General features: G+C 36.3%; 100 protein-coding genes, 1 other RNA gene and 1 other annotated feature (1 of these 102 running past the window's edge). Of the genes, 72 read left to right on the top strand and 29 right to left on the bottom strand.

Annotated features, from left to right (window positions below):
• Positions 1-2,651, top strand: partial view of a WxL domain-containing protein gene (locus ESZ54_RS00510; RefSeq protein ID WP_136135714.1) — the 3' portion only. Its footprint begins 43 nt before the window's first position; 2,651 of the gene's 2,694 nt are visible here — the last part of the coding sequence; its start codon lies beyond the left edge, outside the window; its stop codon occupies positions 2,649-2,651.
• A gap of 39 nt (positions 2,652-2,690) precedes the next feature.
• Here the strand turns inward: ESZ54_RS00510 and ESZ54_RS00505 are convergent, their stop codons facing one another.
• The gene (locus tag ESZ54_RS00505) at positions 2,691-3,350 is read right to left on the bottom strand and encodes a metal-dependent transcriptional regulator (protein ID WP_136135713.1); all 660 of its coding nucleotides are present in this window, start codon (positions 3,348-3,350) and stop codon (positions 2,691-2,693) included.
• 154 nt (positions 3,351-3,504) lie between these two features.
• Between ESZ54_RS00505 and ESZ54_RS00500 the strand changes: the two genes are divergently transcribed.
• The 5 genes from ESZ54_RS00500 (at position 3,505) to ESZ54_RS00480 (ending at position 9,351) form a co-directional block, all read left to right on the top strand.
• The gene (locus ESZ54_RS00500) at positions 3,505-3,861 is read left to right on the top strand and encodes an arsenate reductase family protein (RefSeq protein ID WP_136135712.1); all 357 of its coding nucleotides are present in this window, start codon (positions 3,505-3,507) and stop codon (positions 3,859-3,861) included.
• A 21-nt stretch (positions 3,862-3,882) separates the two neighbouring features.
• Positions 3,883-4,170, top strand: coding sequence for a glycine cleavage system H family protein (locus tag ESZ54_RS00495; RefSeq protein WP_136135711.1), 288 nt, complete (start codon positions 3,883-3,885; stop codon positions 4,168-4,170).
• A 296-nt stretch (positions 4,171-4,466) separates the two neighbouring features.
• A complete protein-coding gene (locus ESZ54_RS00490) occupies positions 4,467-4,916 on the top strand; it encodes a flavodoxin (protein ID WP_136135710.1) in 450 nt (149 codons plus the stop codon).
• 31 nt (positions 4,917-4,947) lie between these two features.
• Entirely contained in the window at positions 4,948-8,481 is a 3,534-nt protein-coding gene (gene nifJ / locus ESZ54_RS00485; protein ID WP_136135709.1) for a pyruvate:ferredoxin (flavodoxin) oxidoreductase, read from the top strand.
• Positions 8,482-8,646: 165 nt separating this feature from the next.
• Complete coding sequence (locus ESZ54_RS00480; protein WP_420824346.1) at positions 8,647-9,351, top strand: Ltp family lipoprotein; 705 nt, start codon at positions 8,647-8,649, stop codon at positions 9,349-9,351.
• A gap of 62 nt (positions 9,352-9,413) precedes the next feature.
• On the opposite strand, the gene ESZ54_RS00475 is transcribed toward ESZ54_RS00480, so the two are convergent.
• Positions 9,414-10,958 carry an AcpB/EbpR/MafR family transcriptional regulator gene (locus ESZ54_RS00475; protein ID WP_136135708.1) on the bottom strand — a complete coding sequence of 515 codons (1,545 nt, stop codon included), beginning with the start codon at positions 10,956-10,958 and terminating at the stop codon, positions 9,414-9,416.
• A 201-nt stretch (positions 10,959-11,159) separates the two neighbouring features.
• On the opposite strand from ESZ54_RS00475, the gene ESZ54_RS00470 reads away from it, so the two are divergent.
• The gene (locus tag ESZ54_RS00470) at positions 11,160-11,858 is read left to right on the top strand and encodes a zinc metallopeptidase (RefSeq protein ID WP_136135707.1); all 699 of its coding nucleotides are present in this window, start codon (positions 11,160-11,162) and stop codon (positions 11,856-11,858) included.
• On the opposite strand, the gene ESZ54_RS00465 is transcribed toward ESZ54_RS00470, so the two are convergent.
• A complete protein-coding gene (locus ESZ54_RS00465) occupies positions 11,855-12,712 on the bottom strand; it encodes a PucR family transcriptional regulator (protein ID WP_204249489.1) in 858 nt (285 codons plus the stop codon). The two genes, ESZ54_RS00470 and ESZ54_RS00465, sit on opposite strands and share 4 nt — an antisense overlap.
• A 93-nt stretch (positions 12,713-12,805) precedes the next feature.
• On the opposite strand from ESZ54_RS00465, the gene tadA reads away from it, so the two are divergent.
• The 4 genes from tadA to ESZ54_RS00445 all read left to right on the top strand — a co-directional run bounded on the left by tadA (position 12,806) and on the right by ESZ54_RS00445 (position 15,133).
• Complete coding sequence (tadA, locus tag ESZ54_RS00460) at positions 12,806-13,321, top strand: tRNA adenosine(34) deaminase TadA (protein ID WP_136135705.1); 516 nt, start codon at positions 12,806-12,808, stop codon at positions 13,319-13,321.
• A gap of 26 nt (positions 13,322-13,347) precedes the next feature.
• Positions 13,348-13,442, top strand: an RNA gene (gene ffs / locus ESZ54_RS00455) — signal recognition particle sRNA small type.
• 98 nt (positions 13,443-13,540) lie between these two features.
• Positions 13,541-14,518 carry a biotin--[acetyl-CoA-carboxylase] ligase gene (locus ESZ54_RS00450; protein WP_136135704.1) on the top strand — a complete coding sequence of 326 codons (978 nt, stop codon included), beginning with the start codon at positions 13,541-13,543 and terminating at the stop codon, positions 14,516-14,518.
• A gap of 87 nt (positions 14,519-14,605) precedes the next feature.
• Positions 14,606-15,133: a biotin transporter BioY gene (locus ESZ54_RS00445; RefSeq protein WP_136135703.1), complete on the top strand. Its 528-nt coding sequence runs from the start codon at positions 14,606-14,608 to the stop codon at positions 15,131-15,133.
• A 41-nt stretch (positions 15,134-15,174) separates the two neighbouring features.
• On the opposite strand, the gene ESZ54_RS00440 is transcribed toward ESZ54_RS00445, so the two are convergent.
• On the bottom strand, positions 15,175-15,828 hold the full coding sequence (locus ESZ54_RS00440) for a carbonic anhydrase family protein (RefSeq protein ID WP_136135702.1): 654 nt from the start codon (positions 15,826-15,828) through the stop codon (positions 15,175-15,177).
• A gap of 319 nt (positions 15,829-16,147) precedes the next feature.
• Between ESZ54_RS00440 and adhP the strand changes: the two genes are divergently transcribed.
• The 6 genes from adhP to ESZ54_RS00410 all read left to right on the top strand — a co-directional run bounded on the left by adhP (position 16,148) and on the right by ESZ54_RS00410 (position 24,127).
• Positions 16,148-17,164 (top strand): alcohol dehydrogenase AdhP, encoded by a 1,017-nt coding sequence (adhP, locus tag ESZ54_RS00435; RefSeq protein WP_136135701.1) that lies wholly within the window; start codon positions 16,148-16,150, stop codon positions 17,162-17,164.
• Between the two features lie 185 nt (positions 17,165-17,349).
• Complete coding sequence (locus tag ESZ54_RS00430) at positions 17,350-18,108, top strand: helix-turn-helix domain-containing protein (protein ID WP_136135700.1); 759 nt, start codon at positions 17,350-17,352, stop codon at positions 18,106-18,108.
• A 208-nt stretch (positions 18,109-18,316) separates the two neighbouring features.
• The gene (locus ESZ54_RS00425) at positions 18,317-19,201 is read left to right on the top strand and encodes a 3-hydroxyacyl-CoA dehydrogenase (protein WP_136135823.1); all 885 of its coding nucleotides are present in this window, start codon (positions 18,317-18,319) and stop codon (positions 19,199-19,201) included.
• 276 nt (positions 19,202-19,477) lie between these two features.
• On the top strand, positions 19,478-21,274 hold the full coding sequence (locus ESZ54_RS00420; RefSeq protein ID WP_136135699.1) for a glycerophosphoryl diester phosphodiesterase membrane domain-containing protein: 1,797 nt from the start codon (positions 19,478-19,480) through the stop codon (positions 21,272-21,274).
• A 13-nt stretch (positions 21,275-21,287) separates the two neighbouring features.
• A complete protein-coding gene (locus tag ESZ54_RS00415) occupies positions 21,288-22,004 on the top strand; it encodes an HAD family hydrolase (protein WP_136135698.1) in 717 nt (238 codons plus the stop codon).
• Between the two features lie 257 nt (positions 22,005-22,261).
• Complete coding sequence (locus ESZ54_RS00410; RefSeq protein WP_136135697.1) at positions 22,262-24,127, top strand: elongation factor G; 1,866 nt, start codon at positions 22,262-22,264, stop codon at positions 24,125-24,127.
• A gap of 21 nt (positions 24,128-24,148) precedes the next feature.
• Here ESZ54_RS00410 and ESZ54_RS00405 read toward each other — a convergent pair whose 3' ends face one another.
• Positions 24,149-25,888 (bottom strand): ABC transporter permease/substrate binding protein, encoded by a 1,740-nt coding sequence (locus ESZ54_RS00405; RefSeq protein WP_420824345.1) that lies wholly within the window; start codon positions 25,886-25,888, stop codon positions 24,149-24,151.
• Entirely contained in the window at positions 25,881-27,089 is a 1,209-nt protein-coding gene (locus ESZ54_RS00400; protein ID WP_136135696.1) for a quaternary amine ABC transporter ATP-binding protein, read from the bottom strand. The genes ESZ54_RS00405 and ESZ54_RS00400 overlap by 8 nt, the downstream gene beginning before the upstream one ends.
• A gap of 221 nt (positions 27,090-27,310) precedes the next feature.
• On the opposite strand from ESZ54_RS00400, the gene ESZ54_RS00395 reads away from it, so the two are divergent.
• Entirely contained in the window at positions 27,311-27,979 is a 669-nt protein-coding gene (locus tag ESZ54_RS00395) for an MmcQ/YjbR family DNA-binding protein (protein ID WP_136135695.1), read from the top strand.
• Positions 27,980-28,042: 63 nt separating this feature from the next.
• Here the strand turns inward: ESZ54_RS00395 and ESZ54_RS00390 are convergent, their stop codons facing one another.
• The 3 genes from ESZ54_RS00390 to ESZ54_RS00380 all read right to left on the bottom strand — a co-directional run bounded on the left by ESZ54_RS00390 (position 28,043) and on the right by ESZ54_RS00380 (position 31,021).
• A complete protein-coding gene (locus ESZ54_RS00390) occupies positions 28,043-28,687 on the bottom strand; it encodes a GntR family transcriptional regulator (protein WP_136135694.1) in 645 nt (214 codons plus the stop codon).
• A gap of 296 nt (positions 28,688-28,983) precedes the next feature.
• Positions 28,984-30,054 carry a PTS sugar transporter subunit IIC gene (locus tag ESZ54_RS00385; RefSeq protein WP_136135693.1) on the bottom strand — a complete coding sequence of 357 codons (1,071 nt, stop codon included), beginning with the start codon at positions 30,052-30,054 and terminating at the stop codon, positions 28,984-28,986.
• A gap of 25 nt (positions 30,055-30,079) precedes the next feature.
• Positions 30,080-31,021 (bottom strand): 2-dehydropantoate 2-reductase, encoded by a 942-nt coding sequence (locus ESZ54_RS00380; RefSeq protein WP_136135692.1) that lies wholly within the window; start codon positions 31,019-31,021, stop codon positions 30,080-30,082.
• Positions 31,022-31,773: 752 nt separating this feature from the next.
• On the opposite strand from ESZ54_RS00380, the gene nhaC reads away from it, so the two are divergent.
• Complete coding sequence (gene nhaC / locus ESZ54_RS00375; protein WP_136135691.1) at positions 31,774-33,156, top strand: Na+/H+ antiporter NhaC; 1,383 nt, start codon at positions 31,774-31,776, stop codon at positions 33,154-33,156.
• Positions 33,157-33,213: 57 nt separating this feature from the next.
• On the opposite strand, the gene sdaAA is transcribed toward nhaC, so the two are convergent.
• Together sdaAA and sdaAB are read right to left on the bottom strand one after the other, a co-directional pair.
• Complete coding sequence (gene sdaAA / locus ESZ54_RS00370; protein ID WP_136135690.1) at positions 33,214-34,083, bottom strand: L-serine ammonia-lyase, iron-sulfur-dependent, subunit alpha; 870 nt, start codon at positions 34,081-34,083, stop codon at positions 33,214-33,216.
• 10 nt (positions 34,084-34,093) lie between these two features.
• Positions 34,094-34,753, bottom strand: coding sequence for an L-serine ammonia-lyase, iron-sulfur-dependent subunit beta (gene sdaAB / locus ESZ54_RS00365; RefSeq protein WP_136135689.1), 660 nt, complete (start codon positions 34,751-34,753; stop codon positions 34,094-34,096).
• A gap of 193 nt (positions 34,754-34,946) precedes the next feature.
• On the opposite strand from sdaAB, the gene ESZ54_RS00360 reads away from it, so the two are divergent.
• The 17 genes from ESZ54_RS00360 to ESZ54_RS00280 all read left to right on the top strand — a co-directional run bounded on the left by ESZ54_RS00360 (position 34,947) and on the right by ESZ54_RS00280 (position 57,055).
• Entirely contained in the window at positions 34,947-36,179 is a 1,233-nt protein-coding gene (locus ESZ54_RS00360; protein ID WP_136135688.1) for a competence/damage-inducible protein A, read from the top strand.
• Positions 36,180-36,506: 327 nt separating this feature from the next.
• Complete coding sequence (gene recA, locus ESZ54_RS00355) at positions 36,507-37,607, top strand: recombinase RecA (protein ID WP_136135687.1); 1,101 nt, start codon at positions 36,507-36,509, stop codon at positions 37,605-37,607.
• A 282-nt stretch (positions 37,608-37,889) separates the two neighbouring features.
• Positions 37,890-39,428, top strand: a complete 1,539-nt coding sequence (rny, locus tag ESZ54_RS00350) for a ribonuclease Y (protein ID WP_420824347.1) — start codon at positions 37,890-37,892, stop codon at positions 39,426-39,428.
• Positions 39,429-39,540: 112 nt separating this feature from the next.
• Complete coding sequence (locus tag ESZ54_RS00345; protein WP_136135685.1) at positions 39,541-41,295, top strand: ABC transporter ATP-binding protein; 1,755 nt, start codon at positions 39,541-39,543, stop codon at positions 41,293-41,295.
• Between the two features lie 13 nt (positions 41,296-41,308).
• Positions 41,309-41,983 carry a response regulator transcription factor gene (locus tag ESZ54_RS00340; protein WP_136135684.1) on the top strand — a complete coding sequence of 225 codons (675 nt, stop codon included), beginning with the start codon at positions 41,309-41,311 and terminating at the stop codon, positions 41,981-41,983.
• Positions 41,980-43,017, top strand: a complete 1,038-nt coding sequence (locus ESZ54_RS00335) for a sensor histidine kinase (RefSeq protein WP_136135683.1) — start codon at positions 41,980-41,982, stop codon at positions 43,015-43,017. The genes ESZ54_RS00340 and ESZ54_RS00335 overlap by 4 nt, the downstream gene beginning before the upstream one ends.
• A 65-nt stretch (positions 43,018-43,082) precedes the next feature.
• Positions 43,083-43,958 (top strand): helix-turn-helix transcriptional regulator, encoded by an 876-nt coding sequence (locus tag ESZ54_RS00330; protein ID WP_136135682.1) that lies wholly within the window; start codon positions 43,083-43,085, stop codon positions 43,956-43,958.
• A 75-nt stretch (positions 43,959-44,033) separates the two neighbouring features.
• Positions 44,034-45,113: a Gfo/Idh/MocA family protein gene (locus ESZ54_RS00325; RefSeq protein ID WP_136135681.1), complete on the top strand. Its 1,080-nt coding sequence runs from the start codon at positions 44,034-44,036 to the stop codon at positions 45,111-45,113.
• A 14-nt stretch (positions 45,114-45,127) separates the two neighbouring features.
• Entirely contained in the window at positions 45,128-45,841 is a 714-nt protein-coding gene (locus ESZ54_RS00320) for a ThuA domain-containing protein (RefSeq protein ID WP_136135680.1), read from the top strand.
• 19 nt (positions 45,842-45,860) lie between these two features.
• Positions 45,861-46,829 (top strand): sugar phosphate isomerase/epimerase family protein, encoded by a 969-nt coding sequence (locus ESZ54_RS00315; RefSeq protein ID WP_136135679.1) that lies wholly within the window; start codon positions 45,861-45,863, stop codon positions 46,827-46,829.
• Between the two features lie 22 nt (positions 46,830-46,851).
• Positions 46,852-47,901, top strand: coding sequence for a Gfo/Idh/MocA family protein (locus tag ESZ54_RS00310; RefSeq protein WP_136135678.1), 1,050 nt, complete (start codon positions 46,852-46,854; stop codon positions 47,899-47,901).
• A 141-nt stretch (positions 47,902-48,042) separates the two neighbouring features.
• Entirely contained in the window at positions 48,043-48,312 is a 270-nt protein-coding gene (locus ESZ54_RS00305) for an ACT domain-containing protein (RefSeq protein WP_136135677.1), read from the top strand.
• A 14-nt stretch (positions 48,313-48,326) separates the two neighbouring features.
• Positions 48,327-49,670, top strand: a complete 1,344-nt coding sequence (locus tag ESZ54_RS00300) for a PFL family protein (protein WP_136135676.1) — start codon at positions 48,327-48,329, stop codon at positions 49,668-49,670.
• 518 nt (positions 49,671-50,188) lie between these two features.
• On the top strand, positions 50,189-51,010 hold the full coding sequence (locus tag ESZ54_RS00295; protein ID WP_136135675.1) for a WxL domain-containing protein: 822 nt from the start codon (positions 50,189-50,191) through the stop codon (positions 51,008-51,010).
• A 17-nt stretch (positions 51,011-51,027) separates the two neighbouring features.
• Complete coding sequence (locus ESZ54_RS00290; protein WP_136135674.1) at positions 51,028-51,807, top strand: WxL domain-containing protein; 780 nt, start codon at positions 51,028-51,030, stop codon at positions 51,805-51,807.
• A gap of 22 nt (positions 51,808-51,829) precedes the next feature.
• Positions 51,830-52,918 (top strand): WxLIP family cell surface protein, encoded by a 1,089-nt coding sequence (locus ESZ54_RS00285; RefSeq protein ID WP_136135673.1) that lies wholly within the window; start codon positions 51,830-51,832, stop codon positions 52,916-52,918.
• 45 nt (positions 52,919-52,963) lie between these two features.
• Positions 52,964-57,055, top strand: coding sequence for a prealbumin-like fold domain-containing protein (locus ESZ54_RS00280; protein ID WP_136135672.1), 4,092 nt, complete (start codon positions 52,964-52,966; stop codon positions 57,053-57,055).
• Positions 57,056-57,147: 92 nt separating this feature from the next.
• On the opposite strand, the gene ESZ54_RS00275 is transcribed toward ESZ54_RS00280, so the two are convergent.
• From ESZ54_RS00275 to ESZ54_RS00255, 4 genes are all read right to left on the bottom strand, one after another.
• Positions 57,148-58,482, bottom strand: a complete 1,335-nt coding sequence (locus ESZ54_RS00275; RefSeq protein ID WP_136135671.1) for an FAD-dependent oxidoreductase — start codon at positions 58,480-58,482, stop codon at positions 57,148-57,150.
• Between the two features lie 251 nt (positions 58,483-58,733).
• Complete coding sequence (locus ESZ54_RS00270) at positions 58,734-59,729, bottom strand: aldose epimerase family protein (protein WP_136135670.1); 996 nt, start codon at positions 59,727-59,729, stop codon at positions 58,734-58,736.
• Positions 59,722-60,390: a beta-phosphoglucomutase gene (gene pgmB, locus ESZ54_RS00265; protein ID WP_136135669.1), complete on the bottom strand. Its 669-nt coding sequence runs from the start codon at positions 60,388-60,390 to the stop codon at positions 59,722-59,724. The genes ESZ54_RS00270 and pgmB overlap by 8 nt, the downstream gene beginning before the upstream one ends.
• Positions 60,391-60,736: 346 nt before the next feature.
• On the bottom strand, positions 60,737-63,013 hold the full coding sequence (locus ESZ54_RS00255; protein WP_136135668.1) for a glycoside hydrolase family 65 protein: 2,277 nt from the start codon (positions 63,011-63,013) through the stop codon (positions 60,737-60,739).
• 212 nt (positions 63,014-63,225) lie between these two features.
• On the opposite strand from ESZ54_RS00255, the gene ESZ54_RS00250 reads away from it, so the two are divergent.
• From ESZ54_RS00250 to ESZ54_RS00240, 3 genes are read left to right on the top strand one after another with little or no spacing between them, the layout of a single operon-like run.
• Positions 63,226-65,394, top strand: coding sequence for a PTS transporter subunit IIBC (locus ESZ54_RS00250; protein WP_136135667.1), 2,169 nt, complete (start codon positions 63,226-63,228; stop codon positions 65,392-65,394).
• 27 nt (positions 65,395-65,421) lie between these two features.
• The gene (locus ESZ54_RS00245) at positions 65,422-66,255 is read left to right on the top strand and encodes an endonuclease/exonuclease/phosphatase family protein (RefSeq protein ID WP_136135666.1); all 834 of its coding nucleotides are present in this window, start codon (positions 65,422-65,424) and stop codon (positions 66,253-66,255) included.
• 30 nt (positions 66,256-66,285) lie between these two features.
• Positions 66,286-67,302 (top strand): LacI family DNA-binding transcriptional regulator, encoded by a 1,017-nt coding sequence (locus ESZ54_RS00240; protein ID WP_136135665.1) that lies wholly within the window; start codon positions 66,286-66,288, stop codon positions 67,300-67,302.
• An 89-nt stretch (positions 67,303-67,391) separates the two neighbouring features.
• Here ESZ54_RS00240 and ESZ54_RS00235 read toward each other — a convergent pair whose 3' ends face one another.
• On the bottom strand, positions 67,392-68,117 hold the full coding sequence (locus tag ESZ54_RS00235; protein WP_136135664.1) for an amino acid ABC transporter ATP-binding protein: 726 nt from the start codon (positions 68,115-68,117) through the stop codon (positions 67,392-67,394).
• On the bottom strand, positions 68,104-69,564 hold the full coding sequence (locus ESZ54_RS00230) for an ABC transporter substrate-binding protein/permease (RefSeq protein ID WP_136135663.1): 1,461 nt from the start codon (positions 69,562-69,564) through the stop codon (positions 68,104-68,106). The genes ESZ54_RS00235 and ESZ54_RS00230 overlap by 14 nt, the downstream gene beginning before the upstream one ends.
• Positions 69,565-69,820: 256 nt before the next feature.
• On the opposite strand from ESZ54_RS00230, the gene ESZ54_RS00225 reads away from it, so the two are divergent.
• From ESZ54_RS00225 to pepT, 4 genes are all read left to right on the top strand, one after another.
• Positions 69,821-70,501 (top strand): ABC transporter ATP-binding protein, encoded by a 681-nt coding sequence (locus ESZ54_RS00225; RefSeq protein WP_136135662.1) that lies wholly within the window; start codon positions 69,821-69,823, stop codon positions 70,499-70,501.
• Positions 70,501-71,775: an ABC transporter permease gene (locus ESZ54_RS00220; RefSeq protein ID WP_136135661.1), complete on the top strand. Its 1,275-nt coding sequence runs from the start codon at positions 70,501-70,503 to the stop codon at positions 71,773-71,775. Before ESZ54_RS00225 ends, ESZ54_RS00220 begins: the two co-directional genes overlap by 1 nt.
• A gap of 59 nt (positions 71,776-71,834) precedes the next feature.
• Positions 71,835-72,063: a binding site (T-box leader), on the top strand.
• A 62-nt stretch (positions 72,064-72,125) separates the two neighbouring features.
• Positions 72,126-73,772 (top strand): peptide ABC transporter substrate-binding protein, encoded by a 1,647-nt coding sequence (locus ESZ54_RS00215; protein WP_136135660.1) that lies wholly within the window; start codon positions 72,126-72,128, stop codon positions 73,770-73,772.
• 14 nt (positions 73,773-73,786) lie between these two features.
• A complete protein-coding gene (gene pepT / locus ESZ54_RS00210) occupies positions 73,787-75,004 on the top strand; it encodes a peptidase T (RefSeq protein WP_136135659.1) in 1,218 nt (405 codons plus the stop codon).
• 109 nt (positions 75,005-75,113) lie between these two features.
• Here the strand turns inward: pepT and ESZ54_RS00205 are convergent, their stop codons facing one another.
• From ESZ54_RS00205 to ESZ54_RS00190, 4 genes are read right to left on the bottom strand one after another with little or no spacing between them, the layout of a single operon-like run.
• On the bottom strand, positions 75,114-75,653 hold the full coding sequence (locus ESZ54_RS00205) for an NAD(P)H-dependent oxidoreductase (RefSeq protein WP_239433712.1): 540 nt from the start codon (positions 75,651-75,653) through the stop codon (positions 75,114-75,116).
• A 45-nt stretch (positions 75,654-75,698) separates the two neighbouring features.
• A complete protein-coding gene (locus ESZ54_RS00200) occupies positions 75,699-76,391 on the bottom strand; it encodes a nicotinamide mononucleotide transporter (protein ID WP_136135658.1) in 693 nt (230 codons plus the stop codon).
• Positions 76,391-77,119, bottom strand: coding sequence for a nucleoside phosphorylase (locus ESZ54_RS00195; protein WP_136135657.1), 729 nt, complete (start codon positions 77,117-77,119; stop codon positions 76,391-76,393). The genes ESZ54_RS00200 and ESZ54_RS00195 overlap by 1 nt, the downstream gene beginning before the upstream one ends.
• Positions 77,120-77,782 carry a Crp/Fnr family transcriptional regulator gene (locus tag ESZ54_RS00190; protein WP_162615042.1) on the bottom strand — a complete coding sequence of 221 codons (663 nt, stop codon included), beginning with the start codon at positions 77,780-77,782 and terminating at the stop codon, positions 77,120-77,122.
• A gap of 347 nt (positions 77,783-78,129) precedes the next feature.
• Between ESZ54_RS00190 and ESZ54_RS00185 the strand changes: the two genes are divergently transcribed.
• The 12 genes from ESZ54_RS00185 to ESZ54_RS00130 all read left to right on the top strand — a co-directional run bounded on the left by ESZ54_RS00185 (position 78,130) and on the right by ESZ54_RS00130 (position 92,522).
• Positions 78,130-78,972, top strand: a complete 843-nt coding sequence (locus ESZ54_RS00185) for a VOC family protein (protein ID WP_136135655.1) — start codon at positions 78,130-78,132, stop codon at positions 78,970-78,972.
• A 188-nt stretch (positions 78,973-79,160) separates the two neighbouring features.
• Positions 79,161-81,980, top strand: coding sequence for a sigma-54-dependent transcriptional regulator (locus ESZ54_RS00180; RefSeq protein WP_136135654.1), 2,820 nt, complete (start codon positions 79,161-79,163; stop codon positions 81,978-81,980).
• A 151-nt stretch (positions 81,981-82,131) separates the two neighbouring features.
• Entirely contained in the window at positions 82,132-82,629 is a 498-nt protein-coding gene (locus ESZ54_RS00175) for a mannose/fructose/sorbose PTS transporter subunit IIB (RefSeq protein ID WP_136135653.1), read from the top strand.
• A 20-nt stretch (positions 82,630-82,649) separates the two neighbouring features.
• Complete coding sequence (locus ESZ54_RS00170; RefSeq protein WP_136135652.1) at positions 82,650-83,606, top strand: mannose/fructose/sorbose PTS transporter subunit IIA; 957 nt, start codon at positions 82,650-82,652, stop codon at positions 83,604-83,606.
• Positions 83,607-83,624: 18 nt separating this feature from the next.
• Complete coding sequence (locus ESZ54_RS00165; protein ID WP_136135651.1) at positions 83,625-84,416, top strand: PTS mannose/fructose/sorbose transporter subunit IIC; 792 nt, start codon at positions 83,625-83,627, stop codon at positions 84,414-84,416.
• A 23-nt stretch (positions 84,417-84,439) separates the two neighbouring features.
• Positions 84,440-85,384 carry a PTS system mannose/fructose/sorbose family transporter subunit IID gene (locus tag ESZ54_RS00160; RefSeq protein ID WP_136135650.1) on the top strand — a complete coding sequence of 315 codons (945 nt, stop codon included), beginning with the start codon at positions 84,440-84,442 and terminating at the stop codon, positions 85,382-85,384.
• A gap of 128 nt (positions 85,385-85,512) precedes the next feature.
• A complete protein-coding gene (locus ESZ54_RS00155) occupies positions 85,513-85,878 on the top strand; it encodes a DUF956 family protein (RefSeq protein WP_136135649.1) in 366 nt (121 codons plus the stop codon).
• Positions 85,879-86,068: 190 nt separating this feature from the next.
• On the top strand, positions 86,069-88,645 hold the full coding sequence (locus ESZ54_RS00150) for a YfhO family protein (protein ID WP_136135648.1): 2,577 nt from the start codon (positions 86,069-86,071) through the stop codon (positions 88,643-88,645).
• 47 nt (positions 88,646-88,692) lie between these two features.
• On the top strand, positions 88,693-89,778 hold the full coding sequence (locus ESZ54_RS00145; RefSeq protein WP_136135647.1) for a M42 family metallopeptidase: 1,086 nt from the start codon (positions 88,693-88,695) through the stop codon (positions 89,776-89,778).
• 216 nt (positions 89,779-89,994) lie between these two features.
• Complete coding sequence (locus ESZ54_RS00140) at positions 89,995-91,002, top strand: lipoate--protein ligase (protein WP_136135646.1); 1,008 nt, start codon at positions 89,995-89,997, stop codon at positions 91,000-91,002.
• Between the two features lie 142 nt (positions 91,003-91,144).
• Positions 91,145-91,966: a hypothetical protein gene (locus ESZ54_RS00135; RefSeq protein ID WP_136135645.1), complete on the top strand. Its 822-nt coding sequence runs from the start codon at positions 91,145-91,147 to the stop codon at positions 91,964-91,966.
• Positions 91,944-92,522 (top strand): hypothetical protein, encoded by a 579-nt coding sequence (locus tag ESZ54_RS00130; protein WP_136135644.1) that lies wholly within the window; start codon positions 91,944-91,946, stop codon positions 92,520-92,522. Before ESZ54_RS00135 ends, ESZ54_RS00130 begins: the two co-directional genes overlap by 23 nt.
• Before the next feature lie 94 nt (positions 92,523-92,616).
• On the opposite strand, the gene ESZ54_RS00125 is transcribed toward ESZ54_RS00130, so the two are convergent.
• From ESZ54_RS00125 to ESZ54_RS00115, 3 genes are read right to left on the bottom strand one after another with little or no spacing between them, the layout of a single operon-like run.
• Positions 92,617-92,967 carry an iron chaperone gene (locus ESZ54_RS00125; protein ID WP_136135643.1) on the bottom strand — a complete coding sequence of 117 codons (351 nt, stop codon included), beginning with the start codon at positions 92,965-92,967 and terminating at the stop codon, positions 92,617-92,619.
• Between the two features lie 36 nt (positions 92,968-93,003).
• Positions 93,004-93,558, bottom strand: a complete 555-nt coding sequence (locus ESZ54_RS00120) for a chromate transporter (RefSeq protein ID WP_136135642.1) — start codon at positions 93,556-93,558, stop codon at positions 93,004-93,006.
• The gene (locus tag ESZ54_RS00115; protein ID WP_162615041.1) at positions 93,558-94,103 is read right to left on the bottom strand and encodes a chromate transporter; all 546 of its coding nucleotides are present in this window, start codon (positions 94,101-94,103) and stop codon (positions 93,558-93,560) included. Before ESZ54_RS00115 ends, ESZ54_RS00120 begins: the two co-directional genes overlap by 1 nt.
• Before the next feature lie 99 nt (positions 94,104-94,202).
• Here ESZ54_RS00115 and ESZ54_RS00110 point away from each other — a divergent pair, with 99 nt between their 5' ends.
• On the top strand, positions 94,203-95,093 hold the full coding sequence (locus ESZ54_RS00110) for a LysR family transcriptional regulator (RefSeq protein ID WP_162615040.1): 891 nt from the start codon (positions 94,203-94,205) through the stop codon (positions 95,091-95,093).
• A gap of 63 nt (positions 95,094-95,156) precedes the next feature.
• Here the strand turns inward: ESZ54_RS00110 and ESZ54_RS00105 are convergent, their stop codons facing one another.
• The 4 genes from ESZ54_RS00105 to ESZ54_RS00090 all read right to left on the bottom strand — a co-directional run bounded on the left by ESZ54_RS00105 (position 95,157) and on the right by ESZ54_RS00090 (position 99,031).
• Positions 95,157-95,333 carry a DUF4177 domain-containing protein gene (locus ESZ54_RS00105; RefSeq protein WP_136135639.1) on the bottom strand — a complete coding sequence of 59 codons (177 nt, stop codon included), beginning with the start codon at positions 95,331-95,333 and terminating at the stop codon, positions 95,157-95,159.
• A 200-nt stretch (positions 95,334-95,533) separates the two neighbouring features.
• Entirely contained in the window at positions 95,534-96,571 is a 1,038-nt protein-coding gene (locus tag ESZ54_RS00100; RefSeq protein ID WP_136135638.1) for an aspartate-semialdehyde dehydrogenase, read from the bottom strand.
• Complete coding sequence (locus tag ESZ54_RS00095; protein WP_136135637.1) at positions 96,558-97,889, bottom strand: aspartate kinase; 1,332 nt, start codon at positions 97,887-97,889, stop codon at positions 96,558-96,560. The genes ESZ54_RS00100 and ESZ54_RS00095 overlap by 14 nt, the downstream gene beginning before the upstream one ends.
• 11 nt (positions 97,890-97,900) lie before the next feature.
• Positions 97,901-99,031, bottom strand: a complete 1,131-nt coding sequence (locus ESZ54_RS00090; protein WP_136135636.1) for a homoserine dehydrogenase — start codon at positions 99,029-99,031, stop codon at positions 97,901-97,903.
• A gap of 87 nt (positions 99,032-99,118) precedes the next feature.
• Between ESZ54_RS00090 and thrC the strand changes: the two genes are divergently transcribed.
• From thrC to ESZ54_RS00055, 7 genes are all read left to right on the top strand, one after another.
• Positions 99,119-100,606: a threonine synthase gene (gene thrC, locus ESZ54_RS00085; RefSeq protein WP_136135635.1), complete on the top strand. Its 1,488-nt coding sequence runs from the start codon at positions 99,119-99,121 to the stop codon at positions 100,604-100,606.
• A gap of 1 nt (position 100,607) precedes the next feature.
• Positions 100,608-101,480 (top strand): homoserine kinase, encoded by an 873-nt coding sequence (gene thrB / locus ESZ54_RS00080; protein ID WP_162615039.1) that lies wholly within the window; start codon positions 100,608-100,610, stop codon positions 101,478-101,480.
• On the top strand, positions 101,474-101,911 hold the full coding sequence (locus tag ESZ54_RS00075) for an ACT domain-containing protein (protein ID WP_136135633.1): 438 nt from the start codon (positions 101,474-101,476) through the stop codon (positions 101,909-101,911). Before thrB ends, ESZ54_RS00075 begins: the two co-directional genes overlap by 7 nt.
• 101 nt (positions 101,912-102,012) lie before the next feature.
• Entirely contained in the window at positions 102,013-102,378 is a 366-nt protein-coding gene (locus ESZ54_RS00070; RefSeq protein WP_136135632.1) for a TIGR02328 family protein, read from the top strand.
• A gap of 233 nt (positions 102,379-102,611) precedes the next feature.
• The gene (gene nrdD / locus ESZ54_RS00065) at positions 102,612-104,804 is read left to right on the top strand and encodes an anaerobic ribonucleoside-triphosphate reductase (RefSeq protein WP_136135631.1); all 2,193 of its coding nucleotides are present in this window, start codon (positions 102,612-102,614) and stop codon (positions 104,802-104,804) included.
• Positions 104,805-104,874: 70 nt separating this feature from the next.
• Complete coding sequence (nrdG, locus tag ESZ54_RS00060; protein WP_136135630.1) at positions 104,875-105,453, top strand: anaerobic ribonucleoside-triphosphate reductase activating protein; 579 nt, start codon at positions 104,875-104,877, stop codon at positions 105,451-105,453.
• A gap of 260 nt (positions 105,454-105,713) precedes the next feature.
• The gene (locus ESZ54_RS00055; protein WP_162615052.1) at positions 105,714-107,393 is read left to right on the top strand and encodes a peptide ABC transporter substrate-binding protein; all 1,680 of its coding nucleotides are present in this window, start codon (positions 105,714-105,716) and stop codon (positions 107,391-107,393) included.
• Between the two features lie 75 nt (positions 107,394-107,468).
• Here ESZ54_RS00055 and ESZ54_RS00050 read toward each other — a convergent pair whose 3' ends face one another.
• Positions 107,469-107,810, bottom strand: coding sequence for a DUF3899 domain-containing protein (locus tag ESZ54_RS00050; protein ID WP_136135628.1), 342 nt, complete (start codon positions 107,808-107,810; stop codon positions 107,469-107,471).
• A 92-nt stretch (positions 107,811-107,902) separates the two neighbouring features.
• Between ESZ54_RS00050 and opp3b the strand changes: the two genes are divergently transcribed.
• The 9 genes from opp3b (at position 107,903) to ESZ54_RS00005 (ending at position 115,176) form a co-directional block, all read left to right on the top strand.
• Positions 107,903-108,847 carry an oligopeptide ABC transporter permease gene (opp3b, locus tag ESZ54_RS00045; protein ID WP_136135627.1) on the top strand — a complete coding sequence of 315 codons (945 nt, stop codon included), beginning with the start codon at positions 107,903-107,905 and terminating at the stop codon, positions 108,845-108,847.
• A complete protein-coding gene (locus tag ESZ54_RS00040; protein WP_136135626.1) occupies positions 108,847-109,875 on the top strand; it encodes an ABC transporter permease in 1,029 nt (342 codons plus the stop codon). Before opp3b ends, ESZ54_RS00040 begins: the two co-directional genes overlap by 1 nt.
• A gap of 11 nt (positions 109,876-109,886) precedes the next feature.
• Positions 109,887-110,924 carry an ABC transporter ATP-binding protein gene (locus tag ESZ54_RS00035; RefSeq protein WP_136135625.1) on the top strand — a complete coding sequence of 346 codons (1,038 nt, stop codon included), beginning with the start codon at positions 109,887-109,889 and terminating at the stop codon, positions 110,922-110,924.
• A 15-nt stretch (positions 110,925-110,939) separates the two neighbouring features.
• Complete coding sequence (locus tag ESZ54_RS00030) at positions 110,940-111,890, top strand: ABC transporter ATP-binding protein (protein ID WP_136135624.1); 951 nt, start codon at positions 110,940-110,942, stop codon at positions 111,888-111,890.
• A gap of 318 nt (positions 111,891-112,208) precedes the next feature.
• The gene (locus ESZ54_RS00025; RefSeq protein ID WP_162615038.1) at positions 112,209-112,754 is read left to right on the top strand and encodes a recombinase family protein; all 546 of its coding nucleotides are present in this window, start codon (positions 112,209-112,211) and stop codon (positions 112,752-112,754) included.
• A 146-nt stretch (positions 112,755-112,900) separates the two neighbouring features.
• Positions 112,901-113,530: a uridine kinase gene (udk, locus tag ESZ54_RS00020; RefSeq protein ID WP_136135622.1), complete on the top strand. Its 630-nt coding sequence runs from the start codon at positions 112,901-112,903 to the stop codon at positions 113,528-113,530.
• A 19-nt stretch (positions 113,531-113,549) separates the two neighbouring features.
• Positions 113,550-114,134, top strand: a complete 585-nt coding sequence (locus tag ESZ54_RS00015; protein WP_136135621.1) for a peptidylprolyl isomerase — start codon at positions 113,550-113,552, stop codon at positions 114,132-114,134.
• A 219-nt stretch (positions 114,135-114,353) separates the two neighbouring features.
• Positions 114,354-114,725 (top strand): CvfD/Ygs/GSP13 family RNA-binding post-transcriptional regulator, encoded by a 372-nt coding sequence (locus ESZ54_RS00010; RefSeq protein ID WP_136135620.1) that lies wholly within the window; start codon positions 114,354-114,356, stop codon positions 114,723-114,725.
• 85 nt (positions 114,726-114,810) lie between these two features.
• Complete coding sequence (locus tag ESZ54_RS00005) at positions 114,811-115,176, top strand: hypothetical protein (RefSeq protein WP_204249486.1); 366 nt, start codon at positions 114,811-114,813, stop codon at positions 115,174-115,176.
• Positions 115,177-115,343: the final 167 nt, after the last annotated feature.

Here is a 115,343-nt window from a genome sequence, read left to right as displayed (position 1 = left end):
GTGTAATGTTAATGGTGTCATTGGTAGCCTATGGAGAAGTAGGACATGCGGATTTACTACAGGATCGAATTAATGAATATACGAATAGAACGGGTACCGAAAAATTTTCTAAGGTAAACTTGGGATATAAAGCAATGCAACCAGTATTGTTAGGACCAGAAGGCACACAAGAAAAGTTTTCGTTCAATATTGGTAACAAAGACAAGCCAAATGCTTCTGGTAATGCAACAGTTGCAAATGTATCTTATTATAAGGGATCTGATTTGATTACTTCAATTTGGAACAATGGAAGCGCCTATTATGGAGGAGCGCACTTCTTAAATACAAATGGTAGTCTTGAAGAAATTAAGATAAATAGTGATGCTACTTTTTTAGTTAATGAAAGTACTTCATCAATTGTGTTATTACAAGCAATTAAAAATAATAACTATGTTTTTGAAATGTTGATGACCCCAGATGAATATTCTGTTGGTATTAAAACTGGGATGACAATTTGGAATGCTACAGAAACTAATCAAAATATAGGGGTTTTTTACAAGCATGACACTGCTTTAGCAGGAGATGATGGCGTTCCGGTTAGATCAAGTGGTGCCAATCGAGGTATGTATATTGAGCATAGTGGTGTTAAATTAAACTATAGTTTCCAGAAATTTAGAACAAATCCAACGAATTTTATTGGAAGACATTGGAGTTCAGGGGCATTTTTTAAATTTAAACCGGATGCTATTGATGGTGTTGGACGAGAAAGTAGGGTGGCCTATCCCAATGATCAGGTTGGTGATGTGATTTATAGTGCTGCAGATAATACGGGCGGTGGTAAAGTCGATTCTGAAATGGTAACTAAAAGAAAACCAGTTTCTATAAAACCAAAAGAAGGAAATAATATTACTTTTACTACTGGTTTAGGAATGTCCTCAACAAACCCTGAAATAATTCCTGATCTAGAGGAATACGAGGTAGAAGAAGGAAAAGTTGCAAAAGTTGATGGTATTTGGTTTGATATTGAAACGCCAAATGGACAAAGTGGGAAGTATACTGCGACATGGGCTAATGGAGAAATTCCAACCCAAACTTATACAAAAAATGACCAACAAGGACCATTTGTTTTTAATATACCTACAGCTGGAGTGGCTCCGGGTAAGCATTTAATCAATTTTGAAATTGTCGATTCAAAAGGCAATAAAGGATATGCTAAAGCAAGTCTGAATATTTTACCGAATATGAAAATTGAACAAATGAATAAAATCGATTCAAGTTTAATCAATACAGTTTTAACAAATGTATTTGGTAGAAAAGATGAAGCGTATACAGTTAATTTACCGGCAGTTACACCAGATAATCAATATTTAGTGGATCTATCCACACCAAACTATAATAAGGCGACTGGGAAACTGACGGGAAATTGGACTGAAGCAGAAGTTATTGCTGGAAAAAAAGCAGTAAACTATTTTCCTGCACCAACATTTACTGTTCAAACCCCAGTTGCTGATATCATTGAAGACCAAGCAAACGTAGAATTAAAGGGAACATGGAAAGATTTAACAAATTCTAAAGGTAAAATTGAAATAAAAAAAGGCGAGGAAATTATAGGAACATATAATTATCCAGCGAACACTGGGACGGGTAATTGGTCTATTGTTATACCAAAGGAAAAATTTACTGTTGGAGAAAATAAAATTACTGTTAATATGAATCATGAGTATTCAACTGTAAACATACCGTCTGTTGAACTCTCTATAAATCGTCAAAAACGTGTGAGAATCAACTACTATTTAGGTAAACCAGAAGGACAGGAGTCTCTTTTACCAGAGAATATTTTGGGTGGTTTAGTAAGGCAAGTTGATAAACGTATTGGGGATGTAGTAAATGTTGAGGCAAGACCATTCTTAGAAGGACAAAAATACAAATTTGACCCGATTAGATCTGGTATTACTTCAGGATTTACAGTCACAAAAACAGTTACAGCAGATCTTAATGAAGTTAAAGTCTACTATGCCTTAAATCAAGTACCAGTTGAAATTCAATATATTAATATTGAAACAGGTAAAGCTATTTTTAACGGTTTGAATTCGGTTGATCGTAAACCTGCGAAACCATTAGGTCTTCAAATTGTTGGAACTGATGTGAATACGTTAATCCAAGCTGGTGATAAAGCAGCAAATGGCTATACGTTCCATTCAATTAAGGTTAAAAAAGGGAATACTGATGTTCAAAATGGTCAAGTTGGTGATGAACCTACAGTAATCTCAATACTCTTTACACCTAAGTTTAATATAGAGCCGCCACAATTAGATTTTGGTGAACACAAATTATCTATTTTTGATTCAACAAAATCTTTAAAAGGTAACCCAGAAGTGAAAATTACTAATACACGTGAAACCGCAGCGGGAAAAATCACACCTTGGAAAGTAACTGGTGAGTTCTCAGGCTTTAAGATTGGTACTCAAAATAAATTAGCAAGTGAATTAAAATTTGGTGACGCTAGCTTTAATGATGGCAATGAAGTAACGATTGAAAGTGTTGCTACACCAACTGAGGGAGAGAAAAAAATACCGCTAAATAGTAAAATGAAGTTAAATGTTAATGGTGGCGGAACTATTATAGGTGAATACAAAGGTACAATGACTTGGACATTAAATGATGTCTTATAAACAAAAAATGTGAGCGATGAAATTCATCACTCACATTTTTTATTTAACAGCTGAAAAAATAAATTGGGCTTGTTTATGACTCAAACGATGAGGTGTTTCTTCATTGTTAATGGTAAAGATTGTCACTTCGTTAAAAGTATCAATTTCTTTAATATGAATTGTGTCACCAACACTTAGTTGAATTGAAGCCATATAATTTAAAACAGAAGAGTCGTCCATCACGCGATCAATTGTTGGTGAAGCACCAACTTGATATTCGGATAAAGGTGTGACTGCTGTTTCATGATAGTTTTCTTTAGTTGGAATAATGCCACCATGTGGGCAAGTATCTGGGGAGCCTAGATATTGGTATAAGCGATCGAAAAAGACTGCATCTTTGACGTGTTCCAGCTCTTCAGATAAATGATGTAAATCATGTAATGAATAGCCTAGTTTGTCATATAGGAATGTTTCGATAATTCGATGATTACGAATGATTTTAATGGTGATATGTAATCCCGCTTCTGTTAGTTTAACGCCTGTATAGGGCTTATATTCAAGCAGGGCATCGTTCTTCAGTTTTTCGACCATCTCTGTTACAGAGGCAGGGGAAACACCGAGATGATGCGATAAAGTTTTGTTTGAGACAAATTGATCAATCCCATTATTTTCATAGATTGCTTTTAGGTAATCTTCTTTGTTGCTGGATGAATTCTTCATGTGTATCCTCCCATGATAATTTGTATATAGAACCAACTGCTCAATTATATCATATCTTACAGACTGAAATGTAAATATTAAAAGACTGTCATACTTTTTTAGAAATTGATATGATATACTTGATAAAAAGCATGGCAAAGAAAGGAAGAATAAAATGGCAGTGTTTTATTGGTACCCAAAATGTTCAACATGTAAAAAAGCAAAAGCTTGGTTAGATGAAAATAAAGTAACGTATGATTTGATCGATATGATTGAAACACCACCAGCTAAAGAACTTTTAGCAACTTGGATGGAAGCAAATGATTATCCAATTCGTCGTTTTTTTAATACAAGTGGTATTCGTTACCGCGAACAAAAACTAAAAGAAATTGTGAATGATTTCTCGATTGAAGAAGCTAGTGGTCGTTTAACTGTTGACGGTATGTTAATTAAACGTCCGATTATGGTATTGGAAGATGATAAAGTATTATTAGGATTTAAAGAAGCTGACTATGAAGCAGCATTTCTGTAAAAGAGTGTAGGAGGAACGATGATGGCAGGAAAAAATTTATGGGTTGAAACAATCGGCAATCAAACTAAAGTTGGTTTAACTGCAACTGCACAAGATGATTTAGGCAGTATCGGCTTTGCGTCGCTGCCAAAAGTTGGCACAGAGATTCAAAAAGGTGATGAAGTGGTTGAATTAGAAGCCGAAAAAACCGTTGTTGAATACGAAAGTCCAGTAAATGGACGTGTCGTTGAAGTAAATGAAGAAGGCTTGAAGAACACAAAACTATTAGATGTTGAGTGTGCTTGGTTGTTTACAGTCGAAAATGATTAATAAAGAAAGCGTCCGTTTTTTATGCGGACGCTTTTTGTATATTTTTAGTTGTTCGGTACGAATTTATAAGTTCCGGGGGTGAGTGCTGTTGCTGAGAAAAACAATTTGTTGTTCTTGATAGATGGAACAGTGTTTGTCAATTATTATAAGAAGCTCAATATTAATATTTTTTCGTAAATTCCATCTAGCGCAGACGGTTCATATTCTTGACATAGTGTGTTAAAATTAAACCGTTGAAACTTGTGAAAAATAGAATTAATTATTAAAAATATAGCGAAAAAAGGAGTACGAATAAAATGGCTTTAGCAAAAATTGTCTTTGCGAGTATGACTGGTAATACAGAAGAAATCGCAGAAATTATTGAAGAAAAATTAGAGGATGAAGGCTTCGAGGTTGAATGTGAAGAATGTACAGATGTTGATTCAGATTATTTTGAAGATGCCGATGTCTGTGTGGTTGCAACTTATACATATGGAGATGGTGATTTACCTTATGAATTCGAAGACTTTTTTGAAGATTTAAAAGATGAAGACTTAAGTGGTAAAATCTTTGGCGTCGTTGGTTCAGGAGATACTGATTACGGTGAATACTACTGTCAATCAGCTTATGATTTTGTGGCACAATTTGAAAAAACGGGTGCAACAAAAGGTGCTGACATGGTGAAAATCGAACATAATGCTGAAGATGAAGATATTAATGCTTTACAAACTTTTGTGGAACAATTAAAGGTTAGTAGTAGCAACTAAGAATAATACAGAAAGAAGGGTTCAAAAGACAATGACGCAAACAATGACAATGGATGGCAATACAGCAGCAGCATATATATCATATGCTTTTACAGAAGTCGCTGCAGTCTATCCAATTACACCAAGTTCAACAATGGCTGAGGTTGTCGAAAGCTGGTCGGTCGCAGGACGAAAAAATGTTTTTGGAGAGCCGGTTAAGATTGTTAATATGCAATCAGAAGCTGGAGCAGCAGGTGCAGTTCATGGCTCACTAAAAGCGGGAGCTTTAACGTCGACGTACACAGCTTCGCAAGGTTTATTGTTGATGGTTCCAAATATGTATAAAATTGCAGGGGAGCTTTTACCGAGCGTCTTCCATGTCGCGAGCCGAGCGGTGACGACGAATGCATTGAGTATTTTTGGCGATCATGGTGATGTCATGGCAGCGCGTCAAACAGGCTTTTGTATGCTGGCTGAAAGTTCGGTTCAGGAAGTAATGGATCTTTCGGCAGTTGCCCATCTCGCAAGTTTAGAAGCGAGCTTACCTTTTATGAATTTCTTTGATGGTTTCAGAACGAGTCATGAAATTCAAAAAATTCAAGCGATTGATTATAAAGACTTAGAAGCAATGATTGATCAACCCAGTTTAGCGCAATTCAGAGCACGTGGGATGAATCCTAATCATCCGACTGTTTCAGGAACGTCACAAAATACAGATATTCATTTCCAACAACGTGAAACGGTCAATCAGTATTATGAACAAGTCCCACGTTTAGTGAAGAAATATATGGAAAAAATTAATACGCTGCGAGCGACAGACTATGATTTGACGACGTATTATGGTGATCCTGAAGCAACAGAAGTCATCATTTCAATGGGTTCAGTGGCGCCAACCATTCGCCAAACTGTTGATTATTTGAATCAACAAGGCCGTAAGGTGGGGCACGTGAATATTCATTTGTATCGCCCGTTCCCAACGGAAAACTTACTTGAAAAATTGCCAGCAACAGTTGAAAAAGTTGCTGTTTTGGACCGTACGAAAGAACCAGGTGCAGATGGTGAACCGTTACTTTTAGATGTACAAAGTGCGCTTTATCGACATGCAAATCGTCCACTTGTGATAGGTGGGAGATTTGGTTTGGGTTCAAAAGATGTGGCTCCTAATCAGATTGTGGCAATTTATGATCATTTACTATTAAATGCAGACGAGCTGAAATTCCGTTTTACTGTCGGAATTAAAGATAATGTGACGCATTTATCATTACCATTAGGTCCAAGTTTAGATTTAACGACACCACAAACGTATCAAGCGAAATTCTGGGGCTTTGGCTCAGATGGAACAGTTGGTGCGAATAAACAAGCAATCAAGATTATTGGTGACCATACGGAGAATAATGTGCAAGCTTATTTTGCCTACGATTCGAAAAAATCGGGTGGCTTAACAGTGTCACATCTGCGTTTTGGTCCGGATTCAATCGATTCAACCTATTTGATTGAACAGGCTGATTTTATTGGTTGTCATAATGCGTCTTATTTACATCAATATGATTTAGTCAAAGGATTGAAACCGGGTGGTATCTTCTTGTTAAATACAACTTGGGATGAAGCGCGTGTGTTGCGTTTGTTACCAAAACGTTTGAAAAAAGCTTTGGCAGACAAAAAAGCACAATTCTATATCATTAACGCGATGGATATTGCGACGCAAGTTGGCTTGGGACGTAGAATTAATACGGTTATGTCGACCGCCTTTTTCGAGTTGACACGTCTACTTCCGTTGTCAGAATATCCGGTTTATTTAAAAGAAGAAGTAACGAAAGCTTATGGAAATAAATCACAAGAAGTGGTGAATCGTAATCACCAAGCGATTGATTTAACCGTGTCTCATTTAGTTAAAATCGACTTGCCGTCAGAATGGGCGCAGCTTGAAATTAACAATGAACCGATTGATTTATCAAAACCTAAGTATGTGCGTGAAGTCTTAGAACCAATTAATCGTCAAGAAGGCGATGAGTTGAGTGTGAAGACTTTAATTGAAAACAATATGACTGATGGTACGATTCCAATGGGGACGGCAGCTTTTGAAAAAAGAAGTGTTGCTCTTGAAGTGCCGGAATGGTTACCAGATGCGTGTACGCAGTGTAATGAGTGTGCCTTTGTTTGTCCGCATGCCGCGATTCGCCCATTCTTAGCAGATGAGGAAGAACAGGCCGAAGCACCGGAAGGCTTTATCACGCGCGAGATGCGTGGAGCAGATGGTTTAATGTACCGTATTCAAGTGTCGGTTGAAGATTGTACGGGTTGTGGTCTTTGTGTGGAAGCTTGTCCTGCAAAAGGTAAAGCGTTAGTAATGCGACCTTATGAAGATCAAAAAGATGAAGCACTTAATTGGGCTTTTGCGATGACTTTAAAACAAAAAGCCAATCCAGTTCGTAAATTAGAAAGTATTAAAGGTTCACAATTTGAGAAACCATTGATCGAATTCTCTGGAGCTTGTGCGGGTTGTGGTGAAACATCATATATTAAATTGATTACGCAATTGTATGGTGACCGTTTGTTAATCTCAAACGCGACAGGTTGTTCATCAATTTGGGGTGCTTCGTCACCAGCCACACCATATACAACCAATGATGCCGGTCAAGGACCAGCTTGGAGTAATTCATTACTTGAAGATAATGCTGAGTTTGGTTTTGGGATGTATCTTGCGAATAAAACACAACGTGAAACATTGCGTAATCAAATGGCGTCTGTGCTTGAAACGGAAACATTAACTGATGATTTACGTGCGTTAATGACGGATTGGATGGATCACATGTGGGAAGGTGAAGGCTCAAGACAGCGTTCAACTAAATTGATTGCAGCCCTTGAAGCCGATCAAGCCAAATTCCCAGTTCTAAAAGAAATTTTAGCACAACAAGATCTCTTCGTTAAACCTAGTCAATGGATGATGGGTGGCGATGGTTGGGCCTATGATATTGGTTTTGGCGGTATCGATCACGTTCTAGCTAGTGGCGAAGATGTGAATATCTTTGTACTCGATAACGAAGTGTACTCAAATACTGGTGGACAAACGTCGAAAGCAACACCAACAGCTGCTATTGCGAAATTCTCATCTGATGGTAAACGAACAGCTAAGAAAGATTTAGGCATGATTGCGATGACCTACGGCAATGTTTATGTTGCACAAATTTCATTAAATGCGAATCCAGCCCAAACAATCAAGGCGATTGCTGAAGCTGAAAGTTATCCTGGACCATCACTGATTATTGGTTATGTGCCATGTATTGTTCATGGTATTAAAGGTGGGATGAGTCAAGCGATTAATGTTGCGAAAGACGCGGTAGAGTCAGGTTACTGGCCATTGTATCGTTATAACCCAAGATTACTTGAAAAAGGCAAAGAACCATTGAAACTAGACTCTAAACGCTTGAAATTTGATAAGCTATCAGAATTCTTTAAACACCAAACACGTTTCTCAGCATTACAAAATGTTTTACAAAATGAAGCTGAGGTTGAAGAGCTGATTGGCAAATCAACGGATGATATTATTGAAAAAAATGAGAAGTATCAAGAGTTGACGAAAAAATAATAAGTATCTATAAAGCGTGAATGAATCCCTTTTTAATAATCAATAGCAGGATTTATCAAACAAAGTTGGAAATTTACCGGTTTTTAAAGATAAAACCTGTTATAATGTATTTGTTTGTGGTTCTTTTATGGACTTACAACTAATAATGTTAGGGGGAGTTTTAAATTGGCTAAGAAAATGAAAGCTAAGGATGGGAAAGTTTATAAGGAGGTTAAACCTTTTTATAAAAAATGGTGGTTCATCGTAATTGCTGTTCTGATTGTGATGGGTGCGATTGGTTCTCAAATGGGCTCAAAAGATGGCTCAAAACCAAAAGACACTGCGAAAGTTGAGGAAACTTCAACGAAGAAAGAAAGCAAACAAAGTGAAGCAAAAGAAGAAAAACCAAAAAAAGAAGCATCAAAAGATGATGTTCCTAAAGAATATAGTTCTGCCTTAAAAAAAGCAAATTCGTATGCTAAATCAATGAAAATGTCAAAAGCATCAATTTATGATCAGTTAACATCTGAACATGGTGAAAAATTTTCAACTGAAGCTGCGGATTATGCAATGGAAAATGTAACGGCTGATTGGAATAAAAATGCGTTGAAAAAAGCAGAAGATTATGCTAAAAACATGCAGTTATCAAAAGCAGGCATTCAATCTCAATTATCATCTGAACATGGTGAAAAATTTACCGAAGAAGAAACGCAATATGCCATTGACAATGTAAAATGGGATTGGAAGAAAAACGCACTGAAAAAGGCTGAATCTTACCAAAAAAATATGTCAATGTCACCAGATGCAATTAAACAACAATTAACATCTGAACATGGTGAGAAATTTACTGAAGAAGAAGCGCAATATGCGATTGATAACTTAAGTAAATAAGTTAAATATAAAACGCTTTGAAGGAGCACATAAAAGTGCTACTTTCAAAGCGTTTTTCTATATTAAAATGGTGAACCATCTTTGCGCTCAATATCAAAAGTTTCTTGATTTAATTGGAAGATGTCTTCTTGTTTCTTGATGTAACGCTCTTTAATCGCTTGACGCATGGTTTGCCAATCGTGGTTTGATGGAATATTATTGATGACAATCAATTTTTCGCAAGGAATTAAATCGGTTGCGAAAGTTGTCAAAACTAAATCATAGCTCTCAAAGTTTTCCGAGGTTGTTTTTTCAAAGAAAAAGAGATCACTTTCTGCAGAGTAAAAGGTAGCGTGATCACCAAAACTGTGAGTGACTTGTCGAATTAAGAAGTTGGTGTGAGCTTGACCTTGGTCACTCAAAATAAGAATTTCGACTTTAGCTTTTCTTTCATTAATTTTTTCAGCGAGAAATTCCCATTGTGTAATTAAGATAAATAGAATTTTAGGGTAGAGTAGCTGATACCAAGGAAAGTTAGACTCATTTTCAATCTGGATTAACTTTTGCTTAATAACCTGACTAAAGATTGGAAAATCTTTTTGGATAGTATTTTTATACTCTTGATACTCATCAAAAAGTAGGTAATTTTGATAAGGGAAAATGGCATAGAAGAGATATGCTTGGCGAATTTCTTGGAAGAGTGTTTTTTCTAACTTCGGTTCAAGGTCAATTCGGAAGGTCGTTTTAATATTATTCAAAAGTAGGCCAATTGTATGATTTGCTTCAGCAGCTTGAGCTTCATCGTAAATCCAATAGGTGATAAAATTTGCAAGGCAATAAACCAACTGACCAATCTCTTCATGACTCGGTTCTAGGTTATAAGTTGCAAATAAATTATTTAAGTATCCCATGATGTTAGGTTGCTGTTCGATTTTCTCAACAATAGCAGCTTGAGGAGCAGTTGGTTTTTCATTGATTGTAAAACCTTGGCTACTGCGAATTAAACTAATATTGACCAAATGACACATCTGAATTAAGAGGTCCCCATCAAGTTTTGTTTTAGTTAAGTCTAGTAATAGGGAACAGAGATGAAATGATTCATCTTTACTTGCTTCAAAAGGCCAGTCATAAATAAAGTATTTTTCTTTAAAAAAACGAACAAAAAAGTAACGAACATCTAATTCCTTTTTGCCAAGAATACGACAAGGCTTTTTCTCTAAAGTTAAGTTAAATTGACCAAGACTAATCGTAATATCATTGACAATTCGATAAAGTGAAGACTCGCTGACAAAAAGTCGTGTGCCCCAACGCTCGATACTCAAACTCGTATCAAAAAAAACTGATTCAATCAAAGAGAAGGCATCGGATTGTTTGTAAATATCCTGATAGACCATTTTTAAATGGGAACATGAATGAAAAAGTAAACGTACGCCATTTTTTTTAGAAGTTTCGATGGTGAGATGTGGTGTGCAGGTTTCTTTTAAAAAGTTGATATCATTATGAATGGTTCTAAGTGAGGCGTTATTTAGAGTGGCTAGTTGGTTAGAACTAATCCAGGTATCAGCCTCATTTAATTGTTCTAATATATTTAAACGTCTTTGTGTGGGAATGTCTAAAAGTGGACGCATATGTGTTCATCCTTTGCTTTGATTAAGTTGAAAACAAAAATTTGGAAGTTGTCAAAAAAATTTTTTTAAATCATATTAAAGATACAATAATTTCTGCTATAAATCCATTTTAAAACCTAATTGATTATAAAATATTCTTAGTTCAGTCACACATTTTTGGTATAATATATCAAGAATAAAATTTTTAAAGGAGGTCTTTGGATGTTTTTTTATCCAATGTTTGATCCAACATATGTTTTAGTCATTATTGGGATGTTAATTTCAATGGCAGCTTCTGCCTATGTAAGTAGTACCTATCGGAAGTATGAAAAAGTACAAAATTGTAAAGGCTATACAGGAGAAGATGTTGCGCGCATGATATTACGTGGTGCGGGCATTAAGGATGTGAGTGTGTATCAAATTGGTGGCGATTTAACAGATAATTATAATTCGCATACTAAGCGTTTAAATTTATCTGAAACAACGCATTCTTCAACTTCTGTTGCTGCTATTGGGGTCGCCGCTCATGAATGTGGTCATGCGGTTCAAGATAAAGTTGGTTATATGCCATTAAAATTACGTGCTGGTTTAGTACCAGTGGTGAACTTTGGGGCAACAGTTTCAATTCCATTAATTATCTTTGGTGCTATCTTTTTTAGTTCAATGCCAATGCTTGTGACCATCGGAATTTGGTGTTTTGCCTTAACTTTTATTTTTCAAGTGGTGACATTACCAGTGGAGTTTAATGCCTCTCGTCGTGCTTTGGCGATTCTTTCAGATAATCAAATTTTGAGTGAAGAAGAATTAGCTGTAGCTCGAAAAGTATTAATCGCCGCAGCGTTAACATATGTGGCTGCAGCGATTTCATCATTATTACAATTATTAAGATTGGTCATTTTATTTGGCAATCGCCGTGATTAATGGATAAGTAGATAACACAAGGTTAAGTCATTCATTTTTTTTAGAGACAAGCCGGTGCGATCATAAAATTTATCTAGTCGGTATTGTAAAGTGTTACGGTGAATAAACAATTTTTTAGCGGCAGAGGTGATATTGCCTTGTTCTTCCCAAAGCGTTTTGATAATATTTGTTAAGTCTTCATCAAATTGCAACGAAGCCTTGATTTCTTGCATAATCATGCTGTTATCAATGGCTTCATGGGTCAGTGCATCAAGGGCCACATCTTGAAATGAGAAGACACGGACTGCTGTTTCGTGATAGCGTTTAAAAAGGGCTTGTTCTTCATTGAAAAATTCATTAAACTGATGGGTAATCAGATGAAATGAGCCAATAAATATTTTTGCTTGAATTAAGAATTCACTTTCTAAGGTTAAAAGCATCCCTTCGATATCGTCTGGTTGATATTGGATTTTAGTTTGTTTTTCAATGATAATGGCTTGTGTGTCATCAATAAAAAAGAAATCATCGACTTCTTGAAAGAGGCTAGCTAAATGTGTTAACCAATTTTTACTTTCAGAAGCACCTTGTTTTAATTGAATTTGCAAAACGCGGAAATAACCTTCCGTTTTTGGTAAAGTCAGCGTATGATTAAAGAGATATTGGAACCACGGATGTTGGTGACTTTCGATTGAAACGTCATCTTCAGGAAATAATAATTGAAGCAAGTGTTGTTCATTTGCGGCTAAATCCTGTTTTGGGATTTGAAACCATTTTTGTGAGTCGACTCTGAGCGTTAACAGATGTGATTGTTCTAGTTTGACATTGGTTTCTTCACCAGTAGGGTAAAGTTGCATTAATTCAGATATTTTCATCATGGTTGGCATGTCCCTTCGCAGTTTTTATTTATAGTTTAGCATATTTCAAAGGAAAAGTTCACTGAGTTGAAACGGAGATTGGAGGAGGAGAGAATGGAGTTAGTTTCGCAATATTCTCAAGAAGAAAAAGAGTATTTTATGCGTCAAGCTTTATTGGAAGCTGAAAAAGCGCAATTGTTAAATGAAGTGCCGATTGGAGCGGTTGTTGTTTTAGATGGTGAGATTATTGGTCGGGGTTATAACGTCCGCGAGTTTTCACAAGATGCGACAACACATGCTGAGATGATTGCAATTCGTAATGCTAATCGTAAAACGGAAAGCTGGCGTTTGGAAGAAGCCTCACTTTTTGTGACGCTTGAACCATGTCCAATGTGTGCTGGTGCGATTATTAATTCACGTGTTAAAGATGTTTATTATGGCGCGCGTGACATCAAAGCGGGTGCGTGTGAAAGCTTGTATCACTTGTTAGAAGACAATCGCCTAAATCATCGTTGTTTTGTGGAGTCAGGTATTTTGGAAAAAGAGTGTGCGATGTTACTGATTGGCTTCTTTAAAAAAATCCGTGAAGAAAAAAAGAGAATGAAGAAAAAGGCTAGCTTTTCAGAGTAAAGTTTAGTATAATAAATGTTGCCGTAAGGCTAGGGCAATGGTAGGCTCGCTAAGCGTGTCAGGTCTGGAAGGAAGCAGCACTACGTGAGTGCTACCATGTGTCTGATAAAACTGGTCATAATGACCTTTTTTTATTATCTAAAATTAAGCGCAGTTGTTTCGTTACGTCATAGGCACGTTGGGACAATTGCTTTTTTTATTTTGAAGGGATGAAAACTGATGACAACGAAAGAAAAAGTTTTAGCCTATCTCGAAGCCAATCGCGGTAAGTTTGCGTCAGGTGAAAAAATCGCTGAATCAATTGATATGTCGCGTAATGCTGTTTGGAAAGCAATCAAACAGTTAGAACAAGAAGGATTGCAAATTGAAGCCAAGACGCGCAAAGGGTACTGCTTAGCTGCGGAAGATGATACTTTGACTGTTCAAGGTATATGTTCTTACTTAAAAGAGACCAAAGACTGGGTGCGCGTGACTTGTTTTGACTCGATTGGATCAACTAATCAGTATGCCAAAGAACTTGCTATTAAGGGTGCGGTTTCTGGGACTGTGATTGTTGCGAATCAACAAACAGTAGGTAAAGGTCGTTATGGCAAAACATTTGAATCACCCCAGGGAACAGGAATCTATTTGAGTGTTATATTGAAACAAGACCGTTTGCATTTTTCAACGCCAACTTTAATTACCATGTATACAGCTGTGGTAATTGCTGAAACATTTGAACAACTTACAGGTAAAAAACTGGATATTAAATGGGTGAATGATTTGTTTTTCAGAGGTAAAAAAGTGGGCGGGATTTTAACCGAAGCTGTCACCGACTTTGAAAGTGGTCAAATTGAATGGCTTGTAGTGGGCTTTGGTTTGAATCTTACTGCAACGATACAAGATTTTTCTGAAGAAGTAGCCCAAGTTGCGACGTCAATTTTTGAAAATGAATTAATGCCACTACACCGCAATGAATTAATTGCAAATATTTTAGAAGCATTTTTAATAGGGTTGGAAACAGTCGATGAAGCAGAACTGTTAAGTGCTTATCGTAATCGTTTACTAGGTTTGAATCAAGAGGTGACAATAACAAGTCGAACAGATTCTTATCAAGCAACAGTTCTTGGAATTGATTCGATGGGGCAATTACATGTACGTCTTCAAGATGGTTCTGAAAGCTTTTTAAACACAGGCGAAGTTCATTTGAAGCTTTAAAACATATTGTCACCTTGTGAAATAAATAAGTTGACAATTAACCTGATTCCTTTTATACTGAAAAAAAGTTAAAGGAGTTGAGTTTTTTTGAATATTAAAACAATGACACGAATTGGTCTGTTTACAGCACTGATTATTGTCTTATCGCAAGTTAGTATACCAATGCCTTTCGGGGTGCCAATCACATTACAAACCTTTATTATTCCTTTAGCAGGAATTGTCTTAGGTAAAAGAGATGGCACAATTGCCGTTTTACTCTATCTTATGCTTGGCTTAGTAGGTTTGCCTGTCTTTGCTAATTTTAGTGGTGGTGCGGCAATTTTTATGGGGCCAACTGGTGGCTTTATATTATCTTTTCCAGTTCTATCATATTTGGCAGGACTCGGTGCAGAAAGTCATAAGACTAATCATTTAGTAGCAGGACTTATTTCTGGCGTGACATTAAATTATCTTGTCGGCGTGCTCTTCTTTATGTTTGTAACGAAACAATCATTTTGGTTTGCGTTGACTGTTTGTGTGGTACCTTTTTTATTAGTAGACTTTATAAAAGTGTTTATTTTAATTACTCTAACAAAGCGCTTAGAAAAATTTCAGCTTGTAGCACTGGCGAAATAATAATAAAACCGTACTTTCTATAAATGAAAATACGGTTTTTGTTAATTTATTTCTTTATATAAGACTGGCCGTTGATTTAAGTCTTGTTGATTACGATGATTTTGCGAATAGCGTTCAGTCAAACGCTGAAATTGACTTTGACTTATTTCGATAGGCGACTTAAAGATGTACCATTCGACATTTTCAGTTAATGGAGGAGTGGTTAAAGAACCTTCATAATGAAAATAAGTTCGATTGTTTGGTAAGATGCCTTCAAGATTTAAGCTCTTTGTTAAATTAAGTGTGTGAAATGATTCAACAATTGGCTCTAAATCGGGAGCGTTTTTACCAATTTGAATAAAAATTGCTAGAACGGCATAATGTCCATTTTGGGCTTGGTGAACAAGATGTAATTCTAGTGGAAACTTAGTCCCATCAATGGTATGTTCACTGTGAGCGTGAAAATGAAATTGTTTTAATTTAAAACGACGTCCGTTAATCATGGCATGGCCAGAAACATTTCCTTGTATTGCACACCCTGTATCAAAAACATCGCTTAAAACTGTGTCATAATTAACTAAGATATTTCCTTCGTCTATTAGTGGTTGAACTTGATCAGTCTGAATGTTAATTGGTGATTGTGTAAATTTTGATTGGAAACACCAGTCTTCCTGTTGATTGTAGTCCCACTTCTTGTAGTTCGAAATTTTCTTCATAATGTTCCCCCCTAATTCTCAGTTTTTATGATACAAGAAAGACAAATTTAAAAGCAACTAATACAACTCCAATTTATATAAATATTTATTTGTGAAAAAGTGTAGAGAATGTCAGTTTTGTACATCTTTTCACGGACGTTTTTGTGAAAGTTCTTTCTATTACAAAAGTAACCGCTTTAATTCCTACTGAAAATGAACAATATAATTATGTTTTCACATGGTATTGCATGATAGACTATTATTGTTGAATACTGAATGAACGGATTCACACTAGTTCAGCATTTCACATTCTATTTTAATGAGAGGGTGTATTTATATAATGAAAGCAGCAACAGTAGGTGCAGATAAAAGAGTAGCAGTAGTAGAAAAAGATTTACGTCCGTTAAAAGCTAACGAAGCATTATTAAAAATGGAATGTTGTGGGGTTTGTCATACAGACTTACACGTTAAGAATGGAGACTTTGGTGATGTAACTGGTCGTGTTTTAGGACATGAAGGTATCGGTCGCGTTGTTGAAGTAGGTTCAGATGTAACATCACTTAAAATTGGTGACCGTGCTAGTGTTGCATGGATGTTTGAAGCTTGTGGAAAATGTGAGTATTGTGTAAACGGTCAAGAAACATTATGTCGTAGCGTAATCAATGCTGGTTATACAGCTGATGGTGGTATGGCTGAAGAATGTATCGTTACTGCAGACTATGCAGTTAAAGTTCCAGATGGTTTAGGATCTGCTGAAGCAAGTAGTATTACTTGTGCTGGTGTAACAACTTATAAAGCAATCAAAGAATCAAATGTTAAACCAGGACAATGGATTGCAATCTATGGTCTAGGTGGATTAGGAAACTTAGCTTTACAATATGCTAAAGAAGTATTTAACTGTAAAGTTATCGGTTTAGATGTAAATGATTTACAATTAGATTTCGCTAAAGAATTAGGTGCAGATGTTGTTATCAACCCTGCTAAAGAAGATGCAGCGAAGAAAATTATTGAATTAACTGACGGTGGCGCTCACGGTGCTGTAGTTACAGCTGTTTCTAAAGCAGCATTTAACTCAGCTGTTGACTGTGTAAGAGCTGCAGGTACAATCGTAGCTGTTGGTTTACCATCAGAAAGCATGGACTTAAATATTCCTCGTCTTGTATTAGACGGAATTAAAGTAGTTGGATCATTAGTAGGTACTCGTAATGACTTAGCTGAAGCATTCCAATTTGGAGCTGAAGGAAAAGTTGTTCCTAAAGTACATATGCGTCCATTAGAAGATATTAATGATATCTTTGATGAAATGATTGACGGAAAAATTAAAGGCCGTATGGTCATTGATTTTACTGACAAATAATTTTCAAAAATAACGAGACAAAGGATGACTTTGAGTGCAAAAACTTAAAGTCGTCTTTTTTGTTTATGCGTCTTATTTGGAAATACTGTCAAAGAGATTTGTACCAATAAATGATCTGATATTGCTTTATTTCTGAATAAAGCTTAAAATGAAAGTGTCTTAATAATTAGTTAGAGGTGATAATTGTGTGTAATGTCATAATCGTTGACAACGATATTGAATCTAGTGAAATCATGAAGGAGATGATTCGCGAACATTTTGCCAATGTTATTTTGTTGCCAATTGCAACAACCAGGTTAGAACTGATTGAGATTGCAGATAAGTACAGCATTGAATTAGCAATTATTAATCACGATACGTTAGACTGTTTTAAAGCACATAAATTTTTACTTGAACGTTTTCCCAATTTAAAATCAATTGTAACATCACGTAAGGCTGATTTTAAAAATGCTCAAAAGGCATTGCGTCTAGGAATGATTGATTACTTGTTAAAACCGATTGATGCTGATTTCGTCTACGCACTTGATCGAGGGATTAAATCAATTAACCAAGTTTCTTTACTTGATATAGAAAATAACGATAATCAAAATACATCATTAACATTACAACATAAAGTACTGCGCTTTATTCATAAAAATTATGCGGAGTCGCTGACACTAGACGTGCTAGCAAATTATCTGAATATGAGTAAATATCACGTGAGTCGTTTAGTGAAAAGTATTTTAGGTATGAATTTTTCTGAATATCTCTTAATTTATCGTGTTGAAGTTGCCAAAAAAGAATTGTCGACGACTGATTATCCAATTAGTGAAGTCGCAATGAACGTTGGTTTCAATGACTCGACATACTTTACTAAGAAGTTCAAAGAAGTAACTGGCTTAACGCCAAAACGTTATCGTCAAACTTATCAAGGCCAAGTGACGATTGCTGATATTCAGGTTTAGTTAAACTTCACAAAAAATAACAGGATAAGGACTGAAAACTGTAATATCAGGGATAACTGATTATAGTTTTTGGTTCTTTTTTGTGAAAAATGACCCCTTTTTACTTGAAAAAAACATTTGTTTTAGTTAGACTGTAATTAGTGATAGCGTTTTCATTGGTTTTAGGTGAGACGATCAAATGAATATTAAGAAGAGGGGTCTAGATATGATGGAATTTAAGAATGTAACAGTAATAGGAAGTGGAGTATTAGGTAGTCAGATAGCTTTTCAAATCGCGTATTCAGGTTTTCAAGTTGTGGTGAATGACATTAATGATGAGGTATTAGAAAAAGCTAAAGAACGAATCAAAACTTTAACACAAAGCTATAAACAAGACTTAAAGGCAAGTGACGCTGAGTTAGAATTAGCGTTAAATCGTATGACTTATACTTCTGATCTTGGAGATGCGGTAAAAGAAGCAGATATCGTGATTGAAGCAGTTCCGGAAGTTCGTGAGATTAAAATAAATTTATATCAACGGGTAAATGAATTAGCACCAAAACATACAGTCATCGCGACTAACACATCAACATTTTTACCAAGTGATTTCGCAGATGAAACAGGTCGACCAGAACAATTTATCGCGTTACATTTTGCCAATCATATTTGGGTGAATAACACAGCAGAAATCCAAGGATCCGCTAAAACGAGTCCAGAGGTTTTTGATAGTGTTGTTGCTTTCGCAAAAGAAATTGGCATGGTTGCGTTACCTTTACATAAAGAATATCCTGGCTATATTTTAAATGCATTATTAGTTCCTTTTTTAAAAGCCGGTGAAAATCTAATGGTTAAGGGAATTGCAGATCCTGAAACAGTGGACAAAACATGGATGATTGCGACAAAAGCACCGCGTGGACCGTTTGCAATCTTAGATATAGTTGGTTTAAATACAGCTTATAATATAGCCCTCAGTGAGGACACGGATGATGCTCGCGCGACAGCAGCGTATTTAAAAGAGCATTATATCGATAAAGGCAAACTAGGGGTTCAAACTGGTGAAGGTTTCTATAAATATCCTAATCCAAGTTATTTGGAAAAAGACTTTTTGAATTAGAAATAGTGCATGAGAAGCTGACTGAGAGGTCAGCTTTTTTGGTGTCTTGTTGCTGAGCTCAAAACGCTCACTTCACCACCTGATTTAACGGGGTTCAGTGAGCTGGGATTCAGCATTAAGTCAATCCTAGTAATCAGACAAAAAGCGTCTGTTTACTAGGCTCGCCTTACTGTTCATCCCAAACCGCTCACTTCACCACCTTTTTGTATATTAAACTTTCCATTAATCGAAAATTTCTCTATAATGGTTAGATAGATAGATTTTGGAGGGTATTAGATGAAAATTATGAAAGAAAATTGGCGTTTGATTCGTGCGTTTACTAGGGACGCGAGGCGCTATGTGCGTGATGTATTCTTAATGCATCTGTTGATTGCGATTGTTTTTATCCCTGCTTTAATGGGATTTGCGAAATTTCTGTTGAATATGGGTGGCATTAATTATATGTCTTATGACAATATGGGTGAAATCTTTTTACATCATCCATTTGTGGCGACTGGCTTGATTGCGACACTTTTAATGTTACTGTTAACTGTATTCTTTGAATTTGCTTTTCTGCTTCAAAGTGTGTATTACGTGCAAATGGAGCAGCCTGCGAGTGTGCGACAATTGATTGTGGGGACCCTGCGTAGTTTGAAAAAAATTGATAAGTCTTCAATATTTTTCTTTCTATTTTATTTCTTTTTGGTCATTCCTTTAAGTGGTATCAAATTTAATTCGGAATTATTAGGGAAGTTTAAGATTCCAGTCTTTATTTTAGACGTTGTGTTTGCCCATCGTTTTATTATTGTGTCAGCTGTCATTTTGGTTTATATCTTTTTGGCCTATCTCTCAATTCGGTGGGTTTATGTCTTACCTGAGATGATTTTAAACCAACGCTCTGTCAAAGAAGCGGTTAAATATAGTATGGTTGAAACAAAACGTCATTTTTGGAAAATATTCTTTAAAATTATTGGTGTGATTGGCTTTTTCTTACTTTTAACATCATTCCTTTATTTTATTTGTTTTGGTGCACAAGCATTAATTGAGGAAGTTAAACCAGAAATTGCGCTACCAAGTGCGGTTATCATTTTAACCTTTTTACAATTGATTTGGCTCTTTAATGGTTTGTTTTCAACTATCGGCTTATTCTATATTATTGTTGACGACATGAATCAACAAGGCTTCCTTAATGATGAATTTAATCATGAAATCAAACCTAAGAAGAAAGGGTTTATTCATTTTATTAAGGCTAGCATTGTATTGGTTGGAATTGTAGTTGTTTTTGTTTTAACAAGTATGGGAAACTATGTGATTTTGAATGATCCGTTTGATGATCAGGTGTTAAGTCTTTCTCATCGAGGGGTGGATAATGAGAACCATGTTCAAAACTCACTTGAAGCACTGGAAATGACAAATAAGGATGAAAAACCTGATTATGTTGAAATGGATGTCCAAGAAACGAAAGATCATGATTTTGTGGTCTATCATGATTTTAATTTGCGACCTTTAACGGGGGTGAATAAAAAGCCATATGAACTTAATCTCGACGAATTAACTAAACTAACAGTTCATGAAAATGGGATGGAAGCAAAGATCGTTTCTTTTGATGCTTACTTGGCCAAAGCAAATGAGCTAAATCAAAAATTATTGATTGAAATAAAGACAACCAAAAATGATAGTCCTGAATTTATGAAACGATTTACTGAACGTTATCGCGAGTCAATTCTTAAAAATGGTCACATCATTCAATCTTTGACTTACGATACTGTTGAAGAGTTAAAACAACTTGAACCTAAGTTTTATGTAGGGTATATCTTGCCATTTAGTTTTGTTGGACCGCCTTCAGGAGCGATGGATTTCTATGCATTGGAATATACCACGTTGGGTCAAGGTTTTGTAGACTCAGCACATAGTATTGGTAAAGAAGTTTATGCATGGACGCCAAATGATGAAACAGTAATGACACGAATGATGTTTAATGAAGTGGATGGTATTATTACTGATCAAATGGAAGTTCTAAATGATGTAATGGAAAGTGGTAAAGAAATGACTTATTCTGATAAATTAATCTTCTTTATGATTGGAATGGGTTAATAGAGGGGTAATTATGAAAGTTATAGTATTTGATATGGATGATACGCTGTACGATCAAATTGAACCATTTCGTTTAGCGGTTGAAGTTTTTTTTCCACAACGTTTTAATGATGACGAGATGCGTCAACTCTATCAACGTTTTCGATTTCATAGTGATGCCTTGTTTTCGCAAACAGAAGATGGCACACTTGCACTTGAAACGATGCGTGTCTATCGGATGCGTGAAGCAATTAATGAAACGGAGTTATTGATATCTGATGCAGAGGCTCATGAATTGCAAGTAGCTTACGCACAAAATCAAGGGAAAATTCAAATGGTGCCGGAGATGGTGAGACTGCTAGATCAATTGGTGCAACAAAAGGTACCGGTGGCTTTATTAACCAATGGTCCTGAAAACCATCAATTAAAAAAAGTGACACAATTGGGATTAAATCGTTGGTTTCCGCAAGAGTATTGGTTTATCTCTGAAGCAATAGGTTGTGCTAAGCCTGATGTTTCAGCTTTTAGATTAGTCGAAACAGCTTTTCAAGTTACGGCTGACGACTGTCTTTATATCGGAGATTCATATGAAAATGACGTTGTAGGCTGTAAGAATGCAGGTTGGCGTGTGGTGTGGCTTGATAAATATCAACATAGTAGTTTAAATTATAAGAGCGACTATGTAATTTCAGTTGAAAATTATCAGGAGGCGGTACGAGAAGTACATAAATTTCTAAATATTGACAAATAAAGGCACTTTTTGTAAACTATATGTATTAAATTAAAACTAAATCGTCCTTGAGACGAAAATAATATAAGTGAGTGATCTTCATATGCTTCGGAGTATTTCTTTATAGCACATTTTTTAAATAAGCAAAAAACAAGGCTTATTTGGTGTGCGTTTTAGAGAAATACTCTTGAACAAATATAAGAAGGTCGTGAATGATAGACTTCTATGGTATTTAGCGAGGGTATTTTTTGAATAAAAACCATAGAAGTCTTTTTTATATGAAAAAAATACTTAATATTGGAATCGTTGCTCATGTTGATGCGGGAAAAACATCATTAACAGAAAGATTATATAGCCAAACACATGAACATTATCAAGGCGGTAGTATCAAGAAAGCCAATACGATAACTGATACCCTTGAGTTAGAGAAAGAACGAGGCATTACAATAAAATCGGCTTCCGTTTCATTAGAATGGCAAGAAACAAAGATTAACGTGATTGATATGCCAGGACATGTTGAATTTTTTGGTGAAGTGGTGAGAGCTTTAGACGTCATTGACTTAGCAATTCTCGTTGTGTCAAGTTTAGGCAGCTTGCCAACGCAAACACGTCGAATTTTTGATACATTACAAGAAGCTGGTATCCCTACTTTATTCTTTATTAACAAAACGGATTTAGCTACAGCCAATACTGAAAATATATGTTTGGAAATTGAACAAAAATTAACATCACAACTCGTAAGTTTACCAATGACAAGTGCGGCTCGTGATAAAATAATTGAAACAGATGATGTTCTTTTAGAACAGTACTTACTAGAAGAAAATGTTTCAGAAATGCAAGTCAAGACATCACTAACCGAAAGTGTCGTTCAAAGAAAGCTATTTCCAATTATTTATGGATCGGCTGTGACTGGTCAAGGTGTCACAACATTATTAGATTATTTAGCGCAATTTGAATACGCTAAAGTGACATCGGAAGAGACCTCTGCCTATTTATATAAAATTATGTTTGTTGATGGTCAAAAGCAAGCCTTTTTTAAATTAATATCAGGCAAGATTCATCGCTATGAAACATACGCTCTAAACGAAACTGACAGTTTGAAATTAAATCGTTTCTTTGTATTAGAAGACAATCAATTTGTCTTAAGTGATACTGTTGAAGCGGGTGATATTTTTATGTTAACGCATGAAGAACAACTAAGGATTGGCGACACATTAGGTGAATCATACCAACCAAAAATTGACTTACCTGAACCGACATTGCGCATTATTTTTTCGAGTTCTGAGGACGAACGCATGCTGTTGCTTGATGCCTTAAAAAAACTAATAATTGAAGATCCATTATTAGATTTTCAAATTGATAGCAGGACGTCAGAAGTATCGGTTGCGATTTTTGGGCGCGTGCAAAAAGAGTATCTTGAGGATACACTACGTCGGGAATATGATTTTAAAACGTTGACCGTTTCATTACCGAAAATTGTTTATAAAGAAATGGTGACGACTCAAGGAATTGGATCAATTCGTGTGGATGATGATGTGAATTCATATTGGGCCACACTGACGTTAAAAGTTGAACCCCAAATTACAAACAGCTCTATTTTCGAGAGTTTTGTTCCATTAGGTTATTTGAAACGATCATTTCAAAATGCAATTGAAACGAGTGTCCTCGACGCGCTCGAGGCCGGCCTTTACGATTATGAAATCATCAACGCAAAAGTCACATTGACGGATGCTGAATTTTATAGTCCAGTCAGTACGCCATCTGAATTCAGAAAATTGACACCTTATGCATTTTACAAAGCACTATTGGAAGCTAAAACAAAAATTGTCGAACCGATAATGGCACTTAGTTTAACGTGTTTATCAAAAGATATGGGCACAGCAATTAGTGAGCTAGGAAAACGTGAGGCAACGATTGGTCAAGTGGAAGAGTTGTTTGGTGAAACAACAATTGAGGCTCAAATGACGCAATCAAATTACTTGAGTTTTGAGGAAAACTTGGATGAATTATTTAATGGACAAGGCTATGTCAAAGGAAGAGTGGTTGCTTATCAACCTGTAACAGGTGATAAGCTTTATCAACAAGGCTCCGTCGATCAGACAAAAGCACTCATTATTAAAGAACAAAAAAGAGGCAACTTTTAAAGTTGACCTCTTTTTTAGTATTTATTTAGATTTCCAAGAATCGACTGTTTTACGGTTAGCGTCAATCCACTTTTTAGCAGCAGCTTGCGCGTCTTCACCGTTACTAACATCTAACATCACTGATTCAATATCTTTTTGTTCCCATTCAAAATTCTTTAAGATTTTGTATGCTTCAGGCTGATCTTCTTTCAAGCCCTTACGAGCAAATGTTTCGATATTTTCTTCAGTCCCCATTGTTTCTTTAGGATCTTTCAAATACTTCAAATCGTATTTAGCAAACATCCAGTGTGGTGACCAGCCAGTGATAACAATTGGTTCTTGTTTTTTAATTGCTTGTCCTAGAGCTACAGTCATCGCGCCAGAAGAAGAAGTTTCAACAGTCCAATCTTTTAAGTTTGGATATGTTTTTACTGTTTCATTGGCTAAATTCACTGTGCCAGCACCCGGTTCAATACCGGTAATTTTTTGTTGTGCTTCTTGATCAAGGTCTTCAATCGAATCAACATCCATATACGTTGGAACAACTAATCCAATTTTAGCGCCTTTTAAGTTAACTCCTAATGGATCAACTTTATCCTGATACTTTTTAATATATGCTTCGTGAGTGTTTGGTAACCAACCTGCAACCATGGCGTCTGTTTCGCCATTAGCGATTGATTGCCACATGATTGAATTATCAAGTGGAGTTAAGGTTACTTTATAGCCAGCTTCACGTAATACCTCACCAATCACGTTTGTTGAAGCAACTTCTGTATCCCATTCAACATATGCTAAATTGATTTCTTCTTTGCCTTTTTCTTTATTTAAAAGAGACGTCACACCGAAGATAGCAACTAAAACAACAGCTAATGTAATAAGTAAGCCACGTTTTTTCTTTTGTTCAATGGTTAAGCTTTTTTTCTTAGTCGCTGTCTTTTTCGGTTTGTTGATATATTGAATGAAACGGTCAATGATAATCGCTAGAATAACTAAAGCTACCCCGTTTACAAAACCATTTCCGACTTGAGCACGTTGTAAGGCTGATAGTACGCCACGACCAAGACCAGGAGCACCAATCATAGATGCGGTAACAACCATTGATAAGGCAAGCATTGTTGTTTGGTTAATCCCAGCTAACATTGTGTTTTTAGCTAGCGGTAATTCTAATTTAAATAATTTTTGCCAGCCGGTTCCACCGAATGAATCCGAGGCTTCAACTAATTCTTTTGGTACTTGGCGAATCCCTAGATTTGTAAAACGAACTGTTGGTGGTAGCGCGAAAATGACAGATGCGAAGACACCGGGGACCATGCCAATACCGAAGAAGGCAACAGCAGGAATTAAGTATACAAAGCCAGGCATTGTTTGCATAAAGTCTAGAATTGGTGTGATAATGCTTTGTGCTTTATCATTTTTAGCCATCAGAATACCGAGTGGTACACCAAGAATAATCGAAACTAAGCTTGAGATTAACACTAAAGTAAAGGTGCTAATCAGATCATTCCAAAGATTTTGATTGAGAATGAAAAGAAGTCCGAGGCCTGTAAAAATAGGTAGACTCAATTTTTCCTTACTGATGAAAAAGGCGATTAAGGTAAGTCCAACAATCATTACAATTGGTGGAACTAAGAGTAGTAGTTGTGTAATACCATCCATTAAACCTTGACCACTATTTTGTAAGAAACTGAAGAACCCAGCAAAAGCTTGCGTCATCCATTCAGTTAAAGATTCAATCCAATCAGCGACCGGTAATTTTTGCATTAAGATGAGTGAGTTAAGCATTTTTCAGAACCTCCTCATCATTATTATTTGAGCCGCTCGCTAAAGCTTCAATGACGGAACCGCGAATGATAACACCTAGTAATCTAGAACCATCAACAACCGCAATTGGTGTTGGTGAGTCGTAGATGATTTCAAAAATATCACCAACTAGTGTGTCGCGTGAGACAGAAACGATTTCTGGTTCAACAACTTCGGTTAGCGGTAATTTTTCTTTTCTCGCTTGAATCGCTTTTTCAGCTGTGATGATTCCTTTGAGATGACGTTTCTTATTAAGTGCCATTAACAAACTGACTTCTTCGTTACGCATTTTATTTAAGGCAACGGCCGGGCCGTCAACGTCGATATTTGTTGTTAATGCTGGCACCATGATGTTTTCAGCCGTTAAAACTTTCGAACGGTCAACATCTTCAACGAATTCACGAACATAATCATTAGCAGGATTCGTCAAAATATCTTCACCAGTTCCAATCTGCATAATTTGACCATCTTTCATTAGGGCGATACGATCACCAATTCGCAAGGCTTCATTTAAGTCATGCGTAATAAAGATGATTGTTTTTTGGACTGATGTTTGCAGATCGAGCAATTCATCTTGCATCTCACGACGAATTAAAGGATCAAGTGCCGAGAAGGCTTCGTCCATTAATAAAATCTCAGGATCATTTGCCAGTGCGCGAGCTAAGCCGACACGCTGTTGCATCCCGCCAGATAATTGGGTTGGGTATTGATCTTTAAATGAAATTAAGCCTGAGTTTTTCAAGGCTTGTTCAGCTTTTTTTACACGTTCTTCTTTACTGACACCACGAAGTTCAAGACCAAGTTCAGTGTTTTCAAGAATTGTACGATGAGGAAAGAGTCCAAAGTTTTGGAAAACCATGCTCATTTTATGACGACGAACTTCACGAAGCTCTTCTTTGGTCATTTTAGAGATGTCCTCACCATCAATATAAATGTGTCCAGATGTTGGTTCAATTAAACGATTAATTAATCGGATTAAGGTCGATTTTCCACTTCCGGAAAGTCCCATAATAACAAATATTTCGCCATCATTTATGTCGAAATTGACATCGTATACACCAACTGTAGCCCCAGTTTTTTTGAGGATGTCAGTTTTGGAACGATGTTCTTCTACCATTTTTAAGGCAGTCTGATTCTTTTTACCAAATATTTTAGTTAAATTTTCAACTTTAACTTTAACCATACTAATAAAATGTCCCCTTTTTGATATGTAATTTTCACTTTTTTTCTGAAATAAATCCAGTAAGTGACCATACAAGGTTAACATCATGTGGTCACTTTGTCAAAAATGTAAATTATATTTCTGGTTTTTTTCTTTTAAAAAAAGTGTAAATTGTTGTTTTAAACAGTTCTTGAGCTATAATTGAGACATTAAGATAAACAATAACGAATGGAGGTAGTTTGATGATTGAACTTGATTCGCATTTTAAGGATATGAAAATGGATCAAACGAAGTTGAATGATTATGGTTTTGTCTTAAAAAACAGGCTTTTTGAGATGGAATTCGATATTTCTGAAAATCAAATGAAACTCTTAGTAAGTATTACGCAAGAAGGCATTGTTTCTTATTCTGTTTGGGACTTAACAACAAGGGAAGAATACCTGTTGATAAAAAATGAACGTGCTCGAGGTGCCTTTGTGGGAACAGTTAGACAGGAATGCGAAGCTATAATACAAGATATTGCCTTAAAATGTTTTGATTCAGAGGTATTTCAAACTAAACAGGCCAAACGTGTGATTAACTATATCAATGAAACCTATCATGTCGAAGCAGAGTATTTATGGAAAAAATCGCCAAAGAATGCCGTGTTTAGGCAAAGTAAAAACAAAAAATGGTTTGGCATTATTATGGGGATTGACGCATCAAAATTAGATGTTTCTTTGGAAGGGAATATTGAAGTTCTTAATTTAAAAGCAAAACCGGAAAACGTGAGTGCCTATGTTGATAGTGGCCAAGTTTTTCCTGCTTATCATATGAATAAAAAATACTGGTTTTCGATAATTTTAGATAATTCACTTGAGGATGAGATGCTTTTTGAATGGATTGAATATAGTTATCGTTTAGTTTCATAATCAGTTTTGCGACAAATAAAAAAGGAAGGTACTCCTGAATAAATGTGAGTACTTTCCTTTTATTTATGATTCTTTTAAATTTTGTGGATAGAAAAAATTAATCATACGTTGTTTAGCAAATTCGTCGCCGATAAAATAAATCGTGTCATTTTCACTAAATTTCGCATATGGCCCAGGTGACAGTAATAAATTATCATCATGACTGATTCCGACCACTGTGGCTGCTGTTTCGTGCCAAAGATTTAATTCGCTAATACTTGTATCGAGATGGTCTGCTTCAACAGTTAATAATAGCTCGTATGGTGTAAACAGACTTTCGTGGTGCATTTTCTTTGTTTGGACTGTGAGACTTTTAATTAATTTTGTCATTTGATCAAGTTCGGTGCGTTGCTTATTGATGCTTTCAAAAATAGTGGTGTTAATCGATTGAATCGATTGGACACTTTGATATTGAGTAAGAAAGCTTTGTGCTTTGCTTTTTGATGTCACAGTTACGCCACTGCCATGTTTTGTCGAGACGATTTTTAAGTCGACAAGGACGTTGACGGCTTTTCGTGCTGTCTCAGGTGAAACGCTAAAAGTGCTTGCTAGGGTTGAGCGAGCAGATATTTTTGCACCAACGGGATAACGATCATCAACGATTCGTTCACAGATGCTAATGGCAACTTGTTGATATTTAGGTAAATCTGTGATTAACATTGGTTCCATCGCTGATTTCCCTCCTTTGTTAATTGAGATATTTGTTCAATAATACTACTGCTTATCTTACTAAAAAAAAGACAACTTGCAAAGGAAAATAAAAAGAAGTTACCCGGAGGTAGCTTCTTTTGAGGTTGGTGTGTTGGTTTCAGAGCCAGCTGAGATAAAAGCTCTAGCTTCATCACCTTATGAATGGGATTCAGCTGGCAGGGATTCGGCACTAAGTCAATCACGGAAATAAACTAAAAACCAGTTTTTTTCCGCGCTCGCCTTATTGATCGCTCCAAAGCGCACAGAAAATCACCTTATGCTAAATACGCGAATACTTCTTTTTCGTCATACAAGTGTAGCATTTTGCCGAAGACGAATCTTGATAGTAGGGCTGCGGCGATTGGGACTGCGAACCATACGATTAGGGCTGTGATGATGTTGATGCTTGCGTCACCCATGTCCATTGATTTAAGTGGGCCAACTAATCCTACTAAACCGAATCCAGCTGATTGAGCTGTACCAGAAACTTTAAGTAAAGCAACTGGGATTGAAGAAATAATTGCTGTTGTTAGTGTTGGTAATAAAATGATTGGGTATCTAAATAAGTTAGGCATCATCATTTTCATTGCACCAGCAGCGATTGCAATTGTAATTCCTGATTTGTTAGTTTTCCAAGAGTGGACAACTAAAACGATTGTCGTTGCGGCAACACCCATAGCAGCTGCACCGGCAGAAACACCGTTTAATTGAATCGCTAAACCAATCGCAACTGTTGAGATTGGTGAAATAATCAATACTGCGAAGAAACTAGCAATCAACGCACTCATTAAAAGTGGTTGTAAGTTTGTAAATGAGTTGATCATGTTACCAATTGCAGTAGTGATATATGAAATATAAGGTAAGATAACTAAACCGATTAAACCACTACCAGCACCAATTAAGATTGGTGATAAGACAATTTTAACTGAACCAAGTTTGTTACCAATTAAATAAGTTAAGATAATAGCTAAACTTGCTGTAATCATTGTATTAATTAAATCACCAGTACCGGCTGAAATTAACATACCAGGAGCTTTAGTCACTGGATTGATGACTTCTGGGTTGAATTTTGTAACGCCAGAACCAACATAAGCAGCACCTGCGACAATTGCCATGTCAAGTGGCGCAAAGCCGAATTGTAAAGCAATTAATGCACCAATTAAAAGTGGTGTTGCAACTTGGAAAATGACAACGACGTGTGTGATAAATAGTGCAGCAGGGTTATCTCCAAATAATCCTAAAATTGCGGCTAAAACAGCGTTTGGAATTAAACCAACAATAATACCAGTTGCTGTACCAGCTAAGACTTTGTTAAAAAACTCTTTTGGGCTTACTTTTTCATACATTTCCGTTTTCCTCCTAATATGGGGTCTATTGTGCGCCTAAGATTCCTTCTTTAGCGTGAACCAATGCAGTTAAGAAATCACAGTAAGGTGTGTCGATACCTTGAACGTCACCTTTACGGCTAACAGCACCATTGATGTAGTCGATTTCAGTTAAACGATTATTTTTAATTAAATCTTGATGCATTGATGGGTGGTGTAAACCAACGCCATTTGGATCAAAAGTTGTTGCTACATGATTAAAGACTTCTTCTTCATCTAATTCAACGTGTTCAGTTTTTGCAACAATTGCAAATTCATGAATAATAGTACGAATCATTTTTTCTGAGACAGGTTGTGCACCAAGATCTGCAATATTACAGTCTAAGATGGTACATAAACCATTTAGTGTACCGTTCACACAAGCTTTACGCCAGATTGAATGTTTCACGTTAGTACTATAAACAGCGTTTAAGCCAGCTTCAGTAAAGATGTCAGTTACTTTTCTTGCGAATGCTTCTCCGGCAGGCTCAATGTTTTCTAATTCAACCTCACCAGTTCCAAATAATTTCGCGCGTCCAGGGCCTTCTAAACCAGCTGTCCACATTGTAATACCTAAAAGAATATTTTCTTTTTTAACATATTTTGCTAAGACATCTTCGTGTCCTAAACCGTTTAATAAACAAATAACATGTGTGTCTTCGTTAATTAATGATTGGATATCATTGAACATTGCATCTAATTGGTTTGCTTTTGTCAAAGCAATAATTAAATCAACCTCTTGATCTAAACCCGCGATTTCTTCTGGAGCGTAGATTGGCATTTTTGCTGTAATCATTTCTCCATTTAAGTCTGCGATTAATCCATTTTCACGGATTGCTTCGATATGTGCTGGCCATTGATCGATTAAAGTGATCTCGTGACCTTGTTGATGTAGCATTAAACCAAAACGACTTCCCATAGCACCTGCGCCTGCAATTGCGATTTTCATATGTAAAACATCCTTTCTGATATGTTTGTGTTTTTGTTAACAAGGTAATTATATGATAATTTTCAGAAAAAAGAATTAAAATTTCATAATAATGTAAGAGTTTCAGAAAATCACATCACGAAAAGTAGAGAAAATAAGCAAAATATGACTAAAATTTTCTAATAAAACTATAATTAAAAGAGATATAATAAAAATAGAACAGTTCGCATTTTAATTGTTTTGCCATTTTTATCATTTTATTATAATAAATATCAATTGTGAATCATTGAGCAAGATGGCGAATAATCAGAATATTTGCTCATTTCAATTTTTTGTTAAATTAGGTAAAAAATACTGTTTTAATATTTTCTAATCTATTTTTAATGAATAGAAAAAAGTAGATATATTTCTACTTGACTTTTGTCCGTGGTCTCGTTATGATAGCAAATAACTATAATGCTATTAGCACAGTAGAAGCTAAGCCAATGAATACTAGAAAGTCGATGGTTGCTGAAAATCGAACAAGCTTAGTTATCGAATTACACTAATAGGTGGCATAAATTACATTTGAATAAATAAGATTTAAAGAAAACAGGATCTGTTTAAAAATAAGGTGGTACCGCGGAAGAAGTTCGCCCTTAACAAGCTAGTTAAGGGTGGACTTCTTTTTTATTTTAGGAGGACAAGAAGATGAATTTCAATTGTGGAGGTTTGATTCGTTATCGTACTATTTGTTGACATAAATAGAAAACAAATAGAGAGGAATCAAAAAAATGAAAAAGAAAATTAGTTTATTAGAATCGAGTATTGTATTGTTGTTAGTCGTGTTAGGGATTTCAGTCTGTGTGATTGGCTTAAAACTGTCGCCTAATATTGCTATTTTAGTGGCGATTAGTTTCGTTATTCTTTATGTTTTAATTCGTCGTCTGCCAATGCAAATGGTGAATGATGGAATTGAAAAAGGATTGTTGCCGGGATTAATACCAATTTTTATTTTCCTACTGGTGGGAGCGTTAATTTCTGTTTGGATTCAAGCGGGTATTATTCCAACTTTGATGGTCTATGGCTTTAATATTATTAGTGTAAAGTGGTTTGTGCCATCAGTTTTCTTAGTTTGTGCGATTATTGGTAGTGCGATTGGTAGTGCGTTTACTGTGATGTCGACAATTGGGATTGCCTTTTTTGGAATTGGGATTACTTTGGGTTTAAATCCTGCTCTAATAGTGGGTGCGATTGTATCAGGTTCAGTTTTTGGCGATAAAATGTCACCATTATCTGAATCAACCAACTTAGCGTCAGCAATAGTTGGTGCTGATCTTTTCAAACATATTAAACATATGATGTGGTCAACCTTACCTGCATTTGTGGTGTCGTTAATCGCTTTTGCAATTCTTGGTTTTAATACAAGTTCAACTGATTTAAATGAAATTAAAGTGGTAACAGATGTCTTACGAGAAAACTTTACGATTTCACCGTTATCATTATTACCAATTGTTTTTATGTTATTCTGTGCCTGGAAAAAAATTCCTGCGATTGTGACGATTTTTCTAAATGTTTTATTAGGCATGATAATGGTCATTATTCAAAAAGGTTTTTCAATTTTACCTGAATTAGCTAAGGTGGTTGAAAGTGGCTTTGTATCGAAAACAGGGAACGAACAAATTGATGCTTTACTTTCAAGAGGTGGGATTATGAGTATGCTCCCAACGGTTCTTTTGATTATTCTAACGCTTTCGCTTGGTGGCATGTTGATGGAAATTGGTTTGGTATCGACGGTCATTGAAGCAGTAGCCAAACGTCTATCATCAGAAAAACAATTAATTATGATGACTTTGTTTTCATGTATTGGTGTGAATTTATTTATTGGTGAACAATTTTTATCTGTCATTTTACCAGGAAATGCTTTTAAAGATGTTTACAAAAAAATGAATCTTGACCCGGTCGTCTTAAGTCGAACACTTGAAGATGGTGGAACGGTCATCAACTACTTGATTCCGTGGGGGATTGCTGGAAGTTTTGTTGCCAATACGTTCGGTGTTCCGACACTCGTGTACTTACCATTTGCCTTATTTAGTTTATTGTCGCCAGTCTTTTCATTGATTAGTGCGTTTACGGGTATTGGGGTATTAAAAATTAATGAAGAAGTGAAAGCTTAATCAATAGAAAATGCCGTTCAAACGAGGAAAAAAGTTTGAGCGGCGTTTATTATTTATTTAGGGATTACCGTAAATTCGGTGCATGATTTCTTGACCTGTTTTCGTTTTGGCTAAGCCACCTTCAGCTGTTTCTTTAAAGATTGATGGCATTTGTCGTCCAACTTGATGCATGGCTTCGACCACTTCATCTGGTGGAATGACACTCGTAATTCCAGCTAAAGCCATATCAGCAGAGATGAAGGCCTGGCTAGCACCTAATGCATTTCGTTTCACGCATGGCACTTCAACTAGTCCGGCAACAGGGTCGCAAATTAAACCCAACATATTTTTGAGAGTAATCGCTACGGCTTGAGCTGATTGTTCAGGTGTACCTCCCATTAATTCAACTAGTGCGGCACTTGCCATGGCACTAGCTGAACCAATTTCAGCTTGGCACCCGCCAGCAGCCCCACTAATTGAAGCACGATTGGCAATCACAAGACCGAAAGCACCTGCAGTGAAAAGGAAATCCAACTGTTGCGTTAGTGTTAGTTCTTTTTCTTTAATTAATGATGAAAGGACTCCTGCAACGACACCAGCACTACCAGCAGTTGGTGTGGCACAAATTAAGCCCATTTCTGCGTTGACTTCATTAACAGCAATTGCGTTTTGAACAGCAGTCAGAATTGTTTTACCACTTAAAAATTTTTCTTCATCTATATAACTTTTCATCTTGGTCGCGTCACCACCGGTTAGACCAGTGACCGATGTCACTCCCTCAACCCCTTTTTCAATGGATTGGAGCATCACAGCAAGGTTTTTTTGCATGTGTTCTAAAATAGCTTCTCTTGAATGTTGTGTCGTTTCGATTTCAGTTTGAATCATTACTTCACTAATCGAGCCGACTTTTTCAGCTTGGGCAACTAGTTCTTCAATTGTTTGAAACATTTTTTTCCTCCTATCCAAAAAAGCTAATGGAATGAATATGTTCGATTGATTCTAACGCGGAAATTAAACCTTCTACGCGGTCATCAACTTCAATAATCATCATTGCTTTTTCGCCTTTTGCTTCTCTAGTAACAGTCATGGTACTGATATTGATTTCTTTTTCATAGAGTAGTTTTGTGACATTTGCGATAACGCCAGGTTTGTCTTGGTGAACAGTTAAATAAGTAGGGGTTGAAAGGTCCAAATTAATTTTAAAGCCATTTAATTCGGAAATTTGAATGGCTCCCCCACCAATTGAAATACCGGTACAAGATAAAGTCCGACCATTTCCTTTTAAAACCAATTTAACTAAGTTTGGATGATCTGCAGAATCATTTTTGGGAATAAAAGCCACTTGCATTCCTGCTTCGTGCGCAATTTTGAGAGAATCTGCGATGCGGTCATCATCGGGTTCCATCCCTAAGAGCCCACCAACTAATGCAATGTCAGTGCCGTGTCCTCGATAAGTTTTTGCGAAAGACTCGTAAAGATAGAGATCAACTTCTTCTGGTTGTTCACCGAAAATACTACGAACAACTTTTCCAATTCGGGCAGCTCCGGCTGTGTGAGAGCTACTCGGTCCAATCATAACAGGACCAATAATATCAAAAACGCTTTTGTACTGAGCCATTGGATAGATCCTCCTTAAAATGTTTTTTGTACCGTCATTTTAGCATAGAAAGAAATTTAGCGGGATAAAAAGATCGCATTCTAAGAAATTTTTTTAATTCTTTAATGAAGCGCTACCATTTATTAGAAAAATTAAAACTATGATAAAATAAAGAAGTAAATAATTCGTATATTATAAATAAGGACGTTTGGATATGAAAGCAGAAATTATAGCAGTTGGAACAGAAATATTATTAGGGCAAATTGTAAATACCAATGCAACCACTTTATCCGAGGAATTAGCTGATTTGGGTATTGATGTTTATTATCATACGGCAGTCGGTGACAATCATGACCGGATCATTGGAAGTTTAGAACAAGCACAGAAAAGGAGTGATTTGATTATTCTTTGTGGTGGACTTGGGCCGACAGAGGATGACTTAACAAAACAAACAGTAGCAGATTTTTTAGGTGAACAATTAATTTATGATCAAAAGGCACTCGCAAAAGTAGAGAGTTTCTTTGAAGTATCAAAGCGTAAAATGACAGAAAATAATCGCCAACAAGCGCATATCATTGAACATGGACAGCCAATTTACAATCCTGTTGGTTTGGCATGCGGATGTTTGTATCAAGATGGCCGACAGTATTATCTTCTTTTACCAGGTCCACCAACAGAACTTAAAGGGATGTTAAAAGAAGAAGTTGCGCCACTATTTAGTAAACTATTTCCGCAAGAACATCAACTTGTGTCGCGTTATCTTCATTATATTGGAATTGGAGAATCAAAATTAGACACTGTGTTAGCAGATATTCTTCATGAGCAAACGAATCCGACGGTCGCCCCGTATGCGAAATCCAATGAGGTCATGCTTCGACTTACAGCCAGTGGTGCGAGTAAAAATGAATGTGCGTTACTTTTAGATGAATTGGAAGAAAAAATTCAAACGCTGGTTGGTGAATATTTCTATGCTTACGGGAAGGATGCAACGCTTGAAGAAGTAGTCGTTCAAAAACTATTGGCTGAACGTCAGACAGTGGCAGTCATTGAGGGTGCATCTGGGGGTGAATGTCAGAGACGTTTAAGTCGGATCCCTAATTTTGAAGCAGTAAGTGCTGGTGGGATGACAGTACCCAATAAATTGAGTAAAGAATGCGGTTTAGGCTTATCATCTGAGCAGATTCAATTTGATGGAGAGATATCTTTAGAAACAACAATTAAAATGGCTCAAGCAGGTCAAAGGCTTTTTGGAGCTGATTATACCGTAGCAATAACGTGTGTGGCTGGTCCAGAATCAATCGAAACCCAAGTTCCAGGTACGATCATCCTAGCTTTACTCACACCAAACGGACTAAAAACCCAAGAGATGATTATCAGCCGCGACCGTACCTACATCAAAGACGGTGCCGTTAAATACGCCCTAGAGCTACTAAGAGTGAATATTTGAGCGCTTTGCTCTGAGTAACTGGAACACTATCATATTAAGTCGGTTTGTGACTTAAAATGATAGTGTGAAGTTACCGAAGATCAGCTCAAAAAGTTCCATACTACAAAGAGTGAACTTATGAGCGTTATAGTTTGAGTAACCAAAGTACTTTGTGATAAATTAAAGAAATGAAATAAATATTAATTCAGAAAACCTAATCAATCAATCTTTTTAGAAGTGTTTACAAAAATTACAAAATAAGCGAATATTTGTTCGTGTTTTTCTTGCAATTTTAAATTAAAGCAAGTATTATAGTTAACGAGAGAGAAAATAAGGGAGGCTACAAAGATGTCTGATAGTCGTAAAGTAGCGTTAGATGCTGCATTAAAGAAAATAGAAAAAGATTTTGGTAAAGGTTCAATTATGAAACTAGGTGAGAAAGTTGATACACAAATTTCAACGATTTCATCAGGTTCACTTGCACTGGATTCAGCTTTAGGTGTTGGTGGTTATCCACGCGGAAGAATTATTGAAGTATATGGACCTGAAAGTTCAGGTAAAACAACAGTAGCTTTACACGCGATTGCGGCAGTTCAAAAAGAAGGCGGAATTGCTGCTTTTATCGATGCTGAACATGCTTTAGATCCAAAATATGCAGCTGCATTAGGTGTAAATATTGATGAACTATTATTATCTCAACCAGATACAGGAGAACAAGGATTAAGTATCGCTGAAGCTCTTGTTTCCAGTGGTGCGATTGATATTGTTGTCATTGACTCGGTAGCGGCCTTAGTCCCTCGTGCCGAAATCGATGGTGAAATGGGTGATTCCCACGTCGGTCTACAAGCACGTTTGATGTCACAAGCATTACGTAAATTATCGGGAATGATTAATAAAACTAAAACGATTGCTCTTTTCATTAACCAAATTCGTGAAAAAGTCGGTGTTATGTTTGGTAATCCTGAAACAACACCTGGTGGACGTGCCTTGAAATTCTACGCGACAATTCGTTTAGAAGTACGTCGTGCTGAGCAATTAAAAATTGGCACTGATATCATCGGTAACCGTACTAAAATTAAAGTAGTTAAAAATAAAGTTGCCCCACCATTTAAAGTAGCAGAAGTGGATATCATGTACGGCCAAGGTATATCTCAAGAGGGTGAACTCTTAGATATGGCAGCCGAGAAAGATATCGTGAATAAGAGTGGTGCTTGGTACTCTTATAATGAAGAACGAATCGGTCAAGGACGTGAAAACGTTAAGAAATATCTGCTTGAACATCCAGAAATGATGGCTGATATCTATAATAAAGTTCGTGTGGCTTATGAAATTGATGGCGTTGAAGAAGAAGTTGTCGAAGAAGCGAAAGAAGTTGCAGCAGATAAAAAAACAAAAAAAGCAGATAAAAAGGGATCAGAGACAGAACTTCCGTTAGAATTAGAAGAATAAAATTATCACTCATGATGAGCAGTTATTTAGTAATAACTGCTCGTTTTTTGTAAATATTTGATAAGTGAATAACAATTGTGTATTTTTATGCAATCAAAAGGTGATTATTGAGTTGACACACCTTTAGACAACTATTAGAATATTAAGTGTATAGTTTAATTTTAACTCATACGATTTTTAGTGTGATTTTGTTTTATACTTATCTCTATTTTTCGACAAATAGAGGTAAAGGATAGTATGGAGGTGTTTTATTTGGGTATATCAGTATTGATACTCGTTACCATGACTATCATCGTATTAATTGTAGGTCTAGCAGTGGGCTTTTTTATGGCGAAATCCCGACATGAGAAATCATTGGATGTTGCGAACGCATCGGCAAGTGGGATACTAGAACAAGCTAAAAAAGAGGCTGAAACTCTCAAAAAAGAGTATTTGTTAGAAGCTAAAGAAGAGAATCAAAAATATCGATTAGACATTGAAAGTGAGCTGAAGGAAGAAAGGGTAGAACTTAAAAACCAAGAAAACCGTTTGTTGCAAAGAGAAAGTAATCTTGACCGTAAAGATGACTCTTTAGACAAAAAAGAACGCTCTCTGGAAGAGAAAGAAGAAAAAATTGATTCTAAGAAGCAATTGATTGATGAGCGAGAAAAAGAAGTAGAAGAATTGATTGGAGAGCAACAAGTTAAATTAGAAAACATTGCTCAATTAACGCAAAACGAAGCGGAAGTCATTATTATGGCTGAAACGGAGAAAGAATTGGTTCACGAACGAGCGGTATTGGTAAAAGAAAGCAATCAACGAGCTAAGGAAGAAATTGATCGTAAAGCGAAAAACATGTTATCATTAGCGATACAGCGTTGCGCAGCCGATCAAGTTTCAGAATTAACTGTCACAGTCGTTAGTTTACCTAACGATGATATGAAAGGACGAATTATTGGTCGTGAGGGCCGAAACATTCGTACTCTTGAAACGTTAACAGGGATTGATTTAATTATTGATGATACGCCAGAAGCGGTTGTATTATCAGGCTTTGATCCAATACGTCGAGAAATTGCTCGTATGACACTTGAAAAATTGATTCAGGATGGTCGGATTCATCCGGCTCGTATTGAAGAAATGGTTGAAAAATCTAAAAAAGAAATGGATGAAAGAATTCGTGAGTATGGTGAAAATGCTGCCTTTGAAGTTGGCATCCACTCATTGCATCCTGATTTAATTAAGATTTTAGGTCGTATGCGATTCCGTACAAGTTATGGCCAAAATGTGTTAAACCACTCGATTGAAGTGGCTAAGTTATCTGGTGTTCTAGCAGAAGAACTTGGTGAAGATCCAACATTGGCAAGAAGAGCAGGCTTGCTTCATGATATAGGTAAAGCTTTAGATCATGAAGTAGATGGTTCACACGTTGAGATTGGGACTGAGCTTGTAACGAAATACAAAGAAAACGAAGTCGTAATTAATGCAGTTGCTAGTCATCATGGTGACGTCGAAGCAACTTCAGTGATTTCAGTATTAGTTGCAGCAGCTGACGCGTTATCAGCCGCTCGCCCGGGCGCTCGAAGTGAGTCACTCGAAAATTATATTAAACGATTAGAACGATTAGAAACAATTGCTAATGATTTTCCTGGTGTGGATACAAGTTACGCGATTCAAGCAGGTCGCGAGATTCGAGTTCTTGTTAAACCGGAAGAAGTTTCAGATGATGAAGCAACATTATTAGTAAGAGATGTTAGAAAACGTATCGAAGACGAACTTGAATATCCTGGTCACATTAAAGTGACGGTAGTCAGAGAAGTTCGAGCAGTCGATTACGCGAAATAATCAGAAACTTCTCAAAATAAGGGAGACCTTGTTTTGAGAAGTTTTTTTTGTTCATCTTGTGTTCATATAACTTGCTTATAGTGGTAATATCAAAGAAAGATAAGGTGATATTATGATTCAAATGAAAGAAAACCCAAATTTAACAAAAATTGATAAAACTCAGCCTGGATTAAAAGACCTGTTTCGTTTAACCCAACCGAAGAAGAGTTGGCTTGCTATCTCAATTGTTGCGAGCATCCTTTCATCACTAGTTGGTTTAGCGGTTCCAATGTTAATTCAAAAGATGGTCGATAAATCGTTTGCTGGTATATCGCTACAACAAGGTATTTGGGTTGTAGCTCTTTTCGTGGGTCAAGCATTACTGACATGTTTAACCATTTATTTTTTAGCCTATACAGGGCATTTTATGGTTAAAAAAATCCGTGAAAAACTAGCACATCAAAGTATTTATTTTCCGATTCCTTATTTTCAAATCGAGCGTCCAGGAGAACTAGTCAGTCGAACAATTAATGATACAAATTTGATTAAAGATTTTGTGAGTGATAATATTCCAACTTTTATCTCTGGAATTGTGACTTTAATTTGTGCAGTTTTTATTTTATTTTATATGGATTGGAAAATGACTTTGATTATTTTCTTAGCAATACCTATTGCAGCAGTGGTTATCGTTCCGCTAGGTAAGAAAATTTTTGGAATTTCAAAAGAGACACAAGAACAAACTGCTAAGTTCTCAGCGGATTTTGGTCAAGTGTTAACAGCTTCGCCACTTGTAAAAGCATCAAATGGTGAAGAAAAAGTGGAAGCAGAGATGAATGATGGAATCAATAATCTTTTTGAATATGGTAAAAAGGAAGCAAAGGTTATTGCGACTTTAAATCCAATTATTTCTGTTGTTGTGATGGGGATTATAATGGGGATTGTGGCGTATGGTGGATACCGCGTGTCACAAGGTACATTGTCTGCCGGAACACTCATTGCGTTCATACTTTATTTGTTTCAAGTGATTACACCGATTGTTGCTTTTGGTACTTTCTTTACGTCACTTCAAAAAGTAAAAGGAGCAACTGAAAGAATTATGACACTTTTAGATGAACCGATTGAAGATTTGAAATCAGGAGAGGCAGTTTTAAATACGAAAGGGATGCTAACTTTTGAAAGCATTAATTTTAGCTATTCGGATGATCAACCTTTGTTGGTGGATATTAATTTTACAGCTGACCCTGGCCAGACGGTAGCTTTTGTTGGACCGAGTGGTAGTGGTAAGAGTACCCTGTTCTCATTGATTGAGTCATTTCATCAACCGCAAGCAGGAGTGATTCGATATGGGACTCAAGATATTGCGGATCTATCATTACAAGAATGGCGTCGCAAAATTGGCTATGTACAACAAGAAAGTATGATGCTTTCTGGCACAATTCGCGATAATCTAACTTTTGGCTTAGCTCATGATATTTCAGAAGCTGAATTAGATCGTGTGATGTCTCTTGCTTGTGGTAAGGAAATTATTGATCGTTTACCAGAGCGTTACGAATCACTAGTAGGAGAGCGTGGTTCACTACTATCTGGTGGGGAACGTCAAAGAATCGCAATTGCCAGAGCATTTCTACGCAATCCGGATGTATTATTACTTGACGAGGCAACAGCAAGCTTAGATAGTCATTCTGAAAAAGTTGTTCAAGAAGGTTTACAAAACTTGATGGTCAATCGAACGACTTTAATTATTGCCCACAGATTATCTACAGTTGTGGAAGCCGATAAAATAATTTTCTTAGAACATGGTAAAATTACTGGTGTAGGAACACATCAAGAATTATTGAAAACTCATGAGTTGTATCGTGAATTTTCAGCTCAGCAATTAACTAACTAGAAGAGGTGGCTATATGAATCGGGTATTGTTGGTTGACGATGATTTGAAAATATTAGAATTTATGACGATTGCTTTAGAGCAAGAGCATTTTGAAGTTTATCAAAGCACTAATGGAGTGGAAGCTTTAGCGTTACTTGAAAAAACGGTGGTAGACATTGCTGTTGTTGATGTGATGATGCCTGAGATGGATGGTTTTGAGTTAACCGAAAGAATAAAAACTTTTTTAGATATTCCAGTTTTATTTTTAACTGCTAAAGGAGAATTACAAGATAAACTGAAAGGTTTTAAATTAGGAGCAGATGATTATATTGTGAAACCTTTTCTGATTGAAGAACTTGTCATTCGAATTCAGACGTTACTTAAACGATATCGCTTAAATCAACAATTAACGATAACTGTAGGCCGAGTGACTCTTTTGAGTGAAGAGCAAATAGTTAAATGTGACACGAAAATTTTAGACTTACCACCAAAAGAATTTCAACTACTTAATTACCTTGCCAACCATCAAGGTAAGGTCTTAACGCGAGAAGAATTGATTACCAAAATCTGGGGCTATGACTATGAAGGTGATGAACGAACAGTTGATGTACATATAAAACGTCTTCGTGAACGACTACCGAAAGAAATGTCTCAAATCGAAATTAAAACGATTCGAGGAGTGGGTTATCGTTTAGGTGAAATTTTATGAAGCGGAAAGTAATTAGGATAGGGATTCATATTGCGACATTTATTTTAGCGATTAGTTGCTTTCTTTTCTCATATTGGCTGGTTCACTTTTTGTTAAATAGTTTTAATCTCGAATTGAACTGGTGGCTATCGCAAACGTTAGTGACAATTGTGGGATTTGTTGCCACCTCATTAATTGGGCGATTATTTGTGAACGAGAAGACACTTTTTGTGACAATGAAACGGATGCTAAAAGAAATGAGTCAGGGAAATTTTGATAGTAAAACAGATGATATGGGACGTTTTTTCCGCTATGTGGATGATGATTGGGATGATTTTTTGAAACAACTCAATCAAACATCGCAACGTTTAAAAGAAATGGAAACATTGAAGCAACGCTTCATATCCGATGTGTCACATGAAATTCGTTCTCCGTTAACATCAATCATTGGTTTTACTCAATTAGCAAAAAAAGAGGATGAAGATAGTGATAAGCGTCATTATTATTTAGACAACATTCAACAGGAGTCGCTGCGGCTTTCACAGATGAGTGACAGTTTACTCCGTTTAGCTACCTTAGAGGAAGAACGTGTTCTAGACCGTAAAATATTTGCGGTAGACACTCAAATTGAGCATGTTCTAAGTGTTTTTGATGTGCAACTTAAAGAGAATGACATAATATTAGAAACTGTAATAACTCCTTGTAAATATGAGGGTGATGAACATTTAATGTATCAAGTTTGGCAAAATTTGATTGCAAATGCTATTCGTTTTAGTGAAGCAGGTTCGACATTAAGCCTTGTAATGACAACGGATGAAGGATTATGGTCGGTTGAAGTTTGTGATACTGGTAAAGGTATGACGCCTGAACAGGTTAACCGGATTTTTGAACGTTTTTATAAAGCAGATGAATCACGAACATCTTCTACTGGTGGTAGCGGTTTAGGCTTATCTATTGTGGCTAAAATTATTGAATGCCATCGTGATTTAACAATTTCGGTTGAAAGCGAAGAATATCGCGGAACCTGTTTTAAAGTGACAGGGCCACTGTCATAAGTGACAATACAGATTTCGAACTCTCTGCTATACTAAAAAGAAAACGAAAAAAGGAAGCAACAGCTATGAGTTTATATTTAGAAATTCCAGAATGGCCCTTACCATTTCCGTTCCGTGCCTTTGAAAATGTTGGCGAAATTATTGTACCACCACATTGGCATAAAGAAATTGAGATGATCTATGTTACTAAGGGATCTGTTAACATTGGTTATAATGAACAAATTATTCAAGTTCATGAAGGTGAAGTCTTTGTTTTTGGAAGTGGCGAGTCACATTATTTTGTAGCGTCACCTGGTAGTAATCGCGTTGTTTTTCAATTTGATTTGAATCTTTTTCAAGATACAATTGCTAAAGAAAAAAGCAATCGAGAATGGGTCAATTTATTTGAGCGTGCTGAAAATCACAGTGTTCATTGGCCTGTAGAGGTGAAACAAAAAGTGATTGCCTGTTTGGAACACTTATTTTACGAGATGGAACAGTTGGAAGTTGGTTATGAATATGCGATTAAAAGTCAACTTTTAAACTTATTAACCTTGTACTATCGCGAAATCCCTCGAAAACCAGCCGTTTTTAAGACGCAAAATTTTGCAGAAGCACTCAATAATCAAGAGACATTAGAACGCTTGAATACAATTTTTATGTATATTGAAAATCACTATGAGGAAGTTATCTCGTTAGATGAAATTGCGACAGTAACAGGATTTAGTCCTTCATATTTTGCGCGTTTCTTTAAGAAGAATACGGGTCAAACCTTTATGCAGTTTTTAACAGACTATCGCATTAATCAAGCAAAATACATTTTGTCACACGAAGAATTACCCATGATTGAAGTTGCTGAACGAGCAGGTTTTAATAGTGTTAAGACTTTTCATCATGTGTTTAAGGAACAAGTTGGTATCTCACCATTAAAATTTCAAAAGTCAATATTCAGGAATAATTAGACTGAAAACAAGGAAGAAACCCTTATCAATGTTTTGTAGAATGAAGCTAACAAAACAAGTGATGGGGGTTTTTTTATGACTTTAAAAATTGGAATTATTGGCTGTGGTGGGATTGCAACTAACAAACATATGCCAGCTTTAAAACAAATTGATACAGTTGAAATGGTGGCTTTTTGTGATTTGATTGTAGATCGTGCCGAAGAGGCCAAGGAAAATTTTGGAACAAGTGAGTCTGAAATTTATACTGATTATCGCGAGTTAATCGCGCGTGAAGATTTAGATTTAATTCATGTGTGTACGCCAAACAGCTCACATGCGGAGATTTCAATCGCTGGTATGGAAGCAGGTAAGCATGTGATGTGTGAAAAACCAATGGCCAAAACAAGTGACGAAGCGAGATTGATGTTAGAGGCTGCGAAGCGAACTGGAAAAAAGTTAACAATCGGCTATCAAAATCGTTTTCGTACCGATTCAGATTATCTTCACGCGATTTGTTCTGAAGGTGAACTAGGCGATATTTATCTCGGTAAAGCACATGCGATTCGTCGACGTGCCGTGCCAACTTGGGGCGTTTTCTTAGATGAAGAAGCGCAAGGTGGCGGACCTTTAATTGATATTGGGACACATGCATTAGATTTAACATTATGGATGATGAACAACTATAAACCTAAATATGTTGTCGGCAATACATATCATAAATTAGGTCAAATGAAAGATGCTGCCAATGCGTGGGGACCTTGGGATCCGGAAAAATTTACAGTTGAAGATTCAGCTTTTGGTTTTATTACAATGGAGAATGGAGCTACGATTACTTTGGAAGCAAGCTGGGCTTTGAATTCTCGTGAGATTGGTGAAGCGATGACTACTTTATCGGGTACAAAAGGTGGTGCTGATATGCGTGATGGTGGTTTAACCATTAATGGGGAAGATCATGGTTTGCTTTATGAACGTAAGATTGAACTAGAAACAGGTGGTGTTGATTTTTACGATGGCGAAGGCTCAGATCCTGCGCTAACAGAGGCGAAATCATGGATTAATGCCATTGTGACTGATACGGATCCAGTTGTTAAACCAGAAGAAGCTTTAGTTGTGACTGAGATTTTAGAAGCAATTTACAAGTCTGCAGAAACTGGACAACCAGTCTATTTTGATTAATAAGGAGCAAAAAAATGTTAAATGTTACTGTATGGAATGAATATCGTCATGAATTGTCGGATGAGAAAGTAAAAAATGTCTATCCTAAGGGGATTCATGAACAATTGAAATCATTTTTACAAGAGGATTTCGCTGTGCACACGGCAACTCTTGATGCACCTGAACATGGCTTGAACGAAGCTGTCTTAAAAGAGACCGATGTTTTAATTTGGTGGGGGCATATGGCTCATGATGAAGTCGAAGATAAAATTGTTGCGCGTGTGCACCAACGTGTTTTACAGGGCATGGGATTAGTCGTGCTACATTCAGCGCACATGTCAAAAATTTTTATGAAATTAATGGGAACAAGTTGTGATTTGAAATGGCGTGAAGCGGATGAAAAATGTCGACTTTGGAATATTAATCCGAGTCATCCGATTGTTGAAGGCGTTGGTGAATATATTGAATTAGAGCAAGAAGAGATGTATGGTGAACATTTTGATATTCCAGCACCAGATGAACTTATCTTTATTAATTGGTATCAAGGTGGCGAAGTTTTTCGTGGTGGTTGTACATATCGACGTGGCAACGGGAAAATTTTTTATTTCCAACCGGGTCACGAATCTTATCCAACCTACTATCATCCAGAAATTCAGCGTGTGATAAAAAATGCAGTGAAATGGTGTGCCCCAACTTCAAATCAATATCCAAACTATGGTCATCAAGAACCTTTGGAAAATATCAAGTAAATGTAAGGAGCGATTAATTATGAAACTAGGTGTTTTTACCCCTTTATATAATCAATATAATTTTGATGAAATGATTACAAAAGTTGCTGAAAAAGGACTCGATATGGTCGAAATTGGTACTGGAGGTTCTCCAGGTAACGCCCATTGTGACGTTGACCAGTTATTAGCGAGTTCTGACGCAAGACAAGAATATCAGGCAAAACTTCGTGACAAAGGTTTAGAAATTAGTGCTTTTAGTGCGCATCATAATCCAATTTCACCGAAAGCGGACGAGGCCAAAGAAGCGAATGAATTATTGCGTAAGACAATTAAGCTGGCTTCTTTAATGAATGTGCCTGTTGTAAATGGCTTTTCTGGTGTTGCGGGAGGCAATGCGACAGACACGAGTGTCAACTGGCCGGTGTTACCTTGGCCGACTGATTATACAGATATTTACAATTATCAATGGGAAGAAAAATTGATTCCTTACTGGAAAGAGATCAATCAAGAATGTGAAACTGCCGGTGTTAAAATTGGGATTGAATTACATGGTGGTTTCTTAGCGCACACGCCATATACGATGTTGAAATTACGGGATGGTGCGGGTAAGAATATTGGTTGTAATTTAGATCCGTCTCATTTGTGGTGGCAAGGTATTGACCCAGTTGGTGCGATAAAAATACTAGGTCGTGAACAAGCGATTCATCATTTCCATGCAAAAGACACCTATTTAGATCAAGAAAATATTAATATGTATGGCTTAACTGATATGCAACCTTATAGTAATGTGCAAACACGTTCATGGACATTCCGTTCCGTTGGGATGGGACATAGTTTAACTGAATGGTCTAACATTATTAGTGCCTTGAGACTCTACAACTATGATTATGTTTTAAGTATCGAACATGAAGATCCATTGATGTCAATTGAAGAAGGTTTTGGTCGTGCAGTCACAAATCTTAGATCATTAATGATTCACGAAACGCCAAGCGAGATGTGGTGGGCATAATTTGTTGAAAGGGGAAGAAAAAATGAACTTAATTAAGATGGTTGTCATTGGATTTGGTGGTATGGGAAGCTACCATGCGCGTGATTTAATTGCAGCAGAAGCAGGTGCTGAAGTTTTTGGTGTGTATGATATTGACCCAGTCAAAAACAAACAAGCAGCAAGTGAGGGGTTCTTTGTTTTTGACACACTAGAAGCAGTTCTGAATCACCCTGAGGTTGAGGCTGTTTTAATTGCAACACCAAATGATTCACATCAAGAATTGTCTTTGGCGGCATTAAATGCAGGTAAACATGTCATGTGTGAAAAACCAGCAATGATGTCAAGTCTAGAGTTAGAAGAAGTATTGAGTGTTGCGTCAGAGAAAGAGCTAACGTTTATGGTGCATCAAAATCGTCGTTGGGATGATGATTTTTTAATCATTCGCAATTTGTATCAAACGCGCGAAATTGGGGAGCTTTTTCAAATTGAATCACGAGTTCATGGCGCAAATGGCATCCCGGGTGATTGGCGCCATTTGAAAGAGCACGGTGGTGGTATGGTATTAGATTGGGGCGTGCATCTCTTAGATCAAATGTTGTTTATGATCGATTGTCCACTCCAATCAGTAATGGCTGATTTAAGCTATCGCTTGGGTGATCCGGTTGATGATGGCTTTATCGCGTATTTAGTGTTTGAAAATGGAGTGCGAGCAATTGTTGAAGTTGGTACTTCGAATTTTGTTAAGTTGCCAAGATGGTATGTTAAAGGTTTTGAAGGGACCGCTGTCATTAAAGATTGGGATTTGTCAGGTGAGATTGTTAAACAAACAGGACATGTCGCGCACAATGATCTCGTGCCAATCCAAGCAGGTCAAGGATTAACTAAAACCATGGCACCACCATCTGAAGAAGCAACAACCTGTTTACCATTACCAGAAGCAGTTGCTGATTTTGATTATATTTATGCCAATTTTGCTAAATGTATTCGCGAAGAGGCAGAGCCAATTGTAAAATCTGAGGAGGTGATGGCTATTTTAAGACTCATTGAAGCTATTTTTGAGTCTGCTAAAACACAACAAACAATTCATTTTTAGTGGAAGTTGTTTAAAAAGTGTGAACTGTCTGAAATAACTTAACTTTCGTCGATGCAGGCGACAAAGTTAAGTTATTTTTTTGGACTATTTTTTAGCAAAAATATGCTACAATGATAAAAACGAGAGAAGGCAGGTTTTGAGATGAGAGCGATATTAACCGTTTTAGGGGAAGACAAAATAGGTATTGTGGCAGGTGTGAGCCAAAAGTTACAAGAGTTAAATATTAATATTTTAGACATCACGCAAACTATTATGGAACAAAACTTTACGATGATGATGATGGTTGATTTGAGTGAAGCAACTGTTGATATTTCTGTTGCTCAAGCACGTTTTAATTTTCTAGCGTCAGAACTAGGAGTTGAAATTCGTTTACAACGTGAAGAACTATTTCAAGCAATGCATCAATTATAAAAGGGGTAGACATAATGGAAATTAATCAAGTAGTCGAAACAATTCGCATGATTGACGAGGAAAAATTAGATATTCGAACAATCACAATGGGGATCTCATTATTAGATTGTATTGATGCCTCGGCCGAAAAAGCTTGTGACAAAATCTATAATAAAATTAAAACGAAAGCACAAAACTTAGTAAATGTTGCGCAGAAAATTGAGTCGGAATATGGGATTCCGATTATTAATAAACGTGTCTCTGTTACGCCAATTTCAATTATCGCTGGTGCAAGTGATGCCGAGGATTATACGATTTTTGCTGAAACATTAGATAAAGTGGCTAAAGAAATTGGGGTTGACTTTATTGGTGGTTTCTCAGCTTTAGTGCAAAAAGGTTATACAAAAGGTGATCGTCAGTTAATTGCTTCGATTCCTAATGCGTTATCAAAAACGGACCGTGTGTGTGCATCTGTTAATATTGGGTGTACTAAATCGGGAATTAATATGGATGCTGTTAAACAAATGGGTGAAATCGTCAAAGAAACGGCAGCACTCTCTGACATGGGCTGTGCTAAATTAGTTATTTTTGCTAATGCGGTTGAAGATAATCCTTTTATGGCAGGTGCTTTTCACGGGGTAGGTGAAGCAGATTGTGTCATCAATGTTGGCGTGAGTGGACCAGGTGTCGTTCAACGAGCGCTTGAAAAAGTTCGCGGTGAATCATTTGATGTTGTAGCTGAAACTGTGAAAAAGACAGCATTCAAAATTACTAGAATGGGTCAACTGGTAGGTCAATTGGCTTCTGAAGAGTTAAATGTACCTTTTGGAATTGTCGACCTTTCACTTGCACCAACACCTGCAGTGGGTGACTCTGTCGGTCATATTTTAGAAGAGATGGGCTTAGAATCAGTCGGAACTCACGGGACAACAGCGGCACTAGCTTTATTAAATGATGCCGTTAAAAAAGGTGGCGTCATGGCATGCGGTCATGTTGGTGGTTTGTCTGGCGCGTTTATTCCTGTTTCAGAAGATATTGGGATGATTAATGCGGTTAACAATGGGGCACTCTCATTAGATAAATTAGAAGCGATGACAGCGATTTGTTCTGTAGGTTTAGATATGATTGCAATTCCTGGTGATACGCCAGCAACAACCATTTCAGCGATGATTGCTGATGAAGCAGCGATTGGTGTGATTAATAACAAAACCACGGCAGTGAGAATTATTCCTGCTAAAGATAAAAAAGTCGGTGATGTTGTTGAATTTGGAGGGTTGCTTGGATACGCGCCGGTTATGAGGGTTAATCCTAATGCGGCAGATAGATTCATAGATAGAGGTGGTAGAATTCCGGCACCGATTCATAGTTTTAAAAATTAAAATGTAGTGTTTGTAATTAAAAACCCTATTTTAATCCATTTCTAATTTTTATAATAAATATTAAACTGTTTTTTATGTTATTCAGAATAATGCGGACTGTTCTTTTTTAGGAACAGTCTATTTTTTTCAAAATAATAAAAAAGAATAGTGAGACACAAATGATAATAAACTGCTTGAAAACTAGAGCGACGTTGTTAAATGAACAAAGTACACTATAAAATTAAAGTGTTTGGCAGTAAAATACGATACATACCAAAGTATTTTTAGTTATTTTATTTAAAGATATGAATGAGGAAGAATTGATTCGGAAGTATTTTTCGGCATTTTTAGAAGATAACTTGTTATTTTTGTGATATAATAAACGTATATAACCAAAAAATGCCATTGCTATTTAATTAAGCTAAAAAAAGCGCATAATTTATGATAATATATATATATGTTATTATTATAGTTTGTGAAACTTTAGTTGTGAATTGATGTTACAAGAATAATAAATAGAAGAAAGTGAGTTGAAGTTAATGACTAAGCAATTATTAAAAGTAATACGAGTGTCATCATTGTTGATGTTTCTAGCTGTCTCATTCCCACAATTATCTAACGCAGCCCCAACTGACTCTAATTCTAAATTTAGTGCAGGTGATCGACCAAAAAGCGATTTTCCAAATGAAACTTTAGCAGAATTAGAATACTTAGAGTCAGAAACAAATCAGTTACCATCTTTAGATAATCTATATATCACACACATTCCCTCCATGGCGTTTGGTGGGTTAAAAATAGCGAAAGAAGATCAAGAGTATCCTGCTTTAATGGAAAAAAGAACGAAGACTTCCTCAAATGAAACTTATGCTTTACCACATATGGTTGGCGTTGCAGATTTAAACGGAAAAAAAGAAGGCACGTGGAAGGTGTCCGTTCACCAAGAGAAACCATTTTTCTCACAAGATGCAGGGAAATATCTCTACTATAGCCGAATCAGAATATATGGAAATACAGTAACGAATAGTGGGATGCCGAGCAATCAATTGGGTTCAAATCTCACGGGTGTAAAAAATAATCAAACGGGTGGCTTTGTTCAAATACCTGTATTACAACCGATGCTGTCAAAAATACCGTCAGAAGGGGAAATGGATGTTTTAAAGAGTGGGACACCAGGATTTACGAATAAGACATATTCAAATTCAATTATGCAGTCAAACTATCAAAGAGCGTCTTATCAACCTAATCAAGCGATACAGTCTTCTAAAAATGAAGATGTGAAATTATATATTTCGAATAAAGATGTCAGGCTGGCAAAAAACTATGAAGCGAATCTTGTTTGGACACTAACAGCAGAGCCGTAAAGAAAGGAGCAGCAAAAATGAATGTAAACAAAAAAACATCTTCTGTTTTACTCGTTTTTTTCTTAGGAACAGTAGGCTCTCAACACCTCTTTGCTGAAAAAGTGCCAACAAAAGTAACCTTTGAAACGATGAATGAAAAAATGTCTCCTATTAAACCGGGAACATTGGAAGAAAAAATTAAATTCCCTAACGAATTAGATCCAACAGAGAAGGGTGTGATTCAGTTATTACATGCACCAAAATTTTATTTTGGGGATAGTAACAAAATAAAAATTGAGGATGCCACTTATTTTGTCAAATACGAAGAAGTAGCTTTGGTGAGTAACCCCAACACCTCATTTTATTTGCCCCCATTCGTTCAAGTTGGAGATGGCAGTGGAAAAGATACCAAATGGCGTGTAAAAGTATCACAAAGTTCCCCATTTGAATCCACAGAAGGCTCACGTCATTGTTTGCCGAAAACAAGGATAAAAATACATGAAGGATCATTGACAAATAATGTAAAACAAGTTGAAGTTGGCACGATTCTTCAAGACGGAAACTATCAACAACCAAAAACGATTCCGCTTACGAGTGACGATGAGTTGACAGTTCTTTCTGCTAACAGTGGCACGAATGGCACCATTTCTTCTGCCGTTTTCCAAAATAATTATGATGAAAAAACATACGGTCCTGGAAAAACGATAAATGAGATGTCGCGCATGGAAGGCGTGCAATTGCATGTCCCAAGAAATGAGAAAGTTTTCTCGATGAATTATCAAACAGCCTTGAGTTGGACGCTAGAAGTCGGTCCATAATGGTAGCAAATGGAGAGTATATATGAAGAAAAAACTAAAGAAGGTCTTTGGAACGCTCATAGTCGTATTTTTGATTGGATTAACCTTTCAATTTTCAGTTGATGCAGTTTCAATCCCTATCTCAGTGAAACCAATTATCCCTGAAAACCAGATGAGCGAGGTCACCAGCTTCTATCATTTGAAGGTTGAACCAAACCAAAAGCAAGAAATTGAACTAGAAATTGAAAATAGTAGCAGTGAAGACATTACTGTTGATTTGGCGATCAATTCCGCGAGTACTGGAATGTCTGGTAGTTTAGTTTATCTACCAAGCAAGAAAGAGAACCATCGTAGCGCAGAGGTAACTTTACCCGAAATAGCAACAATCGACAAGCAAGTCAAAGTTCCTGCTCAAGGAAAAACAAAGGTGAAAGTCAAGTTAGATATTCCTGAAAAAAAATTTGATGGGATCGTTTTAGGTGCGATACGGGTGTCTGGATTTGATGACAAAATGAGTCAAGACACAAAAGAGAATCAAAGTGAGAAAGAAAGCTTTTCTGTTAATAATAAGTATGCCTATGCGGTTGCGATACAGTTGCAAGAGACGGAAAAACTGGCTATTCAACCTGAGTTAAAACTAAATAAAGTAGTAGCATCTCAAGTAGCAGGGCGAAATACAATCAAAGCATCCATTGAAAACACAAAACCAATTATTGTTAATGCCTTGACCTATGATGTTGAGGTTAAATCAAAGAAAAAAGATGAAACGATTTATAAATCTCAATTAACGGATTATCGTATGGCGCCAAATTCTACTTTTGAATTGCCAATGGATTTAAAAAATGAGGCGTTTGAACCAGGTGAATATCATGTTGTCATTAAGGCTAAAGCAACTGAAGTTAAAAAAAGTTGGACGTTGGAACAAGATTTTACGATTTCAAAAGAAGAAGCAAAAAAATTCAACCAGTCATCTGTTGCAGCTGATAAAGGAATGTCTACAACGATGATAATTCTTATCACAATTTTAAGTTGCTTTGCGCTCGTAGGTGTTATCATAATAGGTTACTTGATAATAAAGAAACGCAAGAAAAAAATAAAAACATACAAAAAAACAAAGAGTAAAAAATCGTAACGAAATAAATAAAAAAACTATCTTGTAAAGAAAGTGGGAAAGTTCATGTTTCAGAATAAACGAAATATATTTAAAACGATTATGATGATAATGATAATTACTTTATCTTTAGCAAGCATGGGTAGTGCCTCGGTCAACGCAGCTTCGGATAATTTAACCAAAAAAGAAAAAAAAATTATGGCTAAAGCCTCTAACAAATCTCAAATTATTGATAAGAATGTCTTGAAATCAGTGGATATATTTAGTTTGGAGCAAGAAGGGCAATCGATTAGAATTCAAGAACAAGACGATTTGCTTCCAAATAATAGTTTGGTTCGTTTGGAATGGAACTTAGCATTAGAACAACAAGCGCAGTTCTATCAGGTCGGAGATACCTTTGAGATAGATGTTCCAGATTGGGTTGAGTTGGTGGCGTCTGGGGCAGGGCCTATTAAAGATCAGCAGGGTAAAGAGAATGCAGAATATATCGTGTCGAAAGAAGAAAGAAAAGTGAAATTAGTTGTGACCAATAGTTTTGGTTCAGCAGACTATAAAATCACAGCTAAAGCGATATTGAATTGCAAGGACTCTAAACAATCCATGATTCGAGACTTAAGCTTCGATACAAAGAATGGTAAGCAAACCTATAACCTAAGTGTCCCTTTTAACTATGATATGACTATACCAGAACCAGAAGTTACTTTATTTGATAGCGATAAAAACCAGACAGATAAAAAACCAGTAACAGCAAAAATCGAACTTGATGTCAATCAGTATCAACTTGATCTTAAAAAGAATCCGTTTACTCACAGAGTTTATACGGATTCGTCGATTTCGTTAAATGTTGTTCCTGGGAGCCTTAAGATTTATGCCACGGCCTTAAATGCGATGGGTGAACCTATTTCAGCGAATGCAAAAAGATTGCTTCCAGAGACTAGCTACACGATGACTCAAGATTTAGATAACATTGACATAAAGTTTAAGGAGTCAATGCGTGAAAAAATAACTGTAAGTTATGAGGTCAACTTTGATTATAGTAGATATCATGCGTTAGATGACAAACCTACAAATGCATATTTTAGAACTGAGACAGTCAAGCAGATAGAAGCAACTTATAAAGTGAGATATCCAAGGTTAAAGTTTAATACGCCAATATATACTTATAAACGATACAGTTTAGATCCTCCAAAAGAAAAAATAAGTTATGTAGAATTTGAACGGATGGATCAACAGTTCAGAAATAATGAACTGGTTCTAAAAAATACAATCTATGTTAACAAAAGTGAAAAACTTTTAAAAAAGAATGCTGAGTTCACGATGGAACAACTTGGGTATTATGCGAACGATTTTTACTTTAACATAATCAAAATGCCTTATCTAGATCCAATAAAGGTTTCTAACTTAGAAAAAAATGCATCAGGGTTTCCGGATGAAACTAAATTTAAGTATCAGGTTAGTAACGACTGGACAACTAAGGTATCCGCTGATGGAACGAAGTTAATTATAAAATATCTTGGTGAAGATACTACTAAACCTTTTGCGTTAAATGTAGTACACGGTGTCTCAGCTAAAAGATATGCGATTTCGGCGGATATAAAAATAAGTGCCACAGATTCTATCGGAAGTGTTCATGAGACGAAACAATCTAGCAATTACTTTGGAAGTAAGCCTTCGTTTTTTTCAATAAACGGTGCGGAAAAACCAAATGAGTTAAAACTTGGCATAGGTGATGCTGGTAACGATCCTTATCGTCAGCATACAGGAATAAATAAAAACCGTATGGATATAGACAACATATCTTTTGAGCTAACAGGAGAAAGTACAAGTTTGAATTATATTCAAGGGATTAAAGATATTAAAATTAAAACAGTTGAAGAAAATGAATCCTATGACAGAACCTTAGTTGAAGGTGAGGATTATACAGCTACTGTCGAAGATGGCATGAGAGTTAAAATTAAGATGCTGAAGAAAACAAATGAAAGACTTACAGCTTCAGTCACTCTTGATTATGATATGTCGAAACTTGCCGAGTTTGAATCGGGTGTTAGGCTAAACTATTCTTCCTATATGGAGGAAAGTAAAACAGGCATAAAACGCTACGACATAAACGAAACGATGTTTGTGTCTCCAGCACTCTATATTGATAAAATAGTCCCATATTATGGAAATAATCAATACTATACTGGGGATTATGATGAAAATAGAGCAATGATGAACAATCAATACTTAGTTGTCAATCCCTTACAGAAAGAATACCCAAAATCAACCATTAAAATGGCGATAGAAAATCAACAAGAAGTTGGTAAGGCGGTATTTTATGATAATGATCCGAGTAAAGTCTTTGAGATTCTTGAAATAGAGGGCGGCTTTAACCCAATGGATGATGTTGATACTTTTAAAAGAAAATTAAAGAAAACCACAGATAGTAAGGATCATTTTAATTTTAAGATAGATAATCAACAAAAAGCTATTGTTGAAATTAATAACAATTTTAAAAAAACTTACGTAATTAAAACGAAATGGAGACCCCAAAATTCATTTTACCAAACGGATCTTTCCGATATGTCAGTAAATTATTCTTTAGAAAACAACCAATTAGAAAAAGCATTGACAGCTAAAGGTGAACTTAAGATGGATTCTCAGGTACATGGGGAGATGGAACTATTGAAAAATAACGAATACGGCAACGTAGCTGATTTAGTTGTTTCCGTAGAACCTTATAAGTTAAAAACTGGAGAAGCCTCGATCCAACCCAATCTGTATTTTACTAATGTGAACGTCCATATGCCAAATACTAATGTTGCTAATCTTGTTAAATCCAAAATTTCGCTAACCGATATTGACGGCAATCAATTGGACCCATCACTTGTCGATATAGTTACCTATAAAAAAGAAGTGTCGTATGGTGCAAGTTATATTAAGTTAACATTTAGAATTAAAGAACCGCTTCATAATGGCGTTAAAGTAACATTTCCAATCGCGACAAATGAAAATCAAACGTTTAAATTTAAAAATCAAGATTATGGCGGTTTCTATCAAGAGGTAAATGGTAAAAATATAACGTTGAGAAATGCACGCATTAATTTCAATCAAAATTCTGAAATTAAACTCACAACTGATGCAACAGGTGGTGAGGGTCAACTGATTTTAACAAATGCGAAAATTAAGGCGTTAGATAGTGTGTCAAATAAAGGGCTTATGGGAGCTGAATTTGAGTTAACAAGTGTTGACACAAATAAAACAACTAAGGTTGGACCAACGGATGCAAATGGAGTGATTGATTTAAATGACTATCAAGTAGGAAAGTATTATTTAAAACAAACCAAAGCACCTGAAGGCTATGACTTGAACCCGGATTATACGAAAGATAAAGGCAAAGAAATTTTCTTAGTCAAAGACCAAGCAAAAAACAATTTTGAAGTGCCAATGTCAGCTACTAGTACAGTTGACGTTGCGTTTACTTATGAGGATGGCACACCAATTAGTGAAGTTGGTGTTCAGACTGTCAAAATTATTCATCCTAAAGGGGTACCTTTAGACTTAACAAAGAATACGCAAGTCCAAGATATGAAAGATAAGATGACTGCTTTGAAAGATGATTATCAATACGTTAAATTTGACCCTGCAAGTGTGACAGGTAATGAATCTGGATTGATATTAACCCAGGACACGCAAACTGTTTACTATAAATATAAAGGGTTAGCGACAATCAAAGCCCCAAGTGAGTTGGATTTCAATAAAGGAAAGACAACACCATTTGAGCAAGAATTGACATCAAACTTAACGCAACCATTTAAATTAACAGTTCGTGACAACCGTCAAGAAACACCAAGTGGCGAATATCTTGAGAAGGACACACGAGGTAATATTCGTGTCCAAGCTCATCTATCTAAACCATTTGAAAATAACAAAGATAAGCTAACAAGAAGTCAGATTTTTTATAATAATGGTAAAAATGATTTACTATTGAATGGAACGGGAAGTGAGATTGTTCAAGCATCGAAGGATATCAGCGCACCAAGCAAAAAAGACTTTGAATTTGTTTTAGAAGAGGTCAACAGTAAAGGAAAAGGCTTTAAGTTAAAAGTGCCGGCAGGTGAAGCTAAAGCACAAAGTTATACTGGTGAATTATCTTTTGACTTAGTTCAAGGGCCATAAGAGTAGGTTTTTTTGAGTATTCATCTGATTCAAAGGATGAGAAAACTCTGTTAAAAAAGCAGCATCCCCATTTATGGAGATGCTGCTTTTGTTTATTTTTTCATGGCTTCTTGAGCAAGTAGGTTCAAGTAGTTCCAAGGGCGGTCAAAATGCGGTTGGAAGAAGAAGTCAGTTAATGCCAAATCTTCAACAGTCATCTCATTTTGAATGGCGAGTGATAAGGTATTTGCAGATTGCGTAATATCATATTTTGAAATCAATTGTCCTCCAAGGATGCGACGCGTGCCTTTTTCAAAGACCAGTTGCATTGTGACTTCTTCATTTGTCGGCATAAATTCAGGACGATAGTTGTCGACTAAAAGTGCTGCTTTGGCGTCAAGACCTTCCGCAAGTGCTGATTCTAATGTTAAACCAGTTGAACCGATTTTCCAGCCAAATAAGTAAAGTCCAGATGTTCCTTGTGTCCCTCGATAAGCGAGGGTATCCTTTTTTAAGTTAGCGCCAATTAATAAGCCTTGGCGAATGGCATTTGTTGCTAATGGGATGTAACGTGGGCTGTTTGTTGGGTTGTAGTGAACAACCGCACTGTCACCAGCTGCAAAAATATCAGGGTTGCTAGATTTCATGTAACGATCAACAATAATTGCACCATTAGGCAGCATGTCAACGTGACCTTTCAACAAATCAGTTGTGGGTTTAAAACCAACGCACATTATGACTAAATCAGCGTCAAACGTTTGACTTTGCGTATGGACAGTCACATGGTCTTCTGCTTTTTCTTCAATACATTCAACATTTTCACCTAAGGCTAGTGTTGCGTTTTTATTCACAAGTTCGTGCTCTAAAATGTCAGTAAACGTTTGGTCGAGGTATTTATTTAAAATCCGATCGACACCATCGATTAAGGTCACTTCTTTACCATTCTCAATAAAGGCTTCGACGAGCTCGATCCCGATATAGCCGCCACCAACAACGACGATTCGTTTTGCAGATGCTGATTTTTCAATAATTTCATTGGCTTGGTTGAAGTTTTTACATAATAAGACTTGATCTAAATCAATACCTGAAATCGGTGGGATGATAGGCCATGAACCGGTCGTCATGACAAGTTTATCATAACGGCTTATTTCTTCTTGACCTGTTTGGAGATTTTCAGCAATGACTTGTTTTTTTTCTGTATCAATGGCTATCACGTTATGCTCCATTTTTACAGTAGCACCTAGAGAAGTTAACTCCTCAGGATTTGAGTAAAATAAACCTTGAGGGTCTTTGACGACGCCTCCAACATATAAGGCAATTCCGCAAGATAGGAATGAGATATTGTCATTTCTTTCATAGACTGTGATTTCAGTCTCAGGATGATTTGCTAAAATTTGTTTGACCGCTGAGGTTCCAGCATGTGTACAGCCAACTACAACAACTTTCATATTTATCGACCTCATTTATTCAAAGTATCACAAGCTGTTCTAGTCTGTGATCTGATTTAAATATAACAAAGATGAGTTTTGTAATTAAAAAAGGTGCTTGTGAATTTTAAAGTTAAAACAGGGAAAGTTTGTGAAAAAGAGAATCATTCTCAATTAAAACAAGGTAGAAATAACAAAAAATGAACAAAGTGTCGCGTAATCTGTGAATTTTTATACAAAAAAACCAACCTTAAAAAAAGGTTGGTTAAACATTAATCTAAAATAGAAACTTGATAAATGGTCTGGAAGGCTTTGCTTTCATCAGGACGAAGATCAATTGAGCCCCATTCAGGATGATTGACAATGTCAGGTAATTCTTGTGTCTCAATTGCAATCCCAGCTTGAGAATACATGTTTTTGCTGAAAGTCATTGGTAAGTCTAAATCCATTCCGGTAGCAGTAAAGACTACTGCTGCTTGACGGTTTCCAGAGATGGTGAGGACACGACCGCTTTCGCGTTCTGATAGGACAATTTTTGGGTCTTGACTTTGTAACCAAAAAGCATCATCTAAACCTTGACCCAAATGGCGAATTGCCGTGCTTAAAATTTCAGGTTTTCTGAAATCGTAATAGGTTCCGCCAACATTTAACACTTGACCAGTTGGAATGAGACCGCTATCTGTTTCTAATTTTTTCGCAGCATTAATTTGTAAGTGATGTTGGGTGATATCACGTTTACCATTTCCAGAAAGATTAAAATAGACGTGATTGGTTGGATTAACGATTGAATCTGTTTTTGTTTTACATAGTGTGGTCATCACAATTGAATCTTCAGTCAACTCATAAGTATTGGCAACTGTGATTGGACCTGGATAACCAGATGTTTGATCAACGAGATGGAAAGTAACTGAAATAGATTCTTCGTTTTCAGTAATGTCATAATCCCAAAATTGTGAAGACCAGCCATTTGAGCCACCATGCAGATGATTTTCACCATTATTAATTTCAAATTGTTGGTCTTTCCAGACTCCTTTTTTGATGCGCCCGGCAACAGGACCGACAAGTGCACCAAATTGACCTGAATCTTCTAAAATATGTTCAGGTTTGATACTCAAAAAGATATTTTCGCTCTCACCATAACGGTCAGGTACAAAAAACTCATACATACGAGCACCAAAATTTAAAAAAGTAGCTTTGAGTTTCCCATTTTCAAGGGTAACAAATTCAATGTTAGTTTGCGGATCTTTACGAACCGAATGCTTAATCATGATTTTCACTCCATTTTTCTTCTAGAAAAGCAAACGTTAGAGTACTTGTATTATCAACAAGAACGATATCATGACCTAAATCTGTGGCATTTCCAACACCAATTGGGAATGAGCCACTTTCTTTAATCGCTGTGATACCTGCAATTGAGTCTTCAAGTCCGATACATTCTTTTGAAGAGACACCAATTGCTTTTGCAGCTTCGATAAAGATGTCGGGTGCAGGTTTCCCGGCAGCAAGTGAGGCAGGGTCAACAATGGCATCAAAGTAATTTGCGATCCCCATTTTCTCAAGCAACATTGGTCCGTTCTTGCTAGCAGATGCTAGTGCAATTTTAATCTCGTTTGCTTTCAAGTCTTTTAGTAATTGTAGAATCCCAGGGAAAATATCTTTCTCAGAAAAGGCTTGAATCATTTCAACGTAGTTTTCGTTTTTTTCTTTTGCTAGTTGGGCAAATTTTTCTGCAGAGATTGAATCTTCTTTACCACCATGTTTTAAAATTAAAGTCAATGAGTCTTCACGACTAACACCTTTAAGTGTTTCGTTAAATTCACGGTCAATCGTGATATCTAAATCCTCAGCTAATTTTTTCCAAGCATGGTAGTGGTATTCTGCTGTGTCTGTAATGACACCATCTAAATCAAAAAGTACTCCTTTAAACATTATAAATCATCCTTTCAAAAGTTGATAGTTATTAAGGTTGTGATAGAAGTGTTCAGCTTCAAGAAATAAGAAAAAAGTCACAAAAATTGCTTTTCAAATTTTAGTGAGTTTTGGCTTATTTCCGCAGAAGCTACTTCTATGACACCGTTTCTTGTAATGAAGTTGTGATAGAAGTGTTCAGCTTCAAGAAATAAGAAAAAAGTCACAAAAATTGCTTTTCAAATTTTAGTGGGTTTTGGCTTATTTTCGCAGAAGCTACTGCTATAACAGTATTTGTAATTAAGGGAGTGTGACTTACTTTGTCACACTCCCTCATTATTTTTAAACACTAAATATTTAACTGCGATTATTTCACTTTAGTTTGAATTTGATCTTTCAATGTATATGTTTCACCATAAAGGGTGATATCTAAGCTATCGCCTTCTAATAATTTAACTGTTACATTTTCATCAATGGTGATATGTAATAGGCGTCCACGATAAGTGATGTGGAAGGCATAGTTTGTCCATTGTTTTGGTAAGAATGGTGCAAAACTTAATGATTCATTGAAGGTTTTCATTTGCGCGAAACCTTGGACAATCGCTAACCAGCTACCAGTCATTGAAGTAATATGTAAACCATCTTCAGTGTCATTATTGTAGTTGTCTAAGTCAAGACGAGCCGTACGTTGATACATCTCAACTGCTTTTTCTTCCATACCAAGTTCGGCAGCAAGAATTGAGTGAATACATGGTGATAATGATGATTCGTGAACTGTCATTGGTTCGTAGAAATCAAAATTACGACGTTTTTCTTCAATTGTAAATTGATCATTGAAGAAATAAATCCCTTGTAAGACATCTGCTTGTTTAATGAAGCAAGAACGTAAAATATGATCCCATGACCAGTTTTGGTTCAATGGTACATCTTCACTTCTTAAGTCACTAACTGGCATTAAGTCTTTGTCTAAGAATGTATCATGTTGAACGAAAACACCTAATTCTTCATCAGCAGGGAAGTACATATGCTCAATAATGTCACTCCAACGTGCTAACTCTTCATTTGGAATGTCAACAATCGCATCTGCTTGATATTTTTTATATGATTCTAATGTATATTTAAGTACCCAAGTTGCGATAAGGTTTGTATACCAGTTATTATTTACGTTGTTTTCGTATTCGTTTGGTCCAGTTACACCGTGAATCATGTATTTTTGATTGCGTTTAGAATAATGTACGCGGTCTGCCCAGAAACGAGCAATTGCAGTTAAAACTTCTAAACCTTCTTTTTTAAGATAGTCAGTGTCGCCAGTGTAATTAGTATAGTTATAAATAGCATAAGCGATGGCACCATTACGGTGAATTTCTTCAAATGTAATTTCCCATTCGTTATGACATTCCACACCGGTAAAGGTCACCATTGGGTAAAGTGCGCCTTCAAGTCCTTGTTGACGTGCATTGTGGAAGGCTTGTGGTAATTGATTATGACGATATTTTAACAAGTTTTTCGTAACACTTGTATCAGCAAGTGCAAGGTATAATGGCACAGCATAAGCTTCGGTATCCCAGTATGTCGCACCACCATATTTTTCGCCTGTAAAGCCTTTTGGTCCGATGTTTAAGCGTTCATCTTCACCGTAATAAGTTTGGAATAATTGGAACAAGTTGAAACGAATGCCTTGTTGTGCTTCAGCGTCACCTTCGATGACTACGTCCGCAAGTTCCCAACGTTTTAACCATTCAGCTTTATGGCTGTCTTTTGTTGCTTTTAAATCAATTTTAAGTGTATCTGCTAAAAGTTTTTCGGCAGTTGCCACTTGTTGAGTAGGTTCAATATCACGACTTGTCACAATAATGACACGTTTAGCAAGTTCAATTGTATCCCCAGCTTTAACATCAAAGTTAAATGTTTCTGTCGCAAGTAAAGGATGACTTTCTTTAATTGGTGCAACATTTTGGTTGTTTTCATGAGCCATGGCTGCAGTAACAGTGAATTGTTCAATACCAAAATCGTTTGGCACTGTTCTTGTTGTTAAGGTTGAAAAACCACTTGGTGTTTGGCCGACTGCTAATTCTTCCCAGAACATTTCATCATAGTTACTATCTTCGTTTTGAACATTATTATCTAATTTAGAAATAACTTTAAATGAGCCATTTCCTTCAACGAAAGTCGCTGTTAATTCAATCACACCTAATTCTTTTGTGACTAAACTTAGGTAACGACTAAAGTGTAATTTCACTTTTACATCATCAACCGTCACGACAAATTCGCGTGATAAAAGACCGTGTTGCATGTCTAATGATTGATTAAAGTCTGAGACAGGCATTGTTGCCAAATCAATTTTTGTATCATTTACAAAAAGGTCCATAGCAATAAAGTTTAATGAGTTGATGACTTTACCAAAGTATTCAGGATAGCCATTTTTCCACCAACCGACACGTGTTTTATCTGGATACCAAATACCAGCTAAATATGAGCCTTGATGATGGTCAGCACTGAACCCTTCTTCGAAATTCCCCCGCATTCCCATATAACCATTGCCGATACTCGTTAATGATTCTTGTAAGCGAATGTCGTCTAAATGAAGTTCGTTGGTACTTAAGACCCATGGATCTGTACTAAATAGTCTTTTTAAGTGTTTCACGATTGTTTTTTCCTCCTTAAATCTCTTTTCACTAACATGATAAACGCAAACGGTTGCGAAATCAATACGAAACACCGCCATTTAAAATCTTGTTACTGGTAACATTTTTCAAGGAACTTCAAAATACGTCTTTACATAAAAGACGCAGACAACTATAATGTTAACGAAACCGTTTGCGTTGAACGGAACAAAAAAAGAAAGGTGTTTTCAAAATGAAGAAAATATTTAATTTTGAATTTTGGCAAAAATTCGGAAAAGCTTTAATGGTTGTTATCGCGGTAATGCCTGCAGCTGGTTTGATGATTAGTATTGGTAAAACAATTCCTTTAATTAATCCAAACATGTCTGCACTCATTACAACAGGCGGTGTTGTGGAGAATATTGGTTGGGCTATTATTGGTAATTTACACATTCTCTTTGCACTAGCAATTGGAGGAAGTTGGGCGAAGGAACGTGCTGGTGGTGCGTTTGCAGCCGGTGTATCTTTTGTATTAATTAACCGTATTACTGGTGCCATCTTTGGTGTAACAAGTGAGATGCTATTAGATGATAAAGCATTCACGCACACTTTATTTGGTACAAAAATTATGGTTAAAGGCTTCTTTACAAGTGTTTTAGAAGCACCAGCTCTTAACATGGGTGTGTTTGTTGGGATTATTGCAGGGTTTGTAGGTGCGATGGCGTTTAACAAGTACTACAATTATCGTAAACTACCTGATGCATTATCATTCTTTAATGGTAAACGTTTTGTACCTTTTGTTGTAATCTTGTGGTCAGTGATTGCGTCATTAGTGTTAGCTGTTGTGTGGCCAGCAATTCAATCAGGAATCAATAACTTTGGTTTATGGATTGCAACAAGTCAAGATACAGCACCGATTCTAGCACCATTCCTATATGGAACACTAGAACGTCTCTTATTACCATTTGGTTTACATCATATGTTAACTATTCCAATTAACTATACGCAATTGGGTGGTACATATGAAATTCTATCTGGTGTAAATGCCGGCACACAAGTCTTTGGACAAGATCCACTGTGGTTAGCTTGGGCAACAGACCTTGTAAACTTAAAAGGTGCTGGTGACATGGATAAATATAACTTTGTTTTATCTAACTGGACACCTGCTCGTTTTAAAGTCGGTCAAATGATTGGTTCTTCAGGTATCTTAATGGGTATGACAATGGCAATGTATCGTAATGTTGATGCTGACAAACGTTCAAAATATAAATCAATGTATGTTTCTGCTGCTTTAGCTGTTTTCTTAACAGGTGTGACAGAACCATTAGAATTTATGTTTATGTTTGCAGCTGTGCCATTATATGTTGTCTATGCATTGATTCAAGGTTCAGCTTTTGCTTTGGCAGATGTCATCAATTTACGTGTCCACTCATTTGGTAACATTGAATTATTAACACGTGTTCCAATTTCAGTTAAAGCGGGCTTAACAGGTGATTTAATTAACTTTGTTTTAGCCGTTATTGCGTACGCAGTGATTACTTACTTTATCGCAAGTTTCTTAATTAAGAAATTTAATTATGCAACACCAGGACGTAATGGTAACTATGAAAACTTTGAAGGAACTGAAACTGAAAGTAAACCAGTTGCTAAAGGTGAATTAGATCCTCAAGTTGTGGCGATTATTAATCTTTTAGGTGGTCGTGAAAATATTGCAGATGTTGATGCTTGTATGACTCGTCTTCGTGTGTCAGTTAGAGAAACTGCTAAAGTGGGTTCAGAAGCTGAATGGAAAGAAGCTGGTGCGATGGGCATTATTATTAAGGATACAGGTGTGCAAGCTGTCTATGGTCCGAAAGCTGATATTTTAAAATCGGATATTCAAGATTTATTAGACTCAGGTGTCGCTATTCCTAAAACTGAAAAACCAGTCGCTGAAACAGCAACAGAAACACATGCAAGTTTAGGTAAAACAATGACGATTGCCGCTGTTGCAACCGGAAAAGTCATTCCGTTAGAGGATGTTGAAGATGAAGTCTTCTCACAAAAAATGATGGGTGAAGGTTTTGCGGTTAATCCGACGGCTAATGAAGTTTTTGCGCCTGTAGATGGTGAAGTGGTGGCAATTTTCCCTACGAAACATGCGATTGGCTTAAAAACAGCAGATGGTTTAGAAATTTTGGTTCACATGGGAATCGATACTGTCAGTTTAGAAGCAGATTGTTTTGATTTAAAAGTCACAGAAGGCCAAAAAGTGTCTCAAGGCGATTCTTTAGCAGAAGTGAACTGGGAGCAAGTAAAAGCAGAAGGAAAAGGCACATCAATCATTGTTGTCTTTACGAATAGCGATAAACTTGATAAAGTAGCACTTGATGTAACTGGTGAACAAGCCGCAGCAACTGTTGTTGGTCAGGTCACATTCTAAAAGTTAACAACTCAAGGAGCTAAAAATATGAAATGTTTAACCCTAAATACACATAGTTGGATGGAAGAACAACCTCTCGAGAAATTAGAAATCATTGCGCAATTTATTTTGCGTCATGATTTTGACTGGGTAGCACTCCAAGAAGTCAATCAAAGCATTACTTCAGAAGCATTACTTCCAGATGATTATTTCTGTCAAACGAAAGCTGAAACAATTGGTATTAAAACAGATAATTTTGCGCTTAATTTAGTGGAGCGTCTCCAAGAATTAGGATTGGATTATTATTGGAGTTGGACGTGTAGCCACATTGGCTATGATCGTTATGAAGAAGGTGTGGCGCTGTTGTCAAAAACCCCTTTTATTGCGGATAGTCTGTTAGTTTCACCAATGGATGACATGACGGATTACCATACAAGACGCCAATTGATGAGTATCTCAACGACTGATACTGGTGTCACGTATCGCGTGATGAGTAATCACTATTCGTGGTGGTCTGAAAATGCGAGCGAAGGTTTTCAATATGAATGGCAGCAATTGCAGCTGGTTTTAAGTAAACAAAAAATGCCAACTATTTTGATGGGCGATTTTAATGCACCTAGTCATATTCAAGGTGAAAGTTTTACAGCGATGACAGGCGACTTTTCCGATACGTTTTTATGTAGTAAAGAAGTATCAGGGGAAGCAACGGTTGTTGGTGTGATTGATGGCTGGCATGATCGAGACACACTGCCTGAGATGCGTTTAGATTATATTTTAGTACCAGCTGAAAGTGTTGTTTCAGAACATATGGTTGTCTTTGATGGCAAGAATAGTCCAATTGTGAGTGATCATTTTGGCGTGATGGCTGAGATTAAGTTTTAAGAGAATGATGGGAAGGGTTTGAGCAGTAAAATGAGTGTCACAATTAAAGATGTTGCAAAAGAAGTTGGCGTTGCGCCTTCAACTGTTTCAAGAACATTGCAAGATCATCCAAGTATTTCAAAAGAAACAAAAGAAAAAGTGCGCCGTGCGATGGATCGTCTGGGTTATGTTCCGAACGTTGCGGCTCAGAATTTAGCTAAAAATTTTGCAAATACGATTGGCGTTATTCTTCCTGTATCGGATTCAAAAGAACGTCAAAGTAATCCAATCTATTTAGAAATGATAACAGCCATGAATGAAGAGGCACGTAAACAGCAAGTGACAATTGCCATCGCCTCAGGTACAACCCAAGCTCAATTACTTGAAAACGTTGAACTGATGTATCGCCAAAAACGCGTGGATGGTTTTATCTTACTTTATGTTAAAGAAAAAGATCCTGTTTTAGCGTATTTAATAAAGACTAAGATTCCTTACACAGTGATTGGGAGTCCTTATGACTATAGTAATGAGTCGAGTTGTGTTGATAATGACAATAATTTACTTGGTTATGCGGCATGTGATCATTTAATGACGAAAGGACATGAATCAATCCTTTTCGTCACGAATAATATTGATGAAAACTTTGTTTATGAACGTTATTCGGGCTATGAGAAAGCCTTACGAGGACGAGGTTATCAAGTTCATCCACTCGTACCTTTGATTCAATCAACTGATTATGACCATTTTAGAGAACTCGTCGCGTTTGTTAAACCGACGGCGTGTATTGCAATTGACGATATGTTTGCTTTGCGTTTAATGCAAATGGTTAATTTTCTGGGTTATCAAGTGCCAGACGATATCTCAGTCATCAGTTTTAATCATTCGATATTCTCGTCACTCATTCATCCTTATTTAACGAGCCTTGATATTAACACAATGCTTTTAGGCAAAACCGCGATTGAAGAATTTTTGAATCAGTTGCGTACCCCGAATGCCGTTAAAAAGCGTGTGATCATCCCCCATACTTTGATCGAACAAGAAACAGTTAGAAGAATTAAGGAAGACTAGTGGTATCCCCATACTGTAGACTAGCCGAGTGACGATAATTTAAGCCTCCACCGATTTGTATTGGACAATTCGGTGGAGGCTTTTTATTTTTATATGAGGACTTTTTGTAAAAATTCTTGTGTTCGCTTAACTTGCGGATTCTCAAAGAGTGCCTGTGGAGTGCCACTTTCTTGAATGATACCATCCGCCATAAAAATCACACGATCAGCCATTTCTTTGGCAAAGCCCATTTCATGTGTGACGACAACCATCGTCATCCCTTCTTTAGCGAGTGTTTGCATGACATCAAGCACTTCACCAACCATTTCAGGATCAAGAGCTGAAGTCGGCTCATCAAATAGTAAGACGTCTGGTTCCATTGCTAAAGCACGCGCGATGGCAACCCGTTGTTTTTGACCACCAGATAAGGAGTTAGGATAGGCAGCGGCTTTATTTTCTAGGCCAACTTTAGTCAGTAATTTTAGAGCATTTTGCTGACTAACATCAACAGCTTCTCCTTTAACATGTCGCGGGCTAATTGTGAGATTTTCAAGCACTGTTAAATGAGGAAAGAGATTGAAGTTTTGGAAGACCATTCCCATTTTGGTTCTAATCTTATCAATGTTTGTTTCTTTTGCTAGTAAACTAGTGCCTTCAAAGACTACGTCACCACTCGTTGGTGTTTCAAGTAAATTTAAACAGCGAAGGAGCGTGCTTTTTCCGCTTCCTGAAGGACCAATAATGACGAGTACTTCACCTTGTTGAACAGTGAGATCAATGCCTTTTAAGACAGCATTTTCTCCGAATGATTTAGTCAGTTGTTTAGTATGAATCATGAATTGCTAATCTCCTTTCATAAACACCTAAGAGGCGTGACAATGTGAACGTGAGGAAGAAATAGAGTAATGAAGCCACCATTATTGGCAAGAACGGTTTAAAGCTAGAACCTTGAACCACACCTGCTTGGAACATTAATTCGCCAACGCCAATTACAGATACAACGGATGATTCTTTAATGACGGTGACAAATTCATTGCCAAGGGCGGGTAAAATATTTTTAATGGCTTGCGGAAAAATGATATATCTCAATGTTTTGATTGCAGGCATCCCAAGCGAACGTGCGGCTTCAGTTTGGCCTTGATCGACAGCGTTAATACCTGCACGAATAATTTCGGCAACATAGGCGCCGCTATTAAGCGAGAGCGCTAAACAACTGGCTGCAAGTGCAGACAATTCAAAACCAATCACATTTGAACCAAAGAATACGAGAAAGATTTGCACAAGTAACGGCGTGCCACGCAAATATTCAATATAGGCAATAGCAGGCCATTTGATAGCTCTTTTAGTTGAGAGCTTCATCAAAGCTAAAACAGTTCCTAAAATGGCACCAAAGAAAACGCCGATAAGAGCTAGGAAAATGGTATAATACATCCCTTTTAAATAGTAAGGCTTGTATTTTTTAAAGAAAGATTCCTCTGAAAACATCAAGTTTGAAGCTTGTTTTTTATAGCCTTTGATGAGATTTTCTTCTTTTATTGCAGTCAGAGATTGATTGACAGCTTTCAAAAAGGCGGGCGAATTTTTCGGTACAGCAATCGCATTTTCTTTTTGAATACCTGCAAACTTTACATCCGCGAAAACTAAATCAGGATGTTGTTGTAAATAGGCTTCCGCTACGGGGCCCTCAACCACGGCACCGGTAATTTTTTTATGTTGTAATTGTAAAATGATATCCGGCATTTTTTGAAGTGACACGACCTTAGCGTTTAATTCATCACGCGCCAGTTCTTCTTGTAGACTTTGCTTTTGTGCGCCAACTTTTAACTGTTTGAAATCATCAAGAGACTTAAATTGAGCTTGATCATTTTTGCGAATGATCACTTTTTGGTCAACTTCTAAATAGGGATCAGAGAAGTCAACTTCATTCATTCGCTCTGGTGTTGGTGTTAAACCAGAGATAACCATATCGACTTTGCCAGTTTTCAAAGCACCCATCAATGCGTCGAACCCATATTCTTCGATTTTAAGAGAGACGCCTAGATCTTGGGCAATTTTTTTAGAGATATCAATATCAATCCCAACAACTTCATCTTTTTCTTTGACTTTAGCATGAAATTCTAAGGGAGCGTAATCGGCTGAAACGCCAATTGTCAGTGTTTTGCTTTGCCTGATTCGATCAAGAACTGGGTCACTTTCTTCAGCGGCAACCGGAACAGAAACAATTGTCATCATCGTAATAATGACAGTTAACAAAATTGATAACTTTTTCGATAAAACAGACATACACGCATAACTCCTTTTTTATTAATTTTTGTATTGTTGTGAAGTATACGTAATAATGATAATATATTCAATATATATTTATATTTGTTAGGTTTAAAGGAAGTATATTAAAATAATATTCATTATTTTAGAATAATATGCAAAATAGTGTTGAAGGGAATTTTCATTAAGTCTTAGATATCGGTCTTAAGGATGATGTATAAAGAAATAGAGAGTGGAATAATAAGAGGTATTAAAAAGAAGGGTGGTCGGTTTTATGTCAGTGGTTAAAGTATCAAATTTAAAGCGAGCTTATGGCTCCGGAACGTCACTATTTGAGGCGTTGAAAGGCATTGATTTAGAGATTGAAAAAGGCGAATCGGTAGCCATTATCGGGAAGAGTGGTTCGGGAAAATCAACCTTAATGCACTTATTAGCTTTGTTGGATCAACCAACAAGCGGTGAGATTGAAATCCTCGGTAAAAATATTCGCACACTAAAGAAAAAAGAATTAAATCATTTGCGCAATGAAACGTTTGGTTTTGTGTTTCAACAATTTTTTATGAATCCACAAGAAAGTGTGTTAGATAATGTTATTTTACCGTTGAAAATTGCGGGTATGTCAAAACGCGAGCGTGAAGAAAAAGGCCTGCAAGCCTTAGCTTCAGTTGAACTGGCGGATAAAGCGAAAAATAAAGCCAATGATTTATCTGGTGGCCAAAAGCAAAGAGTTTGTATTGCGCGAGCGTTAGTCAATAATCCGCAGATCATTTTTGCTGATGAGCCAACTGGAAATCTTGACTCAACGACAGGGGGAAAAATTGAAGAATTGTTATTCAATTTGAAAAAAGAGCAAGGCATTACTTTAATTATTGTGACCCATGACCCAGATTTAGCCGCATTATGTGACCGTCAAATCCAAATTAAAGATGGTCTAATTGTTGGAGGTGAAGCATAATGAAATTTTGGGATATTATCAAATCCGCAAATGCTAATCTATTTCGTAATAAGAGTCGAACCATCTTAACAATTGTCGCTATTTTTATTGGGGCGTTCACGATTTCACTGACTGTAGGTATTAACATTGGTGTCAACGATTATGTCGATAAACAACTTCAAGGTGTCGGTGATATGGATACGATGATTGTGATGCCTAAACAAGAATTCGGTGCTGAAATGGGTGGCGATAAACCGAAGAAATATGAACCCAAGGAACAAAAATCAGAACAAGCGAAATTAAGTAAAAATGATTTTGAGACTTTAAAAGAGATGCAAGAGTTATCCAAAATTAAACCAATGGAAAACTTCCAAACGGACTTTATTCAAGGAGCTTCTGATGATAAATTTGTCTTTAATGCCTCAATTTCATTAGGTAATAAAGTGGAATTAGAAGCAGGGCGTCAAATTGATAATGATGCGCCAAAGAATGAAATCGTCTTAGCGACTTCTTATGTTAAATCACTTGGTTATAAAAATAATAAAGAGGCAATTGGCAAGGAAGTAACGCTAGGTGTGACAGAGATGGGAACAGGTAAGACGCAAGAAGTGAAAGCAGAAATCGTGGGTGTTAGAACGAAAAGTATTGTCCAAGGTGGCATGTCGATGGTCAATAACGCGTTATCAGGTAAGTTAGTGCAAATTAACGAAACAGGATTACCTGAACAAATGCAGGGCCAAGTTTTTGCTGCAACAGCTTCATTACCAAAAAATATTACGCCAGCTGAAATCACAAAAATCAAAACGAAATTAGCAGATAAGGGCTTTATGGGGCAAACAATGGATGATCAAATTGGTATCATTCGAAATGTTGTCAACGGGATTACAGGTGTCTTAACAATGTTTGGTGGCATTGCCTTACTTGCCGCAAGTTTTGGGATTATCAATACCCTTTATATGTCTGTTCAAGAAAGAACGCGTGAAATTGGCTTGATGAAAGCTATGGGGATGAGTGGTGGAAAAATATTTAGTCTCTTCAGTTTTGAAGCACTACTGATTGGTTTCTGGGGTTCGGTCGTCGGACTTGGTGGTGCGTATGGCGTTGGTCAATTAATTAATCAGTTTGCAACGAAGAATTTTTTGAAGGGATTAGATGGTTTAACCTTAGTCGAATTTAATCTTTCTTCAGCTTTAATGATTGTCGTTGTGATTATGTTGATTGCTTTTCTAGCAGGAACGTTCCCAGCAAAACGGGCTGCGAAGCTTGATCCAATCACTGCATTAAAATATGAGTAGAGATGTTGACAGTAAAATTAGAGTATGCTAATATAGCTTTAATCAAAAATAACAAGTTAGAAAATGTGATGACAAGGAAAGTAAGTTGTGAATGCCGTTCAAAGAGAGTCTCGGTTGGTGAAAAGAGATAATGGACTAGCAACTGAAAATGGCCTTGGAACAGATAGGTCGAATCATGAGACTTATACAGGAGTGCCTGTTATAGCACAGCAGTATGATTGTACTGTGTAGAAGTGGGCATATAAGTCAACAAAGGTGGTACCGCGAAGAATAGTCTTCGTCCTTTTATTAGGATGAAGGCTATTTTTTTATTTTCTGGTTCAGATTTTTTAACTGATGGAGGAATAAAAATGAAAAAGAATATTTTATTATTAAGTACAGTCGCGGCAACACTTTTGTTGGCTAGTTGCGGCACAGTAAAGAGTGGTACTGCGACCACAGCAAATAAAGAAAAAGGAGCAGTAAGTCAAAAAGTTGTCGTCAGTACCCCGGCGCCGATTTCGACAATTGATACCACGCAAACAACAGATAAAAATACTTTTACGATGGTCCAACACCTCTTTGAAGGTTTGGTTCGTTTTGACAAAGATACTCAGATTGTACCTGGTATTGCCGAAACCTACGAAGTCAGTGAAGATGGTTTAACTTATACATTCAAATTACGTGCCGATGCCAAGTGGAGTAATGGAGATACAATAACGTCAAAAGATTTTGCTTATGCTTGGAAACGTTTGGTGGACCCTAAAACACAAGGACCAAATTCATATTTATTAGATAATGTTGTCAATAGTAAAGACATTCGTGAAGGCAAAGCAGCTATTGACACTTTAGGAATTAAAACACCAGATGATGCTACTTTTATTGTCGAACTAAGAACAGCTCAACCGTCATTTTTATCTGTTGCAGCAATTGGTTGGTTAGCGCCGCAATCTGAACAGTTTGTCCAAGAACATGCTAAAAAATATGGTACAACTAGTTCTGATACCCTTTATAATGGCGCGTTTGTTTTAGACAATTGGGATGGGACGAGTGATACATGGACGTTAAAGAAAAACAAAAACTATTATGATAAAAATAAAGTCAAACTTGATGAAGTTGAAGTTCAAACAATCAAAGAAGAGACGACAGGTATTAGTTTGTATCAAGAAGGTTCATTAGATTTAGTGCGAATTAGTGGTCAAAATGTGGCCGAATACAAAGAAGATCCTGGTTATACAAATTATCAAGATGTCGCCAATGTGTTTTTAGATTTTAATAAAGAAGACTCAAAACCTTTAGCAAATCAAGATTTACGTCGTGCCATCGCCCTTTCAATTGATAAAAAAACACTTGCGGAGAGTGTCTTAGCTGATGGTTCAAAAGCGCTTGATGGTTTAGTGCCACGGAAGTTGTATCAAAATCCAGAAACGAAAGAAGATTTCAGAGCATATAGTGGAAAGTACTTAACCTACAATGTGAAGACTGCCAAAACGAGTTGGCAGAAGGCCCAAAAAGAATTAGGAGATAAAGTAACGCTTAATTTACTTGCAGCTGATAGTGATGAAGGTAAAAAAGTCGCCGAATACATTAAGGGTCAAGTTGAAGAAAATCTTAACGGCTTAACTTTGAAGGTCAGTCTGCAACCACGAAATAATGTCAATCAGGCTCGTGCTGATAAAAATTATGAATTATCGTTATCTGGTTGGATTGCTGGTAGCAGTGAATTAGATTCGTATTTCAATCTTTATGCGACAGGTTCAGCTTATAATTATGGCAATTACAGTAACCAAACTTATGATAAACTTACGGTAGCAGCTAAAGAAGAACATGCAAATCATGCCAATGAACAATTTACAGATTACAAACAAGCTGAGGAACAATTACTTGAAAAAGATGTGGCACAAGTGCCAATTTATCAAAGTGCCTCAAATTATTTAGTCTCACCAACACTTAAAAATATTGAGTATCCATCATATGGCGGTTACTTTATTTTACGAAATGCTGAAAAGAAAAATTAAAGGAGTTTAACCCAATGTCAAAATTAATGCCACGTTTTATCGAATTTGTAAAACTAAATACGCGTTCCGACGAAAAAAGTTCGACGATTCCAACCACAATTGGTCAAGTCGAATTTGCCAAACGTCTCGAACAGGAGTTGCAGGAACAAGGTTTAAGTCAGATTTTCTACAATGAGGAGAATGGTTTCTTAATTGGATGTTTACCAAAAAATACAACCAAAGAAAAACCAAGTATTGGCTTTATTGCCCATCTCGATACAGCTGATTACCCTGCGGAAAATATCCAGCCACAAATTTTTGAGAAATACCAAGGTCAAGACTTGGTTTTAAATGAAAACAAACAGATTATCATGGAAGTGGCTGAATTTCCTAATTTAAAAGATTATCTCGGTGAAACGCTGATAACAACCGATGGTACGACCCTTTTAGGTGCCGATGATAAAGCTGGTATTGTTGAAATTTTGGAGATGTTAGATTACTTTATCGATCATCCGGAAGTTGAACATGGTGATATTTGGGTTGCTTTTGGTCCTGATGAGGAAATTGGCCGAGGTGCCGATCATTTTAGAGTCGATCAGTTTCCGGCTGACTTTGCTTATACTGTCGATAGTGGTCGAGTGGGCCATTTTGAATACGAGACTTTTAATGCTGCCCAAGCCGAGATTGTGATTCAAGGAACGAGTGTTCATCCGGGAACGGCATATGGTATGATGGTCAATGCATTAAAATTAGCATCAGCATTTGATCAAGCACTACCACAAGATGAGGTGCCAGAGAAAACAAGAGGTTATGAAGGTTTTTATTTACTGCATGATTTAACAGGTACCATCTCTGAAGCGAAACTCACTTATATCATTCGTGATCATGACCGTGAAAAATTTGCTGCGCGTAAAAAATATTTAGAACAAGTCGTTGCTGATTGTAATGCGCAATACGATCGTCCACGTTTTTCAATGACACTAAAAGATCAGTATTACAATATGAAAGAAGTCATTGAAAAAGATATGCGTTCAGTAGATTTAGCGTTAGCGGCGATGGCGAATTTAGGGATTGAACCGATTGTCACGCCATTTAGAGGTGGGACAGATGGATCGAAAATCTCTCTTATGGGTTTACCAACACCTAATATTTTTACGGGTGGCGAGAATTTCCATGGTCAATTCGAATTTATTTCAAAAGAAGCAATGGAGATTGCAGCCAGAACCTTGATTGAAATTGTGACACTGGCTTAGTTATTCCTCCCCATATTATTCAATTGTTAAAAAGTTCCCCCGATTTTTATAGTAGATAAAATAAAAAGTCGAAAAGTTAATCTTGAATAATTAACTTTTCGACTTTTTGTTATTTGATTTTTGAATAAGATTCAGTTAAAAATTGAACCCGTTCTTCTTGTGTTAAACTACTGATTTGTCCAAGGTTATGCCATTGAATAGATTGACAACCAACGTCAGCAAGTGTTGTCGCAATTTGGTTTCTAAAACAATCATGCGCATGTGAATATATTCCTTCTGTCGTTTGTTCAGTCGTACTAAAAATCACTGTGTTTTTCACGTTTAGCATTGGTTTAACGCCCTCCCCATCGTCATAGAAGGCAACGTTATTTAGAAGAACTTTGTCAAAAAAACCTTTTAAACCAGCGGGACAGCTATACCACCAAATTGGGAAAATGAGGATTAATTGATCCGTTTCTTTTATGCAATTGATATATTTTTGAACAATTGGATCGGTTGTTGTACCACTTTGATAGCGAGCAAGTTCTGCTGTTTGCATAACAGGATTGAATTTGTCTTTATATAAGTCGATCACTTGATAGTCTTTTTTATCTGCTTCAAGCCCAGCAACCAGCTTTTTTAAGAGTGCATGATTCCCAAGGATGATCAATAATTAGTGTTGTTTTCATAGATGTTTCTTCCTTTCTAAGTGATATTATTCTCCAAAGCCATACCAAAGGACTAAGGCTTTGATTGAATTTAGTAAGAACATAAAAGTCATAGCTAAATAAATCAAGGCAGTTGGATTAGAACCACTGATAAAGATATAAAATTGTAAGAATAGATTGATGACGTTGATTAAACAAAAACCTAACCATCCAATCGCTTTTCCATCTACCATTAAATACTGTGAAACGACTTGTACAATAAAAACTAAAATATTTGCTAGAATGACCCATTGAGGAGCATCTTTAGGCAGAATTGAGGAGCCGAAGAAATAAAGAAGTAAGCCACCGCCGATTGCAATTGCTCCCGAAATATAGAGGTTCGCTTTAGTTACTTTAGTTACTTCAATTTTTTTCCCCATTGTTAAAAATCCTTTTAGATAAAGGAAGAAGGCATAAATTCCAACTAACATCATTCCTGATAAACCAAATTTGTAATTATTAAAGGTATCTAGTAAAGCACCAACAATACCTAAACCAGTTGCAAATTTACCGGTTTGATTTGCTAAAAGTAAAACGACAGTCATTCCGACAATACTACCAACGAATGAGGTCACAGTCGTTAATGTAATATTTCCTTTAGCACTAATAACGGTACTTATAATGACCAGTAAAATACCAATTGAAATCCAGCCAATATCCCATTCTTTTGATTTGAGTACTTTGTGAACAGTTTGTTTCATTATTTATTTTCCCTCCTAGTTAGAATATTTAATGCTAGTTGAATTGATTTCTTTTCGCCTTGAATTACTAAATCATCTCCAGAGACTAATTGATTGACCCCTTCATTGAGAGCGTCTTGATAAAGGACAACATTATTTAAAATCGAAAGTGTTTTGATTCCGCGCAATTGTCCTAATACGTAAAGTGCCCCAGATTCCATATCAGCACCAAGTACATGATGATTGGACCAAAAAGCTTCGATATCTGCATTGTTATCGTTGTAAAAACTATCGTGACTACGTCCAATGCCAATATGAACAGCAATGTCGTGTTGTGTGCAGGCAGCACAGAGTAACTCACTATCTGGAATAGCAGGAAAACTTTCGGGTACATAATTTTTGGTTGTACCGTCGTCTCTAACGACACCTGATACCACCATTATTTCCCCTAATTTAAAATCTGATTGCATTGCGCCGCAACTTCCGACTCTAATGATTTCTTCAACACCAATAGAAATTAATTCTTCAATCCCAATTGTAGCTGAAGGAGCACCGATTCCAGTCGACACAACTAAAATTCTTGCTCCTTGGTATGTACCAAAAGCAGAGCGGTATTCGCGATTAAACGTTATTTCTTTTGCGTGATCTAAGAATTCGAGAACTGATGAAACGCGCTTAGGATCACCAACAATGATTGCTTTTTTTATTTTTAAACTTGAATCTAATTGAATATGTGGTTGTTTTTCCATCTAAACATCCCTTCCATAAATAAATAATTTTTCGTGATTAATGACTCGAATTAAACCATTATCATTACTTATAATATTTTTCTCTCTTAAATCTTTCAAAATTCGATCGACACTTCTTGGTGTTGATGAAACTTGAAGGAGTAGCTGGCTTCTTTCGATGCATTGTGTCGTATTTAATTTTGAAAGAATCAGAGAGACTTGTTCTTTAGTCGAAAATATTGAATAAACTTCTGTCAGTTGACTTAATTTATAAAGTTGACTACATAAAGACTCAATCAAAAATTTGCTGAAATTACGATCTAAATCTAGCCACTTTAAAAATTGTTCCCGCTGTAATTTTAAAATAGTAATGTTACTTAAAGACATGACTGAAACACTAAATGGATTTTTATGAATAATTTCGTGTTCACCAATAATATTACCTGATTGATAAATATCTAGAGACACTCTTTTTCCATTGTTACTTTCTATAAAAATGTCAACTAAACCATCGACAATAATATAAACTTCATTGGAAATGGTGCCTTTTTCAAGATAGAATTCTCCTTTTGAATAGGTTTGAATCTCAAAAGATTTTAAAATAGTGTAAGGGCAATCACGCAATATTTCAGCGATTTTTGGATACTGTTGAATTAACTTATCGAGCTCGAACAAGATAGTCATTTTTACCTCCTGAAAAAATATCATTGATATAGCTTTATTATAAAGTATAAATATTATTATACTAACGTAATATTTCTCTCTTTTAGCACTATAAGAAAGCGTTTTCTTGAAATTGATAGACATTTGTCGATAAACGTCTAAATTGAATAGAATACGATACCATACTAGCTTATATTTAATGAGTAGTTTATTTTTGAACAAGCAAATAATCTAAAATAGTGTGCTTAATGAAAATAATAATAATTTTTTTCTATCTCATTGTGTGTAAGCATGATGGTTTGTTTTTTGGTTCAATTGGTGTATAGTTAGCTTACTAAAAGTAAGTTAATGTTAAAGGGGAAATAAATATGCATACATTAGAACTAGGTGTCGTGTCATTGAATGTCCGACATTTGAAAGATCAAGCCACTTTTTATCAAGAGCTGATTGGCTTAGATATTTTAACACAAACAGATGAAACAGTAACCTTAGGGATTGAAGCTGATCAGCAGCCATTAGTTGAGTTAAATCAAGGAGTGGAATTAGTCCCACGAGATACTACAACAGGGCTTTACCACTTAGCGCTACTATTACCTAGTCGGGAAGCCTTAAGTGGTAAATTACGCCATTTTATTGAAGAAAAAATTGCAATTGGTGCGGCGGATCATGGCTACAGTGAAGCGTTATATCTGGAAGATCCAGAAGGAAACGGCATCGAAATCTATGCAGATAAACCAGAAGTTAGCTGGGATAAACGTTCAGGCGATCAAATTAAAGGTGTGACTTTAGAATTGAAGGCGGCAGAAATTTTGACCTTAACAGAACAAGCTATTGTCAAAATGCCCACAGGGACAAAAATGGGCCATGTTCATTTGAGCGTTGCCAGTTTTGTGGAAAATGAAAAATTTTATCGTGAGGTGCTTAATTTTAGATTAACTGATGATTTGGGTGGAGCTGCACGCTTCTTTGCATTAGATGGCTATCATCATCATATTGGAACAAATATTTGGCGTGGCACGAACTTAGAAAAACGTCAAAAGACAGCACTGGGGATTCAATCTTTTGAGATGCAATGGTTGACGATCGAAAGCTTTAATGGAGTAAAAAATAATTTATTAGCACATAAATTGATGGTTGAAGAAATCACATCAAATCAATTTATGACGGTTGATCCGAATGGAATTGCGATTAAGATGACATTGAAAAAATAATCGTTTGGCAGTTGAATCTGAGAACAATCTCGATTCAACTGTCTTTTTTTACTTAATTTGAAGTGAGGTTTGTCTATTAGCTTACAACTGTTATTCATTAGCGAACATTCAAAGGGCTTGTGTATCTGTATCTTTTTTTGATACACTAGAGCAAATGATACAGATACACTACATTTTGGAGGAGACCCATGAAAAAAAGGATTGATCGCGTTTATGAAGTTGTGAAAGAACACACTGGACATCTGACTTCTCGAGATTTAGATTCAACGTCTGGGCTGACAACGCAAGATGTTGCGGAGTTATTAGATATTCAACGTAGTAATGCGAGTAAAGATTTGAACGCACTTGTTAAAGAAGGTATTTTGGATAAATTAACTGGACGACCAGTTCGCTATGTGATGAAATCAGTCTTTCATCATGTGCCCTTAAGTAAACATGTGCCAAGTTATCAAGAAAAACAAATGAAGCCTCAAAGAATAGAAGCCGCACCAATTCCCTTAACTGATATCTTCAAGCGTGTTGTTGGTTCAAGTGGGAGTATGAAAAACCCTGTCGAACAAGCCAAAGCAGCTATTCTTTATCCGCCCAAGGGATTAAATTGCTTAATTGTTGGGCCAACAGGTTCTGGTAAAACATATTTTGCCCACACGATGTTTCAATTTGCCAAACAACATGAAGTTGTTGATGTCACAAAAGAAATGGTTGTTTTTAACTGTGCGGATTATGCCAGTAATCCGGAACTTTTGATGAGTCACTTATTCGGACATGCGAAGGGTGCCTTTACAGGAGCGACAGAAGATAAGGATGGGTTACTGACTTTAGCTGATAATAGCTATCTTTTTCTTGACGAAGTGCATCGCTTGCCACCTGAAGGTCAAGAAATGATTTTTTATTTTATGGATACAGGCAAGTTTTCAAAGTTAGGGGAAACAACCAAAGATCATCAGGCGTCAGTTCGAATTATTTGTGCAACGACTGAAGACCCGGGTTCAGTATTGTTAAATACGTTTGCTCGTCGGATTCCGATTACGATTCAATTGCCAAACTATATGGACCGACCAGCAAAAGAACAAGTGGATTTAGTTCGCGTGATGATGTCACTCGAAGCGAAACGGATTAATCGCCGGATTGTTTTAACGGAGGACGTTGTGCGGGCTTTAATTGGTAGCGTGAATTATGGAAATGTCGGTCAACTTAAATCCAATGTGCAACTTGTGACAGCGAAAGCTTTCTTGAATAATATGGATCAGGAAGAATTAGTCATTACGATTAATGAATTAAGTGATACCGTGAAAGATGGTTTGATGAGATTAGGTCGTAATCGGAAGCAGTCGGCTGAATTATCGTTATTCTTAAGTTCGCAAATGGTTGTAGGACCAAACGAACCGGCGCTTTCTTTCAAATCAGATGCTTATGAATTACCTTACAATCTTTATGAAATTATTGGCGATAAAGCGGCTGTTTTACGTTCAGAAGGTTTTAATCAAGAATCCATTAATCACTTTATCTCCACAGATATCAATGTGCATCTCAAATCCTTCTATCGCAATCATAATTTTACCTTTGATTCTGATGCCAAGCTGTTAGAAATTATGGATCAATCGATGATTGATACAACGCGAAAAATATTTGAATATGCCAGTGATGAATTAAATTATGATTTTCAAACGAATTTCCTTTATGCAGTTGGCCTTCACATTAGTTCGTTTCTTTTACGAATGCAGAGCGGTAAAGCTTTGAATACACAGGATCACGAGAGCATATTAAAGATGGTCAAACATTATCCTGCCGAATTAAAAGTAGCGTATGGTATTAAAGCGATTATCGAAGAGATGCATCAAATAGAGGTGCCTGAAACAGAGGTTCATTATCTGACGGTTCTTTTAGTCTCACTTAAAGAAGACAATGAGGATGGTCGAATTGGAATAGTTGTGGCATGTCATGGCATGAGTACGGCAAGTAGTATGGTTCAAGTTGTTTCAAAATTATTAGAGGTAGATCATTTACGGAGTGTTGATATGCCATTAGAGATGACGCCACAAGAAGCAAAAGAAAAAATTGTTGCTGAAGTGCGAGATGTCGATGAAAATAGCGGTGTTTTGTTAATGGTTGATATGGGTTCACTCGGTACGTTTTCTCAAGCAATCGAAGACGAGACAGGCATTTCAGTGAAGACCGTGGATATGGTGACAACGGCAACCGTGCTCGAAGCAGCTCGCAAGGCTTCCTTAATTGAAACAGATTTGAATAACCTTTATCAGTCGTTGACGAATTTTCAAGGATACACTAACATTAATGAAAAAACACAATTCGATACACCAGATTTAGACGTGCAATCAAAAGCGATTATTGCGATTTGTTCTTCAGGACAGGGAACTGCGCAAAGAATGAAAGAGTTACTAGATGATTTTATTCGTACCAGTCTTAATGAGACGATTACAGTCTTTCCAGTATCAGTTTTAGAAGTCGAGCAAAAAATGGCAACCATTGAAAAAGAGTTTCGCATTATTGCGACAACGGGTATTGCCAAACCGGATTATTCAGCCCCCTTTATTCCAATGGAAATTCTTTTTTCAAAAGACGGTCAAGACGCGATTAAGAAAATTATCGTTCAGGGTGAAGAATTAGAGCGTCCAATATTAACAATGGATAAAGCGCGTCAATTATGCCGTGATTACCTAGAAAATACATATACATTTATTAATCCGGATAAGTTTTTAGATCCGTTATGGCTGTTTTGTGATTTAATTTGTGAGTCATTTAAGATGGAGAAAAACCCTTCTTTTTATATTAATTTGAGTATGCATGTGGCGGGGTCAGTCGAACGAACTTTGCGTACTGATACACTTCAAATTCAACCAGAAGATCATCAACGTTTTGAAGCAGATGCGAGTCGTTCTTTACTAGATCCTGCATTAGCGTATTTGAATGAAACGTTAAAGATTACTTTCTCAGTCGGAGAATTGTTTTACACATACGAACTAATTCAAAATGCACGCCAAGTTTAAGCGATACACAACAAAAGATACACTAACGAGTGTATCTTTTGTTGTGTTTTCTTATTTAGAAATGTTGGTTTTATTGACTTTTAGCGTATTATTATTTTTTGGCACGGAAATTGCATATAAATAAGTAATAAATAAAAAAAGGAGGGAAAGTATGGATATTCGCTTAGTTCGAATAGATGATCGACTGATTCATGGTCAAGTGGCAACTGTTTGGACCAAGCATTATCAAGTCAATCGAATTTTAGTTGTCAGCGATAGTGTCGCACATGACGAGATGCGCAAATTATTACTCGTCCAAGCAGCACCACCAGGCGTTAAGGTTAATGTGATTCCGGTTCAAAAACTCATTGATGTCTTTCATGATTTTCATTTATTCACATCTCAAGCAAAAGTCATGCTATTATTTACCAATCCGAAAGACGTCAAACAAGTCGTTGAAGCAGGTGTTCCCATCAAAGAAATTAACGTGGGGGGCATGAGTTATCAGACAGGTAAAAAAATGATAACCAACGCAGTGGCGGTCGACACGCAAGATTGCGAGGATTTCAAATTTTTGAGCCAAGCTGGTATTAAAATTGAAATCCGTAAAGTTGTTGCAGATAATTCGATTGATTTAATGCAAGTGTTAAAAAAAGAGAAGTTGATTTAAAAAATTAGGAGGTTTACAGCATGGTAGGAATTATAATCGCAAGTCATGGCGAATTTGCTGAAGGTATTATGCAATCAGGAACAATGATTTTTGGCGAACAAGAGAATGTTCAAGCTATTACGTTAATGCCCAGCGAAGGCCCTGAAAATGTGAAAGCAAAAATTGAAACAGCAATTGCTTCTTTTGATAGTCAAGATGAAGTGCTATTTCTCGTTGATTTATGGGGAGGCACTCCATTCAATCAAGCTAATACTTTGTTTGAAGAACATAAAGACAACTGGGCAATTGTCAGTGGTCTAAATTTACCAATGTTAATCGAAGCTTATGCGTCTCGTTTCACAATGGAAAAAGCACATGATATTGCAGCACACATTATTGAAACAGCTAAAGAAGGCGTAAAAGTACGCCCAGAATCATTAGAAAAAGCACCAGAAGCTAAGAAAGAGGCTGCGCAAGATACGTCATTACCTACTGAAGGACAAATGAGTGTGGTCTTGGCGCGTATTGATTCTCGTTTACTTCATGGACAAGTGGCAACAGCTTGGACTAAATCAGTGAATCCAACACGTATTATTGTCGTGAGTGATAATGTTGCCGGCGACAATTTACGTAAAACCTTAATCACACAAGCTTCTCCCCCAGGAGTTAAAGCAAACGTGATTCCTGTCCAAAAATTAGCGGATATTTGGAAAGATCCTCGTTTTGGTCGTACGAAAGCTTTATTATTATTTGAAAATCCTGAAGACGTTGCGCGTGCGGTTGAGTTAGGTGTTGACTTAAAAGAAGTCAATGTTGGTTCAATGGCCCATTCAGAAGGAAAAGTCATGGTGAACAACGTTCTTTCAGTCAACAAAGAAGATGTGGAAGCATTTGAAACGTTAAAAGGACATGGTATTACTTTTGACGTTCGTAAAGTACCAAGTGATGCTTCAAAAAATCTGTGGGAATTATTAGAAAAATCAGGATTAATGAAATAAAAAGGAGGAGCAATAATAATGATTACATTAATTTTAGTTGTGTTAGTCGCCTTTCTAGCAGGTATGGAAGGTATTTTAGATGAATTTCAATTTCATCAACCAATTGTCGCTTGTACTTTAATTGGTTTGGTAACAGGTCATTTAACTGAAGGCATTATGTTGGGTGGTTCATTACAAATGATCGCTTTAGGTTGGATGAATATTGGTGCTGCTGTAGCACCCGATGCTGCTTTAGCATCAGTTGCAGCTGCCATTTTAGTGACAATGAAAGGTGCCACAGTTGAAGAAGGGATTGCCTTAGCGATACCATTAGCTGTAGCCGGACAGGTCTTAACAATTTTCGTTCGTTCAATTACAGTTGGTCTTGCTCATGGTGCTGACAAAAAAGCACAAGAAGGCTCATTCAAAGGTGTGGAAATGTTCCACTTAATCGCCTTAGCGCTTCAAGGATTGCGTATTGCAATTCCTGCAGCAATTGTGGTTTCAGTTTCTCCTGAAATCGTAACGTCAGCTCTACATGCAATTCCAGATGTGATTACAGGTGGATTAGCAGTAGCCGGTGGCTTTATCGTAGCGGTAGGTTACGCAATGGTTATTAATATGATGGCAACATCAAAATTATGGCCATTCTTCTTTATTGGTTTTGCATTAGCAGCTGTTTCTCAATTGAATTTAATCGCAATGGGCTTAATTGGTTTAGCTTTAGCACTTATTTATATCCAATTAGCACCTGAATTTAATGGTGGTGGCCGTGGAGGATCTGGCCCAAGCCAAGGTGACCCATTAGATGACATTCTAAATGATTATTAATTAAAAGAGGAGGAGAAAAGACAATGACAGAAGAAGTAACAATTACAAAATTAACGAAAAAAGATCGTATCAATGTTTGGTGGAGAAGTCAGTTCTTACAAGCGTCATGGAACTATGAACGTATGCAAAACGTAGGTTGGGCGTATGCTATGATTCCAGCATTGAAAAAACTATATCATACAAAAGAAGACCGCTCTGAAGCGTTAAAACGTCACTTAGAGTTCTTTAATACCCATCCATATGTTGCCGCACCAATTATCGGGGTAACATTATCACTTGAAGAAGAAAAAGCATCTGGTGTTGAGATTGATAATGCTGCCATTCAAGGGGTTAAGATTGGGATGATGGGACCTTTAGCTGGTGTTGGTGACCCAATTTTCTGGGGAACATTACGTCCAGTAATCGGTGCCTTTGCCGCTTCACTTGCTTTACAAGGTAGTATCTTAGGACCATTAGTTTTCTTCTTAGCATGGAACGTTATTCGTATGGCATTCTTATGGTACACACAAGAATTAGGCTATCGTCAAGGTTCTAATATCACTCAAGATTTAAGTGGTGGCGTAATGCAAAAAATTACCCAAGGTGCTTCAATTTTAGGGATGTTTATCATGGGGGTACTGGTACCACGATGGACAACAATGAATTTCCCAATGGTCTTATCAAAAGTTGATGTTGATAAAAAATCATTAGTGAATTTTAGCGGCATGATCGAAGCTGCCAATGATGGTAAATTAAACGTGAATCAAATCCGTGAAGTCATCAACCAAATTAATGGTGGCTCAAATGTAAATCCTCAAAAAATCATGACATTAGGTGACATGTTTGACCAATTAATTCCTGGTCTTATGCCATTACTATTAACTTTAGGTTGTATGTGGTTACTTAAGAAAAAAGTAAGTCCAATTACAATTATTTTCGGTTTATTCGTAGTTGGGATCATCGGTTATGCACTAGGCATTTTTGCATAAAATAATTAAAACAATCATCAATTGTCCCACAGCAATTTGTGATCAATCAAAAAAATTGAATGATGAAGCAAATCAACACGTCTTGCTTCATCATTTTCTGTTATGATAGAGATATTGGAGGGATGTTTATGGTCGAAAGTTTAAATACAACCGTTGATTACGCAATCAAAGCAAATTCTTTTTTAAATCCAATTAATCCTAAAACTGGTGTCTTAGCGATTGGCAATAATGGAGTTGAATTTCGTGCGAGTAATGGCGCGGGTTATATTCAAATTCCATGGCAAAACATTGTCCAAGTGCGGGCGCAAATTATGTTTAGAGGAAAATATATTCGTAGTTTTGATATTGTGACAGATGACAATCAGACGTTGAATTTTGTCATTTCCGATGCAAAAGAAGCCTTGAAAGCGATGCGAAAATATTTAGATCGTGATCAAATGGTTCAAGCCAAAAGCAACCTTAAATCAATGTTTAAACGTAAAAAAAATAGTTAAAAGCAAAAGAAGCTAAAAGATTAATAGAATGAAGTGTATTCTATTGGTCTTTTAACTTTTTTTGTGATAAAAAACGAAGCAGTCTCAATCTTTAAATGCGAAGTCATTTATGAATCATGAATCTATGCTGATAAAATGACGAGATAGTGTATAATAAGTACACGATAAAAAATAAGGATGGACCTATTTAATGAAACAAAATAAAAAATACAATGCGTATCTATTAAGTTTTATCTTGCCTTTAGTGACTGTCTTAGCGGTCTTTGCTGTTTTAGGTTTAGGAATTTTTGGGAATAAAAATGTATTAGTCAGTGATTTAGGGGCGCAGTATTTACCTTTTTTAACCAATTTTAAACGTTTCTTCGAACAAGGGGGCGAATCACTCTATTCATTTGCAAATGGCATAGGCGGTCCGATGGAACCGTTAATTGCCTATTATTTAATGTCGCCATTAAATTTTATCGCTTTATTATTTCCTTATGAAGTTTTACCGACTGTCATCTTAGGTTTGATTAGTCTTAAGATTGCTTTAATGGGTCTTACAATGTTTACCTATCTAGATTTACATTATCAAGATTCATCCCTTTTTACACAAACATTTTCTTTATCATATAGTTTATGTGGCTTCGTAGTCGTTTATCTTTTGAATTTTATGTGGTTGGACGTCTTAGTTGTTTTTCCAATCTTAGTTTTAGGCTTAGAAAAATTATGGTTAAAAAAACAACCCCTTTTATACGGCATTTCGCTATTTTTAGCCATTATCTTAAATTATTATTTAGGATACATGGTTTGTATTTTTGCGGTTGTTTATAGTGCTTACCTGTATTTTCTCCATTATATGGAACCAGGTGTGAGACGTTCGTTTAAAGTAGTATGTAAGGACTGGTGGTTGTTCATCATTAGTTCGCTGTTATCAGGATTAGCAACAGCTTTTATGCTAGTCCCAGCAGTCGTCGGAATGATGAAAACCGGAAAATCCAGTTTTGATTTAAGCACGTTCAAACTAGTGCCACGCTTTGGACTTGAGGCATTGTCACAGATGGGGATGGGAACGGTTAATTATGATATTCGTTTGGATCACTTGCCAATGATTTATTCAGGCGTCTTTATTTGGCTCCTCTTTTTTGTTTATTTCTTTTTACCGAATGTGCCGAAACGGAAGAAAAAAGCCATGGCAGGTCTTTTGATTTTTGTCTATTTTAGTTTTTTACTTGAAGGCTTCAATACAATTTGGCACATGTTCCAAAGTCCAGCGGGTTTCCCGTATCGTAATGCTTTTATCTTTAGTTTTTTATTGATTAAACTAGCGTATGAAACATTTCTATATGCGAAAGAAAACCCTGATCAACAATTAGTTTATCAACGTTTACGTTTAGGGACAATTGTTTATATCGTGCTACTAAGTATTGGTCAAATCTTTTTAAATATCACACATGGTCAAGCTTACTTATTAACCAACAAAACATTTTATTTATCGATTCTTGCTAGTTTGTTGTTTTTAATCATCCTACCAATGAGTATTAAGAAACCTAATACTCTTAAAATGAGTGTCGTGGTCTTTTTAGTAATGATGGAATTGGGGGGCAATCTATGGTTCTCAATGAAAGACATTCCTTTTGGTAATCAAGCAACCTATGAACGCATGTATCGTGAACAAGAGAAGGTTTTAAATGGACTACAGACAAAACCAGAAGCTTTAACGCGAATTAATCATCGTGTACCTTTCCAAAAAAGTGGCTATGCGGAGAAAAATAATGGTTATAATAACCCACTACTTTTCGGTTATGCTGGGGTTTCGAGTTATACCTCAACACTCGAATCGGGTGTGCAACGGACACTAGAAGACATGGGGCTGTATGCACTGAATGAACGTCGTTTCTCTTATGTTGATGAGTCATCAGTCGCAAACTTGATGTTAAATGTTGGTTATACGGTTTCCGCAAAGCAAATACCAAATAAAACTAAACTTGGTGAAGTCTATGAGATGAATCGATATTTAAATCCTGAAGCTGTAGGCATTGGTTTTTTAGTACCTGAGGACTTACAAAAAACGAAACTTGTTCGTCGCGAAGTGTTAATAAATCAGGAACGCATTTTACAAGGTATCTCGCCAAGTCTCACGCCATATTTTGCACCACTGATTAAATCAGATATTCAAAAAGATGAATTAACGACGGTTATTTCAGGTGTGACACAAAGTGAGGGGACAATTTATCTATATTTACCATACGTTGACTGGGAAGATATTAGTCAGTTGTCAATTAATCATCAACCAGTGCAATCTGATTTATTGATTTTAAAAAATCAATTATTTAATTTGGGTTCTTATCGTGCCGGAACTGAAATTAAATTGACTTTAAAAGCTAAGAAACCCTTAGACACTTATCAAATGTATTGGGCGACTTTAGATCAATCTAAATTTGATGAGTTAATTGATAAAGAAAAACAGCAAAGTCTGCAATTTACCCGTGGACAGCGAGGGTCGTGGGAAGGCAACGTTAACGTAACTGATGAAAAAGAGAAAACTTTATATCTATCGATTCCCTATGATACAAATTGGCGTGTCTTAGTGGATGGGAAAAAAACAGAGTTGAAACCAATTTTAAGAGAGTTTTCAAGTTTGGAACTAACAACTGGTAAACATGATATCAAAATGAATTACGTTTCAAAATCATTTTGGCTAGGTACGATGATTAGTTTTGCGAGTATTCTCTGTGCGTTAGTGTTAATTTTTTATCAACGCTGGCAAAGAAATAAGAAAAAATAAAAATAAAATGCTATACTGGATGCAATCAAAACAGAGAGGTGATGAATATGTTAGAAAAAAAAGATGAATTATTTCTACAAGAATTAACAGATGCTAACGGAGTACCTGGTACTGAAGACCAAGTCCGTGCCGTTTTTAAAAAATACGCTGAACCTTATGCAGATAAAATTGTTTTTGACGGCTTAGGTGGGATTAATGCGCGTCACATTGGTGACAAAGAAGGACCGAAAGTCTTAATTTCTGGTCACATGGATGAAGTCGGTTTTATGGTGACTAAAATTACTGAAAAAGGCTTTATCGAATTCCAAACATTAGGTGGCTGGTGGGGTCAAGTGATGTTGGCTCAACAAGTGACGATTACCACAGGTAAAGGTGCTGAAATTCATGGTGTGATCGGTTCAAAACCACCACACGTTTTATCTGCTGAAGCTCGTAAACAACCTTATGATATTAAAGATATGTTTATTGATATTGGTGCAAGCAGTGACGAAGAAGCAAAAGAATGGGGCATTAAACCTGGTGACATGGTGACGCCATATATTAACTACCAACGTTTAAATGGCTCAAAATATCTATTAGCGAAAGCTTGGGATAATCGTATTGGGACAGCCGTTTCATTAAAAGTATTAGAAAACTTGGCTCAAGAAGGCCACCCAAACATTCTATTTGCGGGCAGTAACGTTCAAGAAGAAGTCGGTTTACGTGGTGCACGTACAAGTACGCATTTAGTTAATCCAGAGATTGCATTTGCTTTAGATACTGGTACAGCTGGCGATACTCCAGGAATGACACCTAAAGAAGCTGACTCAGTATTAGGTAAAGGACCACAAATTATTATCTTTGATGCATCAATGATTCCACATCGTAAATTACGTGATTTCGTGATTGAAGTGGCAGAAGAGTTAGAGATTCCTTTCCAATATACGGTGATTACTGGTGGTGGAACTGATGCTGGTATGCAACACTTAACACGTGATGGTGTTCCTGCTTTAGCGATTACTGTTGCGACGCGCTACTTACATTCGCATACTTCAATTATTCACGAAGATGACTACTTAAATACAGTTAAGCTTGTGACTGAAGTTGTGAAACGTTTGGACAGCGAAACAGTCGCAAAAATTAAAGGTTATTAATTAGGCTAAATTAACTGAGATGAAGGAAGTTTACTTTGTCTCAGTATTTTTTTAATTCTGCATTTCACAAAGAAACAAAATTGTATGGAATTTCTAGATTTATTCCACAATAAGCTACCTTATTTAAGCGAAAAAGTTAAAATAATTGTGAAAAAATGTTACGAGTCGTAAAGTATGAGATGTAGAATAATTAACGGAATGCTAGGAGCGGATGAAATGATTTTTGTATCTAATGAAGAAATTACAGACCCACGAATTAATTTAGCGATTGAAACATATCTCGTCCAAGAGATGCCGGTCGACGAACCGATTTTACTTTTTTATATTAATGAGCCGTCAATTATTATTGGCCGTAATCAAAATACAATTGAAGAAATTAATACAGAATATGTCGAAGCGGAAGGCATCCATGTTGTTCGCCGTTTAAGCGGTGGCGGTGCAGTTTACCATGATGAAGGGAATTTAAATTTTAGTTTTATTATGCCGGATGATGGTGAATCGTTCCGAAACTTTGCTAAGCTGACACAACCAATTGTTGATGCTTTGCATGAGATGGGTGTTGAAGGTGCTGAATTAAAAGGGCGTAATGATTTAGTAATTGACGACAAGAAATTCTCAGGTAACGCAATGTACGCAACTAATGGCCGCATGTTTGCTCATGGGACATTGATGTTTGACAGTGATATTAATGAAGTCGTGAATGCTCTTAAAGTGCGTAAAGATAAAATCGAATCAAAAGGAATTAAATCAATCCGTTCACGTGTCACAAATATTAAACCGTATCTTTCAGATGAACATCAAAATATGTCAACAAAAGATTTTAGAAAAGAAATTTTATTGAAAATCTTTGATGTTGCCAGTGAAGAAGATGTGCAAACTTATTATTTAACTGAAGACGATTGGAAACGAATCAATGAAATTTCTGACGAGTTATACCGTAATTGGAATTGGAACTATGGTCGTTCACCTGAGTTTGACTTAACACGTCGCCATCGTTTCCCAATTGGTTCAATTGAAGCGAAAATGAATGTCTCAAAAGGTGTAATTCAAGACATTAAAATTTTTGGTGACTTCTTTGGTTTAGGTGAAATCAAAGATGTTGAAGAAGTTTTAACTGGAGTTCAATATGATCGCGAATCACTTGAAGCGGCAGTTAAAAAAATTGATGTGAAGAAATACTTCGGTAATATCACCTCAGAAGATTTAATCGGTTTACTTTATTAATATGAATTTTAAAAGCTGATAGCAGTTGTTAGGATGACTGCTATCAGCTTTTTATTTTGCACACACAACATTAACATTGTGTCTTATTTAGTTTATAATGAAACAATAGAGTAGCTTGAAAAGTTTGGAGGCTTTAATGGGTATGTCAGAAGTAGAAAATCAAAATGAATTATCGGCTCGCTATGTTGTATACGACCGACAACGTAAAATGCGTGCAGCGATCATTTGGCTATATTTAGCGGTCATCTTAATTTTAGGCCTTTCATTTTCTTTTGGTCAATATAATTTGGGAGTAGTTGCGATTTTTTGTGGTTTAACAATTATTTTAATCCGCAATAAGCAATTATTTGAAACAACGTATGATCAAATTATTTTAAGTGCGAATGATCTTGAGGTATGGGAGTATTTTTTAAAGGAAAAATATGATAATAAACGAAAGAATAGTCTTAGGTATCGCGTGCATTTGATTTATCTTTTGATTTTGTTGGGCGAATTAGACGATGCACAAGACCACTTTAATAAATTATCACTTGAAGAAGTGCGTTCGAAAGGTCGGGCTGATTACATTGCCTATCTTTTTGTACTAAATGATTATTATTTTTATACGGGAAATCTTGGTGGTCTTTATGAAATCAAAGAAGAAATGAAAGGTATTAAACCCCGTGAGGTACGAAAATACCAAAATTTATTGGATCTACATTATTTTTATACACAGTGTTTGGAAGGAAATACGAGTATTTTGTTGGCGATTAATCGAAAAATTGCCAGTCTACCGAAACGGAAAATACTAATGCGCTTAAAATACGGTTATGTTGCGTATTGTTGTAGTCTATTAATGAAGGATCAAGCGCTAGAACAAGATATCGGCGATTGGCTCATACGAGATAGCGAACTATTATTCTTTAAACAAAAAGTATTAGAACAAAGAGGGGGTCAAGTTTTTGAAACTGAAATCAACTCGTAAGGCGTGGCGTGAAGATCAGTTTTTAGTGCTCTTTATTGCTGCTGCTGTACTTGCCCTTATTTTTTTCTTTTGGAATCCAATTCCCAATCAAAATCAAATTAAAACAAATTTTGCTTCAATTGATGAAGCTGTTGAATATAAACTTTCAAAAAAGAATAGCCAGCTTATCTCTAAACATACTTTTGGTCGTGTGACAGAAGTCGCTGTCGACGAAGATGGCACCTTAGTTCAAGTGTCAATTGTTAAAGATAATAAAGAGGGCAAGAAAAAATATAAGATTGTCAATGGTGCTATGAATGAGAACTATTTTGAAGTCAGTCAACTTTTTGGTAAGGAGTCATTTGAAAGCTTGTTAAATGGTCTACGCAATGCACCAAAGGTAGCAAGACTACGAAAAGCGACGCAATGCTACATTACCCAAGATAAGACGGAATTAGAGATGACAGTTAATGGAAATAAAGCAGCCAAAATTGATACGTATCAGAAAAATGGCAAAGAATTTTACTTTCTTTACTTTACTGATTTAGATTATAGTCAAGATTTTGTCGTGGAATAGGAAAGAGTTTGTGACAGAAGTGTTCGGCTTCAAGAAATAAGAAGCTGCTTCTGTAACACCGTTTAGTTTGAAAAAGGACTGTGACGTACTTATGTCACAGTCCTTTTTTGACTTCTGTTAAACGCCATAAGGAAACTTCGCGAATCAAATCATACGGAATCTCTTGATTGAAAGGAAATTGAACCGCACCTTTGCTGGTTTTATATGGACTAAATTGTTTGGCAAAGTGGATAATCCCTTCTGGAGTAGGATAGAAGCCAAGATGAGTTTTAGCGTTAGAGAAATGAACGAGATTTTGTTGTTGATAATAAGTTGGAATGCCGTATTTGATACATTCTTCTGCATCAGGTAGTGCTTCTTTGATTGTTTGGCGCACTTGATTCAGGATAGGGAGACGTTCTTGAGGACAAGTTTCTAAGTATTGATCAACAGTTGTTAGACTCATGATATCACTCTTTTCTTTCTTTTAATTGTATCATAATTAGAAATAAAACGTGAGATAGCCGAGTAATCCGGCGGCTAACGTTAATAAAAGTGGATTAATTTTAAAACGAAGATGAAGGAAAATAGTAAGTGACATAATGATAAAGGAGAGGAGATCGAAATGGAAATCTGAAAGGTCTTGCCAAGATTCCATATAAAAACAAGTTGCCAGCACCAAAGTTAGTGCAACCGCAAAAATAAGTCCAATTGAGATGACTTTAATTGTATTTAAAATAGTTGTTAAGAGTTGGCTCTTTCGAATTGTTTTTTCAAAATAACAGAATAAATTAACAAAAACGAAAGAGGGTATACAGACTGCGATGGTCGTGACAAGGGCACCAGAAAAGCCTGCGTAAAGTTGCCCGACATATGTAGCAGAATTAATTGCAATCGGACCTGGAATTAAAACATCCAATGCATTTAAATCGGCGTATTGTTCAACGGTCATGCCGAAGCCCATCATCTCTTCAAAGATCAGGGATAGCATCGCATAACCGCCACCAAATCCTAAAAAACCAATCTTTAAAAACGTTAGAAAAAGTTTTTGTAACATTATTTGTTTTTCCTTTCTTTAGAAAGCTTGGAAATGATGCCACCCGCAACACCTAAGATAATTAAGAAAGGTGCGCTTATAATCTGAAAAAAGGTGAGTGTAAAAGCCAGTAAAGCAAGCATCAATGATCTTTTATTGTGAATATTAAATTGTGTCAACGAGTAGCAGGTAATAAAAAGGAAAGAGGCTGAGGTTGCTCGAACGGCAACTAAAACTTGAAACATTGGACCGTTTGCCGGAATAAATTGATAAAAGAAGGTTGCAAGTGACATTAATAAATATGCGGGGAGTATCGCGCCGAACCCCGCAAAAAACATGCCACTCCAACCGTTTACTTTTCGACCAACAAAACAGGCGTTGGTCAAGGCTATTACCCCTGGGAATACTTGAGAGAGAGTCGTGTATTCATGTAAATCTTCTTTTGAAATCAGGTCACGTTTTTCAGAGAGTTCATTTTCAATTAATGTTAGCATAGCCATCCCACCTGAGAATGTAAAGGTTCCAGCCATTAAATAAACTTTTAATAAAATTATATTTTTCTTCATATCAAAACCTCCTGCTGACAGAATAGCATTCGTATAGTATGATTGATAATACATAATGAGGTATCAGTCGATAACTATTAAGTTATGAGGAGGATGATTATGAATTTAAGACAATTACGTCTTTTTTTAAATGTTTGCGAGACAATGTCGATGACAAAGACAGCTCAAAATTTATATCTCTCGCAGCCAGCAATTTCAAAAGCAATTAAAGAATTAGAACAAGAGTTAGATGAAATTCTTTTTGATCGCATAAATGGTCGTTTATTTTTAACAGATGAAGGACGGCTTTTTAAAATAAAAGCCTCACAAGTTGTGCAAGATTTTGATAGTCTTCGTGATTTTACAACTCTGGACGATGATAAGTTACCTTTGAAAATAGGTGTTAGTTTGACAATTGGACGCAAAACATTGGGACCAGCGTTGGATTTATTTAAAGAAACGTACCCTGAGACACCTTTGAAAATTTATGCTGAAAATATAAATAGCATTAAACAACGTTTATTGAATGGTGAAATAGATGTGGCTTTTACCGAAGGTTTTGAATCAAACCAAGAATTTGAACGTGAGTGGCTGTCGACATACGAGATGCTTTTTGTTTGTGGTAGGGCAAGCAAGTGGGCTGGTAAAATGATGAGTAGAGAAGATATTTTAGAAGTCCCGTTTTTAATGCGTGAAAAAGGAAGTTCGCTTCGTGATGCTTTTGACGCTTATTTATATCAAAATGAGCTTGAAATGAGTCCTGTTCTAGAGAGTGTGAATACTGAAATACTAGTTAATGCAGCAGAAAAAGGATTAGGTGTGACACTTTTATCAAAGCCGTTAGCCGACATTGCTTTTAAGAATCATGAATTGGCTGAAATTAAATTAGAAGGCTTTGAAGGACAATCTACGAATTATTGTGTCATGTTAAAAGGAAAAAAACAGAGTCGTAAATTGAGAAAAATAATTGCATGTTTCAAAGAAATAGAACAAAAAAGCAGCAGGAACTGACTACAAGGTCAGTTTTCTGCTGTTTTTAGTATTTAGGATAAATATTAATATAATGTTTTTTGGTTAATCTTTCTCAAAGACTAAATCAAAGTTGGTCATGATGGAGCCATTGAATTTTGTTGGAACAATACCAACAAAGCGATAACCTCGTCGAGCATATTGATTAATAATTTCTTGATGATCTTCTTTTAATTTACCACCTAATGCAATTTTGACAGATTCATACTTATACTTAACCATGGGACCACTCCTTTTCATTAAGTGTACCATATGTATAAAATGTTTATCTTACTTTTCACCCCAAAGCGCTCATTGCACCACTATTGTAATCCGGGTTCCGTGAGCAGGGCTTCAGCATTAAGCTAATCCTGGTCTTCAGACACAAACCGTCTGCAGTCCAGGGTCATCTTAATGTTCAGCCCTAACCGCTCACTCCACCACTATTGTAATCTGGGTTTTGTAGGCAGAGCTTTCTCCACCACTATTGATTCCACTATCTGTACTGCGTTTGTGGCTGCGCCTTTTCGGACTTGGTCGCCGCAGCACCAGAGTGTGATGGCTGTTTGGTTACCTATTTTTTGTTCTCTTACGCGTCCAACGTAGACTAAGTCTTGATTAGAACTGTCGAGTGGCATTGGGTAGGCGTTTTGATTTGGATCATCGATATAACGCACACCGGGTGCTTCTTTAAGTAGAGCAATGACTTCTTCCCGCGAAAGGTTTTCTTCAAAAAAGAGCGTGATTGCTTCTGAGTGTGAACGCATCACAGGGACACGCACGCAAGTACAAATGACTTGCAAGTCTGGGTGATGTAAAATTTTACGTCCTTCGTTTTGTAGCTTCAACTCTTCACTAGTGTCACCTGCTTCATTGATGCCGCCGATTTGTGGAATTAAATTATAAGCAATTTGATGTTGAAAAGCATTAATCGTTGGTTGTCCACCGTCTAAAAGTTCTTTGATTTGTGTTTGAAGTTCATTAGTTCCGGCGACACCTGCACCTGATACAGCTTGATAAGTTGCGACAATCATTGATTGAATAGGTGTATGTCTATGTAAAGCAGCTACTGCAACTAAACCGATAATAGTCGAACAATTTGGGTTGGCAATAATACCTTCATGATTTTGAATGTCACTAGCATTAATTTCCGGCACAACTAAGGGCACATTGTCATCCAAACGATAAATGCTTGAGTTATCAATGACGATACAACCAGCTTTTACGGCAATTGGTAAGAAGCGACGCGCAATGTCATCGTCTAAAGCTGATAAGACAATATCAATCCCATCAAAACAGTCTTCAGTTAACTCCTCAATGATTAAATCTTGTCCTTGAAAGTTTATTTTTTTACCCGCACTTCGTTTTGAAGCGAATAATTTTAATTCTGCATAGGGCACTTGACGTTCAGCGATGACGTTAAGCATCTCTTGGCCAACAGCGCCAGTGATTCCCAAGATTGCAATTTTAGCTTTTTTCAATTGAATCATCTCCTTCAAATTCTGAATAGATAGTTTGAATTGTTTTTTTGTAGTCTTGATTTTTTACGGCAAGAATAATATTTGTTTCATTGCCTGTTTGTGAGATTAAAGAAATATTGATGTTTTGTTCACCAAGCGCCGTAAAGACGCGACCACTCATGCCTGTTTTTTCCTTCATAAAGCGTGAAACAATCGCAATTAGTGATAATTCGTGGGTTACATTAATTTGCGTTGCCTGACAGACTTTTTTCAAGTCATGCACTAAATCATAGTAGATTGGTTTTAACTGACTGGATTGGACAACGAGTGAGAAAGTATCAATGGCTGTTGAAATATGTTCAACTTTTAGTTGATAACTTTCCAAAACTTCGAGAGCCTTGCGAATGGTGCCAAAGTCACTAGACATATGCTCCTTCACAAGTGTGATAGCTGAGAATTCCTGTTTCCCGGCAATACCTGTTATGGCGTGCCGTTTCTCTGCGTCCACTTTGTTTAAGATAATGGTGCCATCGTTTTTTGAATCATTCGTATTTAAAATATAAATTGGGATATTCTTATCCTTAACGGGATAAACGGCCTCTTCGTGAATCACCGAAGCACCCATATAAGATAATTCGCGTAATTCTTCATAGGTAATAATGTCAATTTGTCGTGGATTTTTAACCAATCTAGGATCAGCTTTTAAAATGCCAGAAACATCAGTCCAATTTTCATAGCGTTCAGCATTTGCTAAATTCGCTAAAATACTACCCGTCACGTCACTGCCACCACGCGACATTAGGTGAATCTCACCATTTGGGAAGGCACCATAGAAACCGGGGACAACAATACCAGTTTGGATGTCTTCAAGTTGATTAAAGGCTAGTTTCATTTTTTCATAATCGAGTTCGCCATTATATTTAAAAAATAATAAATCCTTGGCATCAATAAAAGTATAGTCAAGCACATGACTTAATAATTTAGCGGTCAAATATTCACCACGACTGACTAAATAATCGAGTTCGATTGGTTGTTGTAGTTCTTGATAAAGTGCGTCAATGTCTTGTGCGAGTTGAGTGGCTAGACCAAGTTCATTTTCAATGCTTAATAGTTTATCTTTGATTAAATTAAACATGGAATCGACTGGCATGCCGTAACGCTTGTGTTCATAACAAAGATAGAGTAGGTCGGTCACCTTATGATCTTCGGCGTGTTCTTTACCACTCGCACTGGTGACGACAATTTTTCGTGTGGGATCACTTGCGATAATCTGTTGCACTTTTTTAATTTGTTGAGCATTGGCAACACTACTGCCACCAAACTTACTAACTTTGAGCATTCTTTTTCCTCCTATAATGGCATTCTGACAACTAAATCTTCTTTCTTAAGTAATGGTAAGAGATTCTCTTTAAATTCTATCAAGTTCATTGGCATCAGTTGACTATATTGATTGTCCTGTCCTGCAATGAATTTTTCAGGTATCTGTTGATTGGTCCGAATCCAAAAGTTATTTTTTGTTTTTGCATGAAACGTAAAGTCTTGTAGCTCTTGATTCACTTGCGGTCGATCACTTTCTAAATCGAGTAAATCTTGCACAATCGCATGAGCGGTGGGGAACTGTCCGGCGCCTTGACCATAAAATGTCAGTGTGCCGATGGTGTCGCCTTGCAGCGTAGCACAATTATAATTTTGGTTAGTATTGGCTTCCAAACTATCCTCTAGGCAAGCATTAATCATGACAGAACCTTCATATTGTTGATTTTCAGCTTCAACCTGACCAAGATACTTTAGGGTGTAACCTTTGTTTTTGAAATACTGAATGTCGCTTGCTGTGACAGGACGCATGCTACAAACAAGAAAATCTTCTGCTTGAACGCGACCATTAAAGCCAACGTTTGCGGTAATCATGATTTTATTGAGGACATCAAAGCCGTCGATGTCTGCACTAGGATTGGCTTCAGCAAAGCCCAATGCTTGGGCGTCTTTTAGGACTGCTTCAAAATCAGCTTGTTCTTTCGTCATTGTAGAAAGAATATAGTTTGATGTCCCATTTAAGATACCCGAACACGATGTGATTGTATCAATTCTTTTGGCACGACCCAATTCTTTCAGCCATGGTATCCCACCGCCGACGCTAGCTTCAAATTTAAATTGCACGTCATTTTTTTTGGCAGCCGCTTGAAATTCTTCATAATATTTAGCAATAACCGCTTTGTTTGCACTAATGACATGTTTACCTGCATTTAAACAAGCTAATATATGTTCGTGAGCAGGCTCGATGCCATTTAATGTTTCGACGACACAATCAATACTTTCGTCATTAATAATCTCTTTTATAGTAGAAACAAGATGTGGTATTTGTTTTTTGGGATTAGGGCGACTCCAAACTTTAGTGACATGGTGTTTGTTTTGTCCTCTTGTTGTAATAATATGATCGACGCCAGAACCAACAACGCCGTATCCTAAAATGGCAATATTCATAAAGTTTCGTCCTCCTGTGAATTACACTTGTGTTTGTATGGTGGATATTGTATCATAAGCATAATGAAAAAACAAGGAGCGACGAATATGACAAATTATTTCCAGAGTACACGTAATCAAAATATCAAAGTAAGTGCAAGTCAAGCGATTCTACAAGGCTTGAGTCAAGATGGAGGCTTGTTTGTTTTACCTGACTTTACCAATCGCTCTTATCCTATTGAACAACTACAGGAGGCGTCTTATCAAAAAATTGCCCAAAACATCTTTCAACTTTTTTTTGATGAGTTTAGTCGGGAAGAAATCGCTGAATGTGTGAGTAAAGCTTATGATCAAAAATTTTCACATCCAGCAATTACACCGATTGTAAAAGTCGGTCCTTCATATGTTTTGGAATTATTCCATGGACCAACGAGTGCCTTTAAAGATGTTGCTTTATCAATTTTGCCACACTTTATGGCACAAGCTTTAAACAAACAACAGGTTGAAGAGAAGATTTTGATTTTAACTGCCACAAGCGGAGATACCGGAAAAGCAGCTTTAGAAGGTTTTAGAGATAATGAAGCAATTGATATTATGGTTTTTTATCCGAATGAAGGTGTATCAACAATTCAAGAACGACAAATGCAAACACAACGCGGAGACAATGTGTCAGTTTGTGCAATTGAAGGTAATTTTGATGACGCTCAAAGTAGTTTAAAAGAAATTTTTAATGATCAAGTGCTACAGCAAGAGTTACACCAAAAACAAATTCAGCTTTCAAGTGCTAACTCGGTGAATATCGGTCGATTGGTGCCGCAAATTGTTTACTATTTTGATGCCTATCGTCAATTGCTTGACCAAAATGAAATCGAACTAAATGAACCTGTTGATTTTGTTGTGCCAACTGGTAATTTTGGTAATATTTTAGCCGGTTACTATGCCAAAAAATTAGGTCTACCCATTCGTAACCTGATTTGTGCTTCGAATGACAATCATATTTTGACAGACTTTTTACAAACAGGAATCTATGATGCCAGACGCGAGTTTTTAAAAACGAGTTCTCCTAGTATGGATATTTTGATTTCTTCTAACTTGGAACGATTATTATTTGATGTAAGTGGTCAAGATAGCGTTTATGTGAATAAATGTATGACGAAATTAAAAGAAGACGGCTATTTTAGTGTGGACTCAGAAATTTTAAAAGCACTCCAAGAAATTTTTGTAGCAGGTTTCGCCTCAGATGAACGGGTAGGGCAAACCATTCATGACGTTTATGAAGAAACAGGCTATGTTTTAGATCCACATACAGCCGTTGCACATGCAGTTATGGAAGAGCTCGATGACTGCACTTGTAAAAGAATCGTCCTTGCAACGGCCTCACCTTATAAATTTGTTGAAAGTGTCTTAGCTGCACTTGAGCTTGAACACGCCACACTTTCTGAATATGAAAAAATGGCATTACTTGAGAAAATGACGGGTGTGTCAATTCCTCAGAGGCTACAGTCATTGATGGATTTACCTGTTTTGCATCAAGATGTCATCGCAAAAGACGCAATTAAAATGTATATTCAGTCCCAAATCAAAGGGGGAAATTAAGATGGTTCGAATTAAAGTGCCTGCAACGTCAGCTAATTTAGGTGTAGGATTCGATTGTCTCGGCCTTGCTTTAGAGCAGTATGCTTATTTTGATTTTGAAGAAGCAGAAGAATTACTGATTTCTGGGTGTGATCCGGTTTTTCAAACTGAAGATAATCTAATCTACCAAGCTTTTACCTATACCCTTGAAAAACTTGGCCAAAAATCGCGTGCTATTCATTTAAATATTGACAGTAGCATTCCACCTGCACGAGGTCTTGGAAGTAGTGCGACTTGTGTTGTGGGCGGTGTTTTAGGTGCTTTTGCCTTAACTAAGACGCCAGTGGATCATTATCAAGTGTTACAAATTGCGACTGAAATTGAAGGACATCCAGATAATGTTGCACCAGCCCTTTATGGTGGTTTGATTGCTTCTTTTATGGGTGAGAATAAAATCTACACACAAAAATACGATATCCATGATTCTTATCGTTTCGTTGTCTTCAGTCCTGATTTCGAAACCTCAACAAAAGAAGCCCGCGAACGTTTGCCAGAAAAAATTGCTTTTTCACATGCAGTGGCCAACCAAAGTAAACTAGTTTTTGCTTTAGCATCCCTAGCATCAGGTGACGGTGAATTGTTGCAAGCAGTTCAAACTGATCAATTGCATGAACCTTATCGTAAGGTGATGATCCATGAATTTGATGATGTTGCAGCTTTTGCACGTGAAGCAGGTGCCTGCTCTGTATTGATTTCTGGCAGTGGTCCAAGTATCTTAGCTATTTTTCAAGAGGAAGTGCCAATTGAAAAATTACGTACCCAAGTGTCAAGTTTGCAACATGAGTGGAAGTGTTATACAGTAAACGTTGACTTGGGGGGAGCAGGAATATGTTAACGAATTACTTAATTGTCGATGACAAAATGTTGCCAGAGGTATTTGGCAAAGTCATTGAAGCTAAAAAATTACTCGAATCAGGGCAGTGTGCCAATATCAGTGAAGCTGTTAAAAAAGTCGGTATTTCACGTAGCGCCTTCTATAAATATAAAGATCATGTTTTTGTACCTGATGAAGTGTCACTCGAGCGAAAAGCCTTAATTTCATTTGTGTTATCCGATGAGAAAGGTATTTTATCACGTGTTTTGAATGTTTTATCTGCTAGAGGTGGGAATGTCCTGACCATAAATCAAAATATTCCCATTCAAAAGCGAGCCAACGTTATTGTCAGTTTGGATATTCATGATTTAACGGTGCCAGTTCAAAATTTATTGGATGAACTCGAAGCCATTGAGGGTGTCAGTAAAATGACACTTCTTTCAATTGAATAAAAAGATAAATAAAAGCCAGCCCACATTATGTTGTGAGGTTGGTTTTTTCTAGTCAGAATTCAAAAATCGGTATAAACTAAAAGAAAAGAGGTGAGAGACTGATGAGATTATGGCATGAATCATTAATTACAAAATTACCAAGACAACAACTACTGGGTCAACATCGGGAATGTTGTGCGCTGAGAGGCAACGGCTGGGGCAAGAAACATCAAACAGTCGATTATGTCTTTACACATGATCCGTATCAACTTTTTGCGTATCACAAGTTAGTGATGGATGAGATGCAAAGACGTGGTTATCACCCTAATGAAAAATGGACGCATAAAAATTACCGTGGTCAAAGCTGTCCACCGTATGAAAATTTAAAAGAGGTAACCGTTCATTCACCGATTTACGCTGAACATGATGCAGCGTATCTTGATGAGTGTCTCGCAAATTTAGCGGCAAAAGGTATTGATTTATCTTAAGGTGCTTTTCTTTTGCTCGTAAAAACACAAAATAATAATTTACTCATTTTCTTGTTATCAAAAAGAAATATTTCATAAATATTGAGAATGTAAACGAAAAGAAAGCTTATTTTCATCACTATATATAGTTGTCAATAGTTTTTTATCAAAAATTTAACACAATATATAGGTTGAATTCTAAATTTCTTTGAGCTATGATAGATAGCGACAAGAGATTAAGGAGTGGATGAAAAATGATCGAATTCGAAAAAACGGATACAGATAATCCGGTAGAGAGTGTAACTTTGAGCAATATTCAAGTCATTAAACGTGATGGTCGGACCGTTGAATTTGAGGATACTAAAATTAAAAATGCGCTGATTAAAGCCGAGGAAAAAATTAACCAGCAACTAACTGCTCTTTCGACTCAAAAAATAGATCGTTTGGTAGATTCAGTCAATCAAGAAATTCTGCAACGTTTCCCTAATAATATTAAGATTTATGAAATCCAAAATATTGTGGAACATGTTTTATTAGATAATCGTGAATATAAACTAGCTGAAGAATATATTAATTATCGTACACGTCGTGATTTTGAACGTAGTCGGGCAACTGATATTAACGTAGCCATTGATCAATTACTAAATAAAGATCAGCGTCTGGTTAATGAAAATGCCAATAAAGACAGTGACGTCTTCAACACGCAACGTGATTTGACCGCGGGGATTGTTGGTAAATCGATTGGTTTGAAATTATTACCTGCTCATGTCGCCAACGCACATCAAAAAGGTGATATTCATTACCATGATTTGGACTACCATCCATATTCACCAATGACAAACTGCTGTTTAATTGACTTTAAGGGCATGTTAAACAATGGCTTTAAAATTGGGAATGCTGAAGTGGAAGCACCAAAATCAATTCAAACTGCAACTGCGCAAATTTCACAAATTATCGCGAACGTAGCATCAAGCCAATATGGTGGCTGTTCAGCTGACCGCATTGACGAGTTTTTAGCACCGTTTGCCGAAAAAAATTATGAAAAACATTTAAAAGAAGCGCAACAATGGATCGAAGATGAAACAAAACATGATGCGTACGCTAAACAAAAAACGAAAAAAGATATCTATGATGCGATGCAAAGTTTAGAGTATGAAATCAATACTCTATTCACATCAAATGGTCAAACACCATTTACGTCATTAGGTTTTGGTTTAGGTACAAATTGGTTTGAAAAAGAAATTCAACGTGCAATTTTACAAAACCGGATTAAAGGGCTAGGTGAAGAACACCGTACGGCGATTTTCCCTAAATTAATTTTTACAATTAAAGACGGTTTAAATCGTATCCCAAGTGATCCAAACTATGACATTAAGGAACTTGCGATTGAATGTGCAACGAAAAGAATGTATCCCGATATTTTAAACTATGACAAAATTGTTGAATTAACAGGTAGTTTTAAAGTGCCAATGGGCTGTCGTTCATTCTTACAAGGTTGGAAAGATGAAAATGGCGAAGACGTCTCATCAGGTCGAATGAATCTAGGTGTGGTGACGTTGAACTTACCACGTATTGCCTTAGAAACAGCGCAAGATCAAGAAAAATTCTGGTCACTTTTAGATGAACGTTTAGCGATTGTTAAAGATGCGTTAGTATTCCGTGTCAATCGCTGTTGTGAAGCAAGCCCAGCAAATGCGCCAATCCTTTATCAGCATGGAGCCTTTGGTCGTCGTCTAACAAAAGAACAACCAGTAAATGAACTCTTCAAAAATCGTCGTGCAACGGTTTCATTAGGTTACATTGGATTGTATGAAGTTGCTTCGCAATTTTATGGTGGTGAATGGGAAACTAATCCGGAAGCAAAAGAATTTACCTTAGATATCTTAAGATATTTGAAACAACATGCGGATGCTTGGTCAGACGAATACGGCTATCACTTCAGCGTTTATTCAACACCAAGTGAAAGTTTAACTGACCGTTTCTGCCGCTTAGATCATGCTAAATTTGGCGAAGTTGAAAACGTAACGGATAAAGATTACTATACGAATAGTTTCCATTATGATGTGCGCAAAAACCCAACACCATTTGAAAAATTAGATTTTGAAAAAGATTATACGCAATACTGCTCAGGTGGTTTCATTCACTATTGTGAGTATCCTGTGTTGCAACAAAACCCTAAAGCTTTAGAAGCAGTTTGGGATTATGCTTATGATAAAGTGGGTTATTTAGGAACGAATACACCCATTGATCATTGTTACGAGTGTGATTTTGAAGGTGATTTTAATCCAACTGAACGTGGCTTCCAATGTCCACAATGTGGCAATACAGATCCAAAAACATGTGATGTCGTCAAAAGAACATGTGGTTATTTAGGTAACCCACAAGCACGCCCAATGGTTCATGGTCGTCATAAAGAAATTTCATCACGTGTGAAACATATGAAATAAGAATAAACTTTCCAGAGCATGAAACATTTAGGGTTTCATGTCTCTGTTTTTTTAAAGAGGGGGACTAAAGATGCGAAATCCAAAGCCAAAAGAGTGGGCTGCAGATAAGTATAGTAAGATGCATATCGCGGACTATAAACCTTTTATGTTTGTAGATGGTGAAGGAGTCCGCTGTAGTATTTATGTCAGCGGTTGTTTATTTGCTTGTGAAGGTTGCTTTAACAAAGCCATTCAAAACTTTAATTATGGCAAACCTTATACACAGGAATTAGAAGATCAAATCCTGGAAGACTTGAGTCATCATTCTGTTAAGGGATTAACACTTTTAGGAGGAGAACCTTTCTTAAATACCCAGGTGTGTTTGCAACTGGTGAAAAGAGTGCGTGAGACGTTTGGTGAGACAAAAGATATTTGGTCATGGTCAGGTTATACATTTGAAGAACTTTTACAAGACACAGATGATAAATTAGAATTGCTCTCATATATCGATGTTTTAGTTGATGGTCGTTTTGAACTGGCGCGACGTGATTTAACTTTACAATTTCGTGGCAGTAGCAATCAAAGAATATTAGATGTTCCTCAATCTTTGGCACAAAACAAAGCAATTGTTTGGGAAAAATGTGTCGATCAAGATCGCTATAATGATTAGAAAATGAGAGAAAACACCTTAATTCTTCTTAAATGAGAAGAAAGTAAGGTGTTTTTTGTTTTTCCTCATAAAATTATCAGACAATTATATGTTGTTATATCAATGTTTTTTATGATTTTTGATAAAATGTATTAAATAATTATATAAAAATGGTTGCAATATGATGAGAAGTCATATAATATATCTAGTATATTCTAATTAATTTCTAATTTAAAAAGAATCATACAATTTAGCGAATAAAGGGAGGCATTTCTATGAAAATGAAAAAGATGTTATATGCGGGGCTACTATCGACAGTAGCAATTAGTCTTGTTGCCTGTGGTGGCGGCGGAACTGGTGGTAAAGAAGAAACAGCAAGTTCGAAAGAATCAGGTGGCAAGGAAGAGTTAGCGGACAAACAAGTATTTAATGTCAACGTTCAGCAAGAGATGCCAACAGCAGATCCATCATTAAGTACTGATGTTATTAGTTCAGTGGCATTAAATAATGTTTATGAAGGCATTTATCGTTTAGGTAAAGATCAAAAACCAGAGCCAGCTGGCGCAACTGAAAAAGCAGAAGTCAGTGAAGATGGTTTAGTCTATAAAATTAAATTACGTGAAGATGCAAAATGGTCTGACGGAAAACCCGTTACAGCAAAAGATTATGTATATGGTTGGCAACGTACGGTTGATCCTGCGACAGCATCAGAATATGCTTATTTAACTGAACCAGTAAAAAATGGTGCTGATATTGTTGCAGGCAAAAAAGATAAAGCAGAATTAGGGGTTAAAGCAGTGAGTGACTATGAATTAGAAGTTACTTTAGAACGTGCAACACCTTACTTTGATTATCTATTAGCCTTCTCAACATATTTACCTCAACGTCAAGATATTGTTGAAAAATATGGTAAAAAATATACTACAACAAGTGAAAATGCTGTTTATAACGGACCATTTGTTTTAGCAGACTTTGATGGTCCTGGTAGTGATACAACTTGGACATATAAGAAGAATCCAGAATATTGGGATAGTAAAACAGTTAAACTTGACCAAGTGAATGTGAGTGTTGTAAAAGAAGCATCGACAAGCTTGAACCTTTATGAAGATGGTAAAGTGGATGATATCATTCTTTCTGGTGAACTAGCTCAACAAAAAGGTGATGATCCAGAATTTGTAACGGAGAAACGTGCGGGGACTCGTTATATGGAAATGAACCAAGAACCTAAAGATTCACCATTTAGAAATGAAGACTTCAGAAAAGCAATTTCTTATGCGATTGACCGTGACGCATTAGTAAATAATATTCTTGCAGATGGTTCAATGGAAGCACATGGTTTAGTGCCAGCAGGAATCTCAAAAAATCCTAAAACAGAAAAAGATTTCTTAGATGATGCGGGAAGTAAATTGAAATATGATAATAAAAAAGCAAAAGAACATTGGAAAAAAGCAAAAAAAGATTTAGGTAAAGATAAATTCGAAATCGAGATTCTTGCATCGGATACAGATTCAACTAAGAAAATTATTGAATATCTGCAAGGTTCATTAGAAGAAGAATTACCTGGCTTGAAAGTAAAATTAGCTCCAGTACCATTCTCTGTTCGTCTAGATCGTTCAAACAAGGGAGATTTTAGTATGGTGTTTGGCGGTTGGATTGCTGACTACGCAGATCCAAGTAGTTTCATTGATTTATTTGAATCTCAAAACTCATACAACCGTGGGAAATATTCAAATAAAGAATTTGATGAAAAAGTGAAATCTGCATCAACAACTAATGCTAACGATCCTGAAAAACGTTGGGCAGATTTAGTTGAAGCAGAAAAAATCATCATGGATGATGCGGGCGTAATTCCTGTCATTCAAGATGCAGAAGCTCACTTACGTTCAGATAAAATTAAAGGTGTAGTATCACATCCTGCAGGGTCACAATTTGATTATAAATGGGCTTATAAAGTGAAATAATCAGGTCATAAAAACAAACAAAGATTAAAAACCTGCAAATTTTTTAGAACTCGCGGTTTTTAATCTTTTGTTTTTTTAAAACAACAATAGTAGAATGGAAAGTATCAATAAAAAACCACCAACTGTTAACCAGTATATTGGTTTTTTTTCAAAAATTTGTGAGTAAGGGATAAACTCTTTTGGTTGGTTTTTTCGTCTTAAGAAGTTTGCCTGTTTCATTTGTTTTTGAAAGAGATCGAAGAAGCCAGAAGATAAAACTAGAATGCCAGCTCCGATGATTAAAAAGACTAGCGATAGTAGGAAGTAACCATTGGATAAGGCGGTAGTAGTGATTGACTGATTTCTAAGAATAAGAAGACCAGGAATGAGTGCAAGTGAACAAATAATCGTTAAACTAAATTTTAATGGTTGTTTCATAAGTGCCAGCTCCTTTAAACGAGTTCTATAGTATGGGCTAACTTTAAGGTATTTTTTTAAGGATGTCAAAAAAAGATGAAGGAGGAATAGTAATGAGAAGTTTTACAAAATATTTTATTAAACGTGTTTTCTTTATGTTAGTCACACTATGGTTAATTACAACGATTACGTTTTTCTTAATGAAATTATTGCCAGGTTCTCCTTATGCGAACCAAGAGAAATTATCACCTGAGCAAATTGAAATTTTAAATAAACAATCTGGTTTAGATAAACCAGTCATTCAGCAATATGGAATTTACATGGGAAATTTGGTGAAAGGTGACTTTGGAACAAGTTTCCAATTTAAAAATCAACCTGTTTCAAAACTGTTGGGTGACCGTATTGGACCATCAGTTCGATTAGGTGCGCAAGCTATTATTTTCGGTACGATTATAGGGATTATACTGGGTGCAATCGCAGCCATGCGCCAAAACACATGGGTGGATACACTTTCTACCTTAATTGCAATTCTCGGGCGATCGATACCAAACTTCGTCTTTGCCGTATTACTACAATATGTCTTTGCAATAAAATTAAAATGGTTCCCAATTGCAAGATGGGATCAAGGTTTTATGTCAACGGTCCTACCAACAATTGCACTGGCCATGTCGCCACTCGCTGATTCAGCTCGTTTTATTAGAACTGAAATGGTTGAGGTTTTAAGTAGTGACTATATTGAACTGGCTCGCGCTAAAGGATTAAGTCGTTGGCAAGTTGTTTTTCGCCACGGCTTACGTAACAGTTTAATTCCACTGATTACTTTATTAGGACCACTTGCAGTTGCCTTAATGACAGGTTCCCTAGTCGTTGAAAATATTTTTGCGATACCCGGAATTGGGGAACAATTTGTTAAATCAATCGTAACTAATGATTATCCAACAATTATGGCAGTCACGATTCTTTTCTCCACATTATTAGTTGTTGTAATTTTAATTGTCGATATTCTTTACGGATTAATTGATCCAAGAATTAGAGTAAATGAAGGAGGGAAAGGGTAATGGAACAACTAGATATTAAGAATTTACCAAAAGATAGTTTTGACCCAGTTGTTGTTGACAGTAATCTAGATCGTGAAAAAATTAGTACTCCTTCCTTAACGTTTATGCAAGACTCTTGGCGTCGTTTGAAGAAAAATAAAGGGGCCGTTATATCACTTGTTATTTTAGCGCTAGTTACATTTTTAGCTTTCGGTTCAATCGTTGTCTCACCACATGATCCAACAAAACAAAATGCGAAGTATATAAACTTACCACCAAAAATTCCAGGTGTGCCAATTAATGGTTTTAATGGTACAGCTGTTGTCGGAAATAAAAGAGTTGATAAATATGCTCAAGCAAAAGTGCCTGAAAATGTGCATTTCTATTTAGGAACTGATGGCCTAGGTCGTGACGAACTATCTCGTTTACTAATGGGAACAAGAATGTCACTGATTATTGCTTTTGTAGCAGCGTTCTTAGATTTATCCATTGGCGTCATCTACGGGATTTACTCCGGTATGAAAGGCGGTAAGACCGATACCATCATGCAGCGTATTTTGGAAATTCTTTCCGGAATACCCAACTTAGTTGTGATGATTCTGATGTTAACAATCTTTGAACCAGGGATGAAATCAATCATTTTAGCAATGGCTGTGACAGGTTGGATTACCATGGCCCGGATTGTTCGTGCCCAAACTTTAAAAATTAAAGATCAAGAATATGTTTTAGCGGCAACTACGTTAGGTCAATCTAAAACAACGATTGCCAAGAAACATATTTTACCAAATATTGCGAGTGTCATTATCGTGCAAATGATGTTTAGTATTCCATCAGCAATCTTTTTCGAAGCATTCTTAAGTTTCATTGGACTAGGTTTAACACCACCAAATGCTTCACTCGGAATGCTTTTAAGTGAAGGGTACAAAACTTTTAAATATCTACCACACTTAATGTGGGCACCAGCAATCACACTTTCAATTATTATGATTTGTTTCAACTTACTTGCGGATGGTTTGCGCGATGCATTTGATCCGAAAATGAAAGATTAGGGGGTGAGCTCATGGAAAAAATACTAGAAGTAAATGATTTAAATATTTCGTTTGATACTTACGCTGGAAAAGTGCATGCGATTCGTGGCGTTAACTTTGATTTAATCAAAGGTGAAACACTAGCAATTGTAGGAGAGTCAGGCTCAGGGAAATCTGTCACAACGCGTGCAATTATGCGCTTGTTAGCTAATAATGCTAATGTTGAAAGTGGCGAGATTTTATTTAAAGGTGAAAACATTAATAAAAAATCAGAAAAAGAAATGCAATCAATTCGTGGTAAAGATATTGCGATGATTTTTCAAGACCCGATGACCTCACTCGATCCGACAATGAATATCGGCAATCAAGTGGCGGAGTCATTACGCAAACATCGGAAAGTATCGAAAAAAGATGCTTTAGAGCGTGCGTTGGAGTTGTTAGAACTTGTGGGTATCCCCAACGCGAAAGACCGCTTAAAAAATTATCCACATCAATTCTCAGGTGGTCAACGTCAACGTATTGTCATTGCAATTGCTTTGATTTGTTATCCAGAAATACTGATTGCTGATGAACCGACAACTGCGTTAGATGTAACTATTCAAGCACAAATTATTGAATTAATGAAAGATATTCAACAAAAAATTCAAACATCGATTGTCTTTATTACCCATGACTTAGGTGTTGTGGCTAACGTTGCTGATCGAGTAGCAGTCATGTATGGTGGTCGAATTGTAGAAATTGGAACGGCAGACGAAATTTTTTATAATCCACAACATCCATATACTTGGGGACTACTAAGTTCAATGCCAACCCTAGATACAGGAGAAGAAAGTCTCTATGCGATTCCAGGTTCACCACCGGACTTATTAAATCCACCAACAGGGGATGCTTTTTACCCTCGTAATGAATATGCAATGAAAATTGATACAATGGAAGCTCCACCGTTCTTTGAAGTATCGCCAACGCATAAAGCTGCTACTTGGTTACTAGCACCAGGTGCACCAAAAGTAACACCACCAGCGGAAGTGGTACGCCGTTGGGAAAAATTTAACCAAACACAAAAAGTGTAGAAAGGAGACTGTCGCATGACAACACAAGAACGAACAAAATTATTAGAAGTCAATCATTTGAAGCAACACTTTAATGTGGGGCGTGCTGATGAAGTCAAAGCAGTCGATGATATTAGTTTCTACATCTACGAAGGTGAAACATTTGGACTAGTTGGCGAATCTGGTTGTGGGAAATCAACAACTGGACGAAGTATTATTCGTTTGTATGATCCAACAAGCGGTGATATTAAGTTTGATGGTAAAGATATTGCAGGAATTAAGGGACGTGCGAATATGTCGGATTTCCGTCGTGACGTGCAAATGATTTATCAAGATCCATATGCTTCATTGAACCCGCGTATGAAAGTTAAAGATATTATTGCTGAAGGAATTGATATTCATAAATTAGCCAAAACAACAGCGGAACGAGATGCAAGAGTTAATGAGTTATTAACGACAGTTGGACTTGATGCAAGTCATGGGACACGTTATCCGCACGAATTCTCAGGTGGTCAACGTCAACGAATTGGGATTGCCCGTGCCTTAGCAGTGGAACCGAAGTTCATTATTTGTGATGAACCAATTTCAGCTTTAGATGTATCAATTCAAGCTCAAGTCGTGAATTTATTACAAGAACTACAAGAAAAAGAAAATTTGACTTATCTTTTTATTGCGCATGATCTATCTATGGTGAAATATATTAGTGACAGAATTGGTGTCATGTATTTTGGAAAATTAGTTGAAGTTGGATCTAGTGAAGAAATATATAATAATGGATTACATCCATATACAGAGAGTTTACTTTCTGCCATACCATTACCGGATCCGGATTATGAGCGCACACGTAAGCGAATTGCTTATATACCAGAGCCCGATGACGGTAAAAAGCGTCAATTACGTGATATTGGCAATCAACATTATCTCTATTGTAGTGAAGATGAAGTTGCATTTTACCAAGAAAAACTTGCTAAAAAAAAGAATAATTAAGAAAATTTCACAATAAAATCTGACGATTTAATCTTTATTAATATTAAATTGTTTAGATTTTATTTGTTTTTTTTATTATCATTTTTTGAATAAATTTATCCATAAGGGCTTGATTATTAATTAAAGTATGATAAATTAATTAAAGGTGAAATAATGTGACAGTTATTTTAAAATGAACATTTTTAAAAAGGAGTTTCTGTTTTGTTAAAAATTGCGTATCGATACGTAATTTTTGATAAGGTGGGTTTTTTATAAAATGTGTATAGTGTAATTAAGGCACTGGGAATGCCGTTTTTAGTTATTAAGGGGGAAAACATAGTGAGAAAAATTGGTTATATCTACGCGTCAAGTGATACACAATATGTAAAAGAACAGATTGGTGCGTTAAAAGAACTTGAAGTGGTAAATTTACCGAAAGATTCGAGTGATGTACAAACAGAGGTAAGTCTGAAACAGGTTGTTCAAAGTCTTGAAGAAGGAGATCAACTGGTAGTTTATGAATTACGTTGTTTAGGTAAATCAATTATTCAATTAGCTGATTTTTTATTAGAGTTGAAAAATAGTAAAATTCAATTAATTGTTAAAGAAAAAGGCGATGCTTATCAAACGATTAGTGATGAAGCATATGTTGAGATGATTTTGAAAATTGCTGAGATGGAAAAATTGATTATTCGTGAAAGAACAACACGCGGTTTACAAGAAGCTCGCAAAAACGGACGTGTTGGCGGTCGTCCGAAAATATCACAAGAAACAATTGAACAAATTCGCCACTTATATAATAACAATCGCTACACACTCCGCCAAATTGCTGAAGAGTGTAACATTTCTTTAGGAACAGCTTATAAATACGTTCAAGAGCGATAATATCACACCCCCTCAACTTTGAAAATGCGGAAAAGTTGAGGGGTGTTTTTTATTTTTTATAAAAGGTGAAGATATTACTTGAATCCAAGTGTGCGATAGAGTAGGATATCAAAAGAAGGATAATATAAGTTAAGCGAGGGATACAAATGACCAAATCCAAGAAACGTCCGATTGTTATTGGTGTAACAGGAGGTTCCGGTAGTGGAAAAACTAGTGTGAGTCGTTCAATATTAAAGACGTTACCAAATCACTCCATACTACTATTTGAACAAGATTCCTATTACAAAGATCAAAGTCATTTATCATTTGAAAAAAGATTGAATACAAATTATGACCATCCATTTGCCTTTGATACAGATTTGTTGATAGAACAATTACAACAATTAATGGGTTATCACGCAATTGACAAACCAATCTATGATTATGAAGCTCATACGAGAAGCAAAGAAGTCATACATCAAGAACCAAAAGAAGTGATTATCGTCGAAGGTATATTGATTTTGGAAGATAAACGATTACGTGATTTGATGGATATTAAAGTGTATGTTGATACCGAAGATGATATTCGTATTATTCGTCGGATTAAACGTGATATGGAAGAACGCGGACGTTCACTAGATTCTGTGATAGATCAGTATCTTTCAGTTGTTAAGCCAATGCATCATCAATTTATTGAACCAACAAAAAAATACGCGGATATCATTATTCCAGAAGGTGGCGAAAATCAAGTTGCCATCGATTTATTAACGACTAAGGTAGAGAGTATTTTAAAATAAAAAATGAGGAGTGTTTAAGATGACACAATTTCCACAATTAAATTTAGAACAAGCAAAAGAATTTGCTACATTACACACTACTATGGGTGATGTGAAATTAGCATTATTCTCAGAACAAGCACCTAAAACAGTAGCAAACTTTATTGGGTTAGCAGAAAAAAATTACTATAATGGTGTGATTTTTCACCGTGTTATTCCAGATTTTATGATACAAGGTGGTGATCCAACTGGAACAGGTATGGGTGGTGAAAGTATTTATGGTACTAAATTTGAAGATGAGTTCTCTCGCGAAGTATTTAATTTAAGAGGAGCACTATCAATGGCTAATGCTGGCCCTAATACAAACGGTAGTCAGTTCTTTATCGTTCAAAATGAAAATGTTCAAAGTAGCATGCTAGGTCAACTATCAGGTGCAGGATTCCCTGAAGAAATTGTTGAAGCTTACCAAAATGGTGGTACACCATGGTTAGATTTTAGACACACAGTTTTTGGTCATGTTGTTGAAGGCATGGATGTGATTGATGCAATGGCAAAAGTTTCACGCAATGGTCAAGATAAACCATTAGAAGATATTGTCATTAATTCAGTAACAATTGAAAAATAATGAAAATGATGAGATAGAGGTTACTGGAAAAGTTACCTCTATTTTTTTTGCGATAAATGATCTTGTGCGGACTGAAAGCCTAACGAGAAGTTAGTCATAAAATCAATTGTTAATTGGTAATCAATTTATTACTTTCGATATGTTGATAAGTATTTTCTCCCAATCGACCGTTAAATTATGTTAGAATTTAAAAGATTAGTTAAAGATGGAGGTCTTCAAATGGAATATAAAATCGGAATGGTACTGACGGGTAAAATCACCGGAGTCCAACCTTATGGTGCGTTTGTTTCACTAGATAGTCAAACACAAGGATTAATTCATGTGTCAGAAGTAAAAAATGGTTTCATAAAAAATATTAATGAGGAATTAAAAATAGGGGATCAAGTTACTGTTAAGATTATTGATATTGATGAATATACTAAAAAAATTAGTCTTTCGATTCGGGTTTTGGCAGATACACCAGTTATGACAACCATCAATAAGAAGAAAAAATATTTTACCAATCGTAAGAAAAAAATTGGTTTTTTCAGCATTGAAGAAAGATTAGATGATTGGATTTCAGAGGCTCTCAAAGAAACTGTGGAAAAATAATGTTTTTTTTCTGAAAAGATGTTAGAATGATGACAGCACATAAAATGTCTTGAGCATATAAACTAATTTTAAGAGGTGGGTTATGTTGTCAGAAACTATGGTGGCTGGGACAGTCATTCTGAATAAACAAAATGGTGATAAAGAATTTCTTGTTAAAGAAGATCATGGTAAATTTAATTTTTTGACGGTTACAATCGACTCGGAGTTTACTAGTTTGGCTTGTATTCTAAAAGAGTTAAAAACATTTGTACAATTAAACACACGTGAAATGGAATTAGAAGAACTAACAAATTTGACAATTGGAACAGATTCAATGCCGCTATTTGTTTTTAGTCTAGATGAAGAAGAAAGTAATGCATTACCTGATTCTTTTTATTGGAAGAAACCTTCAACTATTAGAGATGAAGTACTTGAAAAAATAACAGTATCAGGGGTTCCATTTTTTAGTTAAAAATAAGTTGAAAGAATTTTTTTTGTATGCTATAATAAATTTCGTTGCTTAAGACATTTATGTTTGAAAGCGAAAAAACAAAACGAAAAAAACATATTGACAACTCTTTTACAGGATGTTATTATATGTAAGTTGCTAAAGCAACGAGAACTAGACCTTTGAAAACT

This window comes from Vagococcus silagei, assembly GCF_004795745.1.
Lineage (GTDB): Bacteria > Bacillota > Bacilli > Lactobacillales > Vagococcaceae > Vagococcus > Vagococcus silagei.
Note: the sequence above shows the minus strand (reverse complement) of the source record. Positions and strands in the feature narration are given on the sequence as shown.

What these genes read in the sequence shown, in the direction of transcription:
- nrdG (WP_136135630.1), top strand. Translation starts at nt 104,875, where the DNA reads ATGCGAAATCCAAAGCCAAAAGAGTGGGCTGCAGATAAGTATAGTAAG.
- ESZ54_RS00150 (WP_136135648.1), top strand. Translation starts at nt 86,069, where the DNA reads ATGAAACAAAATAAAAAATACAATGCGTATCTATTAAGTTTTATCTTG.
- thrC (WP_136135635.1), top strand. Translation starts at nt 99,119, where the DNA reads ATGACAAATTATTTCCAGAGTACACGTAATCAAAATATCAAAGTAAGT.
- ESZ54_RS00465 (WP_204249489.1), bottom strand. Translation starts at nt 12,712, where the DNA reads ATGATGAAAATATCTGAATTAATGCAACTTTACCCTACTGGTGAAGAA.
- ESZ54_RS00245 (WP_136135666.1), top strand. Translation starts at nt 65,422, where the DNA reads ATGAAATGTTTAACCCTAAATACACATAGTTGGATGGAAGAACAACCT.
- ESZ54_RS00170 (WP_136135652.1), top strand. Translation starts at nt 82,650, where the DNA reads ATGGTAGGAATTATAATCGCAAGTCATGGCGAATTTGCTGAAGGTATT.
- ESZ54_RS00470 (WP_136135707.1), top strand. Translation starts at nt 11,160, where the DNA reads ATGTTTTTTTATCCAATGTTTGATCCAACATATGTTTTAGTCATTATT.
- udk (WP_136135622.1), top strand. Translation starts at nt 112,901, where the DNA reads ATGACCAAATCCAAGAAACGTCCGATTGTTATTGGTGTAACAGGAGGT.
- nhaC (WP_136135691.1), top strand. Translation starts at nt 31,774, where the DNA reads ATGAAAAAGAAAATTAGTTTATTAGAATCGAGTATTGTATTGTTGTTA.
- sdaAB (WP_136135689.1), bottom strand. Translation starts at nt 34,753, where the DNA reads ATGGCTCAGTACAAAAGCGTTTTTGATATTATTGGTCCTGTTATGATT.
- ESZ54_RS00050 (WP_136135628.1), bottom strand. Translation starts at nt 107,810, where the DNA reads ATGAAACAACCATTAAAATTTAGTTTAACGATTATTTGTTCACTTGCA.
- ESZ54_RS00340 (WP_136135684.1), top strand. Translation starts at nt 41,309, where the DNA reads ATGAATCGGGTATTGTTGGTTGACGATGATTTGAAAATATTAGAATTT.
- ESZ54_RS00240 (WP_136135665.1), top strand. Translation starts at nt 66,286, where the DNA reads ATGAGTGTCACAATTAAAGATGTTGCAAAAGAAGTTGGCGTTGCGCCT.
- ESZ54_RS00010 (WP_136135620.1), top strand. Translation starts at nt 114,354, where the DNA reads ATGGAATATAAAATCGGAATGGTACTGACGGGTAAAATCACCGGAGTC.
- ESZ54_RS00200 (WP_136135658.1), bottom strand. Translation starts at nt 76,391, where the DNA reads ATGAAACAAACTGTTCACAAAGTACTCAAATCAAAAGAATGGGATATT.
- ESZ54_RS00160 (WP_136135650.1), top strand. Translation starts at nt 84,440, where the DNA reads ATGACAGAAGAAGTAACAATTACAAAATTAACGAAAAAAGATCGTATC.
- ESZ54_RS00055 (WP_162615052.1), top strand. Translation starts at nt 105,714, where the DNA reads ATGAAAAAGATGTTATATGCGGGGCTACTATCGACAGTAGCAATTAGT.
- ESZ54_RS00360 (WP_136135688.1), top strand. Translation starts at nt 34,947, where the DNA reads ATGAAAGCAGAAATTATAGCAGTTGGAACAGAAATATTATTAGGGCAA.
- recA (WP_136135687.1), top strand. Translation starts at nt 36,507, where the DNA reads ATGTCTGATAGTCGTAAAGTAGCGTTAGATGCTGCATTAAAGAAAATA.
- pgmB (WP_136135669.1), bottom strand. Translation starts at nt 60,390, where the DNA reads ATGTTTAAAGGAGTACTTTTTGATTTAGATGGTGTCATTACAGACACA.
- ESZ54_RS00400 (WP_136135696.1), bottom strand. Translation starts at nt 27,089, where the DNA reads ATGGTTAAAGTTAAAGTTGAAAATTTAACTAAAATATTTGGTAAAAAG.
- ESZ54_RS00090 (WP_136135636.1), bottom strand. Translation starts at nt 99,031, where the DNA reads ATGAATATTGCCATTTTAGGATACGGCGTTGTTGGTTCTGGCGTCGAT.
- ESZ54_RS00410 (WP_136135697.1), top strand. Translation starts at nt 22,262, where the DNA reads ATGAAAAAAATACTTAATATTGGAATCGTTGCTCATGTTGATGCGGGA.
- ESZ54_RS00235 (WP_136135664.1), bottom strand. Translation starts at nt 68,117, where the DNA reads ATGATTCATACTAAACAACTGACTAAATCATTCGGAGAAAATGCTGTC.
- ESZ54_RS00415 (WP_136135698.1), top strand. Translation starts at nt 21,288, where the DNA reads ATGAAAGTTATAGTATTTGATATGGATGATACGCTGTACGATCAAATT.
- ESZ54_RS00335 (WP_136135683.1), top strand. Translation starts at nt 41,980, where the DNA reads ATGAAGCGGAAAGTAATTAGGATAGGGATTCATATTGCGACATTTATT.
- ESZ54_RS00135 (WP_136135645.1), top strand. Translation starts at nt 91,145, where the DNA reads ATGTCAGAAGTAGAAAATCAAAATGAATTATCGGCTCGCTATGTTGTA.
- ESZ54_RS00395 (WP_136135695.1), top strand. Translation starts at nt 27,311, where the DNA reads ATGATTGAACTTGATTCGCATTTTAAGGATATGAAAATGGATCAAACG.
- ESZ54_RS00450 (WP_136135704.1), top strand. Translation starts at nt 13,541, where the DNA reads ATGACAACGAAAGAAAAAGTTTTAGCCTATCTCGAAGCCAATCGCGGT.
- ESZ54_RS00475 (WP_136135708.1), bottom strand. Translation starts at nt 10,958, where the DNA reads ATGCGTCCACTTTTAGACATTCCCACACAAAGACGTTTAAATATATTA.
- ESZ54_RS00120 (WP_136135642.1), bottom strand. Translation starts at nt 93,558, where the DNA reads ATGTTACAAAAACTTTTTCTAACGTTTTTAAAGATTGGTTTTTTAGGA.
- ESZ54_RS00015 (WP_136135621.1), top strand. Translation starts at nt 113,550, where the DNA reads ATGACACAATTTCCACAATTAAATTTAGAACAAGCAAAAGAATTTGCT.
- ESZ54_RS00070 (WP_136135632.1), top strand. Translation starts at nt 102,013, where the DNA reads ATGAGATTATGGCATGAATCATTAATTACAAAATTACCAAGACAACAA.
- ESZ54_RS00315 (WP_136135679.1), top strand. Translation starts at nt 45,861, where the DNA reads ATGAAACTAGGTGTTTTTACCCCTTTATATAATCAATATAATTTTGAT.
- ESZ54_RS00075 (WP_136135633.1), top strand. Translation starts at nt 101,474, where the DNA reads ATGTTAACGAATTACTTAATTGTCGATGACAAAATGTTGCCAGAGGTA.
- ESZ54_RS00185 (WP_136135655.1), top strand. Translation starts at nt 78,130, where the DNA reads ATGCATACATTAGAACTAGGTGTCGTGTCATTGAATGTCCGACATTTG.
- adhP (WP_136135701.1), top strand. Translation starts at nt 16,148, where the DNA reads ATGAAAGCAGCAACAGTAGGTGCAGATAAAAGAGTAGCAGTAGTAGAA.
- ESZ54_RS00215 (WP_136135660.1), top strand. Translation starts at nt 72,126, where the DNA reads ATGAAAAAGAATATTTTATTATTAAGTACAGTCGCGGCAACACTTTTG.
- ESZ54_RS00305 (WP_136135677.1), top strand. Translation starts at nt 48,043, where the DNA reads ATGAGAGCGATATTAACCGTTTTAGGGGAAGACAAAATAGGTATTGTG.
- rny (WP_420824347.1), top strand. Translation starts at nt 37,890, where the DNA reads ATGACTATCATCGTATTAATTGTAGGTCTAGCAGTGGGCTTTTTTATG.
- sdaAA (WP_136135690.1), bottom strand. Translation starts at nt 34,083, where the DNA reads ATGTTTCAAACAATTGAAGAACTAGTTGCCCAAGCTGAAAAAGTCGGC.
- ESZ54_RS00295 (WP_136135675.1), top strand. Translation starts at nt 50,189, where the DNA reads ATGACTAAGCAATTATTAAAAGTAATACGAGTGTCATCATTGTTGATG.
- ESZ54_RS00105 (WP_136135639.1), bottom strand. Translation starts at nt 95,333, where the DNA reads ATGGTTAAGTATAAGTATGAATCTGTCAAAATTGCATTAGGTGGTAAA.
- ESZ54_RS00095 (WP_136135637.1), bottom strand. Translation starts at nt 97,889, where the DNA reads ATGCTCAAAGTTAGTAAGTTTGGTGGCAGTAGTGTTGCCAATGCTCAA.
- ESZ54_RS00030 (WP_136135624.1), top strand. Translation starts at nt 110,940, where the DNA reads ATGACAACACAAGAACGAACAAAATTATTAGAAGTCAATCATTTGAAG.
- ESZ54_RS00125 (WP_136135643.1), bottom strand. Translation starts at nt 92,967, where the DNA reads ATGAGTCTAACAACTGTTGATCAATACTTAGAAACTTGTCCTCAAGAA.
- nifJ (WP_136135709.1), top strand. Translation starts at nt 4,948, where the DNA reads ATGACGCAAACAATGACAATGGATGGCAATACAGCAGCAGCATATATA.
- ESZ54_RS00320 (WP_136135680.1), top strand. Translation starts at nt 45,128, where the DNA reads ATGTTAAATGTTACTGTATGGAATGAATATCGTCATGAATTGTCGGAT.
- ESZ54_RS00165 (WP_136135651.1), top strand. Translation starts at nt 83,625, where the DNA reads ATGATTACATTAATTTTAGTTGTGTTAGTCGCCTTTCTAGCAGGTATG.
- ESZ54_RS00290 (WP_136135674.1), top strand. Translation starts at nt 51,028, where the DNA reads ATGAATGTAAACAAAAAAACATCTTCTGTTTTACTCGTTTTTTTCTTA.
- ESZ54_RS00140 (WP_136135646.1), top strand. Translation starts at nt 89,995, where the DNA reads ATGATTTTTGTATCTAATGAAGAAATTACAGACCCACGAATTAATTTA.
- ESZ54_RS00380 (WP_136135692.1), bottom strand. Translation starts at nt 31,021, where the DNA reads ATGAAAATCGCAATTGCAGGCGCAGGTGCTATGGGAAGTCGTTTTGGT.
- pepT (WP_136135659.1), top strand. Translation starts at nt 73,787, where the DNA reads ATGTCAAAATTAATGCCACGTTTTATCGAATTTGTAAAACTAAATACG.
- ESZ54_RS00405 (WP_420824345.1), bottom strand. Translation starts at nt 25,888, where the DNA reads ATGCTTAACTCACTCATCTTAATGCAAAAATTACCGGTCGCTGATTGG.
- ESZ54_RS00195 (WP_136135657.1), bottom strand. Translation starts at nt 77,119, where the DNA reads ATGGAAAAACAACCACATATTCAATTAGATTCAAGTTTAAAAATAAAA.
- ESZ54_RS00270 (WP_136135670.1), bottom strand. Translation starts at nt 59,729, where the DNA reads ATGATTAAGCATTCGGTTCGTAAAGATCCGCAAACTAACATTGAATTT.
- ESZ54_RS00040 (WP_136135626.1), top strand. Translation starts at nt 108,847, where the DNA reads ATGGAACAACTAGATATTAAGAATTTACCAAAAGATAGTTTTGACCCA.
- ESZ54_RS00505 (WP_136135713.1), bottom strand. Translation starts at nt 3,350, where the DNA reads ATGAAGAATTCATCCAGCAACAAAGAAGATTACCTAAAAGCAATCTAT.
- ESZ54_RS00155 (WP_136135649.1), top strand. Translation starts at nt 85,513, where the DNA reads ATGGTCGAAAGTTTAAATACAACCGTTGATTACGCAATCAAAGCAAAT.
- ESZ54_RS00325 (WP_136135681.1), top strand. Translation starts at nt 44,034, where the DNA reads ATGACTTTAAAAATTGGAATTATTGGCTGTGGTGGGATTGCAACTAAC.
- ESZ54_RS00490 (WP_136135710.1), top strand. Translation starts at nt 4,467, where the DNA reads ATGGCTTTAGCAAAAATTGTCTTTGCGAGTATGACTGGTAATACAGAA.
- thrB (WP_162615039.1), top strand. Translation starts at nt 100,608, where the DNA reads ATGGTTCGAATTAAAGTGCCTGCAACGTCAGCTAATTTAGGTGTAGGA.
- ESZ54_RS00495 (WP_136135711.1), top strand. Translation starts at nt 3,883, where the DNA reads ATGGCAGGAAAAAATTTATGGGTTGAAACAATCGGCAATCAAACTAAA.
- ESZ54_RS00115 (WP_162615041.1), bottom strand. Translation starts at nt 94,103, where the DNA reads ATGAAGAAAAATATAATTTTATTAAAAGTTTATTTAATGGCTGGAACC.
- ESZ54_RS00180 (WP_136135654.1), top strand. Translation starts at nt 79,161, where the DNA reads ATGAAAAAAAGGATTGATCGCGTTTATGAAGTTGTGAAAGAACACACT.
- ESZ54_RS00275 (WP_136135671.1), bottom strand. Translation starts at nt 58,482, where the DNA reads ATGAAAGTTGTTGTAGTTGGCTGTACACATGCTGGAACCTCAGCGGTC.
- ESZ54_RS00190 (WP_162615042.1), bottom strand. Translation starts at nt 77,782, where the DNA reads ATGACTATCTTGTTCGAGCTCGATAAGTTAATTCAACAGTATCCAAAA.
- ESZ54_RS00250 (WP_136135667.1), top strand. Translation starts at nt 63,226, where the DNA reads ATGAAGAAAATATTTAATTTTGAATTTTGGCAAAAATTCGGAAAAGCT.
- nrdD (WP_136135631.1), top strand. Translation starts at nt 102,612, where the DNA reads ATGATCGAATTCGAAAAAACGGATACAGATAATCCGGTAGAGAGTGTA.
- opp3b (WP_136135627.1), top strand. Translation starts at nt 107,903, where the DNA reads ATGAGAAGTTTTACAAAATATTTTATTAAACGTGTTTTCTTTATGTTA.
- ESZ54_RS00220 (WP_136135661.1), top strand. Translation starts at nt 70,501, where the DNA reads ATGAAATTTTGGGATATTATCAAATCCGCAAATGCTAATCTATTTCGT.
- ESZ54_RS00145 (WP_136135647.1), top strand. Translation starts at nt 88,693, where the DNA reads ATGTTAGAAAAAAAAGATGAATTATTTCTACAAGAATTAACAGATGCT.
- ESZ54_RS00225 (WP_136135662.1), top strand. Translation starts at nt 69,821, where the DNA reads ATGTCAGTGGTTAAAGTATCAAATTTAAAGCGAGCTTATGGCTCCGGA.
- ESZ54_RS00035 (WP_136135625.1), top strand. Translation starts at nt 109,887, where the DNA reads ATGGAAAAAATACTAGAAGTAAATGATTTAAATATTTCGTTTGATACT.
- ESZ54_RS00110 (WP_162615040.1), top strand. Translation starts at nt 94,203, where the DNA reads ATGAATTTAAGACAATTACGTCTTTTTTTAAATGTTTGCGAGACAATG.
- ESZ54_RS00500 (WP_136135712.1), top strand. Translation starts at nt 3,505, where the DNA reads ATGGCAGTGTTTTATTGGTACCCAAAATGTTCAACATGTAAAAAAGCA.
- ESZ54_RS00345 (WP_136135685.1), top strand. Translation starts at nt 39,541, where the DNA reads ATGATTCAAATGAAAGAAAACCCAAATTTAACAAAAATTGATAAAACT.
- ESZ54_RS00385 (WP_136135693.1), bottom strand. Translation starts at nt 30,054, where the DNA reads ATGTATGAAAAAGTAAGCCCAAAAGAGTTTTTTAACAAAGTCTTAGCT.
- ESZ54_RS00230 (WP_136135663.1), bottom strand. Translation starts at nt 69,564, where the DNA reads ATGTCTGTTTTATCGAAAAAGTTATCAATTTTGTTAACTGTCATTATT.
- ESZ54_RS00310 (WP_136135678.1), top strand. Translation starts at nt 46,852, where the DNA reads ATGAACTTAATTAAGATGGTTGTCATTGGATTTGGTGGTATGGGAAGC.
- ESZ54_RS00285 (WP_136135673.1), top strand. Translation starts at nt 51,830, where the DNA reads ATGAAGAAAAAACTAAAGAAGGTCTTTGGAACGCTCATAGTCGTATTT.
- ESZ54_RS00390 (WP_136135694.1), bottom strand. Translation starts at nt 28,687, where the DNA reads ATGGAACCAATGTTAATCACAGATTTACCTAAATATCAACAAGTTGCC.
- ESZ54_RS00440 (WP_136135702.1), bottom strand. Translation starts at nt 15,828, where the DNA reads ATGAAGAAAATTTCGAACTACAAGAAGTGGGACTACAATCAACAGGAA.
- ESZ54_RS00300 (WP_136135676.1), top strand. Translation starts at nt 48,327, where the DNA reads ATGGAAATTAATCAAGTAGTCGAAACAATTCGCATGATTGACGAGGAA.
- ESZ54_RS00330 (WP_136135682.1), top strand. Translation starts at nt 43,083, where the DNA reads ATGAGTTTATATTTAGAAATTCCAGAATGGCCCTTACCATTTCCGTTC.
- ESZ54_RS00280 (WP_136135672.1), top strand. Translation starts at nt 52,964, where the DNA reads ATGTTTCAGAATAAACGAAATATATTTAAAACGATTATGATGATAATG.
- tadA (WP_136135705.1), top strand. Translation starts at nt 12,806, where the DNA reads ATGGAGTTAGTTTCGCAATATTCTCAAGAAGAAAAAGAGTATTTTATG.
- ESZ54_RS00420 (WP_136135699.1), top strand. Translation starts at nt 19,478, where the DNA reads ATGAAAATTATGAAAGAAAATTGGCGTTTGATTCGTGCGTTTACTAGG.
- ESZ54_RS00425 (WP_136135823.1), top strand. Translation starts at nt 18,317, where the DNA reads ATGGAATTTAAGAATGTAACAGTAATAGGAAGTGGAGTATTAGGTAGT.
- ESZ54_RS00175 (WP_136135653.1), top strand. Translation starts at nt 82,132, where the DNA reads ATGGATATTCGCTTAGTTCGAATAGATGATCGACTGATTCATGGTCAA.